Origin of the sequence: Okeania sp. KiyG1, from assembly GCF_014132355.1 — a bacterium.
Taxonomy (GTDB): Bacteria; Cyanobacteriota; Cyanobacteriia; order Cyanobacteriales; family Microcoleaceae; genus Okeania.
The window spans coordinates 1-90,401 of sequence record NZ_BLZO01000086.1 but is presented as its reverse complement, the minus strand read 5'-3'; the positions used below and the strand labels follow the sequence as shown (position 1 = coordinate 90,401).

Below are 90,401 nucleotides of genomic sequence, written 5' to 3'. Positions count from 1 at the left end.
CGCACTCCCATCAATGCAGGTTGCCAATTTGTAAAACCTTTAAAAATATCTAATCCCAAAGGAATCAGAATTTGTCCGACCAAGAAAAATCCAACTACAAATACTTGTAAAATTGTTTCACCATCCCAAGTTACTTCCCAAGGTAAATTGGCATTTTTTAATAATAAAGATTCTTGACCAGAGATTAACCATTGCACTCCTAAAAATATTAGTAACCCTATTCCGAATACTAATCCCATTCCCGGCAAACCAGCAACAATTGCTAACTTCAATACAGCCTGTTGAGCTATTTCTTGTTCCTGAGTTTCTAGTAGAACTAAAACCTCTTGTCTTTCCTGTAATTTATATAATTGTTTTAAGGCGCGATAACGAAACCATCCATCTAAATTTTTCTGAATTAAAGCTTCTGCATCAGGTAAAATTTTCGCTGGTTTATTCCAAATTTCACTTAAAACTTTTGCCGTTTCTCCTAAAGACAGATTTTCTATTTCTGACTCAGTTAAATTTTCCCAACTTTGCCTAGCATCATCTATTTGATTTTTTGTGCCTGTAAAATTCCGATATTAATATCAAATTCATTAATCAGACTTTTTAACTGACTTATATTCCTGTCTAACTGTTGTACCTCTCCTAAATTTTCCACCTCTAAAGTTTGTTTTTCCAGTTGCTGTTGAGCAGACTGACGAGCATTTTGTATTGTATTAATCCAGCTTCATAAGAATCATTACCAATCAAAACTTCACTAGCTACAGAAAAATTCTTACTATCCAAATCTTCAGGTTCCCATTCCGCAGCGTGCAACAATAAATTAGTCTGATATAACTCCAGACGACTTTGAATTTGTGGCTGAGTTACACTACTAAATAAAGAAAAACCAATAAAAGAAATGGCTACAATAGTCAGAATACTTAAAATTAATCTTTTAATCGTCATTAATATCTCCTATTTAAGAAGGAAGAAGGAAGAAGGAAGAAGGAAGAAGGGAAAATTGCTTATGGATAGTCTTTGACAAACCACTTCGTGTCTACAAACCCCAAACAATTTTAAGCATCCCTCTTGACAGTGGGGTATTAAATCCGTCATAGATAAAGATAATATCCCTCTAAAATTACCAATTTTTACGGCTGAAATAAGATTCCTATACAAAAAAATTGACTAATCAAATAGAATTCTAGACCAACTAGATATTTTCAACAGAAGTTAAGTAGCAAAAACAATGTAAAATCTCTCTGTTGCCAAGTTTCCAGCAAATCTATAATCTAAATTATCCATGAGTACCCGTGTTATCCTTGTGCGCCATGGCCAAAGCACCTACAATATTGAACGTCGAATTCAAGGCCGTCTTGATGTCTCAATTCTTACAGACATAGGCATAAATACTGCCCGTCAGGTAGGTGAAGCTCTCAAAGGTCTAAAATTTGATGCTATTTACACCAGTCCTCTCCAAAGGGCCAAACAAACAGCAGAAATTATCCACTCCTGTTTAAATTCTCCCCCCCCGTTACAAACTAAAGAAAAATTAAGGGAAGTAGATTTACCTTTATGGGAAGGAATGTTGCGCGAAGAAGTCAAGGATAAATTTGGAGAAGATTATCGTATCTGGAGTCAACTTCCCCATGAATTTTATATGGAAGTCTCAACACCGGAGGGGCAAATTAAGCATTTTCCTGTTCTATCTTTGTTTGACCAAGCTAAACAATTTTGGCAAGAAACTTTGAGTCAAAATATTGATAAAACTATTTTGGTTGTGGCTCACAATGGTATTAATCGCTCTCTTATCGCTACAGCTTTAGAAATACAACCATCTTTTTATCAATCTATCCAACAGTCTAATTGTGGTATTAGCATTCTCAACTTTACTCCTCCTTATCCTTCTTTTTCTGAGGAAAATAAATCCGGAGGTTCTGTTCAGTTAGAATCTATGAATCTTACTACTCATATTGGTGAGAAATTCCCTAAACCTAGAGAAAAACATCAAGGACCTCGGTTGTTATTGGTGCGCCACGGTGAGACAAACTGGAACCGAGATGGTAAATTTCAGGGACAAATTGATGTACCACTAAATGATAATGGTCGCCTTCAAGCTGGCCAAGCCGCCGAGTTTCTCAAAGATGTACATCTAGATTTTGCCGTGAGTAGTTCTATGTCACGTCCCAAGGAAACGGCAGAAATTATTTTGCAGCACCATCCAGATGTAGAGTTACAGTTAGATGATGGTTTATGGGAAATTAGTCACGGTCTCTGGGAGGGAAAATTTGAATCGGAAATTGAATCTGGTTTTCCTGGTTTATTGAAGCAGTGGAAAGAATTTCCAGAAACGGTACAAATGCCAGAAGGTGAAAATTTACAGCAGGTTTGGGAACGAGCAATGATTGCTTGGCAAAAAATTATTCGTTCAGTTTCTGGTGTTGGTATTGTTGTTGCCCATGATGCGATAAATAAGGCAATTCTTTGTCAATTATTTGGTCTGGAACCTAAACATTTCTGGAATTTTAAGCAGGGAAATGGGGCAGTTAGCGTAATTGATTATCCTAAAGGGCCAGAAGGAAAACCTGTTTTGGAGGCCATGAATATTACTTCTCATTTATCTGGCGGTATTTTGGACAAGACTGCGGCTGGGGCGTTGTAGTGGAGTAAGGGAGTGGGGGAGTGGGGGAGTGGGGGAGTGGGGTCAATTTATTGTCACCCTTAGAAAAATTGTATCCTTTAAAATTTCCTACATCTTGCTAGAATTAGTTAACCAAAAATATAAAGTTGTACATATTCTCTGATAACAAAGAACTAGCCGTGTGGCACTGGAGGGCGATCGCTTTTTTTGATTGGACTATATTTGTCAGATTTTGAACCAAAACTATAGCGCCATACTATTACTCTCTATCTGGAGAATATAAAACCAAGCTTTCTCCATTGGAAGGTAAATTTCCACGCTATGGAAGATTGATGGAAATAATTCAATATTTAACCTGGCACTGGAGGGCGATCGCCTTTTTTGATTGGACTTTCTCAAACTATATTTGTCAGATTTTGAACCAAAACTAGGTAGTCCTACTCGCGTAATGGTATACAGGAAAAAGTAATATCTGGCACGGGAGCAAGATGCTCCCACTGCTGTGCCTCGTAAAAAATAATGACAATCCACGACCAATGAAAATTCACCAACGCCAAAAACTATAGTGCTATAGTATTTTTCTCTATCTGGAGAAAGTAAAAAAGGAGAAGGCAGAAGGCAGAAGGTAATCATATTTTTTCATCGGACTTACCCTGAGACTGTATCTTTGAGATTTTGGGTAAAAACTATAGTGCTATATTATTTCTCTCTATCTGGAGAAGGCAAAAGAAAACTTTGTCTATCACAAGGCAAATTTCCACGAAGGAGGAGAATAGATGAAAATAATTCAATATTTACCTGGCACTGGAGGGCGATCGCCTTTTTTGATTGGACTTTCTCAAACTATATTTCTCAGACGTGGAACTAAAACTATAGCGCCATACTATTACTCTCTATCTGGAAAAGGTAAAAAAAAGCTTTGTCTATCACAAGGCAAATTTCCACGCTATGAAAGATTGATGGAAATAATTTAATATTTATCTGGCACTGGAGGGCGATCGCTTTTTTTCATCGGACTATATTTGTCAGATTTTGAGCCAAAACTATAGCGCTATAGTATTTTTCTCTATCTGGAGAAGGCAAAAGAAAACTTTGTCTATCACAAGGCAAATTTTCACGAAGGAGGAGGATGGATGAAAATAATTTAATATTTTTCCCGCACTGGAAGGCGATCGCCTTTTTTCATCGGACTATAGTCAGATGTGCAGCTAAAACTATAGCGCCATACTATTTCTCTCTATCTGGAGAAGGCAAAAGAAAACTTTGTCTATCACAAGGCAAATTTTCACGAAGGAGGAGGATGGATGGAAATAATTTAATATTTTTCCCGCACTGGAGGGTGATTAACTGTTGAATGAAAATTGTATAAAATAGTTGTAAAATTTACACTCATTGTTGTAATATTAAATAGCTAATAACTTAAGATGAAAAATAGCAGCTGAATGCGACTGGTTGACAGACATATTATTAACCTAACACATACCTATTGGCGGGTGTGTGATGAGTTAGCCTTTAAATCAAAAAACTTGTACAACCTGGCTAATTATTATTGTCGTCAGCATTTTTTCACTTTTCTCAAAAAGTCTGGATTTAACCAAGCTATATCACGCCACCAAAGATAGCGATGCCTATAGAGCATTACCAACTAAGGTATCAAAACAAATAATAAAATGCTTGGTTGCAACTTGGCGTGGTTATTTTCAGGCAATCAAAGAATGGTCGCGCACATCCACAAAAGTTTTTAGGTAAACCCAAAATACCAAAGTATAAGAATAAAACTCAAGGTAGAAATGTAGTTATATATTCAAAAGAATCAGTTTATAAAGCCCCTTTGAAAGATGGTATTTGTCACTTATCAATGAGTGATATCAAAATACCTGTAATTGTTGAAACTGTAGTTGAAGTCAGGATAGTACCTGGGACCGGCTGCTATGTAATTGAAGTTGTGTATGAAAAAACTGAACAACCACGGATACAGTCTACATATATAGCAGGAATAGACTTAGGGATTGACCGTATAGTCGCTCTATCTACAAAGCCAGCCTGGTGTCAAACCACTGCTGATTAATGGGAAGCCACTAAAAAGCGTCAATCAATTATATAACAAGCGTAAAGCTAAGTACCAAAGTCATCTCAAAGGCAACAGAAAAACTAGCCGTAAGATTGAGGCGTTAACCTGTCACCGAAATCGTTTTGTGGAGAATTATTTGCACGGGCACCAGTTTCTTAGTGGCCCTTGTATTTAACCACAAATAATATTGGTACTGTAGTCATTGGAAAAAATGATAATTGGAAACAAGGTGCAAATATCGGCAAAAAAAACAACCAAAATTTTACTCAAATACCTCACGCTAAGTTAATTCAACAGATAACTTATAAGTGTCAACTGGTTGGGGTAAAAGTCATTGAAACAGCAAGATTGTTACACCAGTAAAACATCTGCTATTGACCTAGAAGAACCAATATGCCATGAAAACTATGTAGGCAAGCGGGTCAAACGTGGTTTATTCAGAAGTGCAACTGGTAAGGTGATTAATGCCGATATCAATGGTAGTCTTCAAATATAAGATAAGAAATTCCCAGAGGCATTTACTGCCGAGGGAATAGTGAGCTGTGCCGAGAGCGCCAGTATTGGTTAATCCAATATCAAGATAAAAGCTGTTACGATTTTCTACAGTTTTTTTCGTACGGTAATAATTTTTTTTCATAGGACTATAGTTAGATGTGCAGCTAAAACTATAGTGCTATATTATTTCCCTCTATCTGGAGAAGGCAAAAGAAAACTTTGTCTATCACAAGGCAAATTTCCACGAAGGAGGAGGATGGATGGAAATAATTTAATATTTGCCCGACACTGAAAGGCGATCGTCTTTTTTCATCGGACTTTAAGAGAAATCATTATTCTCAAATCAGAGCAGTTCTACACCTACCACCTTCCTCAGATGAACAGCAAACTTTTCCAACAAATCCGAATATTAGACCCAGTTTCCAATACAGACAGAATTGCTGATGTATTAATCATCGATAGTAAAATCGCAGCAGTCGAGACACAAATTTCTGAATTCCCCACTAAAACAGAAATTCAAAATTCCCACGGACTAATTTTAGGCCCTGGTTTAGTAGACTTATATTCTCATAGTGGCGAACCAGGATTTGAGGAACGAGAAACTATTGAATCTTTAATTCAAGCAGCTACAGCAGGGGGTTTTACTAGATTAGCTATTTTGCCCGATACTTTTCCATCTGTAGATAATCCTGCTGGTTTGGCCAGGTTGCAAAATTTAGCCAAAAATTATGCTCCTACTCCCATCTTTTATTATTGGGGTGCTATTACCCAAGGTTTACAAGGGGAGCAAATGACCGAGTTGGGAGAATTAGCAGCAACAGGAGTTGTCGGATTTGCAGATGGTTTGCCTCTACAAAATCTTGGTTTGTTACGACGAATCTTGGAATATCTCAAACCTCTGAATAAACCTCTAGCTTTATGTTGCAATAATTCTAGGTTGGCAGGTAAAGGGGTGATGCGAGAGGGGTATGATTCTATTCGCTTGGGTTTGCCTGGAGTTCCGACTATGGCTGAAACTTCCGCTTTAGCTGCTGTGTTGGAATTGGTAGATGCTATTGGAACTCCTGTCCATATTATGCGGGTTTCCACTGCTCGGAGTGTCGAATTGATTAGAGTAGCTAAAAGTCGGGGTTTACCTATTACTGCTAGTACAACTTGGATGCACCTATTATTAGATACTCAAGCTATTGACGGAAAGTATACTTTAAATTCTCCCTTCCTTCCCTACGACCCAAATTTACGTTTAGACCCTCCTTTAGGAAATATTAGCGATCGCTTGGCTTTGATTGAGGGTATTAAGGATGGAGTTTTGGATGTTGTAGCTATTGACCATACTCCCTACTGTTATGAAGAAAAAACTGTAGCTTTTTATGAAGCACCCCCAGGAGCCATAGGACTAGAAATAGCATTACCTTTACTATGGCAAAATTTGGTAGAAACACAAGAATTATCAGCAATGGATTTATGGAGAGTTTTGAGTACCAACCCGGCAAAATGTTTAGGAGTAAATTTAGGAGCTATTGTTCCTAACAAAGCAGCAGATCTGACTCTATTTGCCCCTCAAAAAACTTGGCAAGTAGATAGACAAACCTTAAAATCTCGTTCCGCCAATACCCCCTGGTTAGAAAAACAAATTGTAGGCCGTGTCTTAAGTTTGACTTTTGCCAATTGAAAAGAAAAGGTAATTATTAATTATTAATTAGGGTTTGCTGAAAAAGTCTTATGGGTGAGGGCAGGAGACAGGAAACAGGAGACAGGAGAAATGGGAATAAGCGAGGAAGTAGGAGCTAAGTTTTGTCCCTTGATTTTTCTGCCCAACTATGCGCCTAAAATACTAACTTTTTGAGCGTGAAGAGCTGAAAACCAGATACTTTTTTCGACCCAAAAAAGGCTAAAACCTTTATCTGTAAATACTTTTATATTTAATCAGCAAGCCCTAATTATTAATTGTTCCCTACTCCTTGGTTAGATAAACAAATTGTAGGTCGTGTCTTAACTTTGACTTTTACCGAATAATTAAGATTTAAAGCCTTTCCTTTAAAAGATAAAAAATCCTTTTAGCCAATTCTCTTCTCCTTGAAAAGAAGAGGTAATTGTTAATTATTAATTATTCCCTACTCCCTGGTGAGGAAAACAAATTCAAGGTCGTGTCCTGGAGTCAAAATTTTAAAGGAGGCGTTGCTGAAATGTAATGGTAAGTAGCTGAAGGTAAAATTGAAAAACTTATGTTTTGCGTTGATAGTTAATCTAAAAATCATTACCATTCAGCAACACCTTTTTATATCATGTCCGGTAGCATCGGTCTTGTATAGCAAAGGTAAGGAAGAAGGAAGAAGGAAGAGGGAAGAAGGAAGAGGGAAGAAGGAAGAGGGAAGAGGTCCGAAGGCTACCCTCGCAAGAAAAAAACCATTATTTCCTGTAGATATTCACCCTTGGGTTTACACAAACGATATAAACGGACATTATATTATGAAGCTCTCCGAATTTAGTTGAGATTTTAGGTAATTGTAAAATCTCCTACTCAGATTACTATCATAAGTCAATACTGGAAAATCAAATATTGCCAAATTCAATCCTTTGTTGTTTGATGGTAAGTGCTTATCTCGCTTATACTCTATATGTTCCGAAACAGTTTATGAAAGATACAAATACTGAACCAGATAAAGTTGGTACAACAGAAGCAGCTTTTCTTTTAAATATTTCTACTGCTAGACTCAGGTTACTTCTTAGGCAAGGTCGTCTCAAAGGAGCCAAAAAAGTCAAACGGTTTTGGGTAATTCCTTTAAATCGTCGAGGAATGCCAGAAATTACCCCTGGTCGTCGAGGCCCTCAAGGAACTTGGAATAAAGGATTCCGTACAGGCAATACTTTTATCCATGTGCTACGAAGAGAAATTGACTATAACCGAGACCACGGCACCTCTCTTCCAGCAATTTCTGTCAAACAAGGAGGCAAAAACCATTACTGCCACGAAGTAGAAATTCTGGGAAATTGCAAAATCGTCTATCGACCTCATAAACCTAACAAGAGTCAAGCAGGTGGAGCTCGTCTGTGGATTGAGACAGAGCCTGAAGTTGAAATTATTCGTAAATATTTCCGAGATACAGAACTAGACGAAAATCAACCTCAAGGTTCTAGTTAAGTTAAAGTCTGATTTTTGCTAACTATATATATATATTAATCAACAGTGGTGTCGCCTTATTTAACTTTTAGGCTGGCATTATATCACTGTGGAAATAATTCTGAATATTTGTGGTAGTGCTAACCTTTAGCAATTTCATTTGTATAGTGGCAACTCATCTATATTACCAATGGTATCCAGTGGCCAAAAGCGAAATATAGCTCGACCAATAATATTTTCATAAGGTACAAAACCCCAACACCGACCATCATAACTATGATTACGATTATCTCCCATGACTAAATAAGAATCTGGAGGCACTGTCACAGGTTCAGAAAGAAATCTTTTATCAGGGGGACAAACATCTATTCTAGTTTGTTGATGATTTACTTTTCTTGCCTCAAGTTCGGCAGGATTCAAATCTGAAGCAACGTAAGTTTCTTCTACCACCTGGTTATTTACATATACTTTTCCATCCTTCAATTCTACTCGATCTCCAGGTAATCCAACTATTCGTTTAATAAAAGCATCTTTATACTGAGTTTTAAGTTCTTTTGTTGGGTTAAAAACTACAATATCTCCTCTCTGTGGGTCTTTAAATTGATAACCCAATTTATCTATAATCAAGCGATCGTTAATTTGTAATGTTGGTAGCATTGAACCAGAAGGAATATAACGTGCTTCAGCAACAAATTGACGAATTCCAATAGCCAAAATTACACTAAGTCCTATGGTTTTGATTGATTCAATCCATGGATTTTCTTCATTTTGCTCTTCTTTTTTTACTTTTTTTTCTTCTTTATTCATAGTCTATAAAATAATTAATCCAATAATTAATTGAAAAATACTTGATTTTGATTGTCGATTTAGAATTTGAGTTTCCCAGTTAATTTTTTGATTATCTAAAATATATAGCAATCCTATTTTCAGTTGTAATATTTTGCTGGTCGTTTAGAACTCATATAGGGGAGCCGTCGGATTAGCGACTTAAATAATTTTAAAGGTTTGCAGTTAAAATTAACTGTTATAAGAATTTTCACAACCAATACGCAGATTGTTATATAAAATTAGCAGGTGTCTCAACAGTCTAAATTAACAATTAATTAGTAAATGTCCTAGTTTTTAAATTGCTCATCATAATATTATATAACAATCTTATTAAAACTAATTTTTCATCATGTCCCCTACTTCTTCTTTAATAATCCGTCGTGCTCGTATTCTTCTACCTGATGGAGAATTTATCGTCGGTGATGTGCAAATTCAAGGTCAAGAAATTATTCAGGTTGCTCCAGAAATTTCATCTTCTGAAGCTCCAGAAAAAATCATAGATGCTGAAGGTTTAACCCTATTACCTGGAGTCATCGACCCCCAGGTACATTTTCGGGAACCTGGATTGGAACATAAGGAGGATTTATTTACTGCTAGTCGAGCTTGTGTGAAAGGTGGTGTTACTTCTTTTCTGGAAATGCCTAATACTAAACCTTTGACTACGACTCAAACCGCATTGGATGATAAGTTACAACGGGCAGCTCAAAAATGTTTGGTTAATTTCGGTTTTTTTATTGGAGCAACGGCAGAAAATTTACCCGATTTATTAACTGCTAATCCTACTCCTGGGATTAAAATTTTTATGGGTTCTATGCACGGACCTTTGTTAGTAGATACGGAGGAAAAGTTAGAGCCAATTTTTGCTAGGGGAAAAAGGTTAATAGCTGTTCATGCAGAAAATCAAGCTCGAATTGATGAAAGAAAAAAAGAATTTGCTGGAATTTCTGACCCTGCTATTCATTCACAAATTCAGGATAATGAGACTGCTTTATTGGCAGCTAAGATGGCTTTGAAGTTGTCGAAAAAGTATGAGCGGAGGTTACATATTTTGCATACTTCCACTGGAGATGAAGCTGAATTATTGCGTCAGGATAAACCTAGTTGGGTAACTGCTGAAGTTACGCCTCAACATTTATTATTAAATACAAGTGCTTATGAAAAAATTGGTACTTTAGCTCAGATGAATCCTCCTTTAAAATCTGCTTGGGATAATGAAGTTTTATGGCAAGCTTTGTTGGATGGAGTAATTGATTTTATTGCCACAGATCATGCACCTCATACTTTAGAAGAAAAAGCAAAAGGTTATCCGAATACTCCTTCGGGAATGCCTGGAGTAGAAACTTCTTTACCCTTAATGTTGACTCAAGCTATCCAGGGAAGATGTTCTGTTGCTCAAGTTTCTAATTGGATGTCTACTGCTGTGGCAAAAGGTTATGGTATTCCGAAAAAAGGAGCGATCGCTCCTGGTTTTGATGCGGATTTAGTATTAGTTGATTTGGATAATTATCGCCCTGTTTTAAGAGAGGAATTAATGACAAAATGTGGGTGGAGTCCATTTGAAGGATGGAGTTTAACTGGTTGGCCTGTTGTTACTATTGTTGGGGGAGAAGTTGTGTTTAATCGTGGTGAATTTAACTCTGATTTTCGGGGTAGAGCTTTAAGTTTTTCAGATGTTTCCTGAGCAATTATGGAAGAAGGAAGAATAAAGAAGGAAAATCTTACGTTATTGACATACTCCCGACGCTCCCCTACGGGAGAGCGTGGGATTCTTCAGTCAGGAAAGCCCTGACCGCAGTTTTAACAGAAGTGATGTCCTCCTCCTGTGTTGATAACAATCCAATTTTCTGTATGAGGAGTGCCGAGTTATAGTCCCTATCTAGTTCTTGTCCACAATTACTGCAAGAATGCCAGCGCTCTGATAAGCTTTTAGCAACTTTACTCAAACATTCCCAACAATGCTGAGATGTTCCTTTTGGGTCTACTTTGATAATTTTTTTGCCAAGTTTCCAGGCAACATATTCTAAGACTTGAACAAACTGGCCAAAGGCTGCATCTTGCAAAGACTTATTCAATCCTGATTTTGCTGATTGACCGTTAGGCAAGAACTGACCATTGCTTCCCAATTTAGCTTTGCAACGTCGGAGTAAGTTTGCTAGAAGTAGGTTTTCGAGGAATATTACCTGACAATCACTAAACAAATGATAAGCTAATTTGAATTGCCAGTCTAGTCGCTGTCTAGCTATTAGTTGATGGAGTTTTGCTATTTTACCTTTGAGAATTTTCCAAGGTTTTGAGTGCTTGGATTTTTTGGCCAATCTCACCTGAAGTTTAGATAATCTATGTTCCGAGAATCTGAAAAACTTAGGAACTTCTAGAAACTCCCCATCGGATGTAACAGCATAGTGCAACAATCCTAAATCTATACCCTTTGAGTTTTGTTCGGTGGGTTGAATTTCTACAACCTCATAAGGCACAGTCTTATCTTCTATCGTGAAACTGATATACCATCCATCAACTTCACGAATTACTGTACCTGTCTTAACCTTGAATCCTAGTGGTATTGGGCGATTGTAAACCAAAGGGACTAAACCAATTTTGGGTAGATTTATACAACAACGACCGTTAGCATTTTTGACAATATTGGTATTTGACAACTGAGGATAACTGAACGAGTTATAATAATGTTTTCCCTTGAATTTCGGTCTGCCACTGGTTTGGCCGTTTTTATCGGGTACGGTATAGTTATCCATTGTTGTTTGTACACGCTGAATAACATCTTGCAAAACTTGGGAGTGGATAGACTTATACTCAGGGAATAGTTTTTTAGTCTGTGCTAAATCTGCCAGTTGAACAGTTTCCCACAAAACATAACCATTGACTATGTTCGGATGTGTATCTCCTTTCTTGCTTATCGGATCACCATTACTGTCTTTTTTTCTACCATCTCGTGTTTGTACTCTAAACTCTGATATGTTTTGATAAATCCCTTCTACAGGCACTACTGAAACATTAAGTGGACAAGCGTTTACTGGTGTGCGCGTTGCTTCAAACCAATTCAATCTTTGAGCTAAACGGTAGTTATATTGCTTCCGGGCCATCTCTAACCAACTAGATATAATTACTGCTTGACTTTTACAAGGTTTGAGCTTGTACTTGTATTTCAATAGCATAGAGAATCGACCTTTATATCTACAATTAGATATTATATCAACAATATTTTTACCAGACAAGTTTTTCATTTAGCTTGAAATCATCAGGCAATACTTTGAGATTATTGCAAACTTTTAAAAGATAATCTATTCTAATTTTTTCTGCATCCTTTCTAATTTTGTGTGTTTCCGTATAAGCAGGTGGCAAGTCTAAATCCAATGATTCTATTAAAGTACGAATATTTGTCAATTTTTTGACGGTGACTCCAAAATTATTGGAGTTTGTCAGATAAGAATGTGTAGCTTTAAAAATATTCCTTGAAACTGTATGGCTAAATAATTCTACAAATACAAAAATTACCTGTCTTAAGTTAATCAAAAAACATCTTATTTCTGCATCATAAGTGCAAAAACGTTTTTTTGTTCTGTGATTAACTCGATTCCACAATAACTGACCCATATTTTGCTGACATATAACAAAAATTTGAGGTATATTTTCAGTATTATCAATTCCAGCAATAAACCCACGAATCATATCCCAATCTTCTATTGGAACTGTAATACCATTGACCGTTTTGAATTTAACCGATGGAAATAAAGGAGTATTAGCTAATTTTAATAGTCGTTGTAACTCAGAAAGTTTCGGGCTTTTTTTTGGCATATATTCTTTAACTTTAGTATCGTTTTGTAGTGGCTTAATTTCCTGAATATATTTTTTCTCTAAATCATCTAATTCTGATAAAGGTGCTTCAATATAATAGATATACACTTTATCCAATCCTTTTCTAGCAAACTGTTTGTAACGATGATGAGTTTTTCCTGCCCAACGTTTCTTCAAATTTTTAGCTTGACCTACATATAATATTTGATTTTGCTCATCTGCTATGAAATAAATTCCTGGTATATCAGGAAGAAGAGAACGACTTCTTAAAGAACATTTGCCAGAAAATTTTGGTAAGTTATCCATAATTTTATCTGCTCAATTTTTCGACGAAATTTTATCAGTTAAGCTTTCATATTTGGACATTTTACTACTAAAATTAATGTACCAGATTTACATGGAATAAGCTGTAATACAAAAGCAAAATGAAAAAAACAATTTATCTAGCTAATCCTTATGGTTTCTCAAAGCAACAAAAAAAACTGCTACTTCCTCCCATAACCGAAAAATTGAAATCTTTAGGAGCGGAAGTTTGGGAACCATTTGAACGAAACAACCAACAAGACTTCTCAAAGCCAGGATGGGCCTACATTATTGCTCAAGCAGATATGAATGATGTAAGAAACTGCGATGCTATATTTGCTATTGTCAATGGCACACCGCCTGATGAAGGTGTAATGGTTGAATTAGGTGTGGCGATCGCCCTCAATAAAGAAATTTTTCTGTTTCGAGATGATTTTCGTCGCTGCACGGATAGTGAAAATTATCCACTGAATCTTATGATATTTGCAGGTCTACCAGAAAAGGGTTGGGAAAATTATTATTATAAGTCTGTGGAAGAAATTGATTCAAAACACAAAGCTTTATATAAGTGGCTAATGGAAGATTCTTAAATTACTAATGGTAAGACCCGATCTGCAAAATTAAATAAAAGGTAAGCATTCCGTAGGAAATGCTTACAATAAAAGTACCTAAATTTTATCCAAATCCAAATCAAACTTACCAATAGAAATTAATTTAGCCTGCCGCCCGCAGAGAGTTTCGTCAACAGTATTTCCTACATTAGAAAAACTCAAACAAACCCGCAAAAAATTAGGAGGATAATAAACCAATTTTTCACCCCATTCAATGGCGACAATACCCAAAGGTACTTCCAAACCCTCCCAATAAATCTCCAAATTTAAAGCTTCAATCTCTGAATTTTCTAAGCGATATAAATCAAAATGATAAAGAGGTATTCTGCCAGAAAAATACTCATTAATTAAAGTAAAAGTAGGGCTATCAATTGTTTCCTTTACTCCCAAACCAGCACCAATACCTTGAACAAAAGTAGTTTTACCACTACCTAAATTTCCCTCCAAGAAAATTACACTACCAGCAGGCAAAATTCCCCCTAAATTTTTACCAAGATTGTGAGTTGCTACAGTATTTTTTAGTGGCAAAAAAACTTCTTGGTTCATAATAATTAGGGTTTGCTGAATCAGTCTTTTGGTAAGGGGAGGAGTCAGGAGTCAGGAGTCAGGATAAATGGGAATTATAGAGGAGACAGTAGGAATAATCGTTCCTTGATTTTTCTGCCAAACTCTTGACTAAAATCCTAAATTTTTGAACCATTACCACCTAAAACCTCGCACTTTTTGATACTTAAAAAGGCACTTACCTTTATCTATAAATACTTTTAGATTAGATCGGTCACGCCCTAATTATTTATCGCTATTGCTGATTTAAGGTATAATATTATATCCGGATAAGAGCGCGAGTATAAAACTTTCTCCTTCTAACTAAGTAGGCACAAATAAACCTCACTATGTAACAAAATTTAAACCAGTTAAAACCCTTGAGATTGCTTCCTTCCACGGAGTAACCTTCGCAATGACATAGTTATATTTAATTATGCTGGGGTACTTACCCAATAATTAATAATTAATAATTCAATAATTCTGGTTTAAAGCCTCCCCTTTTAAGGGGAAAAAGCGGTCGTTTTGCTGGCGCACAACTCCGTTAACGCGGAGCGACATGTTTGCGGAGCATTCGGTAGGAAAAAGCGTAGCTTCCCCAAGGGTGGGATGTCAAGGTCTTGGAGGCATATCCAATCGACCAAGAAAAGAAATAATATTTCCTTATATTCAATTCCGTAACGGTTAAAACCCGAGGTAATTATCAATTATCCACTATCAATTAATGAATCTTCTTTCTTCCCTCCTGACTCCTGACTCCTGAGTTCTGACTCCTAAGTAATTAAGATTAATATCATACACTAATTTAGCAAACCCTAACTATTTATCAAACTCAATCCGCTCATACCACTCTAATAATACCTGTGCTAACATCATCGAATCGTGACGAACAAAACCAGTTTCTTCATCTTCATACATCACATTAGTCAAAAGAATTTTTCTTCCTAAATTTCTAACAGCTTCACGGTCAAGAAAAACTGGATGAGAATCTTCTTGAGCATAACGAACTAATGCTTGTGCTGAAGGACTTTTTCCCTGAACTAAAACAGTATCAAATAATCGTTTACCAGCAGCAACATCAATAGCACGAATATGGTCAGCCACAGTATATCCAGTAGTTTCTCCAGGCTGAGTCATAATATTACAAACATAAATACTAGGAATATTTCTAGAAGCAATTGCCTCAGCAATTTCAGACACTAATAAATTAGGAATCACGCTAGTATATAAACTACCCGGGCCAATAATAATATAGTCAGCTTCTTCTATTGCCTGTAAAACTTTGGGCAAAGCAAGAGGATGTTCAGGAGTACAGCCAATTTTGACAATTTTTCCCCTGGCCTCAGTAATATTAGACTCCCCCTCAATACGTCGTCCATCAGCCAATTCTGCCCACAAATTAACATCAGTAAGAGTAGCAGGTAAAACCTGACCCCGTATAGCCAAAACTTGAGAGCTAGCAGCTACGGCCTGTTCCAAATCTCCAGTCACCTCACTCATCGCCGTAAGAAAAAGATTGCCAAAACTATGCCCCACCAAACCATCACCAGCACGAAACCGATACTGAAACAATTCAGTTAATAACTTTTCCTCATTCGCCAAAGCTGCTAAACAATTACGAATATCTCCTGGTGGTAGTACCCCTATCTCTCGGCGCAACCTACCAGAAGACCCACCATCATCTGCCACCGTCACAACAGCAGTAATATTAGCACTGTAATCTTTAAGACCTCTTAACAAAGTAGAAAGACCTGTACCCCCGCCAATAGCAACTATCTTTGGACCTCGATTTAACCGTCGATGGGCAAGTAACCGATCCACCAATTTTTCCTCTCCCTCTGGTATTAACACCTGAGTAATGGAATTAATACTACGATTTTGACCCCAGAAGATAAAAAGTAATCCAGCAAAGATAATTATTGGCCCGGAAATATAATTAGGAACTATAGTCGTCACCCACCCCAAAAATTGTTTAAGTAGTCTTAGGGTGTAAAAAATGGGAGTCATTCCCGTCCATATTGATAGACCTAAGCTAGTGAGTAGTACCCCAGCAGCACTCAGGAGTAACCACCGCTTGATAAATAATCCTGGAGCTAGCCACTTAAACCATTGACCAATTATCTGAGAGTTAGTCTGACGACGTTTTGCAACAAAAAAATTACTTTTGAGAAAGATACGCAGAGTTTTCTTTACTAAACCAGTTGACATAGCAATATTAGCCTTAGCTTGATTAAGGACAAATTTTACAAAAATAATATCTACAATAAAGAATATTCTGGCAGTATTATGGCGCTTCAGAAATGACATACTCCCACACTAAGTTGGCGCTATAGTGTCGGCTTCTCGCTTCGTAGCCCTGCCATTGCATCGGGCAAGCGCGTGCTTTAAAGACGTCTGGGCCCTACCGCCCCATTTTTGATATTTATCGCTGCATTTAAGTCGCGGTCTATTACTATGCCGCAGTGCGGACAAGAATGGGTTCTTTGAGATAATTCTTTATCGACTTTTTTTCCACAGTTTGAGCAATCTTGGCTGGTATTTCTGGGGTTCACTGCTATAGTTTTCACCTCCAGCATTTGCCTCCTGCGGAGGAGCTGCGCTAACGGCTTTGACAGTTAAAATAGACAAGAATTGGCCCCCAAATCGCATCATTAATTGATTTACTCAAATGAGTCTTTGCTAGCCCTTTTATGTTTAAGTTTGCCTCCGGCACGCCGCTCCGCGTCTACGTGGGCAATAACATCCGATGAGTGATAACAATTCATTGGCTGTTTTGAAATGAAAATCTTTACGTTTATCGGCAACCTTTTTATGTTGTTTCGCTACAGCTTTAACACCCTTTAGCCATCTTTTACTTCCTTTTTTCTTTCGAGATAAACGTTTTTGTAGAGTCTTTAATCGCTGCTGAGAAGAGCGATAGTATTGAGGTATGGGGACAGATTCTCCTTCACTTGTGACTAAAAATTCCTTCAGCCCCATATCGATTCCTAGAGTATTTTTTAATGTAGGTTTAACATTACAACTCAAAGCTGGAACTGATTTGTCTTCTATGGATAAAGTCACGTAATAACCATCTGCTTTACGACTAATCGTAACAGTTTTAATTATAAACCCTTCTGGTATTGGACGATGCTGAATTAACTTTACCTTGCCAATTTTGGGTAAATTAATTTTATTTCCTTCTATGCAATCAAACTTGATTTGAGGATAAGTAAAGCTACGATAACGGCTTGTTTTCTTAAACCTTGGTCTTCCTAATTTATATCCACTTTTATTTGCTTTAAACCATCTATCAAAGACAAGCTTTACCCGTTTTATGCAATCTTGTAACACCTGAGAATGAATCAGCTTGTACCCCCGAAACTTGTCTTTGGTATTGACCAAATCTTTTTTTTGAGAGTAATAATCTGGATTATCTCTTAGTTGAGGAATTGGCATGCACCTTGGGGCAAGAGTTAACTGAACAACGGTTTTCTTCCCACCATGAGAATCTTTCACTTAACCGATAATTGTACTGCCGACGCAACAGTTCCAACCACATTTCTATTGTGGCTAACTGTTCTTTATTAGGCCTTAATTTATATTGGTAGGCAGTGCCCATGGTGGAAAATTTCCTGGGTTATAGCAAGATAATAATACAAATTTTTTAACTAGGGCGGCTGACTAAATCTCAAAGTTTGAGACTCTTATGATGCCCCCTTGCTATACTGCCAACAAAATCTGTTATGGCGCTACGCATTAAGTTTAGGACATCAATAGAAGCTGTTTGCGCAGCATTCCGTAGGAAAACCCTTTTTTACTTAATCTGTTGCCTATTGCCTGTTGCCTGTTGCCTTGCGCGTAGCGCTATACTTACTGCCTGCTTTTTTAAGGCCAATAAATTATTGTTGACTGTTAAGTGTAAACGATGAATCACGAACCTATAATCGAACTGAAAGGAATTAGTAAATCATTCGGGTCTAATGTTGTTTTAGATGAAACAGACTTAACAATTTATCGTGGAGAAGCATTGGCAATTATTGGTCCATCTGGAACTGGTAAATCCACAGTTCTGAGAATTATTGCTGGTTTATTGACTCCTGATGCTGGAGAAGTTTATGTCGAGGGACAGCGACGAGTTAGATGGATGGATGATTTGAAAGATCCAATTACTATTGGTATGGTCTTTCAAAATGCTGCTCTGTTTGACTCGTTGACAGTAGAAGAAAATGTGGGTTTTCTTTTGTATCAACAGAGTAAGTTACCACATTCCCAGATTCAGGAGTTGGTGCAGCACAAATTGGAAATGGTGGGGTTGGGTAATATTGGCGATCGCTATCCGGCAGAGTTATCTGGTGGGATGCGTAAAAGAGTGAGTTTTGCAAGAGCAATTATGACTAATCCAGAAAATCCCCATGATGACCCAGAAATATTATTATATGATGAACCAACTGCGGGCCTAGACCCCATCGCTTCTACTGTAATTGAAGATTTGGTACGTCACTTACAATATGTAGATGGTGGTTGTAGCACTTATGTAATGATTACTCATCAACATAGTACCATTCGTCGCACAGCAGACAGAATTGTATTTCTTTATCAGGGTAAAGTGCAGTGGGTTGGTACTGTGGATGAAATTGATACAGTGGACAACCCTTTGGTACAACAATTTTTTACAGGTAGTGTCGATGGACCAATTCAGGTCTTGGATAGAGGTTTGACTGGAAGGCAAGGAACACAATTGCCAAATTAAACCTACATTCCGCAGGACAAAACAATGTAAGTCAAAAGTCAAAATTCAACAGTCAAAAGTAAGATAAGTCAAAAGTCAAAAGTATAGCGCTGTGCGCAGGCAACAGGCAACAGCTCCGGAAGGCAACAGGGAACCCACCCCTAACCCCTCCGGTGGAGGGGAATAAAAAACCGATAATATAAGATTTTTAGCTATTGGACAGTTCTTGTCATTTGTAAATATGCCAGCGCACATTGCTATAAGAATAAAATCATAGTGGCCAATAGGAGTCAATGATTCATTTATTAATTGATAATGGGTAATTACCTCTGGTTAAAACCGTTACAGAATTGAATATAAGGAAATCAGATTTCTTCTCTAACGACCGCTTTTTTCTCCTTAAAAGGAGAGGCTTTAAACTTCTGGTAATTAATTATCCATTATCCATTATCCATTGGTAAGTATTTATGCTTAATATTTAACTAAGAATTTGACTCCCGATCAAGGTAAATGAAGATAATTTATATAGTATAAATACTTAAGTAAGCTACGGATTTTATACTAATTTTTATGTTACAAATTGAAGTGCGGAATGTGGGATTAAAGGCCAGAAAAATTAATAGATTTAGAATACAACTATAGCTTATTGATAATTTTGGGGAAACTATGCGATCGCGAACAGCTAGAGAAGGTTCAGTTGGTTTATTAACTTTGTTAGGGTTAGGTTTATTTGGTGTATTGGTGCTTTGGTTGAGGGGAGTAAACTTAGGCCAACGTAGTTATAAGGTAATAGTGGAATTTGAAAGTGCATCTGGTCTGGAGTTAGGCACATCGGTTAGATATCGAGGTATTAATGTTGGACAGGTAGTAGGAATTAAACCAGGGCCAAATGGAGTAGATATTAGTTTAGAAATTAAACCTGAAGATTTAATTATTCCTCGTGATGTGTTTATTCAAGCAAATACATCTTCATTTATTGGTACTGCAGTGATAGATATTACTCCTAGAGGTGGAATACCAGAATCAGAAATTTCTGCTGGTCCTTTATCTTCTAATTGTCCGGAAATAATTATCTGTAATAATGACCGTTTACAAGGGCAAGCAGGAGTAGAAATACAGCAATTATTAAGAGCAGGAATTCGTTTAATCGATCTATATAGTGACCCAGAGTTATTTAGTAATATCAAAATAATTGCTGAAAATACAGCTAATGCTTCTGCAGAAGCTTCTAAGCTAACAAAAGAACTGGCTGATTTATCAGAAACTATTAGAGGAGAAGTGCAAGGTATAAGTCAATATTTAAGAGAAGATGTTGATGAAATAACAGGAATTCTTAGAGCAGAAGTGGGTGGTTTAACTCAAACTTTAGAGGGAGAAATAGGTGGTTTGACTAATACTTTGGAAGGGGAAATAGGTGGTTTGACTAATACTGTAGAGAGAGATTTGGATAGTCTGACGAAAACTGTAGAAAGAGAAGTAAATGATATTTCTAATGGCATAGCAAATGTGACTAAAGCTATGGAAGAATCTACAGCAAAAGTTTCTGAAGCAGCGATCGCTTCTGCAAATTCTGTGGAGGAAGTAGCGAATAAATTTAGTTTAACAGCAGAGCAGATTAATTCAATTGTTAATACAAATCGTTCTACTCTTATCGCAACTTTAGATAATATTGAGAAAACGACGGAAGAGTTAGCAGTTTTAATGGATAGTTTAAGTCCGATAGTTGACGATATAGAAAGAGGAGAATTGATTGGTAATTTAGAAATATTATCAGCAAATGCTGTAGAAACTTCTGCTAATCTACGAGATATTTCTAGTGATTTAAATAGTTCTACAAATATAATTATGTTGCAACAAACATTAGATTCAGCCAGAGCAACATTTCAGAATGTGCAGAAAATGACATCAGATTTAGATGATTTAACTGGGGATGATAGATTTAGGAGAAGTCTTAAACAAATTATTAATGGATTAGGTGATTTATTCTCTTCAACAAAGCAGTTAGAGCAGCAAACTCGGATGGCAAAAAATATTGAAACTTTGTTAAAAGATAGTGGCAGTTCAGAGGTTAGTAAATTAGACATTTCCGGAAAAGAGGGAGTAGGGAGTAGGGAGTAGGGTTCAAGAATTTAGAATTTAGAATGCGCGAATTTAGAATTACCTATCCTTTAAAAGAAGAGGATTGAGTCAAAGGAAAATTTTTCTTCATCTTGGTCGATGGTCGGACAGCTCCGAGACCCGTTCTTGCAGACCCGCTCCGAATGGCGCCATCCCTCGACTGCTTTTTATTCTCTTAAAAGAGGAGGCTTTCAACCACAATTTTTCGGTAAATAATTGATAATTTTTGTGCGATAATTGATTTAATTTTTTATGATTGGAGATGTCTATTATGTCTGTCTAAATACAGGGTAGGGAGTAGAGATAATAGAGATATTTTCCCTGTGTAAAAGGATAGGTTTTTTCATCAGTAATTATCCGGACTTGATATTATAGAAACCGCCTGGTTATTGTTTGATAAGAGGAGGCTTTCAACCACAATTTTTCGGTAAATAATTGATAATTTTTGTGCGATAATTGATTTAATTTTTTATGATTGGAGATGTCTATTATGTCCGCTTGAATACAGAGTAGGGAGTAGAGATAATAGAGATATTTTCCCTGTGTAAAAGGATAGGTTTTTTCATCAGTAATTATCCGGACTTGATATTATAGAAACCGCCTGGTTGGTGTTTGATAATTAGTGCGAGCATCTTGGGAGCGTAAGGAAAAGTAATTAATTACAGCGGTTCCCGTTGCCCGTGAGGTACACCAGTCGCGGGCTTTCCGGCCCGCATTAAAATATTTGCATTATTTACCCTGTACCTCATTTGCCAGAAATATGCTGTAATTATTAATTATTGAAGAAAACTATGAGCGATCGCTCTATAGAACCCCTAACCGGATCTTTTCTTGAAATACATTGGCTGACAGAAAGCCGTTTTCAGTAGCCTAACAACTATAAGGGTTGCTGGAAACCGAAAAATTATGAACTTAGGACTATAAAAGCCTGTCGCAACTTATTACTCTATTAAGTTGTTATCTGTCAATAGCCATAATTACTTAAGCATTTCTACTTGTCTAAAATTTCTCGTTTTGAGATTATTCACCTTTGCCAAAAATATAAATATTCTGGATGATATTAACGTAAATACTTGCTTGTAGCTTTATTCAAGACAGAATTTTTTACTTTTAAACACAACATTGGCACAATATCTTATGTACAGACTATGATACCAAATGCCTGAAATAACGCAAGTGCGTGAAATATTTTGTAATAATTTGGGGAAAATCGGAACTTGTTTGATTAAAATAAATAATTTTAATTACTGACGTGATAAGTTAAATCTATAGTTTTCCCTTCTTGTCTAATTTTGAGGCGTGAAACTACTTTTGGATGATTGGCGATCGCCTGACTGACAAAAAAGAGAAAATCAAAGATACACTTAGGGGTTCTATAACTCAAAATTTACAGCAGATTCCACTAGGCGTGAGATACACCCATAGCGGGCTTTCCGGCCCGCACTTGCATTCATTTAATTGTTAATATCTGTACTTCATGTACTTGGAATCTGCTGTAAGTAATATGAAAGGCGAACGGCCGAAAGCTTGCGCAGAACTATCGAATGGCGCCCCTACTGACTTTTGACTTCCGTGAAACGCTATATTTATTCCTGCAAAGCAGCTAAAACTTGGTCGTGAATTATCCCATTACTAACAACCACACCACGGTTATCAACCATCTTCGCTCCATCAGCAAAATTTAACGGTTTACCATGAAGATCGGAAACACGTCCTCCAGCTTCTTCCACAACGATCGCTCCAGCAGCATGATCCCAAATATTCTCTCGATAGTTAGGAGACTTCGGTGAAGGCAAACGCAAATATAAAGCAGCTTGCCCAGATGCCACAATACCATATTTTGCTTGAGAGTCTACCCGTACAGAAGGCGCAGTAATTCCCGCAGCTTTCGCTACTGCATTCTGACGGTCTTGGTCGCCGTGGGAACTTTCCACACTTTCCACAAACCGGAGATTAGTAGTATCACCCGCTTTCACCACATGAATAGGAGTCAATTCACCTCCTGCTATTGGCATCATTGCTGCTCCTTCACCCCGCACCGCTACATACAGCATTCCTGGTTGATTATTTTCTACTGGCATTGCTGGGCAAGCTAACACCCCTACTTTAACTTCTCCTGCTTCCACCAATGCCAACGCTACTGCATATTGGTCTTGACGTAAAAACCCTTTTGTGCCATCAATGGGGTCTAAAGTCCAATAACGAGGTCCGACTTTACCGTTACCTTGGTTAATCCACTGTACTATTTGTTCTGGAGTAGCATCTGCTATCTGTTCTTTTACATAATTTGTCACTTTTGTCAAATTTTCTGCCATCTCTGGAGTTTGTAATTCAGTGGCGTCTTCTTCTCCTACCACTGGGTCGTCTGGAAAGCTCTCACTCAAGGCTTTACAAATCAATGCTTGAGCGCCATAGTCAGCAACAGTCACCGGACTTTTATCACCTTTTTCCATTGCAGGGGGAATGTTTCCACGAACCTGTTCGCAGAGTTTTGCTGCTGCTAGAGCAGCTTCAATTGCTATTTGTTTTTCGCGTTCGTAAGCCATGAGTAGTTTTAAATTAAGTACTATTTATAGCATATTTATAACATATACCAGTGTTTGAATATTTAGAACTTGGTTTAGTCCCCAAAACTTTAGGAGTTAAGCATTAGACATCTTCTCCAAAAGAGGAAAAAGGGCACAGAGAACAGGGAAGAATAATTGATAATTTCTGGATAATAATTGATTTAATTTTTGATTTTTACCGAATAATTAGGGTAAAATACCTCTCCTTTCAAGGAGAAACAATGAATTAATTTTCCTTTGATTAAAGAACAGGAAAAAGGGCACAGAGAACAGGGAAGAATAATTGATAATTTCTGGATAATAATTGATTTAATTTTTGATTTTTACCGAATAATTAGGGTAAAATACCTCTCCTTTCAAGGAGAAACAATGAATTAATTTTCCTTTGATTAAAGAACAGGAAAAAGGGAACAGGGAACAGGGAAGAATAATTGATAATTTCTGGATAATAATTGATTTAATTTTTGATTTTTACCGAATAATTAGGGTAAAATACCTCTCCTTTCAAGGAGAAACAATGAATTAATTTTCCTTTGATTAAAGAACAGGAAAAAGGGCACAGAGAACAGGGAAGAATAATTGATAATTTCTGGATAATCATTGATTTAATTTTTGATTTTTACCGAATAATTAGGGTAAAATGCCTCTCCTTTCAAGGAGAAACAATGAATTAATTTTCCTTTGATTAAAGAACAGGAAAAAGGGCACAGAGAACAGGGAAGAATAATTGATAATTTCTGGATAATCATTGATTTAATTTTTGATTTTTACCGAATAATTAGGGTAAAATGCCTCTCCTTTCAAGGAGAAACAATGAATTAATTTTCCTTTGATTAAAGAACAGGAAAAAGGGCACAGAGAACAGGGAAGAATAATTGATAATTTCTGGATAATCATTGATTTAATTTTTGATTTTTACCGAATAATTAGGGTAAAATGCCTCTCCTTTCAAGGAGAAACAATGAATTAATTTTCCTTTGATTAAAGAACAGGAAAAAGGGCACAGAGAACAGGGAAGAATAATTGATAATTTCTGGATAATCATTGATTTAATTTTTGATTTTTACCGAATAATTAGGGTAAAATGCCTCTCCTTTCAAGGAGAAACAATGAATTAATTTTCCTTTGATTAAAGAACAGGAAAAAGGGCACAGAGAACAGGGAAGAATAATTGATAATTTCTGGATAATCATTGATTTAATTTTTGATTTTTACCGAATAATTAGGGTAAAATGCCTCTCCTTTCAAGGAGAAACAATGAATTAATTTTCCTTTGATTAAAGAACAGGAAAAAGGGCACAGAGAACAGGGAAGAATAATTGATAATTTCTGGATAATCATTGATTTAATTTTTGATTTTTACCGAATAATTAGGGTAAAATGCCTCTCCTTTCAAGGAGAAACAATGAATTAATTTTCCTTTGATTAAAGAACAGGAAAAAGGGCACAGAGAACAGGGAAGAATAATTGATAATTTCTGGATAATCATTGATTTAATTTTTGATTTTTACCGAATAATTAGGGTAAAATGCCTCTCCTTTCAAGGAGAAACAATGAATTAATTTTCCTTTGATTAAAGAACAGGAAAAAGGGCACAGAGAACAGGGAAGAATAATTGATAATTTCTGGATAATCATTGATTTAATTTTTGATTTTTACCGAATAATTAGGGTAAAATGCCTCTCCTTTCAAGGAGAAACAATGAATTAATTTTCCTTTGATTAAAGAACAGGAAAAAGGGCACAGAGAACAGGGAAGAATAATTGATAATTTCTGGATAATCATTGATTTAATTTTTGATTTTTACCGAATAATTAGGGTAAAATGCCTCTCCTTTCAAGGAGAAACAATGAATTAATTTTCCTTTGATTAAAGAACAGGAAAAAGGGCACAGAGAACAGGGAAGAATAATTGATAATTTCTGGATAATCATTGATTTAATTTTTGATTTTTACCGAATAATTAGGGTAAAATGCCTCTCCTTTCAAGGAGAAACAATGAATTAATTTTCCTTTGATTAAAGAACAGGAAAAAGGGCACAGAGAACAGGGAAGAATAATTGATAATTTCTGGATAATCATTGATTTAATTTTTGATTTTTACCGAATAATTAGGGTAAAATGCCTCTCCTTTCAAGGAGAAACAATGAATTAATTTTCCTTTGATTAAAGAACAGGAAAAAGGGAACAGGGAACAGGGAAGAATAATTGATAATTTCTGGATAATAATTGATTTAATTTTTGATTTTTACCGAATAATTAGGGTAAAATGCCTCTCCTTTCAAGGAGAAACAATGAATTAATTTTCCTTTGATTAAAGAACAGGAAAAAGGGAACAGGGAACAGGGAAGAATAATTGATAATTTCTGGATAATAATTGATTTAATTTTTGATTTTTACCGAATAATTAGGGTAAAATATCTCTCCTTTTAAGGAGAAACAATGAATTAATTTTCCTTTGATTCAATCCTCTTCCTTTTAGGGAGAGGTAATTATCAATTATCAATTATTCATGATCAATTATCAATTATTGAAAAGACGTATATTAGACATCTCCTATAATAAAAACAGGACTTACGCAAAAGACGAAAATATAGATAATTTGTAGAGGTTAACGGCCGTTAACCACTATATTTTGTGGTTATGCGTAATATCATGTTCCCCCGGAGGGGGAGCTGCGCTAACGGTTGAATACTTATAAATAACTGTTGTGAGGAGTCAGGAGGACCGAGTCAGGAGTCAGGAAGAAAGAAAGGATAAAAAGAGGAAATATTGGAGATGGGGTATTGATAATTTCAGTATTTCTTTAGTACTCTCGGTATTGTTAGTCCTTAAACTTGATTTATCACTAATTATCCGAATATGATATAAGTCCCGCAAAAATAAAGTCAATTATGCCACAGAAATTATCAATTATTTTCCCCTACTCTCTACTCCCTACTCCCTACTCCCTACTCCCTCTTTTCTAGGAGATGTCTATTATGATTATTAATGATATTTGACTTTATTAATAATGATGCACAATTTTATCCCACCAGAAAGATTTTTTCCCTATCTCACCTGGCAAGATATTGAAACAATGCCAAATAAGGAAAATGTAGTAATTATTCAACCAGTGGGTTCTATTGAACAACACGGTTTTCATTTACCTATAATTGTTGATTCGGCGATCGCTACTTTTATTACAGGTAAAGCACTAGCTAAACTCGACTCTAATATTCCTGCTTACGCCTTACCAACTCAATATTACGGTAAATCTAACGAACATTGGCATTTTCCGGGTACTATTACTCTCACCGCTCAGACTTTGATGGCAGTATTGACAGAAATGGCTGAAAGTATCTATCGTTCTGGGTTCCGCAAATTGGTATTTTTGAACGCTCATGGCGGACAACCACAAGTTATCGAAATTGTGGCGCGAGACTTGCACCAGAAATATGAGGATTTTTTGCTATTTCCGCTTTTTGCTTGGCGCGTACCCCTGCCTAACGAAGAGTTGTTTACGCCAAAGGAAATGGAATTGGGAATTCATGCAGGAGATGGGGAAACCAGTATGATGTTGTCAATATTGCCGGATACGGTAAAAATGGATAAGGCAGTAACGGAATATCCTCAAGATTTGCCTGAAGACAGTATGTTAAGTATGGAGGGAAAGTTGCCTTTCGCTTGGTTAACCCAGGAGTTAAGTTGTAGTGGGGTGTTGGGTGATGCAAAGGTAGCAACGAAAGAAAAAGGCGATCGCCTTATTGAAGCTTTGACTGATAGTTGGGTGCAGGTTATTCGGGATGTTTATAAATTTCGGCAGCCAAAACAAAAACCTAACTCTTGATTATTAAGTGGAGATAAGCAACACTGAGAACGGGAGCAAGATGCTCCCACTTTCTATACCACTACAATGCACTATTACCAAAAAACGATTATGTTAAAATTTTTTATAGCCAACTTAACTTGATTACGAAACAATCAAATTTCATAAGTTAATAAAAGTGAATCATGACTAATCAAACCTTTTCTAATGGCTACGCATTACTAATTGGCATCGGTGCTGATTTACCTGTTACTGTTCAAGATGCTACTGCTCTACATAATATATTGATTTATCCTGGTAAAGCAGCTTACTCAAAAGAACAAGTAGTATTACTCACAGAAACTTCAGCCACTCGTTTAAAGATTCTTGCTGCATTTGACTCATTAATTGAACAGGTGAGTCACAATCCTGAAGCTACGGTAATTGTCTATTATTCTGGTCATGGAGTAAAAATTAATAGTCCAGATGGGGAAAAGTATTTTTTAGTTCCTTATGGCTTTAAGATGAATAATCTTGAGGATACAGCAATTTCAGGCAAAGAGTTCACTGAAAAGATAGAAGCTATAAATGCTCGTAATATCATGTCCGGATAATTAGTGATAAAAAAACTTTCTCCTTCTCTTCTTCTTTATTTCCTCCTGACTCCTGACTTCCCCTCCTGGGAGGGTTAGGGGTGGGTTGACTCCTGAGGACTCCGTCATTTATTTATAACTGTTCAACCGGACATGATATAAGTTAGTGGTTTTCTTAGATTGCTGTCATGCTGGAGGTCTACCCCAACTGAAGGATATAGAGAAAAGTTTTGTTAAGTCACCTGTTCCACCTGACCTGATGAATATTTTGAAATCAGGTAGTGGTCGAGTAGTGGTTGCTTCTTCAAGGGAAGATGAATTATCGTATACTGGTAATCCTTACAGTATCTTTACTGCTTGTTTACTAGAGGGAATGCAAGGTAAAGCATCTGTTAATCAGGATGGTTATGCTCGTATCCTTGATACCTTGATTTACCTATTTGACCAAGTTCCTAAACGAACAAATAATTCTCAGCACCCCTTCGTAAATAAGGTTTTAGAACTAGGCGATAACTTTCCTATCTGTTACTATGCAGGCGGTAGTAAGTTTACAACAGGAGAGTTACCTTTTATTGAATCTATTGGTACAACAACTAATTTAACATCTGGAAAACGACGACGAATGGAGCAGAAACGAGATTCCCTAGAATCAGACTACAACTTACGCAGTGAAAAAGCAAAACGAATGCGAGCAGACCTAGCTATTGAAAGTGCAACAGCAGTTAAGTTTCAATTAGAAAAACAGCTTTTGGAAGAAGAGGCTAAAATTGCTGAATTGGAGGATGAAATTTCTGCTATTGAACAATTTATTCTTGAATAAAACTAATATTATGGTTCAACAATTAATAATGAATAATTACCTCTTCTTTTCAAGGAGAGGATTGACTAATAATGAAAATTTTTCTTCTCTTGGTCGATTGGATATGGCGAGGAGACCGCTCTTATCAGAGCCGCTCCGCTGTTAGCGCAGCTTTGCGATAGCAAACGCCATCCGGAGACCGCTTTTTATCCCCTTAAAAGGGGAGGCTTTAAACCACAATTTTTCGGTAAAAATAATTGACAAATCAACTAAAATCGCAAATAATTATATTGGTTGTACTGAAAGCTTAAAGTCAAACAATTTTATTTTTATTTCTTTTCTGAAACTAATGAATATTAACGATATCAAAATAGCTTTTATTTCTTGTTTTGATTTTGAAGACGGAAATGTGATTAGAGGTTCTATACTTGTTACAGATTACGAAACTAAGCCACTAGAATTTCGAGTCACTGAACCAATTCGTCCTACAAATTTTCAAGAAACTTTGTACGGTGAACTGCTGAAAGAGCATATTTTTGTAGAACTAATAGCAGCTCCTTTGTTAACTGCAACTGAGACAAAAAGCCAGCTCATCCTAGTACAAGAACCACTATTACTGGAAATTAATACTAGACAGGAGATACCTACTATTTTAGTTATTAGGGAAGACGAACCACAATATGGTCTCAAAACTTCCACGGTTCAATTAAATTCTATAAATTCAAATTATCCTCCTCTGATTTTAACGACTTCAGATAACTTTAGTACAGAACTAGAAAGTATAGCAAAGCAATTAGAATCAATATATTATCGAAGAAATATACTAGAACCATTTGATCGTAGTCAGTTAGCTTGTCAACAAGTGCATGAGCAGAACGATAAAGGAGTAGAATAATATCAATGGGGGTGATACGTTATTTTGCTAAACAGATAACCAGGCAAATTTCTGGAGTTAGAAAACCAGCTTGCTTTCGCATATATTTTGAGATACCTATTCCACTAATTTCAAATAATTTATGTTTCACTATTTCAAAAGTCCGAGTTTCTAATAACCTTTTGTTTGTTGTTCCAAATATACTAAAAATATATGAGCCAATTCCGAATCCTAAAAACTTTAAAATTTCTGAAATTCTGTTCCTTATTCCACAACCTACAAATTTTGATTACACCGATATTTTTCATACGAATAAAAACCTTAGCGGCAACCTAATAAAATTAATTGTTCAGCCTAAAGTCCTTAAATATAATTTTCAATTTCCGCAGACACATATTTCAGATAACCTACTTGAGCTGCTTAAAGTAAAAAAAGTTGATGGGAAAGTTTTTGAAGATGAAAATCAACAAATTAGAAAAAACTTATCTGGACTTGGAAATGAAGAAAAAAAACTTTTGATCGAGCAAGCTCAGAAAGCTAATTATTTAACTAACCAAGTAGATTACTGGGATTTATTAAAACCTTTATTACAACCACCTTTATCATTTGATTTTTCAGATGAGTTTGATTTATATCAACCTTTAAGAGGTTATCAGCAACAAGGAATATTGTGGTTAATCAAAAAAAATTCAGCTTTACTAGCAGACGAAATGGGTACAGGTAAAACTGTCCAAACAGTAAATGCAATACGTTTTCTTTTTAGACAAGGAAATATTAAATCTGCTTTGATAGTTTGTCCTCCAGCAGTAATTGGTAGTGTCGCACTAACTATTGAAACTGAAAAGCCAGAAGGATGGAGCGGTCATTGTTATCTTTGGACACCAGAACTTTATGTAATAATTGTTAGAGGAGGTAGTAGAAAGCGCCGTAAATTATGGGAAATACCAGCTCATATATATATTACAACCTATGATACTCTCCGTAATGATTTATCAGAAAATGTATTAGTTGATTTGAATAAATTTGATTGTATTATCTTAGATGAAGCTCAAAATATAAAAAATAGAAATATTGGTCGTTCTAAGGCAGTCCGCAAGTTAAATTCTAAATACAGATGGGCGTTAACTGGTACACCAATTGAAAATAGTATTGAGGATGTTAAAGCACTTTTTTCATTTATTAATCCCGATTTATTTAAGACAGAAAATAATTACTCAAATGAAGAAATTAGAAGTACGATAGAACCATATACACTGCGTAGATTAAAGCAAGATGTTTTAAAAGATTTGCCTGAAAAAATTTGCCAAGAAGATTGGTTAGAGTTAGATGAAAATCAACAAAAGGTTTATGATGAAACTCTAAATGCTGGCCGCCAAAAGATTCAAACTATTATTAGTAATCAAAGTGAAGTTAAAAAAACTCATATATTTGCCCTCCTCAACAAATTGAAGCAAATTTGTAACTTTGCCAAGGAAAAATACACCAGTCCGAAGACAGATAGATTGCTTGAATATCTCGGCATAATAGTAGCGAATAACCAGAAAGTTATCATATTTTCTCAGTATGTTCTCGAAGGAGTTGATAAACTTGCAAAATTGTTAACTGAGAAAAAAATTAGGTTTGTTTTGTACAAGGGTGGAATATCTGAGGAAAACCGAAATCAAATAATTAGTGATTTTCGCAGCAAGCCAGAAATAAATGTTTTTCTTGCCACTATTCAATCTGTAGGCTTTGGTTTAACTTTGACAGAAGCTTCTTATGTAATCCACTTCGATCATCTCTGGAATCCAGCAAAGATGCAAAATGCTGAAGATAGAGCTCATAGAATTGGACAAACAAAAAGCTTAACAGTTTATAGTTTTTGGATGAAGGATACCATCGAGGAAAGGATTAAGAAGAAATTGATTGAAAAACGTTTACTTGTTGAGAATATAATCGATCCTCTTGCTGTTGAAGCAATTGAAAATTCTGTAACTACAGAAGACTGGTTAGATATTTTCGACATCGAAACTCCTCAGAAAATAAAGGCTAAATTACCAAGTCAAGAGTCTATAAAAGCACAGAAAAATCAACGTCTACAAAAGGAACTAGATAGTCTTCAAAAGCAATATGACGTATATAGTGAAAAGATAGCTACTCTCCGAGAAGATTTAGTAATTACATCTCATACTGCTCAAAAATTTGAATTAGAAAAAACAATTGAAAAGCAAGAAAGAGAAAGAAAAAAAGTGGAGGATAAAATTGAAGAATTAGAGGATAAACTTGGATACTGAATTTCAGGTATTTTTCGACCATAAAATGTCTAACTACCACTAATAGACATCTCCAAAAATCAAAAATAAAATCAATTATTATCCATAAATTATCAATTAGATCAAATCTACTTAATTGGAATAAAAAAAATTCTCCAATTGCTATAACTACGCTCATCTTTCTAATTCTTTCTTATCCTGATATCATGTCCGTTGGTATCGTTTGTGTATAAAGTTGGGGAAATATCTAGCGCCATATAAGGTTTTTCCTTCTCTTAAAGCTTCTTCCTTCTTCCAACTTCGGTCTTCCTTACCTTCTCTATACAATACCGATGCTACCGGACATGATATGAATTGCAAAATTGCTGACTTCTAAAGACTTAACCATTCTATAACTGTTGAACCGGATTTGATATTATTCCCCTCCTGGGAGCAGGGCTAATTCATTGTCGTCAGAGAATATTTACAACCCTATATTTTTGGTTAACTAATTCTAGTTAAGATGTAGGAAATTTCAAAATTTCAAAGGATACAATTTTTCTAAGCGTGACGATGAATTGACTTTACTCCCCCACTCCCCACTCCCCTACTCCCCCACTCCCCCACTCCCCACTCCCCTACTTCTTTTTTCTCTCGTGACAATGAATTAGCCCTGTCTCCTCGGAGGGGTTGGGGGTGGGTTGCCTGTTGCCTGTTGCCTCTTTTCTGGAGATGTCTAATACTCAACACTTTCGGAGCATAACAACGATAAAACAATTTCAACTAACTTTTGTGCTGCTCCCGGTTGATCTCTGACGCTAACGATAAAACAATTTCAGCCAACTTTTGTGCCGCTCCCGATTGACCTCTGACACTTCTGAGACGATCGCGCATTTCTGCTAATTTTTCTGGATGGCTCAAAAAATCTAATACCAACTCTGCTACTGTTTCCGGTGTCAGTTTCCCTACCAACTCCGGCACAATTTCCTGTTTTGCCCAAATATTCGGCCAAGCAAACAGTTTTCCCTTACGCAACACTAACCAATTAATTCCGGCAGCAAAAGCAGCACCTACCCCTGGTAAATTTGCTAACAACCCAGGTAAACCATCCCAAGCTCTCATAATATCTAGTTGTTGTGTGGGTAATAATACAATCATTGGTATTGCCAACGAACCCAACTCAGCAGTATTAGCACCGACTGTGGTTAAGCAAAGACGACATTGGGAAAGTATATCGTAAGCAGGAGTGCGCGTTATTAATTCCACCTCTAAACCTGTTGGTGTGACCAATTTAGGATTTTCTGTCTCGGAGTCTGGAGGAATTAATAATTTCGCCTCAACACCACCCATTTTTTGAACTGCCGGATTTTTTCGAGAGTCGGCAAAACTAGCTAAAGTAGATAATTCCAGAGTAGGAGCAACTGGAATAATAAATCTTGTTTGCGGGCGTACTTTGTGGAGATGTTGAGCGATCGCTAAAGTTAAAGGTACACCTAAAGATAACTTGGTAGGTTTCGACCCAGGCAATAACCCAATTAACTCAACAATATTTTCCTCAGTTGTAGGTAAGTTTATATCACGACAGGACTTACGCATGGAAACTAAATCAAGTGAGGGCGAATGCCATTCGCCCCTACATATAGTGTTTTCAAGGTTAATTTGCGTAAGTCCTGTACTGGTTACTTCCGCCATCAAATCTCCCACTACTGTAAATTTTTCAGCATATTTTGATGGTACTTCAGCAGCAACTTCTGGTTTCATTACGCCAAATTTATCTATCCAGCGCCACCATCTAGCATCCCATTCAGCATAAATAACAGTACGATAACCAAGGCGTTTTCCCACCGCAACAGTAAAAAATTGGTCGCCTCCCAAAAATAAAACTATTCCCTGTGGATGCCAGTGCCAATTTTCCGCCGTTTTTCCCTGAAGCAAAAACCGCCAAAAATATTCTGCGGGTTGTACTCGGTCTATTTCTGGATAAGAAAGAGCGATCGCTGCTTCTTTTCCAGTAGCATGGGGACAAGGTGAGAGAATAACAGAAATTCTGATTTCCTTATTTGTCTGTTGTCGTAACTGTTGCACAACAGGTCGCGCCCAAGTAACTAATTCTCCGGGCCCATTTGAGAGGATGACAATATCAATTTTCATAGTAGGAAATAGGGAACAGGGAATAGGGAATAGGTAATAGGGAATAGATTTTCACGGCCAAAGACTATGAAAAATGATTTTGTAAATGACTGTTACAACTCTAGCTTATGTTAAATAAAGAGCAAGTTTATTTTCTGGAGATATCTAATATACTTAGAGGTTGTCTGAGAAGTCTCATTTGCTACATCACGCGCCCCCGCGCATCCCCCACGCATTGGGGGACTTTTACCAGCTAATGGATTCTTGTTCCCCCCAGAATTGGGGGGTTAGGGGGGCAAAATTCAGTATTAAACAACTTTTCTAGCTTATGTTAAATAAAGAGCAAGTTTATTTTCTGGAGATATCTAATATACTTAGAGGTTGTCTGAGAAGTCTCATTTGCTACATCACGCGCCCCCGCGCATCCCCCACGCATTGGGGGACTTTTACCAGCTAATGGATTCTTGTTCCCCCCAGAATTGGGGGGTTAGGGGGGCAAAATTCAGTATTAAACAACTTTTCAGATATCCTCTTAACTTTAGATAAAACCAAATTATAGGAGAAAATTAAGATGACAGAATTAATTGATGTGGTTAAAACTGGAGATATTTCTCAAGTCGAAACTTTGCTGAGTGAAGGTACAGAGATCGATGCTAAAGACTCGGAAGGTTCCACTTCTTTAATTGCTGCTGTGGAAGCTGGCCATATAGAGATAGTTAAAAAATTATTGGCTGCTGGCGCTGATGTCAATAACAATGATAATGATGGTTGGGTACCTTTGATGGGTGCTGCTGGTAGTGGCGATCGGGAAATTTTAGAACTATTGTTGGATGCTGGCGCTGATGTCAATGCTACTACTAATTTTGGCTTGACTGCGCTGATGACTGCTGCTGGTAGTGGTCATACTGATGTCGTGCAAATTTTGTTAGACCGGGGAGCAGATATCAAGGCTAAAGATAACAATAAATGGACGGCTTTGGTTTGGGCAAATTCGGAAGGTCATAAGGATGTGGTAGAGTTGCTAAAGCAGGTACGCGATCGCGATAATTAGTTATTTTAGGCAGCAGGGATGTTGCATACAATGTCTCTACAGGGTTATTATTTTTTGGAGTAAATAAAAAGCTGTCAACTTTTACAGCAAATTCCAAGTATATGAAGTACAGATATTAATAATTAAATCTTCCCAGTCCGAGCATCTTGCTCGCGAGGAAGCATCTTGCTCGCGTGATTGTACCTCACCAAAGTGGAATACGCTGTATCTTTTCCCTCCAATTTAAAATCCGCTTGATTGAATAATTTTTCAATAGAATTATGAGAATACACGGCAGTGGGAGCATCTTGCTCCCGTGCCAAATATTTCTTTAGATACTTGAAATCTGCTGTATAATTTATATTTCCAAATAATTAGGACTTACGCATGAGCGCTATTGGTAGGGTGTGTTAGCGCTAGCGTAACAGACCAATACCCCATATATAGTGCCTTTGCGTAAGTCCTGATAATATTATAAATCTCTGTTATAGCATTTCTCATAAAGATGAGGTACATTTACGATCCCCCGCGCATCCCCCTTAAAAAGCTATCCCTGATAAGGAACTCCTGAAACCCTTGTGGAAGGGTGGGGAGTGTGGGTAGGGTGGGGGGTGTGGGAAGTAAGAATTTTGTCTACAGTCCTCACTCATAGTGTATTTTTCAATACAATTTTCTCCAGAAAAAGCCGCTCCCAGACTTACACATAACTTGTCTTTTTTGTCAAGTTTTATGTTAAGAAAGATGTTTATAAAGCATAGCTTAAAAAGGGGGACTTTGAAACCTCCCCTCTTTTTAAGCAGTTCCCCCCTTACTCCCTTACTAAGGGGGGTTAGGGGGGATCTAAAACTGTATCTCACCAATTTGAGAAACGCTATATGCTTTCTTTCAATTAAAAAAAATATACTGCATGCAACAATTCAACCGCCAACAAATTCCTATTTTATGTCTGATTTTTTTGCCAGTTTTATTCATGGGAATTTGCATGATTAAATATAGCGTAAATTTTCCTTTTTCTGACCAATGGCCTCTGGCGGTAATGTTTGAGAAAATCTATGCTGGAAATTTATCTTTTAGCGATTTATTTGCTCAATTCCATGAAAGTAGAAAATTTTTTCCCAGGCTAATTTTTATTGGTTTAGCTTATTTGACTAATTGGGATGTCAGATATGAAATGTTGGTGATATTTCTGTTGACTTGTGTTGTTTCTTTCAATATTTATTGTTTAAATAGGTTGACTGTTAGGGCGAGTATTGTTACTCAATTTTTGCTCTTGGCAATTTCTAATTTAGTAATTTTTTCTCCTGCTCAATATGAAAATTGGCTTTGGGGAATTCAAATTGTGGTTTATATTCCTATTGCTTGTTTGACTGGTTGTTTGGTTATTTCCCAGAAAAAATTGAGTTTAAGAACTAAGTTTATTATTTGTTTTTGTCTCTGTACGGTTAGTACTTTTTCTTATGCTAATGGAATGTTGATTTGGGTATTAGTTTTTCCAGCATTGGCAATTTTAGCTTCTGGAAAATTTGAGGAAGTTTTTACTAAGAATATTTGGATAATTATCGGTGGGTTGTTGGGTTTAGTTGCCAATGTAATAGTGTATTTTTATGATTATCAAAAGCCTGATAAACATCCGAGTTTTTTATCTGCTATAGCTCATCCAGTTGAGACAATTCATTATTTTTTAGCTTTTTTAGGCGCTCCTTTAGGATTTGAAAATTTAACTGTGGCGACAATAGTTGGAGGTTTGGTATTTGGTTTTTGGCTATTTTTAGGTTGGAAGTTTTTTTGGTTAGTTAAAACAGATTTTTTATTGTTACATCGTTTAATTGGTTGGCTAATAATTGGGATTTATGGAATTATTAGTGGTGCTGTAACTGCTGTGGGTAGAGTTGGTTTTGGTGTCGGACAATCTTTGGCTCCAAGATATACGGCTTTTTCATTATATTTGATGGTTTCTTTGGTTTATCTTTTGGCTATTTTTTGGCAGTTAGCTAGTCAAAAAAATGTTCAGACAAAGTTGATTAAATATGCTTCCTATTTTTTAGTTAGTATTTTGATTATCTTACATCTTAAGACCACTATTAATGCTGTAGAGAGAATGAGCGATCGCCGAGCAATTTTATTACAAAGTAAGGCTTGTCTATTAATGATAAATGTTGTTCCTCAAGATGAATGTTTGGTGACTAAAAGAAGTCCTGAACCTCTGAGAAAGACAGCTAATATTTTAGATAAATTAGGTTTTTTACAACCTGGTTTAGTCAAGAGTAAGAATATTAAAGATATTGCTGGAGAGACACAAAAAGATTTAATTTATGGTTATTTTGATAGGGTCAATAAAATTGACGACCGGATTTATGTTGCTAATGGTTGGGCAATTTTACCCGAAAGAAATGAAGTTGCTGATGGTGTGATTTTAACTTACGAAAATGCGGAGGGAGAAGACATAATATTTAAGTTAATTAATCAGAGAATGCCGAGACCTAGTGTTAGGGAATATTTTGATAATTCAGCTTATTTAGATTCTGGTTGGCAAAAGTCTTTTACTATTGAAGAAATTCCTCAAGGAAAGGTTAAACTTAAAGCTTGGGCGTTTGATACTGAAACTGGTAAAGCTTTTTTGTTGAATCAAACTCAAATAGTTAACTAGCTATCAGCTTTTAGCATTTCTCTGTCAGAATGCTCCGCAAACAGCTAGTGCCGCTACGCGGAAGTCATATCAAATCCGGTTGAATACTTACTATATAGTTGAGAGTAGGGGACCCACCCCTAGCCCATAAGACTTTTTCAGCAAACCCTAGATAGACATCTCCAATAATAAAAAATCAATATCTACATCGTACAGAAATTATCAATTATTTCCCCCTCCATACCTACTCCCTATCCGTGGAAGAGATGTCTAATATTGGAGTAATTTAAGAAATTATAAACAGATATTATATAGTCAGATTCTATGTGCAACCCCACCGGATTTGATATCAAAAGTCAGCGTACGTCAAAAGTCAAAAGTCAAAAGTCAATCATTTTTGATTGGTAAGGCTTTTAGGATTTTTTAACTGGTTAGTTAGGGCTTGCTGATTAATTCTAAAAGTATTGACTGATATTGGTTTTAGCGTTTTAGAGTAGAAAAAAGTACCAGCTTTTCGGTGGCAAGAGCTGCATAAAGCTAGTATTTTGGGATGATTATGGCAGAAAAATTGAGAGACAAAACGCCCGCTCCTACCTCCTCTACATTCCCCGTTCTCCCCTCCTGGGAGGGGTTAGGGGTGGGTTGTCTCCTGTCTCCTGTCTCCTACAAAGAGCAAAAAGACTTTTTCAGCAAACCCTAGTTATTTCTGCCATCCTGCACTAGCTTTTCCTTATTTCTTCTTTTTTCTTTCCCCCTGACTCCTGACTCCTAGGTGAAAAGAGGTATGATATCATGTCCAGATAAGAGCGGGATAGAACTCAGTTCCGCACTCCGCGTTAAGGTGCGTTGTGCGCCAGCAAACAAAAAACTTTCTCCTTCTATTTCTTATTTCTTCTTCTTTCTTCCCTCCTGACTCCTGACTCCTGAGTTCCCCTCCCCTCCTGGGAGGGGAGGGGCGAGGGTGGGTTGACTCCTAAGAAATTAAGATTAATATCACACCCTAATTTACCAACGCCAGATTGCGATTAGTTACTGTAACCTTGGGGTTTTAATGCAGAAACATAGCCTGGATTTACTTCTGCTGAAAAGTAAGCAATTAACTCCGTACAAGTTGATGTACGTCGAAACCAATTCACTGCTAAACACTCAGAATCACTTGCACATAAGTCAGAACATTCTTCTGGGCCAAAAACATCGGTAACAGCAAGCACTCGCCCTCGGATAAATACATCAAACGACAAGGGTCCCATATCCTCTGCAAGAGCTGACGTTACATTTCCCAGCATAGTACCGAAAAAAACTGATGCTACCAGCATGATTCCTGGAATCATTTTCCACAATCTTTTCATTTGTCTCTTCTTTTCCTTGTATTGGGTGCTGTTCAAAAGGAACTTTCAGAATATTTTTACCTCTCCCTCAGATCAAGACCTTTTTCTCTAATATTTTCTTAATTTTTCCTTCTCTGTAGCAGATAGCTCCGCTTGACATCCTCCCGACGCTGCTCTACGAGACAGCGCGGGATTCCTAACCATCGCGCTCTTAGGTCTTTCTGCTGCCTCTTGCAGAGGAGCTGCGCTAACAATGCACCAGCCTCCAAGGTCGAGCCTCTTTTCGGTCTTACAGTCGCTCCACAGACTGACACTGCTAGCCCAGCAGCCATATTTTAAGTCTAACACACTATTGACATGCGCCCCAAAATTGATTGGTTTTCCCATACGACGCTCCCCTAATAGCTGCCGCTAGGCTCCGCCAACGGGAGAGCGCGGGTCTTCAACCAACGTTGAGATAAAGGCTACGGAGTGAGGACAACATGGCCAAGCCCCCGTATCTCTGCGGCTCTTTGCATTGCCTTGTTGACTTCTTCCAACGGGAACGTATGAACCTCCACGCAGTCCAGATCGAGGGCGCCAGATTCGACTAGCACGCCCAGTTTCCTAAACGTATCGCGTGGGTACATAAATGCTCCAATGATCGTGATATTACGAGCCATGATGCTGCCGTAGGGGAGTTCAAGGGGGACATCCATAGAGCCTTGAATCGCGACTCGCCCGCCGTTACGAAGGCCGCCAATCACAGCTTGAATTCCGCTCGAGTCCTTAGCTTGCCCAATTAGATCGATACCAAGGTCAATCCCCCCAGGAACAATTTTTCTTAGTTCGGCAGCATCAGCTTCCGGGTCACCCATGAGTTTCACTGGAAATACTCGTGGACTTAGCTTGCTCAGTTTGTCCAGGACAGACTCATTGCGTCCGAGAGCAATGACTTTTGAGGCTCCCATTGCGAGCGACAAGGGCACGGCCGGTGAGCCGAAATTACCAGTTGCGCCGAGTACAGCCACCGTATCACCGCCAGCTAGTTGCGCTCGCGAGAGTCCCCCGTAACACACTGCGAACTTGTGCAACCGGGACAACCCCACTCCGTCCATCCCGGCAATAGTGGGTAGTTTGGTTACGTTCTCGCTCGGAACCGCGACTTTTTCTGCCCAGGTACCGTCTGGCCATAGTTTCTGAACCTCGACAGCACCAACGGTTAAACCTGTGAGCGCCAATAGCATACCGTCCGGTTCTGAAACATTTTCGCGAGCAAAGATTCGCGGATCGATCGCGACTCTATCGCCGACAGAAACATGGACTACAGTTTTGCCAGTTGCTTCAACGATTCCGACTCCATCGTTACCAGGCGTAAACGGATTTTCTGGTAAAGCGTATCCGAGACGACCGGCCAAAACGTCTTCGTGATAACTCAGTACACCGGCTGCCTCAATTCGTACGAGGACATCTCCGTCTTTCAAGATAGGTTCTGACACTTCGTCTATAACGACAGGCGAATTCGTTTCTAGTTGGCGAATTGCTCGCATAGAGGCTCCGTATTAATTTTTAGGTGAGAAAAAATTGGGACTAGGCCAATTTTTGGGAGGCGTTTTTGTTACGCCTAACCTACAATTATATCGCAGTTGCGGCACAACATCCAGGGTGCGCTCAAAAACAGTTGGTAGTTGAAGTAGCACTCAGCACTCAGCATTCAGCAGTCAGCTTTTCAAGAGGAAAAGAGGCACTTGTGCGACGACAATATAGCGGTAATGAACATCAAGTAATTCGAGGAATAGGAGTAGTTAATTGTATCTATTTTAATCCCCAAACCGAGCAATGCGCGGATACTAGATTATCGTATTTATGATCCAGATAGTGACAAAAAAACTTGAGTTTGACTATGTTGAAGAAATGATATTGAATGTGGTAAATGAGAAGAAATTACCATTTCAAACTGTATTGATGGATAGTTGGTATGCAAGGCAAAGATTAATGGCTTTTATAGATAACTTAGGAAAAATTTATTATTGCCCCTTAAAAATAAATCGCGCCCGTGGATGACACTGGTGGTGTAGAAAAATATAAAAGTATTGCTAAATTAAGCTGGAATGAATCAGAAAGAATATCAGGTAAAATAATAAAAATTAGAGGTTTTCCAAGAGATAAAAAAATCAAGCTATTCTGGGCTACTATTTCTGCCAATAGAACGGAATATATTGTTACTAATGACTTAAGTAAATCTTCTACAGATGATGTAGAATTCGAGTCGCTTTCCTTGATGGAAAATCGAAGAGTTTCACGCCAGAATCAAGCAGTTAACAGGAATAGAATTGTGTCAATGTCGTCTGGCAAAAATTCAAAAAAACATAAAAGCTTGCTCTATGTTGGTCTGGAATCATTTGAAAAAAGTAGCTGAAATTTTGGGAAAAACTATTTATCAACTCATATCATGTCCGTTTATATCGTTAGTGTAAACCCAAGGGTGAATATCTACAGGAAATAATGGTTTTTTTCTTGCGAGGGTAGCCTTCGGACCTCTTCCCTCTTCCCTCTTCCTTCTTCCCTCTTCCTTCTTCCTTACCTTTGTTATACAAGACCGATGCTACCGGACATGATATCAAACATCAATTACTATCTAAATATCTAGTATCTGAACTGAAACATCCTACCATTAAAATGATAGCTATTTAAGTTTTTCTCAATAGAGAAAGGCTAAGAAATACTTGGCGATCGCTCTCTAAAAATTATAGCGATCGCTCTGTTGGTTATGCGCTATATATAGTGTCTTTGCGTAAGTCCTGTGATAGCTGATAGCTAATAACTGAGTGCTGTTTGCGCAGCATTCCGCAGGAAATGCTTACCTAAATTTCACAAACATATTCGCTCCGTTGCTGAATCAATTTTGCTACTAAACCAGTCCAACCAGTCTGATGACTCGCCCCTAAACCTGCACCATTATCGCCGTGAAAATATTCATAAAACAAAATTAAATCTTGCCAGTAGGGGTCATTTTGGAATATTTCTGTCTCACCATAAACCGGACGTTTTCCATCTTTATCTTTGAGGAAGATTTTAATTAGTCTCGCTTCAATTTCTAATGATACTTCCCATAAATTCATCATCCGACCTGAACCTGTCGGACATTCCACTCGAAAATCTTCACCTAAATAGTTATGAAATTTTTGTAGAGATTCTATCATTAAATGATTAATTGGAAACCAGATTGGACCCCGCCAATTAGAATTTCCTCCAAACATTTGACTGGTAGATTCGGCAGGTTCATAATCAACTCTATATTCTTCTCCATTAGCATTAAAAATATAGGGATTTTCGGTATGGAAATGAGATAAGGAACGAATACCATAATCGCTGAAAAATTCATTTTCATCTAACATTTTTTCGAGGATTATTCGCAGACGTTCGGGACTAACAATTGCTAGTAAACGTTCTGAGTCAATACCGCAAGCTTCCATACAAGCAATATTGGCACTAAGGTCAATCCTATTTGCCATAAACCATTTTACCCGTTTCTGGAATTTAGGTAATTTTTGCAAAGTTTCTGAGTCAATAATTGCCACAGCAAATAATGGAATTAATCCTACTATTGAACGGATTTTTATATGTATATCTTCTTTATCTGGTTGGTGGAGAACATCATAATAAAAATTATCCGTTTCATCCCAGAGCTGAGTCCCATCTGAACCTAAATGATTCATGGCATCAACTATGTAGAGAAAATGCTCGAAAAATTTACAGGCAATATCTTCATAAACATCATTTTCTTTAGCAAGTTCCAGAGCAATAGTTAACATATCTAGACAGTACATTGCCATCCAACTTGTACCATCTGATTGTTCAATATGACCCCCGGTTGGTAGTTCCGAACTCCGGTCAAATACCCCAATATTATCTAAACCTAAAAAGCCTCCTTCAAACACATTATTTCCCTCAACATCCTTCTGGTTTACCCACCAAGTAAAATTGAGTAAAAGTTTTTGAAATACTCTTTCGAGAAACTTGCGATCGCTACGACTATAAAGTTCTTTTTCAATTTGATAAACTCGCCAAGTTGCCCAAGCATGAACGGGAGGATTTACATCACTAAAATTCCATTCATAAGCTGGTAATTGACCGTTGGCGTGCATATACCATTCTCTGGTTATTAGGTCTAATTGATGTTTGGCAAAATTAGGGTCAACTATTGCTAAAGGTATGGCATGAAATGCTAAATCCCAAACAGCATACCAAGGATATTCCCACTTATCGGGCATGGAAATTATATCATCATTAAATAGATGAACCCACCCATAATTTCTGATATGTTTACGGTTTTCTGGTACTGGCGGTTGGTTAGGGTCGCCTTTGAGCCATTCTTCGACAATATAATGATAATATTGTTTTGTCCAGAGTAGTCCGGCAAAGGCTTGACGCTGAATATTACGCCATTCATCCTTCATTTTACAAGGGGAAAGACGCTGATAAAATTCATTTGCTTCTTGAATTCTGGTTTGAAAAGTTTCTTCAAATTCTGTGTCTAAAGGCTGTTTAATTTCTGGGGAGTTAGCAAGTCTTAATTTAACAATTTTAGTTTCACCTGGTTCTAGTTCTAGACGATAATGTGGTGAAAATTTAGTTCCATACATCTCTGGATTAATGGCATCTTTTTGACCGTTAATTAGATAGTTATTGATGCCATCTTTGGTATAAGGGGAATCATTTTTTTCTCCAAATAAGGTTTGTTTATTAGTTTCATTTTCTGTGAAAAATAGTTCCATTGTCTGAGGAAAATAAAACCACCTTTTACCTAAAGTTGGGTGGTCTGTTTCAATGAGACCAGGATTGATTTTTTTGAGGATAGGTTTTTTTGATTGATTATCCCAAGACCAAGTATTTCTAAACCAAAGAGTGGGTAATAAGTGTAACGTCTTAGTTTCTGAACCTCGATTATTTACTGTAATTTTAATTAAGATATCTTCTGTTGTTGCTTTAGCATATTCGACCAAAACATCAAAATAACGATTTTCTGCAAATATTCCTGTCTCCAGTAGTTCGTATTCTAAAGATTTGCGGTCGCGCTGTTGATTTTCTGCTACTAAGTCAGCATAAGGATAAGCACTTTGAGGATATTTATAAAGTGCCTTCATGTAACTATGACTGGGGGTATTATCTAAGTAAAAATAATATTCTTTAACATCTTCCCCATGATTTCCTTGACTTCCCGTTAAACCAAAAAGTCGTTCCTTGACAATAGGATCTTCGCTATTCCAGAGAGCGATCGCAAAGCACAGTCGTTGATGATTATCTGAAATACCACAAATACCGTCTTCTCCCCATCGATAAGCACGAGAAAGAGATTGTTCGTGGGAGAAATAATCCCAAGCAGAACCATCTTCGCTATAGTCTTCTCGTACTGTTCCCCACTGTCTTTCGCTTAGGTATGGCCCCCAACGTCTCCAGTATGCTTCATGGTTGAGGTCTGCTTCTAATCTTTGTTCTTCTTTGGTAAATAGGTTATTGTTTTGAGTATTCATCATAATTAATGTTTCGGAACAGTTTAAAATATAAATATCAATTTATTATAATTTTGCTCAACTATTCTGTAACACAATAACTATTTCTGGCGCTGGTAATTTGAGGTATGATGTCTTGCTCAGATAAGAGCGCAAACAAAAAACTTTCTCCTTCTATTCCTCTTTATTCTTCTTTCTTTCCTTCTGACTCCTAAATAATTAAGATTAATATCATACACTAATTTACCAACGCCCTCTTTCTATAGCAGGGAACAGTATTCAATAATTGATAATTGATAATTGATAATTAATAATGTCTTTGTTGCATGAAAGTAGGATTATTAACATCCATTCCGCAGCTATATCCCTATCTTTAGCGATGGCTTGATGTTCATTTATTTATTGTCCAATAGTTATTGCTCTACACTGCCAAGCGATCGCTATCTTTGACGATGGCTTGATGTTGATTTATCTATTGTCCAATAGTTATGACTCTACACTGCCAAGCGATCGCTATCTTTGACGATGGCTTGATGTTGATTTATCTATTGTCCAATAGTTATGACTCTACACTGCCAAGCGATCGCTATCTTTGACGATGGCTTGATGTTGATTTATCTATTGTCCAATAGTTATTGCTCTACACTGCCAAGCGATCGCTATCTTTGACGATGGCTTGATGTTGATTTATCTATTGTCCAATAGTTATGACTCTACACTGCCAAGCGATCGCTATCTTTGACGATGGCTTGATGTTGATTTATCTATTGTCCAATAGTTATTGCTCTACACTGCCAAGCGATCGCTATCTTTGACGATGGCTTGATGTTGATTTATCTATTGTCCAATAGTTATTGCTCTGCTGATTAAACCTCAAAGCTCTTACAGGTAAAAATTTCAGTCTTTTTCACCTCAAACATTGATGTTCTATTGATCTATTGCCCAATAGTTACAGTAGTTTCCCCGCGTTATGAAGTACATATGCGGATCAAGTGCGGCAGCTATATATTTTCATGCAACAAAGCCATTAATAATTAATAATTAATAATTAGGGCTTGCTGATTAAATATTGCGCGCATTGACTGATATTGGTTTCAGCCTTTTTTTGCCTTGAAAAAGTGCAAGTTTTTCGGTCTAAAAAGCTGCATAAAGCTAGTATTTTGGGATGATTATGGCAGAAAAATCACTCTTACAATTTTTACCGAATAATTAAGGTTTAAAGCCTCTCCTTTCAAGGAGAAAAAAGCGGTCGAGGGATGGCGAGGTCCCCTCGCCATATCCAATCAACCAAGAGAAGAAATAATGTTTCCTTATATTCAATTCCGTAACGGTTTTAACCAGAGGTAATTATCAATTATCCACGATCAATTATCAATTAATGACAGTACCGACAGTACCAAAGAAATACTGAAATTATCAATACTATTCTCCAATATTTCCTCTTTTCCTGCTTTCTTCCCTACTGACTCCTGACTCCTGACTCCTGACTCCTAAATAATAAAGATTAATATCATACACGCGCTTCAGCAACGCCTAAAACCCAATATCATCCAGAGCAACCTGAGCTGCTTCATATAATTCTTCATCAGACACATATCGCCAGTCTGTATCTCCAATTTCCTGATAAAAAGTCTGGTCATAAGCACGAGTTTGAATCACCACAGGCATCGGTACCGCATGACCTAATACCAAAGCTTGTTGTTTAGAATCCAACTTTGCCAATACAGACCGTAAACCATGACCCCCAGAAACTCCAGTAAAAATAGAATCTATATCCTTATCATCATTTAATAGAGCTGTAATTCTTGTACCAATTTGAGACATAACTTCCCCATCTATCCCGGAAGGTCGCTGATCTACTACCAATAAAGTCACAAAATATTTCCGCATTTCTCTAGCTATGGTTCCAAAAATAGTTGAACGTACTATCGCAGGGTCGAGAAAACGGTGAGCTTCCTCAATAGTTATAACTAATGGTTGAGGGCGATCGCTCGGATTTTTAGAACTCAAAAATTTATCAGCTTTCCGCACATAACTATTATGAATTCTGCGAGTAATCATATTAGCAGCTAACATATAAGAAAGCATATTCGACTGGGAACCAAATTCAATAATAACGTGTTTACCAGCATCCAAAGATTCTAAAATTTCCTCAATATAATTATTAGTATTTTTTTCTGCATATATTTCAGATTATCCAGTCGCAATAACTTTCTTTGTAAAGACATTATTGACCCTTTGTGACCCCTTTTTTCATCACAAAATGTTTGGATATCTTCATTAGTCATTTCCAGTAATTGAGCAATCCAAGACTTACCAAATTCACTTCTGAGAATATTTGCACTATCAATACTTGCCTCAGATAAATTTAATTCCCGTTGCACCAACCCAATATCTTCCACCTCAATTTGGTTATAACTTAAATACAATTCTCGTGCATCTCGCACCCCTCTACGTTTAGTCGCTTCTGGGTCGAGAGTCCAAAGTTCCACTCGTTCTGGAAACAATTGTTTTAAACCTTTTACCGTATTAACTTGTTTTCCTTCCGCCATTGCTTCCCAACCATATTCAGAGTGCATATCAAAAATTAAATTTACAGCAGCTCCTTTACGAATAATCCCAGATAAAAGTAAACGAGTCAGAAAAGACTTACCTGTTCCTGACTTGCCAAAAATGCCATTACTCCGTTCTACAAATCTATCTAAATCTAAACAAACAGGTACATCCATATCAATAGGTTTACCCACAGCAAAATTGCGCCGACTCTGGTCATCTTCCCTACCAAAAACCAGACTAAAATCTCTCTCACTTGCGTCAAATACTTGGGAAAAATGACTCGGAATAGTTTTCACTGGCATTAATTTTATTTCAGCACTGGTTTGAGCTTCAAAAGATGCTAAATTTTCTATAGATTTAGATTTTTCTTATTGCCATTATCGTTATTAGCATTGAAATATACTGGGGATTTTTCTGAAGAAATAACTAACATCAACATTGGTGCAAGTTCGATAGTTCCATAAGTACTACCTCCAGCTAAAACAGATTGTAAAAAATCATCTGTAGGTAAAGGAGGATTAATCATTATTCGTTCGCTGGATGTTCCTAATAAAACATCAGTTAGCATACAAAAAAAGTGGGTTTGTACTCCTTTTACTACCAAAAATTTACCTACCCGCATATCTTCTACTGATATGTCTGGATGCAGTCGTACTTCTAATCCTTGACTGAGAGAACCTTGAATTACTGAGCCTAATGGTTGTTCAAAATCCATATAAATTACTTGATTACTTTATAATGCTATAGCAGGGAACAGGGAACAGGGAACAGGGAACAGTAGGAAAAACATTTCCCTATCTCACTAATTTGAGAAACGCTATATATCAAGTTATACCATTTTTATTAACTAATGAAAGTAGCGAAAGGAAAAGTTCATTAATTGATAATTGATAATTACCTCTGGTTAAAACCGTTACGGAATTGAAAATAGGGAACAGGGAACAGGGAACAGTAGGAAAAACATTTCCCTATCTCACTAATTTGAGAAACGCTATATATCAAGTTATACCATTTTTATTAACTAATCAAAGTAGCGAAAGGAAAAGTTCATTAATTGATAATTGATAATTACCTCTGGTTAAAACCGTTACGGAATTGAAAATAGGGAACAGGGAACAGGGAACAGTAGGAAAAACATTTCCCTATCTCACTAATTTGAGAAACGCTATATATCAAGTTATACCATTTTTATTAACTAATCAAAGTAGCGAAAGGAAAAGTTCATTAATTGATAATTGATAATTACCTCTGGTTAAAACCGTTACGGAATTGAAAATAGGGAACAGGGAACAGGGAATAGTAGGAAAAACATTTCCCTATCTCACTAATTTGAGAAACGCTATATATCAAGTTATACCATCTTTATTAACTAATGAAAGTAGCGAAAGGAAAAGTTCATTAATTGATAATTGATAATTACCTCTGGTTAAAACCGTTACGGAATTGAAAATAGGGAACAGGGAACAGGGAATAGTAGGAAAAACATTTCCCTATCTCACTAATTTGAGAAACGCTATATATCAAGTTATACCATCTTTATTAACTAATGAAAGTAGCGAAAGGAAAAGTTCATTAATTGATAATTGATAATTACCTCTGGTTAAAACCGTTACGGAATTGAAAATAGGGAACAGGGAACAGGGAACAGTAGGAAAAACATTTCCCTATCTCACTAATTTGAGAAACGCTATATATCAAGTTATACCATTTTTATTAACTAATGAAAGTAGCGAAAGGAAAAGTTCATTAATTGATAATTGATAATTACCTCTGGTTAAAACCGTTACGGAATTGAACATAGGGAACAGGGAACAGGGAACAGTAGGAAAAACATTTCCCTATCTCACTAATTTGAGAAACGCTATATATCAAGTTATACCATTTTTATTAACTAATGAAAGTAGCGAAAGGAAAAGTTCATTAATTGATAATTGATAATTACCTCTGGTTAAAACCGTTACGGAATTGAAAATAGGGAACAGGGAACAGGGAATAGTAGGAAAAACATTTCCCTATCTCACTAATTTGAGAAACGCTATATATCAAGTTATACCATCTTTATTAACTAATGAAAGTAGCGAAAGGAAAAGTTCATTAATTGATAATTGATAATTACCTCTGGTTAAAACCGTTACGGAATTGAAAATAGGGAACAGGGAACAGGGAACAGTAGGAAAAACATTTCCCTATCTCACTAATTTGAGAAACGCTATATATCAAGTTATACCATTTTTATTAACTAATCAAAGTAGCGAAAGGAAAAGTTCATTAATTGATAATTGATAATTACCTCTGGTTAAAACCGTTACGGAATTGAACATAAGGAAATATTATTTCTTCTCTTGGTCGATTGGATATGGTTAGGAAAGCCATCCATCCCACCCTTGGGGAAGCTGCGAAGATCGACCGCTTTTTTTCCCTTTAAAAGGGGAGGCTTCAAGGCGCGAATTATTTAATTATTAAGTAAGCATTTCCTGCGGAATGCTGCGCAAACAGCTATTAGCTGTCAGCTATCAGCAACAATACTCTCTCCTTAAAGACAGTGCTTAAATTAATATAGACTTTGATAGCAAAGGAGCCAACTTTTGTAGTAAGAGAATTAATAAAGCTTTTATCTTAAACTAAAAGTAATAGCTGATAGCTGATAGCTGACGGCTGAATGCTTACATTATTAATTATTAATAATCCGGTAAGAGGGAAGGAGGAAGAAGGTTTAAAAGTATGAAAAAAAAAACTTAAGTTTTCTGTAGATATTCACGCTTAGGTTTACACAAAAGATATAGCGCGGATATGATATCAAATCTCTAAACAGTTAAGAACTTAACTTTTTGAAATAATTGAAAATTCCAAGTTAGCAGTGTAGCGAGTTTGTCTTTTTTCTTTGTATTTGCAGTGTCAAGACTATTACTAATCACCTTTTTATAGAACCCATTTGGTATCTTTAAGCATCTCCTCCACGCATAGGGAGTAGGTCGTAGGGACGTTGCATGCAACGTCCTTACAGAGTAGGAATAAATAATTGATGAATAAGAGTGCAATAATTGATTTGATTTTTGATTGTTGGAGATATCTATTTATGTAATTAAATATCAATATCCTAACTTCGTTGACAATTGATTGTGCTTTGAGTCCCATCCATTTTTTCTTTCTTCTTCCCTTCTTCCCTTCTTCCCTTCTTCCCTTCTTCCCTTCTTCCCTTCTTCCTTCTTCCTTCTTCCTTCCTCCTTCTTCAAGAAGGGGTTTGAGTCCCATCCATTTTTTCTTCCTTCTTCCCTTCTTCCCTTCTCCCCTTCTTCCTTCTTCCTTCTTCGCTTCTTCCTTCTTTCTTCAAGAAGTTAATAATACTAATTGGTCTAACTCTTGCTGCATTTCGCTCAGAACTCTCTCATAACAAGCATCAACATAATCGCGATCGCTAGCTGCTTCACGTCCATAACGTTCAAATACAATGGGAGGACAAACTCGGGTATGAATTTTTACTGGCAAAGGAAAATTAGGTAAAGGCCCAATAGCTAATCCCCAGGGTAATCCAATATAGATAGGAAACACTTCTGGGTCGATACCAAATAACCAAGGCAAACCCAATTCATGGAGCTGTTTCACTTGTTCATAAAAATCTGCCAGCACTATTAAAGTATCGTGAGCACCATTAGAAATCATTGGTACAATAGGCACCTCTTCACGCAAAGCCAACTTAATAAAGCCTTTACGTCCAGCAAAATAGATTTTATCTCGCATAGAATGAGGACGGAAGACATCCGGGGCACCACCAGGATAAACAGCTACAGAGGCATTTCTTTGGAAAGCAGCGATCGCCATTTTCGGATGCGCTCTAACTGCCCCACATTGTACTGCTAAGGGAGTGGTAGGAAAAACTGACCAGGCATTCTGGTGCATAAGTCCATAAACCAAACGCTCTGCACCAAATCTTTTAAACCAGTCATACATACACATATGCATATCTGGAGCGGCTAAACCACCATTATGAGAGCCAACTATCAGGATTTTTTCATCTCTAGGAATATGATGCCAACCGTCGGTTTGAACTTGAAAATAATAACGATAAAACCATTCCCATAATGGCATCAAAGATTCAATTACTTTTGGATCGCGGTCATCTAAAGACCAACCATCATAAGGTTGATGAGAGTTTTGTTTATTGACAGTAAACACTGGCATCTATAAATTTTTTATTTTGCTCGTAATTATAATAATTATATCTTAAGAATTAGAAAAGTGTAATAAAGTCGTACTATTTTTTCAAAATTCTACTAACATTTAAATCCTCAATTACTATGGTGCTGTGGCTTTTAGTTAACCATAATAGTCGAAGTTAATCAAAACATTTTTTGGAGGTATTGAATGAGTATTTCAACACTCCGAGTTGATGAGCGCATTAAAAATGTAGAAATATAAGAGAATACCTTGAGTTGTATTTTGATTTTTGTAATAATTTGTTAATTTATTGAAAATCATATTCAAGCAATAAAATCAATTATATCAAAAAATTTTTTTACCGAAAAGTTGTTGTTTAAAGCCTCCCCTTTTAAGGGGATAATAAAGAAAAATTTTCATAATTAGTCAATCCTCTCCTTGAAAAGAAGAGATAATTAGGGTTTGCGCTCAAAAGTCTTATGGGTGAGGGTAGGAGTCAGGAGACAACCCACCCCTAACCCCTCCTGGGAGGGGAAGACAGGAGACAGGATAAATGGGAATTATAGAGGAGGTAGGAGGAAGAATAATCCCTTGATTATTCTGCGCAACTCTCGCCTAAAATGCTAATTTTTTGAACCATTACGACCTAAAAGTTTGGACTTTTTTTAACTAAAAAATGCGCTCAACCTCTATATGTCAATACTTTTAGATTTAATCAGCAAACCCTAATTATTAATTATTCATTATTAATTATTAATTATTAATTATTTAATACCATCCATAAACTCGAATATTGTTGAAATTAACTGTATCAATTTCAATCTTATCTAGATAATTTACTAACTTTAAATCGTCAGTTAATACTAAATATTTTTCTTGTGCCAGACTAATAATTGCACTGTCAGTTCAACCAAATTTAGTAAATTTTTCTTCCTGAGTGACAATGCTACTTTCTACATAAAATTCATCCCATTCTGTAACCGCTTTTGCCAGAAATTCTAGAGATTTAGAACGCTCCGGTTCACTCAGTTGATTAATTAAACTATTAACTTCGGTGAGAATATTAGGAGTGACAACAATTTTTGAAAAAAATGATAAAATCTCGACCAATAAATCGTAGTCTTTTGGTAAAAACTGTTCGGTACGCTTAAATTTAGAAATGCGATCTTTATTAACTGAACCTACAAACAATAAAAGTAGAATATTCGTATCAACTATAACTCCTCTGTTTTTATATTTGCCAAGCAGTTTGCGAGTATAATCTCTCATAATTCACGAATTTTCATTGCTTCAACTTTACCTGTTTCAGCGTTAACTTTAAAGACTTTATAATCCCTCTCTTTTTTGGAGAAAAAACTTTCTTCTTCTCCTGTTGTATTAGCAATAAATCCCAGCGTAATTAACCAATACTTTCTGTCTTCTGAGAATTCTACTTCTTCTAGCCTTAAATCTTCAATTTTATATTCTAATATGCTTTGAAGAGATTGCAAATATTTATTTGCAGCAGAAACCGCAGCACGAACATCAATTTTATTGTTTTTAGCTCTATTGAACCTAGATTTTTCTACCATGATTATCACTCCTTGGTTTGATTTTTTTTGTTGGCAATATCTACTTTAGGACAGCACAAAAAATTGTAGTAAAAAATTTAGCGATCGCCTACTTTCTCTATGCCAATATTGACTGATTTTTTGATTGAGGAATTTTTCGTTCTAATTCTTGAGTAGTTTCTATCAATTCTTGCATTAAATTTCTATAGCCATGAACCAAGTAAACCACTACATATTTATATTAATAAAGATAATATTCCTAGCAAATTATGGTTGTCTTCTATATCTCTAGCTATAATATACTTCTTGAAAAAAAAAACTAAAAATTCCCCCTAAAAGGGGGAGGCTTTAAAACCAATTTTCTGGTAAAACGACATTGGCTGAAAAAGCGGTGGTCGAGTCACACCAAGACTATATCTTTACCCAAAAATTTAGTCGAGATGCCTACTATTGCTAACTAATTAAACCAAACTTTGAGCAGGTTTATAACTTTGAATGGCTTTCATATATTGCGCCCTTTCAAATTTACTCTCATCAGGACAATTAATTTGACTCATGCTACCACGCATCTGCGCTATTGATTCATATTCATGTTCTTCCATCCAATGAATCATCTCATTTTCGATAACTTGAATATGATTAATTCCATGACGTAATAAAGTACCCACTAGCTGAGTTACATTCGCACCTGCCATCATCATTTTAATAACATCTTGCCCTTTTTGAACGCCGCTTGTTGCTGCAAAATCAACTTCTAATCTACCGTACAAAATAGCTATCCAACGCATAGGTAAACGCATTGCTTGTGGGGTACTTAATAATACATTAGTTGTTACTTCTAGCTCTTCAATATTAATATCTGGCTGATAGAAACGGTTAAACAAAACTAATCCATTGACCCCTGCTTCTACCAATTTTTTAGACATATTTGCCATGTTACTAAAGAAGGGGCTAAGTTTAATTGCCACTGGAATATTTACCTCAGATTTAACAGCTTGCAGAATACTAATATAATTCTGTTCTACTTGTTCCCCGGTCATATCCATATTAGTAGGAATATTGTAGATATTTAACTCCAAAGCATCTGCACCAGCAGCCTCTAATTCTTTAGCATAATGAGTCCATCCGCCAATAGTTGAACCATTCAAACTGGCAATAATTGGCATATTTACCATTTTTTTTGCTTCACTAATATGCTTTAAATATTCCGCAGCACCAATATGAAATACTTCTGGTTCGGGAAAATAAGTTAGAGCTTCTGGAAAACTTTCTGTACCGTATTCTAAATGATGTTGTAATTCCAAACGTTCTTCACGAAGTTGTTCTTCAAATAAAGAATGTAAAACTACTGCAGCAGCACCAGCATCTTCCATCCGTTTGAGATTATCTAAGTCTTCGGTTAAAGGTGCAGCAGCTCCCACAACTAGAGGGGAACGTAATTGTAATCCTAAATAATTTGTCGTAATATCCATAATGTTTAAGTCAAAAGTTAAAATTCAAAAGTCAAATGTTTAAGTCAAAAGTCAAAAGTCAAAAGTAATATGAATTTTATTGAGATGTAGGTTGGAATGTTGTAAGTCAAAAGTAATATGTGCAAATGCGCAAATATGCAACAGTTGTTGTTGGGTTGCGCTTGCGTTTAACCCAACCTACACTACTTCCTGATAACTGATAATATCATGTCCGGTTGAATACTTATAGAACCCCTAACCGTATCTTCATAAATATTAAGTTTTTTTAGCTAGGAGTCAGGAGACAGGAGACAGGAGGTAAGAGGGAAGAAGGAAGATGCGGGGAGAAATAATACAAAAAATTCAACACTCCTTGCTGATGATTTTTCCTCACTCATTGATGTACGAAAAGACTTGAATACCATAATTATATAGTAATCAAATGGGTTCTATAAATAAACTACTCAGGAGTCATAATTCAGAATTTCCTACGGAATGCTCCGCAAACAGAATTCAGGAGGGAAGAAAGAACAAGACAAGGAGAAAGTTTTTTCATCACTAATTATCCGGACATGATATAACTGATAACTGTTAACTGTTACCGCAGTTGTTGTTGGGTTGCGTTTGCGCTTAACCCAACCTACACTACTTCCTGATAACTGATAACTGTTAACTGTTACCGCAGTTGTTGTTGAGTTGCGCTTAACCCAACCTACACTACTTCCTGATAACTGATAACTGATAACTGATAACTGTTAACTGTTACCGCTACCATTACCATTGGACATTTCTAATTTTCGAGCTGCCAAATATTCATACATCGCATAACGAGTATTAACATCTTCCTGCGCTTGTGCTAATAATTCTTTAGCATCAGCAGGTTTGCTCTTGGTTAGCATTTTGAATCTATTCTCCTGATACATCGACTCACCTACTGGTTTCTTAGGCGATCGCATATCCAACTGCAAAGGATTTTTTCCTTGTTGTACCAGGTCTGGGTTATACCGATACAACAACCACCGACCGCTCTCCACCAGAGCTTTCTGATGACTCATGGCAGTAGTCATATTAATTCCATGAGCAATACAATGACTGTAAGCAATAATTAAAGATGGTCCCTCATAAGCTTCTGCTTCTAAAAATGCTTTGAGAGTATGTTCGTCTCGCGCTCCCATTGCTACACTGGCAACATAAACATTGCCATAAGTCATTGCTATCAAACCTAAATCTTTCTTCGCCGCAGGTTTTCCTCCTGCTGCAAACTTGGCAACTGCCGCACGGGGTGTTGCTTTGGAAGACTGACCGCCAGTATTAGAATAAACCTCCGTATCCATGACCAAAATATTCACATTTCGACCGCTAGCAATAACGTGGTCTAAACCACCAAAACCTATATCATACGCCCAACCATCACCACCAACTATCCAAACTGATTTTTTCACCAGATAATCTGCTAAAGTCAGCAGTTGCTTTGCTTCTGGCGAATCTACCCCTTGCAATTTTTCCTTGACTTGGGCGACTCGCTCCCGTTGTTCCCAAATATCAGCTTCAGATTTTTGGGAGGCGTTCAGAATGGCATCAACTAAATTATCTCCCACACTTCCCGCTACTTTTTGTAAAAGCTCCGCAGCGAACTGAGTGTGTTTATCAATAGAAAGACGGAAACCTAAACCAAATTCGGCATTATCCTCAAACAAACTATTTGACCAAGCAGGTCCACGACCATCGGCATTTTTTGCCCAAGGAGTTGTAGGTAAGTTACCGCCGTAAATAGACGAACATCCCGTAGCATTCGCCACAACAGAGCGATCGCCAAATAACTGACTGACTAATTTAATATAGGGAGTTTCGCCACAACCTGCACAAGCACCGGAAAATTCAAATAAAGGTTCTTGCCATTGTTGTTGACGGATGCGGTCTAGATGGAGGGAGCGACGGTCGGGGTTAGGTAGACCCAAGAAGAAATCCCAATTTTCCCTTTCTTGTTCCCGCAATGGTAACTGCGCTTCCATATTTATTGCTTTGCGGGATGGCATAGATTTATTTTTCGCCGGGCAAATATCTACACACACACCACAACCAGTACAGTCTTCGGGCGCTACTTGGATAGTAAATTTCTGTCCGGCAAAATCTTTATCCTTGACATTTATAGATTTGAAAGTTGCCGGAGCATTATCTAACAAAGTCTCCTCATAAGCTTTACCACGGATGACCGAATGAGGGCAAACCATAATACACTTGCCACATTGCACGCAGACATTGGGGTCCCAAGCTGGAATTTCTTGAGTAACGTTACGTTTTTCCCATTGAGTTGTTCCGGTGGGGTAAGTTCCATCACATGGTAAAGCGCTGACTGGTAGTTGGTCGCCTTCCCTAGAAATCATTTTGCCCAAAACATCCCGGACAAATTCTGGCGCTGTATCGGAAACTGGTGGTAAACGGTGGAGAGTACTGCTAACTTCCGTGGGAATTTTCACTTCGTAGAGATTATCCAAAGTATTGTCAACAGCTTGTAAATTCATATTGACAATTTCCTGACCTTTTTTGCCATAGGTCTTTTGAATATATTTTTTAATTTGAGCGATCGCCTCTTCTCTGGGCAAAACATTAGCTAAGGCAAAGAAACAGGTTTGCATTACTGTATTAATGCGTCCCCTCATCCCACTGTCACTAGCAACTTTATTTGCATTGATGACGTAGACTTTTAAATTCTTGCGGATAATTTGTTCTTGAATTTCTACAGGCAACTGTTGCCAAACTTCATCAGCACTGTAGGGACTATTCATCAGAAAAATAGAACCATTAGCTGCGGAGGTCAGAACGTCTAATTTTTCTAGAAAACTCCATTGGTGACAACCAACAAAATTTGCTTGGTCGATCAGATAAGTCGAACGAATGGGGTTAGCACCGAAGCGTAAGTGGGAGACAGTAACAGCACCAGATTTTTTCGAGTCGTAGACAAAATAACCTTGAGCATAGTTGTCAGTTTCTCCCCCAATAATTTTAATCGAGTTTTTATTCGCACCAACCGTACCATCAGAACCCAAACCGTAAAACATTGCCCGCACAACATTATCTGGTTCGATAGAGAAACCTGCATCGAAAGGTAAGGATGTGTGAGAAAGGTCGTCATTGATACCGACAGTAAAATGATTTTTGGGTTTGTCAGCACTGAGGTTGTCAAAAACACTCTTCACCATTGCCGGGTTAAACTCTTTAGAAGATAAACCATAACGACCACCGACCACTTTTGGCATTACGTCTGACCACTCTTCATTCAGAGCAGTAACTATATCTTGGTAAAGAGGTTCGCCACTTGCACCGGGTTCTTTTGTCCGATCTAACACCGCAATTTTTTTCACTGTTTCAGGTAATGCTGCGACTAACCTTCTAGCATCGAATGGTCTATATAGTCTAACTTTCAATACTCCAACTTTTTCACCATTGGCAGTTAAGTAGTCTACAGTTTCGTGAACCGTTTCACAACCAGACCCCATCAGAATAATAACCCTATCTGCATCAGGTGCCCCGTGATATTCAAAACATTGATATTGTCGCCCAGTCAGTTCAGCAAATTTATCCATTGCTTTCTGCACAATATCCGGAGTTGCCGTGTAAAAAGGGTTGACACTTTCCCTAGCTTGAAAATAAACATCCGGGTTTTGAGCAGTACCCCGTAAAACTGGTCGGTCAGGAGTCAAACCACGAGCGCGGTGAGCAAAAACAAATTCATCATCGATCATTTCCCGCAAAACCGTTTCTGGCAGAAGTTCAATTTTCTGTACTTCATGGGAAGTGCGGAAACCATCAAAAAAATGAATAAATGGCAGTCTTGCTTCCAGAGTAGCAACTTGAGAAATAAGTGCCAAGTCGTGAGCTTCTTGTACCGAAGCAGAACACAACATCCCAAAACCAGTAGCACGAGCAGCCATCACATCACCGTGGTCGCCAAATATAGAAAGACCTTGAGCTGCCAGAGAACGAGCTGCAACATGAATAACACAACAAGTCAGTTCCCCAGCAATTTTATAAAGATTAGGAATCATTAATAATAATCCCTGAGATGCAGTAAATGTAGTAGTTAGAGAACCTGTTTGCAACGAACCATGTACTGCTCCGGCCGCCCCACCCTCACTCTGCATCTCAACCACACTGGGAACTGTACCCCAAATATTCGGCGTACCTTGAGATGACCAAGCATCCGCCCATTCACCCATTGGTGAGGAGGGAGTGATGGGATAGATGGCAATGACCTCATTGAGTTTGTGGGCAACACGGGCAACTGCTTCATTACCGTCCAGTGTTGCAAAAGTTTTGTCACTCATAAATATTCTCCTGTGGAAATTCTCTGAATTATTTACAAATATTGTGGATTTGTTTAGTTGTAAATTTAATGGCCAAATGCTAAAATTATACCTCTTTATTTACTTCTATAAATCTACATTTTTTTACCGAATAATTAAGGTTTAAAGCCTCTCCTTTAAAGGATAAACAAGAAAATATTTTCCTTTTATTCAATCCTATCCGTTTTAGGGATAGGTAATTATCAATTATCAATTATCAATTGTCCATTATTGAACAAGCCAAACCTTTGTGTTTTACATCACAACAATCCTTTTTTTAAGAGATTTTATCAAAAATTTCTGTATAGTTTTATCCCTTATTCCTTAATTAAGTTAATCCTCTCAGCTATTGGTAGGCTGTGTTAGTAGTAGCGTAACGCACCACAGTGGATAAGTCCTATTTATCAAAAATTTCTGTATTGTTTTATGCCTTATTCCTTGATTAAGTCAATCCTCTCAATTTATAAAATAGAGGCTTAAAAATCCTCATTCCCTTCTATGGAATAGATAAAGGAAGGTTAGATTTTTCAGGTCTATCAGTTTGATAGGATATTTCTCAAATAACCTCTTACTTTTATTATCCGATCTATTTCTTCCTAATCGGGCGATGACTTAAAGTTTTTTTACAAAACTTGACTTTTGCACATAACAAAAGGTTGAAAAAATAACTGCTAAATTAAAACTTTTTTCAATAAAACTTTTAAACTTTATTTAACAACAATTTGTTGAATTTGTGCTAAAGCATCTGTAATTCCTTGGGATGTTTGTGAAGAAAAATCTTCCCCAAATTCAAAATTAACTGCGGGTATTAATATCCACCAACTCGGAGGCACATTGTTATAGACAAATTGACTAAGAGCAAGTAGCGATCGCGGGTCTCCTGTATGTCCTATATTCAAACCCTGACTCTTCTCCACTTCCCTCCTGTTGAAGCTGTCAAGTTCCCCCCTTAGAAAGGGGGGGTAGGGGGGATAGTCGTAAAGTTGATGAACCTGTAAACCTTGTTCAGAAGTTGCCGGATAAGCATCCACAAAAATTACTAATTCTGCTTGAGATATAGGTTCTGCCAATTCTGGAGTAAGTTGATGCACCGGGAGCGATCGCACATTGGGTAACTTCCACTCAGCCACCAACTCTGCCACCCGTTGACCAGCACCATCATCACTGCGGAGGGTATTACCGTAACCTATGATTAATATTTTCGCCATTATTTATAAATAGACATCTCCAATAATAAATAGGACTTACACAGTAGAACGTATTTCCGTCCGAAGCGACCTACAGGAAAGCAATCTCAAATGCTACTTTTTCGTGCCTCGTGCGTAAGTCCTGATTTATAGAAACCATTTAGTATCTTTGCCTTGATTAAATTTTTGAGGAGCGGAGTCGTCTTTGGGATAAAGGCAATACGAGAAAAAGGTTAAAAAATACTCCAATACATCTCCCCATCTCCCCATCTCCCCATCTCCCCATCTCCCCCACTCCCCATCTCCCCATCTCCCCATCTCCCCTGCTCAACAATAGGGTGTGGAATATGCACCCAATTTTTGAACTATTCAGTATATAGTTTTCGTAATTCATCCATTGAGGAAATCTGGGGAATTTGAGAAACAATGGTCTCTAACAATTTCACATCATCTATTTTTGAAATATCTGATAAAATTCCCACATATTCATCACCAAACTTGAGTTTTAATCCCATTTCAATTGCCAATAATAACCCCTGTTTAATTTGAGCGTCTTTTTGGGATATCTCAGCGTCTTTTTGGGATATTTCTAGATTTTTTTCTGTTGCTATTTCATCTCCTGTTTTAATTACATTCCCATCAGCATCGCACCAACGTAACCAAGTACCATTAATATTTTCAAATACACCATTCCATAGAGTTAGTCCCAAATTAACATGGGCAAACCAAGTATCATTTTTAGGAACGTAAGAATTAATTTGTAGTTGAAATACTTGCAGTACATTTTCGCTGAGTTTTTGCAATGGATCGTAGACAACATAATAAGGAATTCTTAACTCTGCGTAGTCCGTTAATTTACTTCCTAATTCATTACCTGGAGTGGGAGAAACAATTTCAATTACTACATCTGGTGGCTTACCAAATTCCCAGAATAAATAAGAACGAACATTACGTTTCCACCATTCTTCCTCACCAATAATATTCAAACTTAAAAACACATCCGGCACAATTCCTGAATCTCGGAGATGAGAAAATAAACCTACATTGGCAGCAACAATAAAAGGAACATTTATTGGTATTTCCGCACCGCTATAAAATACAGTTGTGAGTAGACGTTGTTGTTTTTCATTAATAAAACTATCCAAGGGAGTGTCATCCTCTAGAATCATGTGACTGGTATCTGGTTCTCCATGGGGGAAGTGAGTATCATTCTCCAGAATCATATTATTGGTGTCTGGATATTCATGGGGCAGAATAGTCAATTTTTCTGACATAATTACCTCCAAATTAATTGGGATTTTTTTAATATATTATATATGAAGTTAAACCTAACAAAACCTTACTAATGTTGTAAGTATTTCCTACGGACTGCTGCGCAAACAGCCATCAACTATTGCTTTTAATTTAGGATAAATATGATTGATTAAAAAATTGGCGTTGCTGATTCTGGGTATGATTTTGCCCCCCTATCCCCCCAAAATTGGGGGGAATAAAATTCTAAAAGTCCCCCGTTTTATCCCCCTCCCGTCCCCCTTGGAAAGGGGGAAGCCAGAAGATGCTGCGCTTTTTGTTGAATGGGGGATTTAGGGGGCTTTACAAGAACCAAACAATCGCACATTCATACTTCAATTCAGCAACACCAAAAAATTTAACTGTTCAATTGTTTAATCGGTAAACTTAAAATTGCTAAAATCTTAGAAACATTTATATCTTCTGCATTTTCAATGACTAACTCTTCATTATTAATGGCAACATTTTGACCATAAAGTTTGAGAAAGCGCCAGATACGACCAGTTCTAACAGCACCATAAATACTTTCAGTTATTCTATTTATTGCTTGGTTAAACCTCTGTGCTGCCACCATTTCCGCAATACATTGACCTAAACCTACATTTGTACTTTCATTTTTAGCTTCAACAATAGTTATTACCGAAAAATTAAGGTATAAAGCCTCTCCATTCATGGATAAAAAAGAAAAAAATCATTTTATTCAATCCTCTTCTTTATAAGAATAAGTAATTATTAATTATTAATTATTAATTATTAATAATTAATTGTTGAAAGGAGCTTCTATTTCTAAAGTGAACTCTGAAGCACTCAAAATATAGTCACAAAATCCATTTAGTCCGCTGGTAATATCGACATTAAAATCTCTGCCAGAAAAGAAACTAATTTTACCATCAAATATTTCTCTTATTTCTATCAACAAGGGTGCAATAATTAACTCTGTTTGCGGAGCATTCCGTCAGGAAACGAGCTTTTTCAGTATTATTATCAAAAGCAACTTTGAGATTACGTTTGAGAGTTATTTTCAAATATTCACTGGGTTCAACTAACTCGATATTAGGAAATAGATTAACCATAGTAATACTAAGGTCAAAAGTAGCTTGAGCTTGATTAATAGTTTTAAAATCACTGTAAGCCATTTTTACATACTCCTTGAATCTTAAAATAATAATAACTAAATTATTAGTTGACCGGAATAAGGATGATATTTGACTATCAGGACTTACGCAGAACCAGCGTATATAGTAGGGGCAAACGGCCGTTCGCCCCTACAGATCGTGTATGAATTGATATTTTGTGTAAGTGCTGACTATTTTATTTTTCTGGTTATGGAGTTAAAAATTGCTACCTTTGTCAAAGGAAACTCTAAGAGGTTGAATAGAAAAGTAGAAGTACCTCAGAACAAGAGGTGGCAATGCAATTTTTTAATACTGATAACTGATGATGCTGCTAAAGCGCTTATATGTTAAAGTCTACAAGTCTTTGTGCGAGAGAAGAGCACCCCAGCGCCTACCTCCTAAGCCACTTCCCCACACAATAAACCTCCCCGCAGTCCTCTCACCCATCGGCCCACCCACAACCTCCCTTCCCGGGAAGTACCCCATATAATGCGTATCTAAGTTAGGTAGATAATCTCCATACAACCATTCTCCCCCTTGACACCATCCGACTTTGTTACCAAACGCTTCAAATACTTTCTTATCATACTTTCTCGTACCACCCAAACTCTGATAAATTTTCTTTTGCACAGAAAAGCCAAACTTACCATTACTGTATTTTACCCAAAGTTGGTCAATTGTGCGGAGGTCTGTACAAGGAAAGTTTTCTATATCTTCTTCATACAGAGCCTCCTCTCGCCCTGCAACTTGCAACATACAACGAGCAGTTTCCTCATCTGCTTCTTTCCACTTTCCTTCACTCAGCAATCTCTTTAACTTAGTATAATCACAACCAACATCAGACTTGAGTTCAACTTCAGGCAATGATTCTGGTTTAAGTTTAAGCTGTTGAGAAATAGCAACAGGCATTTGAGGCCAAATTTTATTTAAAGCTTCTACGGAGATAGCTAACCCCTCTGCTCCATCTTTCTCCATATTGGTTGCTATACCCAAAACACGATCGCTCAGGTCAACTACAGGTGCACCACTATAACCTTGACGAAGGCGTTGGCGGAGCCTAGCGGTAGCTACATCGCCTTCATTAATTAACAAATTCCAAGCTATCACCGTTTCATTATTTTGACGAGCAAAACGCTTTTTCCCTAAAGTTCCATCAACAGTTTCCAGCATAACGTTTTTATTTTCACCATAGAGATAATGACCTGCTATCCGAAACTTTTGATTTTCTGCTTCCGATAAACTTATTAGCTGGAAAAGTGGCACATTCAGCTTTTCAACTCCCAACACTGCTAAATCAAAACCCTTAATATCTCCTGTTGCAACAACTTCTGCCGGAATATTATTAACCAATACATTTTCTTCACTACCCACATCCTCAATAACATGGGCGCAGGTTAGCAAATAAGTATAATTATCTGCTCGATAAAAAGCAAATCCAGTTCCAATAACATTTGCTTTTTTCTCCAATTTACTACTAATTAAAACAATAGATTCTTCTAGGGGTAGACTCATTTAACTCTAATAGATATATTTAAGGAAATACTGAATATTATAAATTATTGATGTACAATAATAGAATTTCTACTCATTTCTACTAGCGAATTTCCCTCAAGTAGCTGGACTAACCGAGACTGGTTATTTATAAACAACTTCATCAGTTCTTTATTAGGGATATTACCAGTGGTAACTAACAACAGCTTATAAGGTTCTTGACGAATCAAAAAAGAATCAAAAAAATCGTGGTCTTTAGTAACAACAATTCGATTTTCTAGGACAGAAAGAGAATTAATTTCTGTATCTGGAGTGGCATTTTGAAGAGGTAAGTCTTTTGTGTGAATAGTATCGTAACCTGCAGATCGGAGAAAAACTGCAAGACGCACTGGCAGTTGTGCGTCAACTAAGAACTTCATGGCACTATGCTATAAATACTTTTTACTTGAGTTAAACGAGTAGCAAACTGTAAAGCAGCAAGAATATCGTCTCTTTCTAAATCATCATAGTCTTCAAGAATTTCCTCAATAGTCATGCCACTACTAAGCAATTCTAGTATAAATTCTACTGGATAACGCAATCCCCGGAGGCAGGGTTTACCGTGACAGATGTTTGGGTTGATAGTGATTCTTTCTAGGAGTTTTTTATTGCTCATTTCTTTTATTGTTAGTTAGTTGAAACTATAAACCAAAATCTCCTTTGTAGGAATGAGTATATTTGAGCATTACATGATAATATGATAGTTTAACATGAAAAGAAACTCTTAGACAAAGTTCAGGAAATTTAGCTTTGAGTAGTAAAATTCGTAGGCCGAATATTGAAAGAAGGGAGTTATAATCTAAAATGATAAATATTCCTTTATGTACAGTTGAAAATTTAGGACAACATCAAAAGTTAGCAGAAATTCTTACCATAGTTAAGCAGGAATTTCAACAATTTTATCAAGATAATTTAACTAATTTAGTTTTATTTGGTTCTCAAGCAAGGGGAGACGCAAAATCTGACTCATATATTGATGTTTTAGTAGTTTTAAAAGAAAAGACTACTCTGGATAATAGGCATCAAAAAATCATTGAATTTATTTCCAATATATGTATCGAATATGGGGTGTTAGTAAGTTGTGTTTATGTGAGTGAATATCAATTTCAAAAAGAAAAAAGTCCCTTATTATTGAATATTCATCAAGAAGGTATTTTTCTGTGAACATTGAACAACAATATTGATTGTATCTAAACTCAAGATAACTATTGGACAATAGATAAATCAAACATTAATCTCCCGAAAGTGAGCGATCGCTTGACTCTAACTATATCTAAACTCAAGATAACTATTGGACAATAGATAAATCAAACATCACAGGACTTACGCAAAATAGCAAATCATATACCAGGTGTAGGGGCGAACGGCCGTTTGCTTCGCATAACTATCGTTAACGCCCCTACTAGATATAGTGGTTATGCGTAAGTCCTGACATCAATATCCCTCAAAGCGATCGCTTCCTGTGACTATATATAAATAAAAATAACTATTGGACAATAGATAAATCAAACATTAATCTCCCTCAAATCAGCGATCGCTTGACTGTGAATGTATATAAATAAAAATAACTATTGGACAATAGATAAATCAAACATTAATCTCCCTCAAATCAGCGATCGCTTGACTGTGAATGTATATAAATAAAAATAACTATTGGACAATAGATAAATCAAACATTAATCTCCCTCAAATCAGCGATCGCTTCGTGTGACTGTATATAAATAAAAATAACTATTGGACAATAGATAAATCAAACATCTATCTCCCTCAAATCAGCGATCGCTTGAGTGTGACTATATCTAAACTCAAGATAACTATTGGACAATAGATAAATCAAACATTAATCTCCCTCAAATCAGCGATCGCTTCGTGTGACTGTATATAAATAAAAATAACTATTGGACAATAGATAAATCAAACATCTATCTCCCTCAAATCAGCGATCGCTTGAGTGTGACTATATCTAAACTCAAGATAACTATTGGACAATAGATAAATCAAACATCTATCTCCCTCAAATCAGCGATCGCTTGAGTGTGACTATATCTAAACTCAAGATAACTATTGGACAATAGATAAATTAAACATCCATCTCCTGAAAGTGAGCGATCGCTTGACTCTAACTATATCTAAACTCAAGATAACTATTGGACAATAGATAAATCAAACATCTATCTCCCTCAAATCAGCGATCGCTTGAGTGTGACTATATCTAAACTCAAGATAACTATTGGACAATAGATAAATTAAACATCCATCTCCTGAAAGTGAGCGATCGCTTGACTCTAACTATATCTAAACTCAAGATAACTATTGGACAATAGATAAATTAAACATCCATCTCCTGAAAGTGAGCGATCGCTTGACTCTAACTATATCTAAATTCAAGATAACTATTGGACAATAGATAAATCAAACATCCATCTCTCTCAACTGAGCGATCGCTTGACTCTAACTATATCTAAACTCAAGATAACTATTGGGCAATAGATAAATCAAATATCTATCTCCTGAAACTGAGCGATCGCTTGACTCTAACTATATCTAAACTCAACATAACTATTGGACAATAGTTAAATCAAACATCTATCTCCTGAAACTGAGCGATCGCTTGACTCTAACTATATCTAAACTCAAACAGGACTATTGGACAATAGTCTTATACTATTCCAACGGAGATGCTGCGCAAACGGTTTTTTATTCCTCCTGTTGCCTGTTGCCTGCGCACAGCGCTATAAGTGTAGAAATTTAATTAAGTTTTAGTTTTTTTATATTTTCTTACCAATAAAATCTTGAAAATAAAGTATCAAAAACAACAAAAAATCTCAAAAAACCAACAATTAATCAATAATTAAAAATTTCATAAAATATACAAAATCATCATTATCTATCCTTTATAATTTCATAAAGGTTGAATTAGGGTGCGACAAATTCTATCGTGAATTCCATCTCAACCTCACATAACAGAGAGGAGAATCAGGACAGAATGATAAATCTACTGTGGCTTCAAGGCGGAGCTTGTTCTGGCAATACCATATCATTTCTCAATGCTGAAGAACCAAATATTTGTGACTTAATTACAGACTTTGGCATTAATGTACTTTGGCATCCTTCTTTAGGATTTGAACTTGGTACAGACGTTCAACAATTATTAAAAGATTGTATTTCGGGAACAATACATTTAGATATATTAGTATACGAAGGAACAATAATTAACGCTCCCAATGGGACGGGAGAATGGAACCGTTTTGCTGATCGCCCGATGAAAGATTGGGTAAAAGAATTATCGGAAGTTGCAGGTTTCGTTGTCGCGGTGGGAGACTGCGCTACTTATGGCGGTATTCCCGCAGTGGCACCAAACCCCAGTGAATCTGAAGGTTTGCAATTTCTCAAACGGAAAAAAGGCGGATTTTTAGGAGAAGACTTCAAGAGTAAAGCTGGATATCCTGTTATCAATATTCCCGGTTGCCCCGCGCACCCAGATTGGATTTCCCAAATATTAGTAGCGGTTGCCACTGGCAGACTTGATGACATTACCTTAGACGAATTTCACCGCCCCGAAACATTTTTCAAAAGCTTCACTCAAACAGGTTGTACTCGCAACGTTCACTTTGCTTACAAAGCTTCAACCTCAGATTTTGGGCAGCGTCAAGGATGTCTATTCTATGACTTGGGTTGTCGCGGACCGATGACTCATTCTCCTTGTAACCGCATTTTATGGAACCGAGTTTCGTCTAAGACTCGCGCGGGAATGCCATGTTTAGGTTGTACGGAACCAGAATTTCCATTCCACGACCTCGCACCGGGAACAGTATTTAAGACGCAAACAGTAATGGGTGTTCCCAAAGAATTACCAACGGGAGTTAACCGTAAAGATTATGCTTTGCTGACTATGGTTGCGAAAGATTCAATTCCAAAATGGGCAGAGGAAGATTTCTTTACTGTTTAAAAGTAGGTTGGGTTGAGGGCAGCTCACACGGATTATGGCACGGATGTACGGATTAAGAGTAGTAGGTCCAGTAGTGGCGTGACACGCCTAAAATAGTGCAATAGTAGGGGCGGGTTCCGCGTTAAGTTAATGGTGTCACCCACGACTGAGTAAACCCGCCCCCGCCCCAATAATCAATGCACGACTGGACTGGATGATGGTGCGTTACGCTGGCGCTAACACACCCTACTGGACTGTTTCATCTTAAATGTTGCATTAGATGGGGGATGGGGAGATGGGGGGATGGGGAGATGGGGGGATGGGGAGATAAAGACACCCAGAAACAAAAATCTATTGCACAGTTTTAGCTGTGTCAGTCTACTACTGGACTGTTTCATCTTAAATGTTGCATTAGAAAATGGAGTGATGGGAACCCACCCTCGCCCCTCCCCTCCGGTGGAGGGGAATTTGGGGGTGATGGGGGGATGGGGTGACGAAAAAAGCTAATGCACTATTTTAGGTGAAACAGTCCACTACTAGACCGACACAACCTACACTAGATATTGTTGTTGGGTTACATTGAATAACTAATAGCTGATAACTGATAACTAATAATCTGATAACTGAAAAAATGGTTCAAACTAAAGTACAAACATTAGATATTTCTCCCGTGGGTCGTGTTGAAGGCGACCTAGATGTAAGAGTTGATATTCAAGACGGATATGTAACTAACGCTTGGACTCAAGCACAAATGTTCCGAGGTTTTGAGGTCATTCTCAAAGGTAAAGACCCTAAAGCTGGTCTCATTGTCACCCCCAGAATATGTGGAATTTGCGGTGCTTCTCACCTCACCTGTGCTTCCTGGGCGTTAGATACAGCTTGGCAAACAGAAGTACCCCGGAACGCTATCCTTGCTCGTAACCTCGGTCAACTGGTAGAAACACTCCAAAGTCATCCGCGCTTCTTCTACGGTTTATACGCGATCGACTTAACTAACAAAAAATACCACAATAGTCCTTTCTACGAAGAAGCTTGTAAGCGTTTCGCAGCATTCACAGGTACATCCTACGAACCAGGTATTACTGTTGCATCCAAACCCGTAGAAATATACGCTCTATTTGGCGGTCAATGGCCTCACTCTAGTTTCATGGTTCCCGGTGGTGTTATGTGCGCTCCCACTCTCACCGATGTTACCCGCGCCTGGGCAATGTTGGAATATTACCGCACTAACTGGTTAGAACCAATATGGTTGGGTTGTTCCATTGACAGGTTTGAACAGATTCAAACTTATGAAGATTTCATGGAATGGTTGGATGAAAATCCTAATCATGCTAGTTCAGACCTCGGTTTCTATTGGCGCATGGGTCTGAATATTGGTTTGGATAAAATTGGTGCGGGTGTTGGTAAATATATGAGTTGGGGATATTTGCCTCACGAAGATAAGTATCAACGCCCTACTATTGAAGGTCGCAATGCTGCGATGATTATGAAAAGTGGTGTCTACGATAGCAGTACAGATATTCATCAATTGATGGAGCATACTTTTACGCGGGAGAATACTGCTCACGCTTGGTATAACGAGGGTGATGGGGATGTACATCCTTTTGACCGCACTACTGTACCAGTTCCTAATAATGATATTGACTTTGATGGTGCTTATTCTTGGTCAACTGCTGTATCTCACCAAGATTTAGGTCGGATGGAAGTTGGTGCTTTGGCGCGGGAGTTGATATCGGGTGGCGACCATGGGGAAAGTTGGCAGCAGAAAGACGGTTTAATTTTAGATATGTTCAAGAAAATGGGGGGACCGAACGTACATTTGCGCGTGTTTGCCAGAATGCACGAATTAACTAAGTTGTACCGTGAAACAGAACGTTGTTTGCGGGAGTTTAAGTTGCGCGATCCTTGGTATATTAAGCCTGAAGAAAAAGACGGTCGTGGTTGGGGTGCTACTAATGCTAGTCGTGGTTCCCTCTGTCATTGGGTGGAAATAGAAGGGGGTAAGATTAAGAATTATCAGGTTATTGCGCCGACTACTTGGAATGTGGGACCCCGTGATGGTGAAGGTGTGCGGGGACCTATTGAGGAGGCGTTGGTTGGTATTCCTATTGCTGATGTGAATGACCCCGTGGAAGTAGGTCATGTTGCTCGGTCTTTTGATTCTTGTTTGGTGTGTACTGTTCATGCTCATGATGCGAAGACTGGGGAAGAGTTGGCTAGGTTTAGGACATCATAATTAGCAGTTAGTTTCCAGCTAGTAGGGTGGGTTAGCGTCAGCGTAACCCACCGAAGCATTGTAAATTTGCGGTGCGTTACACTTCGTTAACACACCCTACTGGACTAAAATAACTTGTTCTTGTTCATTTACAGAAGCATTAAATTGGTGGTGGTCTCATTGTTTCAATCCCTAATAGGGATTTTGTAATGTTTAAACTGTAAAATTTTTGATCTTCTAGAAGTACACAAAGGTTTCAATCCCTAATAGGGATTTTGTAATGTTTAAACGATATACATGAATATATATTGAGCTTCTCTCTTACTGTTTCAATCCCTAATAGGGATTTTGTAATGTTTAAACAGAACTTGAAATTATTACAAATTTTCGTCAATTTGTGCTGTTAATGTTTCAATCCCTAATAGGGATTTTGTAATGTTTAAACTCTGTACTTTACTATGTTTAAAAATTCAGGCTTATCTGGTTTCAATCCCTAATAGGGATTTTGTAATGTTTAAACAAGGCTACACAAGCACACTATTCTTTATTCTTGAAGTTTCAATCCCTAATAGGGATTTTGTAATGTTTAAACATATATCAGAAAAAGAATCTTTGAAATGGCTAATGTTTCAATCCCTAATAGGGATTTTGTAATGTTTAAACTATAGGCTATTGTCTTTGCATGAAAAGCCTCCAAGGTTTCAATCCCTAATAGGGATTTTGTAATGTTTAAACAGGAAAAACCGAGGTCTTAAAATCAGTGATATCAGGTTTCAATCCCTAATAGGGATTTTGTAATGTTTAAACAATGCCAGCCTGGAAAGTGCTGACAATTCAGCAAGTTTCAATCCCTAATAGGGATTTTGTAATGTTTAAACAGCAACTTCAGCAAGCTGCTGAGAATAGTTGGTTCTTAGTTTCAATCCCTAATAGGGATTTTGTAATGTTTAAACTTCTTGGCAGATTCTTTCACCATCACACCACCCGCAGTTTCAATCCCTAATAGGGATTTTGTAATGTTTAAACAGTATCAAATAGTTTTAATTGAGTCGCCCCTTTTGTTTCAATCCCTAATAGGGATTTTGTAATGTTTAAACTAGCCTGTCAAACAGACTACTATTTAGTTAATTGGGTTTCAATCCCTAATAGGGATTTTGTAATGTTTAAACATATTGTGAGGAAAGGAGTTGCAGTCAAGACCTATTGGTTTCAATCCCTAATAGGGATTTTGTAATGTTTAAACCTGGAAAAATGGCTATCAGTTCCAAGTTCTATCAGTTTCAATCCCTAATAGGGATTTTGTAATGTTTAAACCCATAATAATTTCACTCCTAATAATAACTACTTCAATATGTTTCAATCCCTAATAGGGATTTTGTAATGTTTAAACTTTTCTTTTTCTTGTCATTGTCAGAAAAGAAGCAAGTTTCAATCCCTAATAGGGATTTTGTAATGTTTAAACTATTCTCACTGTCTAGTGAACTGTCTAGTCGTCACACGTTTCAATCCCTAATAGGGATTTTGTAATGTTTAAACTGATTTGATACTTCACTTTTCAAGACAACAGCATCGTTTCAATCCCTAATAGGGATTTTGTAATGTTTAAACGCTCTAAGTACTTCTGTAAATCTGTTCTGCCAGTGTTTCAATCCCTAATAGGGATTTTGTAATGTTTAAACGCCCCTAGACTACCCAAAGCAGTCCCTACAGCTCCGTTTCAATCCCTAATAGGGATTTTGTAATGTTTAAACAGCGGTTGCTTTGGTAGGGCCAGAGAACATACACTCGTTTCAATCCCTAATAGGGATTTTGTAATGTTTAAACTGATTTAAATCCGCAGAAGCAGGGGAGAGAAAGTTATTATTCTGTTTCAATCCCTAATAGGGATTTTGTAATGTTTAAACAGGATCATCTTCACTAAAAGCAGGTCCAGTGTTTGTTTCAATCCCTAATAGGGATTTTGTAATGTTTAAACTGTTTGAGCATGCTGGTTCTTCTATAATTGTGCATGTTTCAATCCCTAATAGGGATTTTGTAATGTTTAAACTTTCACGACGGACTAAAACACAATCAGGAACTATGTTTCAATCCCTAATAGGGATTTTGTAATGTTTAAACAGGTGATATCAAAAATACTGGATATAGTGGGAGTGTTTCAATCCCTAATAGGGATTTTGTAATGTTTAAACTGGGCACATTTGAGCCTTAAAAGGAATCCTCAGCCAGTTTCAATCCCTAATAGGGATTTTGTAATGTTTAAACAAGGAGATTGAAAATACTATTAATGCTCTCTATGGTTTCAATCCCTAATAGGGATTTTGTAATGTTTAAACAATGAGGGACTATGCCTCGGGATGTTTGAAGGTAGTTTCAATCCCTAATAGGGATTTTGTAATGTTTAAACTGATTCCATGCATGAAAACAGTTCAGTAAAATTCGTTTCAATCCCTAATAGGGATTTTGTAATGTTTAAACAGGGATGATTTGGGGCACGTCAATGGAGCAACAATGTTTCAATCCCTAATAGGGATTTTGTAATGTTTAAACGAGAGGCTATTGCATTGATATTTTCAATCAATTTGTTTCAATCCCTAATAGGGATTTTGTAATGTTTAAACCCAGTAAAGAACACCTCTCCGTTTGATATACCTTTGTTTCAATCCCTAATAGGGATTTTGTAATGTTTAAACTAGATATACCAAATTATGGGGGGGAGGAATTGCTGTTTCAATCCCTAATAGGGATTTTGTAATGTTTAAACTTGAGCAAGAATTTACTAATTTACCCCCTATCTGTTTCAATCCCTAATAGGGATTTTGTAATGTTTAAACTCAGGTAGGTCTTTCAAAGATGATGAGATAGGAGATGTTTCAATCCCTAATAGGGATTTTGTAATGTTTAAACGAAAATATCAGAAGGGTAAGCAAAAATAACAAGTTTCAATCCCTAATAGGGATTTTGTAATGTTTAAACATGGAAGATTTGATCCTCTATCAACTTCGAGATAGTTTCAATCCCTAATAGGGATTTTGTAATGTTTAAACTGGGCAAAGAATTAGGCGATCGCTTAAATTACTAGTTTCAATCCCTAATAGGGATTTTGTAATGTTTAAACAGGGAATTAGTAATGCCATTAAAAGAGTGATGTTTCAATCCCTAATAGGGATTTTGTAATGTTTAAACAATTACACTACGAATATTACTCCTCAGAAGGCAGAGCTTGTTTCAATCCCTAATAGGGATTTTGTAATGTTTAAACTTGAGTACAATTGTTAAGATTGCAAACTCAAATCATTGTAGGTTTCAATCCCTAATAGGGATTTTGTAATGTTTAAACTTGATTACAAATTCAATAGCTTTTTTCTTGCACTCAACTTGTTTCAATCCCTAATAGGGATTTTGTAATGTTTAAACTTACTGTAGCGCGTGTTTGTAGATGAAGATTCAGATCGTTTCAATCCCTAATAGGGATTTTGTAATGTTTAAACCAATCAGTGATTTCATTCCTGAGTTATTAGGGTTTCAATCCCTAATAGGGATTTTGTAATGTTTAAACCAGAAGAAAAATTCATAACTAACTACATTGAAGAAGTTTCAATCCCTAATAGGGATTTTGTAATGTTTAAACTCAATGCTGCATCTTTTTTAGGACAAATCGTCGAAGTTTCAATCCCTAATAGGGATTTTGTAATGTTTAAACATTTGTTCGGTGATTGGGTTCCTTCTGATTGGATTCGTTTCAATCCCTAATAGGGATTTTGTAATGTTTAAACTAAAAGATGACGATAAATTGAATAGTTACAAATTAGTTTCAATCCCTAATAGGGATTTTGTAATGTTTAAACGCTGTTAGCGATGGGCAGGTTCGCCTAATCCTAGTTTCAATCCCTAATAGGGATTTTGTAATGTTTAAACATTAATCACCACAAAGATGCACTCATCGGGGTCTGTTTCAATCCCTAATAGGGATTTTGTAATGTTTAAACCGCAGGATTTTAGAACCCTTACCATATTTAGTTTTCAAGGTTCGATTGCGACCATCTACTAAAGAATAACATAATCCATCAAAAATTTGCAATATCCAAACAAAGGTATTTTGCCAAAACCCCCGCCAGACAGGCAATAGAGAATTTGCGACGATCGCCTCTAACCCTCCACACAAATCAAACCCTTTTCCAGACTTAATTTCAGCCATTATTTTCTCCCTCTCAATTTCTACAGCTACCGATCGTCGCATTTATATCTAATTTCTAAACAAAAAATATAGTATCGTCCCTCACCTCTGGCCCACCAATCCGTTCTACTTTTCCCTGACAACATTGGCATAGAAAATAAAAACGAATATTATCTTCCTGGGCCTTCAGCAATTTAGACAAACGACCCCGCAATTTAGCATATTGAGTCTGAGTTAAATCACACTCAAAAATACTATACTGCATCCACTGACCATAAGACTTTAAAATATTATGAATTTTTGTCCGACGTTTATCATCAGAAACATCATAACAAACAACCACATACATAAAAATTATCTCCTCAAAATCAACAATCAAACCCCAGTTTTAGCGAAAAAAACTGAGGTAGAAAACCAGGAAAAATCTAACGCATAATTAAAGGTGGATATTGGTCAGTTTCTCCCATCAAATATTTAGCCAACAACCGTGCCTGAACTTCAAAAGCTTCTCGGTAAGTATATTGACGTTGCATTACTGGGTGTTTAAACTTAAACTGCTTCCTTTTTTCATATAAAGTCAGGAATTTTTTCAACCCATCTTTGGTCAAAGAAACTGCTCCACTTATAGGTTCAGTTGTAAAATCTTCGGCAGTTAAAGTCCGTTTATTTACAGCAGAAAAAACTACCATATCTACTACCAACGGACGAAACTCTTCCATCAAATCTAAAGCTAAGGAAGGACGACCATAACGTTCATAATGTAAATACCCCAAATAAGGATCGAAACCAACAATATTTACGGCACTTTGTACGTCATGGCGCAACAAAGCATAACCCAAACTTAATAGGGAATTAACTGGGTCTGTAGGGGGGCGACGTCTCCGAGCTTCAAAGGTAAAATCTGACCCTTTAATTAATTGATTAAAACAGCCAAAATAAGTGGCACTACCAGCACCTTCTAATCCCCGTAAAGAATCTATATTGTTAGTAGAATTAATTGGGGCGATCGCTCCATCTATTTTTTTCAAAGGTAGCTGGAAATCTAATTCGGAAGATTCTCTTTGCCGACGCAATAAAATATTCCGATAATTCTTCAATTTTCCCCTAACAAAACCTTTAACAGCATGAACAGCTTGTTCAGATTTTCCAGCAGCTTTCCATTGAGCGGAACGAACGAAAATATTTTTAGTCATTTCCGGTTCTAGTCTGCCTAAATATTTGCCATTAGCTGTTAGAAAAGATAAAGGAAGTTGTCGCGATAATAATTCCATTACTACTGCTGGAGAAACAGTAGCTCGACCTAAAACGACAACACCATCTACTTTAATTAATGGTATATCTAAAAGTTTTTGTTTATCGGCTTTGACGATTAAACGTTCATCATTTTTGCCGATAAAAGCATCTTCATTAGTGATGTAAGTAGTTCCCATTTTTTTTCAGTTATTAGTTGTTAGTTATCAGTTATTAGTTATTAGTTATCATTCATCAGGTATTCAGAGGATATCTGAAAAGTTTTTTGATACTTAATTTTGCCCCCCTAGCCCCCCAATTTTGGGGGGAACAAGAATCTATTTGCTTCTAAAAGTCCCCCAAGATTGGGGGATTTAGGGGGCTTGAATGTTGGGTTTATCCTAAGGATAAGCTTGGCTAACGTCCCTCTACCCAACCTACATTTAAACTTTGGGGAATTTTGCCCCCCTAGCCCCCCAACTTTGGGGGGAACAAGAGTCTATCTATTGCTTCTAAAAGTCCCCCAAGATTGGGGGATTTAGGGGGCTTGAATGTTGGGTTTTGTCCCTCAAATCAACCTACATTTAAGCTTCTTCTAGATATTTATTTACCCGCTCATTTGCCAGAGGTAAACATTGAGAAAAAAGACTACAACCACGACAACGAGTACTATAAATTGCCAGAGGTATAATTCCCGACTCCCATAACTTCAACACATCAGAAATAGTAGCGATCGCCTGGTTTCTTAATTCTGTGGAAATTTCTACAAGTTGCCGACGATGAGATTCAGCATAATAGATATAACCAGTATTAATATTTTTCCCGGTCATCTCTTCTAAACACAAAGCTTGAGCGCAAACTTGTAATTCATCATTATCCCATTTTCCTTTTTTTCCCCGTTTATATTCCACTGGAAAAAACTCTCCATTTTCAGCTTCGATTAAATCTGATTTGCCGATTAATTTATATTTTTCTGACTTTAACCAAACAGCACGAACTTGCCAAACATCTTCCCGGTTTTCTTCACCTAAAGTATGAACCCGGTCATGTAAAGTTGTACCTTCAATTGTGTATTGATTATCCACAAATTCTCCAGCACAAAACATCCGCCAAAAACGATGTGGGCAATAACTATATTGATTCAAAGCAGCAATTGGAACATAATCAGTATTTTGCATAAAAAAACCTCAAATTTTAATAAGTAGTCGTACTTTTAGTAATTTTCTGGTTGAGAAAGGAAACAGGGATTAGGGAACAGGAAGTAAATAAGATGTTTCATTAATGGATAATGGATAATTGATAATGGATAATTGATAATTACCTCTGGTTAAAACCGAGAGGATTGAATATAAGGAAATATTATTTATTTATTTATTTCCCCTTAAAAGGGGAGGCTTCAAGGCGCGAATTATTTAATTATTAATTATTAATTATTCGGGAATTAATTATTCGGGAATTAATTTTGCATGGGAACTTAGTAGATATTCAGACTTAATTTATCGAGAATTTTTCTGTCATTGCGAGTCTAAATAGAGAAAATAACAAACTATTTCTTGCTGAATAACCTTTTTAAGAATTATTAGTTCGTAGCATATTAATTATTCATATTTTTACTTCTCCCCTACTCCCCACACTTCCTACACTCCCTCTCTCCCCTACTCCCCTACTCCCCTACTCCCCTACTCCCCTACTCCCCTACTTCCCTACTTCCCTACTCCCCCACTTCCCTACTCCTCCTCCTCGTCATTCCCATACCCATAGGGGTTTTTCTTCCTAAACCACAATAAATAGCAAAGTCAGCTAAAGCATTTATTTGTTTAATTTTCTCTGGTTCAATATCCCCAAAAATTCGATAACTAACCTCACCGATAACGCCAATAAATTTACTTCTAGAATCAGTAACAATTTCTGTATTAATATCCAGATAACTTGGATAAATAGATTCAAGTGGAATTTCAAAAAATTCCATCCCACTATATTTATCCCAACGATTTAACAGAGAATTAAAGACACAATCTTTAGTTGGCATCGGCGTATCATAACTGCCTTGTCGAAAACAAGTAGGAGTAGCAAAATTTAAAGTAATAATTCTCTGAGAATCAGAAGCATTTTCATAGATTTCTTGATAAGAAAAAGAAGTTACCCAAGGTCGATTGGATTTAGGCGTACTAAGAATACTAATAATGTTTAAATTTGCCGGACCTAAATGCCAAGGTTGGTCGGGATTAATATTCAGCCAAAGTTGAGTTAATTCGCCGAATAAATTATCGTCTAAAAGGGATATGCGCCACCAACAATTAGTATTTGCTGGAATAAATTTTTTATGTTGCCATTGGAGGGTATGCTTGCGACTTTTTGAGGAGGGTTTTTTAGTTTGTAAAGGACTAACAGTAAAAGGTTTATTACCAGTAGCTTCATGGAGGCGATCGCCTAAATTTCTATCGACTGAACTAACTAAAGTTAAGAACAAAGCATGGAGATGTCTACCTGTTAGGTATCCGGTAGGAATAGGAGATTTTGGTATTAGATTTAGGACAAGACTATAGGGCATTGGAAGTTAAAAGTTAAAAGTTAAAAGTCAAAAGTCAAAAGTAAGATTAGACGGAAGTTAAAAGTCAAAATTAAAAGTTAAATTTCTGTAGAGTGGGTTAGGCGGAGATAATTTAGGTTGTTGAAAATTAATTGATCTATCTGCCGTAACCCACCAATAAAAAGTATGAAATTTCAGACAAGAATAAAGAACATTTTATCAGAATTAAATTAGATGTTGGGTTTATCCTTCGGATAAGCTGCGCTAACGTTCCTCAACCCAACCTACATTTTTAACCAGCAATATAAAAATCTTCTCCATCTTCAAGTTTAATTACATGACCATACATGGCAATGCTAAGAATACCTGTTAAACCGGGGAAGAAAGTATATTCTTTTTCAAAGTCATCGCAGGAGACAAAAATGGGATATGAGGAAACTCCTTTTCTTTGGAGTTGAATGATTATCCACATATTAGCTGTCTTATTAATTATTACTCCAGGTAACAATTTTGTTTCTAGTTGTTTGAGCAAGGGAGTGGGAGAAATTGCTTCATTTATTCGACGTTCTATTCGACAGTTTTCCCAAGCGGTTAATTTGTTCAGTTCGTGATTTTTGAATTCTTCAGCAGTACCATTATATCGCAGATAAAAATTTAATTGATAGATATTTTTAGCACGACTAATAAGTTGGACAAATTCTCCATCTTCAACAAATTCATAAAATCGTAAAAGATGAAAAGGTTCTAAAACTGTTTCGTCTGATTCGTCTAATAAAAAACCTTTGGGGTCGCGAATATTTAAACTCTCAAACAAACTATCTCGAAATTGAAAAATTGGAGCATAACTAGCTTGCCAAATTTCAGCAAATTGTTTTAATTCTTTGGCAGCTTCTATATTTTCTTGAAAATAGTTTTCGTAGTCTTCTATTTTTGTATAACCTGCCTGAAAATTTTCCCATTCATCAGGATAATTAGCTTTGATGAAAGTTCTGACGAAGGCTTGACCACCCTTGATATATTTCCATCCTTTTTGAATTTCTTTGAGAGACTTTTCAGCAATATCTTCTGCACCTTTTAAAGCTTTCATCCGACCACGATAATAATTCCAATCTCGCTTACCTCTGAAAAGAGATTGCATGGTTCTATAAAGTCGAGCAATAACTTTAATCTGTGGCAAATTTTGTAAACTTTCCTCTAACTCTAGGAGAGGTCGAGCTATTTCTAAAAAGGCTTCCGAACGCCAATAAATTTCTAAAAAAGGTCGGTCAAGACAACTCAAATTTTCTAACATTTCAGTCAGAGCTTTTCTCCCTCCAGAAAAATCTAAAGAAGTAATATCTTGTTCCCAAGCTTGAGCAGGTAAGTAAGCGATCGCTTCTGAAGAAATATCTGTTTCGGACTTGCCTAAAATTCTGCCGACTCTACCTATTCTTTGCCAAAAAGAAAAGCGGTCTCTTGCGGAAAAATTAACCAATCTAAATTTTGCCTAGTGGGTGAAGGGTTTTTTTCAAAGTTAAAGCCGACATCTACTGTATTAGTTGCCAAAATTATTTGACGGTTAGCAGATTTTAACCTTTCTGAAAATGGAGTCGAACCTGTAATTCTGCCAAATTTTTCTTCTAAACCTTGGGCAATTAATAAATCTCTCAAACGATTAATTGTATCTTTTGAGTCTAAGACTACTGCCCCATTTTCTTCTGGCTTTTCTCGATAACGTTTGACAACTTCTTTGGCTAATTCTGTTAACCATTCATCTTTTTCCAATTGGGGTCGAATTTCCAAATTTACAGAAGTTTGAGAAGGCAATAAATTAGCTTGACTTTCCTCTCCATTTATTCTGATAATTCTAACTCCCGATTTTTCCAAAGTTTCTAATGCCTTTTCACAAGCAGGTTCGGGAGTGGCAGTTAATAAAACGATTTTTCGTCCGTGTTTAAAAAAACCAAAAATGTGAGAAAGAGCCAGATAAAAAAGTAAACTTACTAACTGCTTGGCATTATATAAATGAAACTCATCAAAAATTACTGTGGCAAACTTACTATAAAATTGACTGGCAATATTTCCCCTATCTAGCTGATTATATGCAAAAAAAGTTGCGTAGTAGAAAATATCAGGATTCGTCACCAATAAAATCGGTCTATTTCCTCCCACTTCCGGAAAAATAGTTGTTGGTTCTCGGAGCAAGTTATAAAGTTTTTCTCCCCTACGTTTGCCGACCTTATTATCGGGCCAAGACCTAACTTCTCTAGCAGAAGCTGATATAACTAAATGAGGTAAACCAGATTCTCGGACAAATTTTTTTGCTGCTTCAGCTTGCTGAGTTATTAATGCATTGGTCGGAGCAATATAAACGGCAGTTTTCTGAGGTTGATGCAAAAGAACTGACAAACCAGCATTAGTTTTACCAGTGCCAGTAGGAGCTAAGTCAAGAATAATGTCATGGTTACGAGATTCTTCAAAAACATCTACTTGATGCTGTAAAGCTTTTTCCATAAATTGCAATTCTGGCGGTAAAGAATTACAAGCAGAAATACTTCTCGCTTCGAGCAATATTTGTAAATTTTGATGATCCATTGTTTCTACCAAAAAATGAGTTCCCAAGCCTCCCCTTTTAAAGGGATGAAAAAAATATTCAATTCAATATTTTCAGCCTCCGACTAAAACCGAAGTTACTGATAACTGATAACTGATAACTGATAACTGTACAGCTTTCCCCATAAATTTCAATTCTGGCGGTAAAGAATTACAAGCAGAAATACTTCTCGGTTCGAGGCATATTTGTAAATTTTGATTATCCATTGTTTCTACCAAAAAATGATATCCCAAGCCTCCTCTTTTAAGGGGATGAAAAAAATATTCAATTCAGTATTAGCCTCCAACTTTAGTCGGAGGTACTGATAACTGATAACTGCTCACTGATAACTGAAATGACCTCCACAAAATTTCAAATGAGCGGGAATAATATATTCTCCTACTTGTCATGCTGACCCTAGAAAACTCAGATTTTTTATCAAAGCTTTTGCCATAAATTCTAATTCCGGCAGCGATGAATTACATATATAAAGACTTCTCGGTTCGAGGCACATTTGTAAATTTTGACTATCCATTAGTTTTCACCTCCAGAAAATTTTAAAATTTCTCAGTTCGAGGCATATTTGTAATTTTTGACTATCCATTATTTCCACCAGCAAAAAATTTCAAATGAGCGGGAATAATATATTTTCCTACTTGTCATGCTGACCCTCGAAAACTCAGATTTTTTATCAAAGCTTTTGTCATAAATTCTAATTCTGGCAGGGACGAGTTACAGATATAAAGACTTCTCGGTTCGAGGCACATTTGTAAATTTTGATTATCCATTAGTTTCGCCTGCGCCAAATTTTAAGACTTCTCGGTTCGAGGCATATTTGTAATTTTTAACTATCCATTATTTCCACCTCCACAAAATTTCAAATGAGCGGGAATAATATATTTTCCTACTTGTCATGCTGACCCTCGAAAACTCAGATTTTTATCAAAGCTTTTGCCATAAATTCTAATTCTGGCAGGGACGAGTTACAGATATAAAGACTTCTCGGTTCGAGGCATATTTGTAATTTTTGACTATCCATTATTTCCACCTCCAGAAAATTTCAAATGAGCGGGAATAATATATTCTCCTACTTGTCATGCTGACCCTCGAAAACTCAGATTTTTTATCAAAGCTTTTGCCATAAATTCTAATTCTGGCAGGGACGAGTTACAGATATAAAGACTTCTCGGTTCAAGACATATTTGTAATTTTTGACTATCCATGATTTCCACCTCCAGAAAATTTCAAATGAGCGGGAATAATATATTCTCCTACTTGTCATGCTGACCCTCGAAAACTCAGATTTTTTATCAAAGCTTTTGCCATAAATTCTAATTCCGGCAGCGATGAATTACATATATAAAGACTTCTCGGTTCGAGGCACATTTGTAAATTTTGATTATCCATTAGTTTCGCCTGCGCCAAATTTTAAGACTTCTCGGTTCGAGGCATATTTGTAATTTTTAACTATCCATGATTTCCACCTCCAGAAAATTTCAAATGAGCGGGAATAATATATTCTCCTACTTGTCATGCTGACCCTAGAAAACTCAGATTTTTATCAAAGCTTTTGCCATAAATTCTAATTCTGGCAGGGACGAGTTACAGATATAAAGACTTCTCGGTTCGAGGCACATTTGTAAATTTTGATTATCCATTAGTTTCACCTGCGCCAAATTTTAAGACTTCTCGGTTCGAGGCATATTTGTAATTTTTGACTATCCATGATTTCCACCTCCACAAAATTTCAAATGAGCGGGAATAATATATTCTCCTACTTGTCATGCTGACCCTCGAAAACTCAGATTTTTTCTCAAAGCTTTTGCCATAAATTCTAATTCTGGCAGGGACGAGTTACAGATATAAAGACTTCTCGGTTCAAGACATATTTGTAATTTTTGACTATCCATGATTTCCACCTCCAGAAAATTTCAAATGAGCGGGAATAATATATTCTCCTACTTGTCATGCTGACCCTAGAAAACTCAGATTTTTTCTCAAAGCTTTTGCCATAAATTCTAATTCTGGCAGGGACGAGTTACAGATATAAAGACTTCTCGGTTCAAGACATATTTGTAAATTTTGATTATCCATTAGTTTCACCTGCGCCAAATTTTAAGACTTCTCGGTTCGAGGCATATTTGTAATTTTTGACTATCCATGATTTCCACCTCCAGAAAATTTCAAATGAGCGGGAATAATATATTCTCCTACTTGTCATGCTGACCCTCGAAAACTCAGATTTTTCTCAAAGCTTTTGCCATAAATTCTAATTCTGGCAGGGACGAGTTACAGATATAAAGACTTCTCGGTTCAAGACATATTTGTAATTTTTGACTATCCATGATTTCCACCTCCAGAAAATTTCAAATGAGCGGGAATAATATATTCTCCTACTTGTCATGCTGACCCTAGAAAACTCAGATTTTTTCTCAAAGCTTTTGCCATAAATTCTAATTCTGGCAGGGACGAGTTACAGATATAAAGACTTCTCGGTTCAAGACATATTTGTAAATTTTGATTATCCATTAGTTTCACCTGCGCCAAATTTTAAGACTTCTCGGTTCGAGGCATATTTGTAATTTTTGACTATCCATGATTTCCACCTCCAGAAAATTTCAAATGAGCGGGAATAATATATTCTCCTACTTGTCATGCTGACCCTCGAAAACTCAGATTTTTCTCAAAGCTTTTGCCATAAATTCTAATTCTGGCAGGGACGAGTTACAGATATAAAGACTTCTCGGTTCAAGACATATTTGTAATTTTTGACTATCCATGATTTCCACCTCCAGAAAATTTCAAATGAGCGGGAATAATATATTCTCCTACTTGTCATGCTGACCCTAGAAAACTCAGATTTTTTCTCAAAGCTTTTGCCATAAATTCTAATTCTGGCAGGGACGAGTTACAGATATAAAGACTTCTCGGTTCAAGACATATTTGTAAATTTTGATTATCCATTAGTTTCACCTGCGCCAAATTTTAAGACTTCTCGGTTCGAGGCATATTTGTAATTTTTGACTATCCATGATTTCCACCTCCAGAAAATTTCAAATGAGCGGGAATAATATATTCTCCTACTTGTCATGCTGACCCTCGAAAACTCAGATTTTTCTCAAAGCTTTTGCCATAAATTCTAATTCTGGCAGGGACGAGTTACAGATATAAAGACTTCTCGGTTCAAGACATATTTGTAATTTTTGACTATCCATGATTTCCACCTCCAGAAAATTTCAAATGAGCGGGAATAATATATTCTCCTACTTGTCATGCTGACCCTAGAAAACTCAGATTTTTCATCAAAGCTTTTGCCATAAATTCTAATTCTGGCAGGGACGAGTTACAGATATAAAGACTTCTCGGTTCGAGGCATATTTGTAAATTTTGATTATCCATTAGTTTCACCTGCGCCAAATTTTAAGACTTCTCGGTTCGAGGCATATTTGTAATTTTTGACTATCCATGATTTCCACCTCCAGAAAATTTCAAATGAGCGGGAATAATATATTTTCCTACTTGTCATGCTGACCCTCGAAAACTCAGATTTTTTCTCAAAGCTTTTGCCATAAATTCTAATTCTGGCAGGGACGAGTTACAGATATAAAGACTTCTCGGTTCAAGACATATTTGCAATTTTTGATGATCCATGATTTCCACCTGCGCCAAATTTTAAGACTTCTCGGTTCGAGGCACATTTGTAAATTTTGATTATCCATTAGTTTCACCTGCGCCAAATTTTAAGACTTCTCGGTTCGAGGCATATTTGTAATTTTTGACTATCCATGATTTCCACCAGCAAAAAATTTCAAATGAGCGGGAATAATATATTTTCCTACTTGTCATGCTGACCCTCGAAAACTCAGATTTTTTCTCAAAGCTTTTGCCATAAATTCTAATTCTGGCAGGGACGAGTTACAGATATAAAGACTTCTCGGTTCAAGACATATTTGTAATTTTTGACTATCCATGATTTCCACCAGCAAAAAATTTCAAATTAGCCGGAATAATATATTCTCCTACTTGCCATGCTGCTCCTCGAAAACTGAGATTTTTGACTAAAGAAGCAGGAGGCATTGCTATTAAGTCGAATGAAATTAAATCAATATCCGTCGGTAAGTCAGCAGCATTAAAATAAGCGCTCGTTTCATACTTGTCCACTGGCAAAGCAACTAACTTCAGCTCATCTAAAATAGTCACCCGCACCTTACTCATAAATTTACCCACACGAATATATTCAGGAATTTGACATTCTCCAAACACCAACGTCCGAAAACAATTTCCCCTTTCTATCATCCGCAACCGTCCAGTCTGGGGAAAATTACTCGGTCTGTAGGTATTAGGTTTTTTGCCAGTGCGCTTCAAAGGTAAATCTTCACGAGCAGTTGCCACTCGGTTATTCGTCATGGCAAACCAGTAGGAGTCAGACAGAGCATTAAACCTTTCAAACCGAAATGACACCTTACCATCCGTCGGCCAAGCAGGTAATATATATAGTTGTTGTGCTAGTGGTGCTAAGTCTTCTAAATAAGTAGGTCGTCCCGTTGCTTTGCCTATGAGACGATAATTAGAATGTGCCCAACCCATAGCATAAGCAAGGGCGTAATTTCCGATCGCCCCCTCTGTATAATAGGTATCGGAAAGTTCCCTGGAGGCAAAAAATATAGGTTCGGCACACCATAACTCTATTAGTTGAGCTTTAGTAAAATTTGTTGCGGAACGGTTTAGATGTTCTAAAGATAATTCTAGTTGTTTCATAATTTTTAAGGTGTAGGTTGGGTTGAAGAATGAAACCCAACATCAGTTTATTAGTAGTTATAGGTTTACTTGAAGAACTTTCACTCAAATAAGAAACAACAAGAAAACTGGTTTATTTCCCTATTATTCAAATCACAAAATTTCCCTGGATAAACTCGGTTTCTGCCTAACTCCATGTTATTGTTGGGTTTATCCTCCGCATAAGCTCCGAATGGCGCAAATTTAACCCAACCTACTTTTTTCTGCCTCTAGTTTTTTTCGCTTCCGTTTCTGTCGGTACTGACGGAAAGTTTCGTAAGACTTATCCAAACGTTGGAGAAAAGTTTCTTGCTCTTCCATACTCCAATGGCGATCGCTATCTGCAATTAAATTTTCTAACTCATCCTCGGAAAGTTGCATGGAGATACCTCGTTTATTTTTCCAAGTAGAAACTATTTCTTTTGTTGCGGTGAGCAAAGGGTCAACAGGTAGAGGATGTTCGATGGGTTCCCCTATTTTTTGCAAAGCATCATAAACTGCTTGTACTAACTCCAGGGAACTGGGAAGTTCGGCAATACCGCCAAAAACTGCCAAAATTTCATTTTCCATTCGACCGACTCGACTGGAAACTGCTCCGTATCGGGAAGTTAGCAAAATATTTCCGATAACATAACGCAGCTCATCAGCAGTGACATCTTTGAGAGTAACCACATCTAGAAAATGAACCCCTGGTTTAATATATTCGCTGGTGTTTAGTGCAGTTGAAGCTTTACCATTCACATCTCGCATTGTGCCATTTTCAAATAAAGCATTAATGGTGCGGTCTGCTATTAATTCTGTTGCGGGTATGACACTAAAAGCATCTTCTGTCCAAACTCGACTTTTTTGAGCACCTTCTCCCCCCGCAGCAAAACCATAAAGGAAACAGTCAATGCACTTTTCACAGGGAGCATTTGTATTTAAGGAACAAATAGAGTTGTTTTTGTCATTAGTATGAAGTAAATTTTGCGCTCTTAAAAATTCTCTTCCCCGTCGTCTTTCTGGTGCGACTTGTTTTCTTTTTGTCATTACTAAACGGGGGATAATATTTGTATCTTTAATACCTGCTTGAACAAATTCGCTAGACATTGGTTCGCCGGAACCTTCAGTCCTAAAAATAGTTTCAGATTTAGTAGTTCTTAAAATTACTAACTCTATCATTCGACCTTTGGGAAAATTTTCATAAGTAGGGGCAAGAAATGGTTGTAATTTTTCAATAGACATAATTAATTATTCTCCTAATTTGTAATTTGTAATAATTTGTAGGTTGGCTAAAGCGAGAGTGAAACCCAACAAAACGAGGGGTAAAGATTTGAGTGAGTAGGTTGGGTAGAGCGGCAGCGTTAGCGGAGCTTATCCGCAGGATAAACCCAACAATTGAATTGTATTTGTTAATTGGAATTATCATCGAAAATATTTTGATTGAGTTGGGTTTCATTTCGTTCCGTTCCTTAACTCAACCTATAGCAATATGACTTGAGTTGTGAGATATTGCAAACTTTTAGGGAACAGAGAACACCGGATCTGGGATCTGGGATCTGGGAAGAAGAAAAAAACAGATTATATAAATATCAGCACTTACGCAAAGGCACTATTTATAGAGTTCAAAGACGATTGGACAATAGTTTTGAGCGCTATATATAGCGTATCTGCGTAAGTCCTAAGTATAATAATTGCTATATTCTATACTTTTAAGGAACATCTCAATTCTCACAACTGATTCCTGATTGCTATATATTTAAAAGTGTGAAATTTATCTGTGGTTGGTTTTGCCAGTGCAACATGAAAAGGCAGAAATAAATTAGAGGATTTAAAATTAATTTATCTATCTACCGTAACCCACCAATAAAAGCTATCAATTTTTAGAGAATAATCAAAAATCATTCGAGCTATCAGAGTTAAATTAGATGTAGATGTAGATGTAGATGTTGGGTTTCGTTCCTCAACCCAACCTACAATTTTGTTTCTTCAGTATTGGTTTCTGAATCTTGTTTCAGTTCTTGACGTGCTTCTTGCAAAAAAAATAAATAAGCTGCTTCTAGAGTTTTTTTGTCAGCTAAAATTCGTTCGGCACGAGAGTTATAAACCTCCTCAAAAATTTTCTGCAAAACATCATAATATTCTTTGACTTTTTCATACTTAGTTGCACCAACTCCATACTCCCGAATTCGGTCTAAACGATTATGATATTGCTGAACTAAAGAGGCAAAAATTACATCCCAAGGTAAATGAGATTTCCGACTACGAATTGCTGCCATAAAATCAGTAAAAGGTTCTGCTTGAGCAGTGCGCTTAAAAGAACTACCTCGTAGTTTGGCCGACTCAGCAATTTGAGCAGCTTCTCTCAAATATTCTGTTAGTTTAGTTTTTTCATTCATTAACTTCTCCAAAGTTTTTAATGGTTCACAAATTCGATTCCAAATTGATTCAAAATTAGGGTCTTCCTGCTCCCGCAAAACCCAACGCAGTAATACATAATAAAGGTCAATAGGTCGTCGAGCAGCACGAGCTAAATCATAGAGACAATCATCTCTTTTTTGCGGACTAGAAACACAAAAAGCCAAATTCCCTATACATCGCAATTTCTCCCTAACTTCTATTGCTTTTCCTCGGTCATATTGTCCGCCTCCTAATAATGGTTGAAGTGCAGAAGTAATTCCTTGGACTCTTCCATAAATTTCACTGCTAGATTCTACTTCTAAATTACCGCTCAGAACAAAAGGAAAACCAAACTCAGCAGCAAGAGAAAGTTCTAAACTTAAACGCAAAGATTTTAATAAAGCCACCGAATTATTAGCATCTCCCCAGACTAAAGGAATTACTACAGTTGAGTGAATAAAATCAGGGCGTTTCGGTAAAGCCATACCGAAAACTTTATTAGATTTAAACTCCATAATATTGTCTCGATAAAGTTGTTGTTCATCAACTATTACCGTTCCTTCTTCTGCATTTGTGGCTGCCGTTTGTTTCAAAAATTCTCGCCAAATTCTCAAAAGTTCCGGACTACTTCCTGATGGTAAAGCCAAATGTAAATAGAGGGGTTCTTGTTTATTTACAGAAGGAAAATTTGCTCCTATTGCCATTAATTGATAGGCAAGAGATGTCATAGAATCTGCTTGTCTTTTCGGTTCAGAACTCATTCCTCCAGGTAAACGATTTGAAAAAGATTGAACTTTTGTTCCCGGAGGCATATTACTAGAAATTAAGTCCTCCCCCGCAGTTAAACTTGTGCCTAAAGAACTACGCTTTCGTGGATTAGTATTAATATAAACATCCAAATCATTAATAACTTTTCCAGATGCAGAATTAGGTAAATTTAAAATTCTTGAAACAGTAGCGATCGCCTCTTGGGAAATGTCTATTTCTGAGTCTTGAGAATCTCCTCTTCGCATTTGAAATGAGTCGCGAATAGCATTAATTACAACCTTAATTCCTCCAGAAATTGCCTTAGCTGCAAAAAGCGATCGTCCGTACTGAGAATTAAAAGGTTCTAAAGCTAATCTTTGTTCTGGAGATAGACCAACTCGATCGGCAATTTTATCCCAAACTTCGCCAGGACTAATTCCCGTTTCTCGATAACTTAAATAAGTAGCTTTTAATCCTTCAGAAATTGCAAATTCTTCAGAATTACCAACCGGAGTTAATCCTAACTTTGCAGCTTTTTCCACTGCATCATCTCCAGCATTATCCCCCCATTTTTTAATATCTTGCTCAACCTTTTGAATTTTAAAACCAGCTTTTTTCTTCGCCAATAATGCCTCAACACAACTCAAAGCCTCTTCTAAATTTAACTGAATTGCTTGAGCATCAATCTTAATACCATCCTTCGTCGCCTTTACCAGTTTTTCAACATTACCTCCAAACACCAAATCAATCTTTTTTTGCCATCGAGAAGCAATTTTGTAAACAACATCTTTCTCCGGCCAAGATGCACCTATAAAAGTCGCACCATCAGGAAAAATAGCCAAAACATTCAATCCCAAATCTTGTAAAACTTCCTCACAAGCACTCAGCAAAAGAGCAGTAATATAACCTTGGTCTTGAGCAACTTTAACTCGAAAAAAATGACAGGAATATCCCAGAGCAACAGTCAATTCATTTTCAACTTTCCGAATTCGGATTTTCTCAGGAATTCCTAAGTCAAATAAATCTGCTCCTACCAACATAGCAGCCCATTTTTCTATAGCTTCATCTTCAGGAAAAAACCTCATAGAGTCACTAACATTATGACCGGAATGTCGTTCAATTAAACGCCGAACTAACTCTAAATCTTCCGCCGTAGAAACTAAACTTTTGACACCAGCTAATTCAAGTTGCTTTTGTAAAAATTCCTTATCTCTAGCCAAAGTTTTAACATTACGCCCCGATGAATCTAATTTATTCAAATCGTGAACAGCAGTTGCAGCTAAAATTAATTTTCTTTTATCCTCTGGAACTTTCGCGATTTTACTGACAGTTAAAACAAATTGACAAGCCGAATCAAGATGTTCTGCCAAAGTTTTATCTTTTCTCGAACCATACTGATAATGAGTAGCGTGTAACTCATATAAAATAGGTCGAATATCCTTAAAATATTGCTCGTCTAATGTTTTTTTGGCGGACTGTTTATCAGCAGACCTTTTTTGGTCTCATTTGATTTATTTCCTATTATTAAACTGGATATTTTTTCATGCAAAATTTATCGCAGATATCTCAGACTATTGGCTGTAAAATCTTTCTCTTCTAATTAATTGATATTTCTATTATAAGGCTAGTAATAAGTACATTTTTATACTCCTTAAAAAGACTTTTTCAGCAAACCCTAATTAATATTTTCCCAGTCTTCAATGCGTAATCCTTCAACACGAGAAAATTCTCGAATATTGTGGGTAACTAAGATTAAATTGTGTGTCAAAGCTATAGCTGCAATTTGTAAATCATAAGGCCCAATTGGTGTTCCTAAAGCTGCTAATTTAGCGCGTACTCTTCCAAAGTAAGAGTTGCAGAATCGTCAAAAGATAGAGAAGTAAAATTATTTAAAAATTCCTCTTGTAATGCCAAAGTACGAGTAGGATTATTACTTCATCGCACCATAAAACAATTCTGCTTTTGACTATTGAGCAAACTGCAACATCATTAGGCGAT

The 90,401-nt window shown here is 36.8% G+C and carries 78 protein-coding genes, 3 pseudogenes and 1 CRISPR repeat array; of the genes and pseudogenes, 26 read left to right on the top strand and 55 right to left on the bottom strand.

What is annotated here, in order from left to right:
* A pseudogene (locus SAGCYANO_RS19405) lies at positions 1 to 272 on the bottom strand (CPBP family intramembrane glutamate endopeptidase); the annotation flags it as partial.
* 373 nt (positions 273 to 645) lie between these two features.
* Complete coding sequence (locus SAGCYANO_RS19400; protein ID WP_202221565.1) at positions 646 to 933, bottom strand: hypothetical protein; 288 nt, start codon at positions 931 to 933, stop codon at positions 646 to 648.
* A 337-nt stretch (positions 934 to 1,270) separates the two neighbouring features.
* Here SAGCYANO_RS19400 and SAGCYANO_RS19395 point away from each other — a divergent pair, with 337 nt between their 5' ends.
* Positions 1,271 to 2,629, top strand: a complete 1,359-nt coding sequence (locus SAGCYANO_RS19395) for a histidine phosphatase family protein (RefSeq protein ID WP_202221564.1) — start codon at positions 1,271 to 1,273, stop codon at positions 2,627 to 2,629.
* Positions 2,630 to 2,851: 222 nt separating this feature from the next.
* On the opposite strand, the gene SAGCYANO_RS19390 is transcribed toward SAGCYANO_RS19395, so the two are convergent.
* Positions 2,852 to 3,241, bottom strand: coding sequence for a hypothetical protein (locus tag SAGCYANO_RS19390; RefSeq protein WP_202221563.1), 390 nt, complete (start codon positions 3,239 to 3,241; stop codon positions 2,852 to 2,854).
* Between the two features lie 143 nt (positions 3,242 to 3,384).
* Here SAGCYANO_RS19390 and SAGCYANO_RS19385 point away from each other — a divergent pair, with 143 nt between their 5' ends.
* The 9 genes from SAGCYANO_RS19385 (at position 3,385) to SAGCYANO_RS19340 (ending at position 8,316) form a co-directional block, all read left to right on the top strand.
* Positions 3,385 to 3,582 carry a hypothetical protein gene (locus SAGCYANO_RS19385; RefSeq protein WP_202221562.1) on the top strand — a complete coding sequence of 66 codons (198 nt, stop codon included), beginning with the start codon at positions 3,385 to 3,387 and terminating at the stop codon, positions 3,580 to 3,582.
* 155 nt (positions 3,583 to 3,737) lie between these two features.
* On the top strand, positions 3,738 to 3,962 hold the full coding sequence (locus tag SAGCYANO_RS19380; protein ID WP_202221561.1) for a hypothetical protein: 225 nt from the start codon (positions 3,738 to 3,740) through the stop codon (positions 3,960 to 3,962).
* A gap of 88 nt (positions 3,963 to 4,050) precedes the next feature.
* Positions 4,051 to 4,230 (top strand): hypothetical protein, encoded by a 180-nt coding sequence (locus SAGCYANO_RS19375; protein ID WP_202221560.1) that lies wholly within the window; start codon positions 4,051 to 4,053, stop codon positions 4,228 to 4,230.
* Between the two features lie 68 nt (positions 4,231 to 4,298).
* Positions 4,299 to 4,676 carry a hypothetical protein gene (locus tag SAGCYANO_RS19370; protein ID WP_237396364.1) on the top strand — a complete coding sequence of 126 codons (378 nt, stop codon included), beginning with the start codon at positions 4,299 to 4,301 and terminating at the stop codon, positions 4,674 to 4,676.
* A 168-nt stretch (positions 4,677 to 4,844) separates the two neighbouring features.
* The gene (locus SAGCYANO_RS50490) at positions 4,845 to 5,042 is read left to right on the top strand and encodes an IS200/IS605 family accessory protein TnpB-related protein (RefSeq protein ID WP_202221558.1); all 198 of its coding nucleotides are present in this window, start codon (positions 4,845 to 4,847) and stop codon (positions 5,040 to 5,042) included.
* Positions 5,014 to 5,175: a hypothetical protein gene (locus tag SAGCYANO_RS19355; protein WP_202221557.1), complete on the top strand. Its 162-nt coding sequence runs from the start codon at positions 5,014 to 5,016 to the stop codon at positions 5,173 to 5,175. The genes SAGCYANO_RS50490 and SAGCYANO_RS19355 overlap by 29 nt, the downstream gene beginning before the upstream one ends.
* Positions 5,176 to 5,550: 375 nt before the next feature.
* Positions 5,551 to 6,846 (top strand): dihydroorotase, encoded by a 1,296-nt coding sequence (locus SAGCYANO_RS19350; protein ID WP_202221556.1) that lies wholly within the window; start codon positions 5,551 to 5,553, stop codon positions 6,844 to 6,846.
* A 542-nt stretch (positions 6,847 to 7,388) separates the two neighbouring features.
* Positions 7,389 to 7,667 carry a hypothetical protein gene (locus SAGCYANO_RS19345; RefSeq protein ID WP_237396363.1) on the top strand — a complete coding sequence of 93 codons (279 nt, stop codon included), beginning with the start codon at positions 7,389 to 7,391 and terminating at the stop codon, positions 7,665 to 7,667.
* 67 nt (positions 7,668 to 7,734) lie between these two features.
* Positions 7,735 to 8,316, top strand: a complete 582-nt coding sequence (locus SAGCYANO_RS19340; RefSeq protein ID WP_237396361.1) for a DNA-binding protein — start codon at positions 7,735 to 7,737, stop codon at positions 8,314 to 8,316.
* A 135-nt stretch (positions 8,317 to 8,451) separates the two neighbouring features.
* Here SAGCYANO_RS19340 and lepB read toward each other — a convergent pair whose 3' ends face one another.
* A complete protein-coding gene (lepB, locus tag SAGCYANO_RS19335) occupies positions 8,452 to 9,102 on the bottom strand; it encodes a signal peptidase I (protein ID WP_202221554.1) in 651 nt (216 codons plus the stop codon).
* Positions 9,103 to 9,472: 370 nt separating this feature from the next.
* Here lepB and SAGCYANO_RS19330 point away from each other — a divergent pair, with 370 nt between their 5' ends.
* Entirely contained in the window at positions 9,473 to 10,804 is a 1,332-nt protein-coding gene (locus SAGCYANO_RS19330; protein ID WP_202221553.1) for a dihydroorotase, read from the top strand.
* Positions 10,805 to 10,871: 67 nt separating this feature from the next.
* On the opposite strand, the gene SAGCYANO_RS19325 is transcribed toward SAGCYANO_RS19330, so the two are convergent.
* On the bottom strand, positions 10,872 to 12,293 hold the full coding sequence (locus SAGCYANO_RS19325; protein WP_202221552.1) for an RNA-guided endonuclease TnpB family protein: 1,422 nt from the start codon (positions 12,291 to 12,293) through the stop codon (positions 10,872 to 10,874).
* A 49-nt stretch (positions 12,294 to 12,342) separates the two neighbouring features.
* Complete coding sequence (locus SAGCYANO_RS19320) at positions 12,343 to 13,239, bottom strand: GIY-YIG nuclease family protein (RefSeq protein WP_202221551.1); 897 nt, start codon at positions 13,237 to 13,239, stop codon at positions 12,343 to 12,345.
* Between the two features lie 119 nt (positions 13,240 to 13,358).
* Between SAGCYANO_RS19320 and SAGCYANO_RS19315 the strand changes: the two genes are divergently transcribed.
* The gene (locus tag SAGCYANO_RS19315) at positions 13,359 to 13,826 is read left to right on the top strand and encodes a nucleoside 2-deoxyribosyltransferase (protein ID WP_202221550.1); all 468 of its coding nucleotides are present in this window, start codon (positions 13,359 to 13,361) and stop codon (positions 13,824 to 13,826) included.
* Between the two features lie 78 nt (positions 13,827 to 13,904).
* On the opposite strand, the gene tsaE is transcribed toward SAGCYANO_RS19315, so the two are convergent.
* The 5 genes from tsaE to SAGCYANO_RS50475 form a co-directional block, all read right to left on the bottom strand.
* Positions 13,905 to 14,393: a tRNA (adenosine(37)-N6)-threonylcarbamoyltransferase complex ATPase subunit type 1 TsaE gene (tsaE, locus tag SAGCYANO_RS19310; RefSeq protein WP_202221549.1), complete on the bottom strand. Its 489-nt coding sequence runs from the start codon at positions 14,391 to 14,393 to the stop codon at positions 13,905 to 13,907.
* Positions 14,394 to 15,209: 816 nt separating this feature from the next.
* Positions 15,210 to 16,598 carry a gluconeogenesis factor YvcK family protein gene (yvcK, locus tag SAGCYANO_RS19305; protein ID WP_202221568.1) on the bottom strand — a complete coding sequence of 463 codons (1,389 nt, stop codon included), beginning with the start codon at positions 16,596 to 16,598 and terminating at the stop codon, positions 15,210 to 15,212.
* A gap of 176 nt (positions 16,599 to 16,774) precedes the next feature.
* Complete coding sequence (locus SAGCYANO_RS50485; RefSeq protein ID WP_375339960.1) at positions 16,775 to 16,966, bottom strand: zinc ribbon domain-containing protein; 192 nt, start codon at positions 16,964 to 16,966, stop codon at positions 16,775 to 16,777.
* Between the two features lie 118 nt (positions 16,967 to 17,084).
* Positions 17,085 to 17,828: an RNA-guided endonuclease TnpB family protein gene (locus tag SAGCYANO_RS50480; protein ID WP_202221548.1), complete on the bottom strand. Its 744-nt coding sequence runs from the start codon at positions 17,826 to 17,828 to the stop codon at positions 17,085 to 17,087.
* Positions 17,803 to 17,991, bottom strand: a complete 189-nt coding sequence (locus tag SAGCYANO_RS50475) for a helix-turn-helix domain-containing protein (RefSeq protein WP_202221547.1) — start codon at positions 17,989 to 17,991, stop codon at positions 17,803 to 17,805. The genes SAGCYANO_RS50480 and SAGCYANO_RS50475 overlap by 26 nt, the downstream gene beginning before the upstream one ends.
* A gap of 306 nt (positions 17,992 to 18,297) precedes the next feature.
* Between SAGCYANO_RS50475 and SAGCYANO_RS19285 the strand changes: the two genes are divergently transcribed.
* Positions 18,298 to 19,122, top strand: coding sequence for an ABC transporter ATP-binding protein (locus SAGCYANO_RS19285; RefSeq protein WP_202221546.1), 825 nt, complete (start codon positions 18,298 to 18,300; stop codon positions 19,120 to 19,122).
* A gap of 645 nt (positions 19,123 to 19,767) precedes the next feature.
* On the top strand, positions 19,768 to 21,219 hold the full coding sequence (locus tag SAGCYANO_RS19280; protein WP_202221545.1) for an MlaD family protein: 1,452 nt from the start codon (positions 19,768 to 19,770) through the stop codon (positions 21,217 to 21,219).
* Between the two features lie 1,240 nt (positions 21,220 to 22,459).
* Here the strand turns inward: SAGCYANO_RS19280 and SAGCYANO_RS19275 are convergent.
* Together SAGCYANO_RS19275 and SAGCYANO_RS19270 are read right to left on the bottom strand one after the other, a co-directional pair.
* Positions 22,460 to 22,603: a hypothetical protein gene (locus SAGCYANO_RS19275; protein ID WP_202221544.1), complete on the bottom strand. Its 144-nt coding sequence runs from the start codon at positions 22,601 to 22,603 to the stop codon at positions 22,460 to 22,462.
* 202 nt (positions 22,604 to 22,805) lie between these two features.
* Positions 22,806 to 23,765, bottom strand: coding sequence for a 3'(2'),5'-bisphosphate nucleotidase (locus SAGCYANO_RS19270; protein ID WP_202221543.1), 960 nt, complete (start codon positions 23,763 to 23,765; stop codon positions 22,806 to 22,808).
* Positions 23,766 to 26,801: 3,036 nt separating this feature from the next.
* Between SAGCYANO_RS19270 and SAGCYANO_RS19265 the strand changes: the two genes are divergently transcribed.
* The 5 genes from SAGCYANO_RS19265 to SAGCYANO_RS19245 all read left to right on the top strand — a co-directional run bounded on the left by SAGCYANO_RS19265 (position 26,802) and on the right by SAGCYANO_RS19245 (position 32,111).
* The gene (locus SAGCYANO_RS19265; RefSeq protein ID WP_202221567.1) at positions 26,802 to 27,614 is read left to right on the top strand and encodes a creatininase family protein; all 813 of its coding nucleotides are present in this window, start codon (positions 26,802 to 26,804) and stop codon (positions 27,612 to 27,614) included.
* 164 nt (positions 27,615 to 27,778) lie between these two features.
* Positions 27,779 to 28,186 (top strand): caspase family protein, encoded by a 408-nt coding sequence (locus SAGCYANO_RS19260; RefSeq protein ID WP_202221542.1) that lies wholly within the window; start codon positions 27,779 to 27,781, stop codon positions 28,184 to 28,186.
* A gap of 145 nt (positions 28,187 to 28,331) precedes the next feature.
* The gene (locus SAGCYANO_RS19255) at positions 28,332 to 28,985 is read left to right on the top strand and encodes a DUF4200 domain-containing protein (RefSeq protein WP_202221541.1); all 654 of its coding nucleotides are present in this window, start codon (positions 28,332 to 28,334) and stop codon (positions 28,983 to 28,985) included.
* 328 nt (positions 28,986 to 29,313) lie between these two features.
* Positions 29,314 to 29,859: a hypothetical protein gene (locus tag SAGCYANO_RS19250; protein WP_202221540.1), complete on the top strand. Its 546-nt coding sequence runs from the start codon at positions 29,314 to 29,316 to the stop codon at positions 29,857 to 29,859.
* A gap of 494 nt (positions 29,860 to 30,353) precedes the next feature.
* On the top strand, positions 30,354 to 32,111 hold the full coding sequence (locus SAGCYANO_RS19245; protein ID WP_202221539.1) for an SNF2-related protein: 1,758 nt from the start codon (positions 30,354 to 30,356) through the stop codon (positions 32,109 to 32,111).
* A 183-nt stretch (positions 32,112 to 32,294) separates the two neighbouring features.
* Here the strand turns inward: SAGCYANO_RS19245 and SAGCYANO_RS44970 are convergent, their stop codons facing one another.
* From SAGCYANO_RS44970 to SAGCYANO_RS19235, 3 genes are all read right to left on the bottom strand, one after another.
* On the bottom strand, positions 32,295 to 32,450 hold the full coding sequence (locus tag SAGCYANO_RS44970; RefSeq protein WP_237396359.1) for a hypothetical protein: 156 nt from the start codon (positions 32,448 to 32,450) through the stop codon (positions 32,295 to 32,297).
* A gap of 180 nt (positions 32,451 to 32,630) precedes the next feature.
* Positions 32,631 to 32,852, bottom strand: coding sequence for a hypothetical protein (locus SAGCYANO_RS19240; RefSeq protein WP_202221538.1), 222 nt, complete (start codon positions 32,850 to 32,852; stop codon positions 32,631 to 32,633).
* The gene (locus SAGCYANO_RS19235) at positions 32,853 to 34,220 is read right to left on the bottom strand and encodes a lipid-A-disaccharide synthase (protein ID WP_202221537.1); all 1,368 of its coding nucleotides are present in this window, start codon (positions 34,218 to 34,220) and stop codon (positions 32,853 to 32,855) included. It lies immediately after the preceding gene.
* 550 nt (positions 34,221 to 34,770) lie between these two features.
* Here SAGCYANO_RS19235 and SAGCYANO_RS19230 point away from each other — a divergent pair.
* Together SAGCYANO_RS19230 and SAGCYANO_RS19225 are read left to right on the top strand one after the other, a co-directional pair.
* Entirely contained in the window at positions 34,771 to 35,250 is a 480-nt protein-coding gene (locus SAGCYANO_RS19230) for an ankyrin repeat domain-containing protein (protein WP_202221536.1), read from the top strand.
* 886 nt (positions 35,251 to 36,136) lie between these two features.
* Positions 36,137 to 37,876 (top strand): hypothetical protein, encoded by a 1,740-nt coding sequence (locus SAGCYANO_RS19225; protein WP_202221535.1) that lies wholly within the window; start codon positions 36,137 to 36,139, stop codon positions 37,874 to 37,876.
* Between the two features lie 1,004 nt (positions 37,877 to 38,880).
* On the opposite strand, the gene SAGCYANO_RS19220 is transcribed toward SAGCYANO_RS19225, so the two are convergent.
* Both SAGCYANO_RS19220 and SAGCYANO_RS19215 read right to left on the bottom strand, forming a co-directional pair.
* Positions 38,881 to 39,204 (bottom strand): PAN domain-containing protein, encoded by a 324-nt coding sequence (locus SAGCYANO_RS19220; protein WP_202221534.1) that lies wholly within the window; start codon positions 39,202 to 39,204, stop codon positions 38,881 to 38,883.
* Positions 39,205 to 39,647: 443 nt separating this feature from the next.
* On the bottom strand, positions 39,648 to 40,646 hold the full coding sequence (locus SAGCYANO_RS19215) for an alcohol dehydrogenase catalytic domain-containing protein (RefSeq protein ID WP_202221533.1): 999 nt from the start codon (positions 40,644 to 40,646) through the stop codon (positions 39,648 to 39,650).
* 254 nt (positions 40,647 to 40,900) lie between these two features.
* Between SAGCYANO_RS19215 and SAGCYANO_RS44965 the strand changes: the two are divergent.
* Positions 40,901 to 41,609, top strand: a pseudogene (locus tag SAGCYANO_RS44965) (transposase); the annotation flags it as partial.
* Positions 41,610 to 42,026: 417 nt separating this feature from the next.
* On the opposite strand, the gene SAGCYANO_RS19195 reads toward SAGCYANO_RS44965, so the two are convergent.
* From SAGCYANO_RS19195 to SAGCYANO_RS19115, 16 genes and pseudogenes are all read right to left on the bottom strand, one after another.
* The gene (locus tag SAGCYANO_RS19195; protein ID WP_237396353.1) at positions 42,027 to 44,699 is read right to left on the bottom strand and encodes a glucosidase; all 2,673 of its coding nucleotides are present in this window, start codon (positions 44,697 to 44,699) and stop codon (positions 42,027 to 42,029) included.
* 1,509 nt (positions 44,700 to 46,208) lie between these two features.
* A pseudogene (locus tag SAGCYANO_RS19190) lies at positions 46,209 to 47,946 on the bottom strand (helicase HerA domain-containing protein).
* Positions 47,947 to 50,150: 2,204 nt separating this feature from the next.
* A complete protein-coding gene (locus tag SAGCYANO_RS19185) occupies positions 50,151 to 50,483 on the bottom strand; it encodes a hypothetical protein (protein ID WP_202221529.1) in 333 nt (110 codons plus the stop codon).
* 75 nt (positions 50,484 to 50,558) lie between these two features.
* Positions 50,559 to 51,410 carry a lysophospholipid acyltransferase family protein gene (locus SAGCYANO_RS19180; RefSeq protein ID WP_202221528.1) on the bottom strand — a complete coding sequence of 284 codons (852 nt, stop codon included), beginning with the start codon at positions 51,408 to 51,410 and terminating at the stop codon, positions 50,559 to 50,561.
* An 882-nt stretch (positions 51,411 to 52,292) separates the two neighbouring features.
* The gene (locus SAGCYANO_RS19175) at positions 52,293 to 52,655 is read right to left on the bottom strand and encodes a hypothetical protein (RefSeq protein WP_237396352.1); all 363 of its coding nucleotides are present in this window, start codon (positions 52,653 to 52,655) and stop codon (positions 52,293 to 52,295) included.
* On the bottom strand, positions 52,652 to 52,957 hold the full coding sequence (locus SAGCYANO_RS19170) for a hypothetical protein (protein WP_202221527.1): 306 nt from the start codon (positions 52,955 to 52,957) through the stop codon (positions 52,652 to 52,654). The genes SAGCYANO_RS19175 and SAGCYANO_RS19170 overlap by 4 nt, the downstream gene beginning before the upstream one ends.
* Positions 52,958 to 53,397: 440 nt before the next feature.
* The gene (locus SAGCYANO_RS19165; RefSeq protein WP_202221526.1) at positions 53,398 to 54,408 is read right to left on the bottom strand and encodes a dihydroorotate dehydrogenase-like protein; all 1,011 of its coding nucleotides are present in this window, start codon (positions 54,406 to 54,408) and stop codon (positions 53,398 to 53,400) included.
* Between the two features lie 734 nt (positions 54,409 to 55,142).
* Complete coding sequence (gene nifJ, locus SAGCYANO_RS19160; RefSeq protein ID WP_202221525.1) at positions 55,143 to 58,712, bottom strand: pyruvate:ferredoxin (flavodoxin) oxidoreductase; 3,570 nt, start codon at positions 58,710 to 58,712, stop codon at positions 55,143 to 55,145.
* Positions 58,713 to 59,437: 725 nt separating this feature from the next.
* Entirely contained in the window at positions 59,438 to 59,938 is a 501-nt protein-coding gene (locus SAGCYANO_RS19155) for a hydrogenase maturation protease (RefSeq protein WP_202221524.1), read from the bottom strand.
* 126 nt (positions 59,939 to 60,064) lie between these two features.
* Positions 60,065 to 60,235, bottom strand: coding sequence for a hypothetical protein (locus tag SAGCYANO_RS19150; protein WP_202221571.1), 171 nt, complete (start codon positions 60,233 to 60,235; stop codon positions 60,065 to 60,067).
* Between the two features lie 47 nt (positions 60,236 to 60,282).
* Positions 60,283 to 61,191: a Uma2 family endonuclease gene (locus SAGCYANO_RS19145; protein WP_202221523.1), complete on the bottom strand. Its 909-nt coding sequence runs from the start codon at positions 61,189 to 61,191 to the stop codon at positions 60,283 to 60,285.
* 374 nt (positions 61,192 to 61,565) lie between these two features.
* The gene (locus SAGCYANO_RS19140; protein WP_202221522.1) at positions 61,566 to 61,880 is read right to left on the bottom strand and encodes a hypothetical protein; all 315 of its coding nucleotides are present in this window, start codon (positions 61,878 to 61,880) and stop codon (positions 61,566 to 61,568) included.
* A gap of 217 nt (positions 61,881 to 62,097) precedes the next feature.
* Positions 62,098 to 62,343 carry a hypothetical protein gene (locus SAGCYANO_RS19130; protein ID WP_202221520.1) on the bottom strand — a complete coding sequence of 82 codons (246 nt, stop codon included), beginning with the start codon at positions 62,341 to 62,343 and terminating at the stop codon, positions 62,098 to 62,100.
* A gap of 333 nt (positions 62,344 to 62,676) precedes the next feature.
* On the bottom strand, positions 62,677 to 63,834 hold the full coding sequence (locus tag SAGCYANO_RS19125; RefSeq protein WP_202221519.1) for a GUN4 domain-containing protein: 1,158 nt from the start codon (positions 63,832 to 63,834) through the stop codon (positions 62,677 to 62,679).
* A 44-nt stretch (positions 63,835 to 63,878) separates the two neighbouring features.
* Positions 63,879 to 64,232: a DUF5615 family PIN-like protein gene (locus SAGCYANO_RS19120; protein WP_202221518.1), complete on the bottom strand. Its 354-nt coding sequence runs from the start codon at positions 64,230 to 64,232 to the stop codon at positions 63,879 to 63,881.
* Positions 64,229 to 64,468: a DUF433 domain-containing protein gene (locus SAGCYANO_RS19115; protein WP_202221517.1), complete on the bottom strand. Its 240-nt coding sequence runs from the start codon at positions 64,466 to 64,468 to the stop codon at positions 64,229 to 64,231. Before SAGCYANO_RS19115 ends, SAGCYANO_RS19120 begins: the two co-directional genes overlap by 4 nt.
* A gap of 188 nt (positions 64,469 to 64,656) precedes the next feature.
* Between SAGCYANO_RS19115 and SAGCYANO_RS19110 the strand changes: the two genes are divergently transcribed.
* From SAGCYANO_RS19110 to SAGCYANO_RS19095, 4 genes are all read left to right on the top strand, one after another.
* Complete coding sequence (locus tag SAGCYANO_RS19110) at positions 64,657 to 65,016, top strand: nucleotidyltransferase family protein (protein WP_202221516.1); 360 nt, start codon at positions 64,657 to 64,659, stop codon at positions 65,014 to 65,016.
* 1,822 nt (positions 65,017 to 66,838) lie between these two features.
* Complete coding sequence (locus SAGCYANO_RS19105) at positions 66,839 to 67,801, top strand: hydrogenase small subunit (protein ID WP_202221515.1); 963 nt, start codon at positions 66,839 to 66,841, stop codon at positions 67,799 to 67,801.
* Positions 67,802 to 68,083: 282 nt separating this feature from the next.
* Positions 68,084 to 68,287, top strand: a complete 204-nt coding sequence (locus tag SAGCYANO_RS19100; protein WP_202221514.1) for a hypothetical protein — start codon at positions 68,084 to 68,086, stop codon at positions 68,285 to 68,287.
* 124 nt (positions 68,288 to 68,411) lie between these two features.
* Positions 68,412 to 70,016 (top strand): nickel-dependent hydrogenase large subunit, encoded by a 1,605-nt coding sequence (locus SAGCYANO_RS19095; protein ID WP_202221513.1) that lies wholly within the window; start codon positions 68,412 to 68,414, stop codon positions 70,014 to 70,016.
* A 160-nt stretch (positions 70,017 to 70,176) separates the two neighbouring features.
* Positions 70,177 to 73,981: a CRISPR direct-repeat array (repeat unit 37 nt; unit sequence GTTTCAATCCCTAATAGGGATTTTGTAATGTTTAAAC).
* Positions 73,982 to 74,245: 264 nt separating this feature from the next.
* On the opposite strand, the gene cas2 is transcribed toward SAGCYANO_RS19095, so the two are convergent.
* From cas2 to SAGCYANO_RS19050, 21 genes are all read right to left on the bottom strand, one after another.
* Positions 74,246 to 74,518: a CRISPR-associated endonuclease Cas2 gene (gene cas2, locus SAGCYANO_RS19090; protein WP_202221512.1), complete on the bottom strand. Its 273-nt coding sequence runs from the start codon at positions 74,516 to 74,518 to the stop codon at positions 74,246 to 74,248.
* A gap of 76 nt (positions 74,519 to 74,594) precedes the next feature.
* Positions 74,595 to 75,599 carry a type I-D CRISPR-associated endonuclease Cas1d gene (gene cas1d, locus SAGCYANO_RS19085; protein ID WP_202221511.1) on the bottom strand — a complete coding sequence of 335 codons (1,005 nt, stop codon included), beginning with the start codon at positions 75,597 to 75,599 and terminating at the stop codon, positions 74,595 to 74,597.
* A gap of 384 nt (positions 75,600 to 75,983) precedes the next feature.
* Positions 75,984 to 76,577, bottom strand: coding sequence for a CRISPR-associated protein Cas4 (gene cas4 / locus SAGCYANO_RS19080; protein ID WP_202221510.1), 594 nt, complete (start codon positions 76,575 to 76,577; stop codon positions 75,984 to 75,986).
* Between the two features lie 533 nt (positions 76,578 to 77,110).
* Positions 77,111 to 77,950 (bottom strand): CRISPR-associated endoribonuclease Cas6, encoded by an 840-nt coding sequence (gene cas6 / locus SAGCYANO_RS19075; protein ID WP_202221509.1) that lies wholly within the window; start codon positions 77,948 to 77,950, stop codon positions 77,111 to 77,113.
* A 271-nt stretch (positions 77,951 to 78,221) separates the two neighbouring features.
* Positions 78,222 to 79,403 carry a hypothetical protein gene (locus tag SAGCYANO_RS44960; RefSeq protein ID WP_237396350.1) on the bottom strand — a complete coding sequence of 394 codons (1,182 nt, stop codon included), beginning with the start codon at positions 79,401 to 79,403 and terminating at the stop codon, positions 78,222 to 78,224.
* Complete coding sequence (gene cas3 / locus SAGCYANO_RS44955; RefSeq protein WP_237396348.1) at positions 79,355 to 80,503, bottom strand: type I-D CRISPR-associated helicase Cas3'; 1,149 nt, start codon at positions 80,501 to 80,503, stop codon at positions 79,355 to 79,357. The genes SAGCYANO_RS44960 and cas3 overlap by 49 nt, the downstream gene beginning before the upstream one ends.
* Positions 80,504 to 80,575: 72 nt before the next feature.
* Positions 80,576 to 80,728 carry a hypothetical protein gene (locus tag SAGCYANO_RS19065; protein WP_202221508.1) on the bottom strand — a complete coding sequence of 51 codons (153 nt, stop codon included), beginning with the start codon at positions 80,726 to 80,728 and terminating at the stop codon, positions 80,576 to 80,578.
* A 179-nt stretch (positions 80,729 to 80,907) separates the two neighbouring features.
* A complete protein-coding gene (locus SAGCYANO_RS47790; RefSeq protein ID WP_255502610.1) occupies positions 80,908 to 81,036 on the bottom strand; it encodes a hypothetical protein in 129 nt (42 codons plus the stop codon).
* Positions 81,037 to 81,160: 124 nt separating this feature from the next.
* Positions 81,161 to 81,289 carry a hypothetical protein gene (locus SAGCYANO_RS47785; protein WP_255502609.1) on the bottom strand — a complete coding sequence of 43 codons (129 nt, stop codon included), beginning with the start codon at positions 81,287 to 81,289 and terminating at the stop codon, positions 81,161 to 81,163.
* A gap of 306 nt (positions 81,290 to 81,595) precedes the next feature.
* Complete coding sequence (locus SAGCYANO_RS47780; RefSeq protein WP_255502608.1) at positions 81,596 to 81,724, bottom strand: hypothetical protein; 129 nt, start codon at positions 81,722 to 81,724, stop codon at positions 81,596 to 81,598.
* 55 nt (positions 81,725 to 81,779) lie between these two features.
* Positions 81,780 to 81,908 carry a hypothetical protein gene (locus tag SAGCYANO_RS47775; protein WP_255502607.1) on the bottom strand — a complete coding sequence of 43 codons (129 nt, stop codon included), beginning with the start codon at positions 81,906 to 81,908 and terminating at the stop codon, positions 81,780 to 81,782.
* A 374-nt stretch (positions 81,909 to 82,282) separates the two neighbouring features.
* Positions 82,283 to 82,411, bottom strand: a complete 129-nt coding sequence (locus tag SAGCYANO_RS47770; protein WP_255502603.1) for a hypothetical protein — start codon at positions 82,409 to 82,411, stop codon at positions 82,283 to 82,285.
* Between the two features lie 55 nt (positions 82,412 to 82,466).
* Positions 82,467 to 82,595, bottom strand: a complete 129-nt coding sequence (locus SAGCYANO_RS47765) for a hypothetical protein (protein WP_255502606.1) — start codon at positions 82,593 to 82,595, stop codon at positions 82,467 to 82,469.
* A 306-nt stretch (positions 82,596 to 82,901) separates the two neighbouring features.
* Positions 82,902 to 83,030: a hypothetical protein gene (locus SAGCYANO_RS47760; protein ID WP_255502606.1), complete on the bottom strand. Its 129-nt coding sequence runs from the start codon at positions 83,028 to 83,030 to the stop codon at positions 82,902 to 82,904.
* A 306-nt stretch (positions 83,031 to 83,336) separates the two neighbouring features.
* Positions 83,337 to 83,465: a hypothetical protein gene (locus SAGCYANO_RS47755; RefSeq protein WP_255502606.1), complete on the bottom strand. Its 129-nt coding sequence runs from the start codon at positions 83,463 to 83,465 to the stop codon at positions 83,337 to 83,339.
* A 306-nt stretch (positions 83,466 to 83,771) separates the two neighbouring features.
* Positions 83,772 to 83,900, bottom strand: coding sequence for a hypothetical protein (locus SAGCYANO_RS47750; RefSeq protein ID WP_255502605.1), 129 nt, complete (start codon positions 83,898 to 83,900; stop codon positions 83,772 to 83,774).
* Between the two features lie 123 nt (positions 83,901 to 84,023).
* Positions 84,024 to 84,152, bottom strand: a complete 129-nt coding sequence (locus SAGCYANO_RS47745) for a hypothetical protein (protein WP_255502604.1) — start codon at positions 84,150 to 84,152, stop codon at positions 84,024 to 84,026.
* Positions 84,153 to 84,343: 191 nt separating this feature from the next.
* On the bottom strand, positions 84,344 to 84,472 hold the full coding sequence (locus tag SAGCYANO_RS47740; protein ID WP_255502603.1) for a hypothetical protein: 129 nt from the start codon (positions 84,470 to 84,472) through the stop codon (positions 84,344 to 84,346).
* On the bottom strand, positions 84,465 to 85,259 hold the full coding sequence (gene cas5d, locus SAGCYANO_RS19060; RefSeq protein ID WP_202221507.1) for a type I-D CRISPR-associated protein Cas5/Csc1: 795 nt from the start codon (positions 85,257 to 85,259) through the stop codon (positions 84,465 to 84,467). Before cas5d ends, SAGCYANO_RS47740 begins: the two co-directional genes overlap by 8 nt.
* A 222-nt stretch (positions 85,260 to 85,481) precedes the next feature.
* Positions 85,482 to 86,501, bottom strand: coding sequence for a type I-D CRISPR-associated protein Cas7/Csc2 (gene cas7d / locus SAGCYANO_RS19055; protein WP_202221506.1), 1,020 nt, complete (start codon positions 86,499 to 86,501; stop codon positions 85,482 to 85,484).
* A 728-nt stretch (positions 86,502 to 87,229) separates the two neighbouring features.
* On the bottom strand, positions 87,230 to 89,773 hold the full coding sequence (locus SAGCYANO_RS19050) for a CRISPR-associated protein Csc3 (protein WP_237396346.1): 2,544 nt from the start codon (positions 89,771 to 89,773) through the stop codon (positions 87,230 to 87,232).
* Between the last annotated feature and the right edge of the window lie 628 nt (positions 89,774 to 90,401).

What these genes read in the sequence shown, in the direction of transcription:
- SAGCYANO_RS19400 (WP_202221565.1), bottom strand. Translation starts at nt 933, where the DNA reads ATGACGATTAAAAGATTAATTTTAAGTATTCTGACTATTGTAGCCATT.
- SAGCYANO_RS19395 (WP_202221564.1), top strand. Translation starts at nt 1,271, where the DNA reads ATGAGTACCCGTGTTATCCTTGTGCGCCATGGCCAAAGCACCTACAAT.
- SAGCYANO_RS19390 (WP_202221563.1), bottom strand. Translation starts at nt 3,241, where the DNA reads ATGATTACCTTCTGCCTTCTGCCTTCTCCTTTTTTACTTTCTCCAGAT.
- SAGCYANO_RS19385 (WP_202221562.1), top strand. Translation starts at nt 3,385, where the DNA reads ATGAAAATAATTCAATATTTACCTGGCACTGGAGGGCGATCGCCTTTT.
- SAGCYANO_RS19380 (WP_202221561.1), top strand. Translation starts at nt 3,738, where the DNA reads ATGGATGAAAATAATTTAATATTTTTCCCGCACTGGAAGGCGATCGCC.
- SAGCYANO_RS19375 (WP_202221560.1), top strand. Translation starts at nt 4,051, where the DNA reads ATGCGACTGGTTGACAGACATATTATTAACCTAACACATACCTATTGG.
- SAGCYANO_RS19350 (WP_202221556.1), top strand. Translation starts at nt 5,551, where the DNA reads ATGAACAGCAAACTTTTCCAACAAATCCGAATATTAGACCCAGTTTCC.
- lepB (WP_202221554.1), bottom strand. Translation starts at nt 9,102, where the DNA reads ATGAATAAAGAAGAAAAAAAAGTAAAAAAAGAAGAGCAAAATGAAGAA.
- SAGCYANO_RS19330 (WP_202221553.1), top strand. Translation starts at nt 9,473, where the DNA reads ATGTCCCCTACTTCTTCTTTAATAATCCGTCGTGCTCGTATTCTTCTA.
- SAGCYANO_RS19325 (WP_202221552.1), bottom strand. Translation starts at nt 12,293, where the DNA reads ATGCTATTGAAATACAAGTACAAGCTCAAACCTTGTAAAAGTCAAGCA.
- SAGCYANO_RS19320 (WP_202221551.1), bottom strand. Translation starts at nt 13,239, where the DNA reads ATGGATAACTTACCAAAATTTTCTGGCAAATGTTCTTTAAGAAGTCGT.
- SAGCYANO_RS19315 (WP_202221550.1), top strand. Translation starts at nt 13,359, where the DNA reads ATGAAAAAAACAATTTATCTAGCTAATCCTTATGGTTTCTCAAAGCAA.
- tsaE (WP_202221549.1), bottom strand. Translation starts at nt 14,393, where the DNA reads ATGAACCAAGAAGTTTTTTTGCCACTAAAAAATACTGTAGCAACTCAC.
- yvcK (WP_202221568.1), bottom strand. Translation starts at nt 16,598, where the DNA reads ATGTCAACTGGTTTAGTAAAGAAAACTCTGCGTATCTTTCTCAAAAGT.
- SAGCYANO_RS50485 (WP_375339960.1), bottom strand. Translation starts at nt 16,966, where the DNA reads ATGCTGGAGGTGAAAACTATAGCAGTGAACCCCAGAAATACCAGCCAA.
- SAGCYANO_RS50480 (WP_202221548.1), bottom strand. Translation starts at nt 17,828, where the DNA reads ATGCCAATTCCTCAACTAAGAGATAATCCAGATTATTACTCTCAAAAA.
- SAGCYANO_RS50475 (WP_202221547.1), bottom strand. Translation starts at nt 17,991, where the DNA reads ATGGGCACTGCCTACCAATATAAATTAAGGCCTAATAAAGAACAGTTA.
- SAGCYANO_RS19285 (WP_202221546.1), top strand. Translation starts at nt 18,298, where the DNA reads ATGAATCACGAACCTATAATCGAACTGAAAGGAATTAGTAAATCATTC.
- SAGCYANO_RS19280 (WP_202221545.1), top strand. Translation starts at nt 19,768, where the DNA reads ATGCGATCGCGAACAGCTAGAGAAGGTTCAGTTGGTTTATTAACTTTG.
- SAGCYANO_RS19270 (WP_202221543.1), bottom strand. Translation starts at nt 23,765, where the DNA reads ATGGCTTACGAACGCGAAAAACAAATAGCAATTGAAGCTGCTCTAGCA.
- SAGCYANO_RS19265 (WP_202221567.1), top strand. Translation starts at nt 26,802, where the DNA reads ATGCACAATTTTATCCCACCAGAAAGATTTTTTCCCTATCTCACCTGG.
- SAGCYANO_RS19260 (WP_202221542.1), top strand. Translation starts at nt 27,779, where the DNA reads ATGACTAATCAAACCTTTTCTAATGGCTACGCATTACTAATTGGCATC.
- SAGCYANO_RS19250 (WP_202221540.1), top strand. Translation starts at nt 29,314, where the DNA reads ATGAATATTAACGATATCAAAATAGCTTTTATTTCTTGTTTTGATTTT.
- SAGCYANO_RS19235 (WP_202221537.1), bottom strand. Translation starts at nt 34,220, where the DNA reads ATGAAAATTGATATTGTCATCCTCTCAAATGGGCCCGGAGAATTAGTT.
- SAGCYANO_RS19230 (WP_202221536.1), top strand. Translation starts at nt 34,771, where the DNA reads ATGACAGAATTAATTGATGTGGTTAAAACTGGAGATATTTCTCAAGTC.
- SAGCYANO_RS19225 (WP_202221535.1), top strand. Translation starts at nt 36,137, where the DNA reads ATGCAACAATTCAACCGCCAACAAATTCCTATTTTATGTCTGATTTTT.
- SAGCYANO_RS19220 (WP_202221534.1), bottom strand. Translation starts at nt 39,204, where the DNA reads ATGAAAAGATTGTGGAAAATGATTCCAGGAATCATGCTGGTAGCATCA.
- SAGCYANO_RS19195 (WP_237396353.1), bottom strand. Translation starts at nt 44,699, where the DNA reads ATGATGAATACTCAAAACAATAACCTATTTACCAAAGAAGAACAAAGA.
- SAGCYANO_RS19185 (WP_202221529.1), bottom strand. Translation starts at nt 50,483, where the DNA reads ATGGGACTCAAACCCCTTCTTGAAGAAGGAGGAAGGAAGAAGGAAGAA.
- SAGCYANO_RS19180 (WP_202221528.1), bottom strand. Translation starts at nt 51,410, where the DNA reads ATGCCAGTGTTTACTGTCAATAAACAAAACTCTCATCAACCTTATGAT.
- SAGCYANO_RS19175 (WP_237396352.1), bottom strand. Translation starts at nt 52,655, where the DNA reads ATGAGAGATTATACTCGCAAACTGCTTGGCAAATATAAAAACAGAGGA.
- SAGCYANO_RS19170 (WP_202221527.1), bottom strand. Translation starts at nt 52,957, where the DNA reads ATGGTAGAAAAATCTAGGTTCAATAGAGCTAAAAACAATAAAATTGAT.
- SAGCYANO_RS19165 (WP_202221526.1), bottom strand. Translation starts at nt 54,408, where the DNA reads ATGGATATTACGACAAATTATTTAGGATTACAATTACGTTCCCCTCTA.
- nifJ (WP_202221525.1), bottom strand. Translation starts at nt 58,712, where the DNA reads ATGAGTGACAAAACTTTTGCAACACTGGACGGTAATGAAGCAGTTGCC.
- SAGCYANO_RS19155 (WP_202221524.1), bottom strand. Translation starts at nt 59,938, where the DNA reads ATGGCGAAAATATTAATCATAGGTTACGGTAATACCCTCCGCAGTGAT.
- SAGCYANO_RS19150 (WP_202221571.1), bottom strand. Translation starts at nt 60,235, where the DNA reads ATGGGGAGATGGGGAGATGGGGAGTGGGGGAGATGGGGAGATGGGGAG.
- SAGCYANO_RS19145 (WP_202221523.1), bottom strand. Translation starts at nt 61,191, where the DNA reads ATGTCAGAAAAATTGACTATTCTGCCCCATGAATATCCAGACACCAAT.
- SAGCYANO_RS19140 (WP_202221522.1), bottom strand. Translation starts at nt 61,880, where the DNA reads ATGAATGGAGAGGCTTTATACCTTAATTTTTCGGTAATAACTATTGTT.
- SAGCYANO_RS19130 (WP_202221520.1), bottom strand. Translation starts at nt 62,343, where the DNA reads ATGGCTTACAGTGATTTTAAAACTATTAATCAAGCTCAAGCTACTTTT.
- SAGCYANO_RS19125 (WP_202221519.1), bottom strand. Translation starts at nt 63,834, where the DNA reads ATGAGTCTACCCCTAGAAGAATCTATTGTTTTAATTAGTAGTAAATTG.
- SAGCYANO_RS19120 (WP_202221518.1), bottom strand. Translation starts at nt 64,232, where the DNA reads ATGAAGTTCTTAGTTGACGCACAACTGCCAGTGCGTCTTGCAGTTTTT.
- SAGCYANO_RS19115 (WP_202221517.1), bottom strand. Translation starts at nt 64,468, where the DNA reads ATGAGCAATAAAAAACTCCTAGAAAGAATCACTATCAACCCAAACATC.
- SAGCYANO_RS19110 (WP_202221516.1), top strand. Translation starts at nt 64,657, where the DNA reads ATGATAAATATTCCTTTATGTACAGTTGAAAATTTAGGACAACATCAA.
- SAGCYANO_RS19105 (WP_202221515.1), top strand. Translation starts at nt 66,839, where the DNA reads ATGATAAATCTACTGTGGCTTCAAGGCGGAGCTTGTTCTGGCAATACC.
- SAGCYANO_RS19100 (WP_202221514.1), top strand. Translation starts at nt 68,084, where the DNA reads ATGGGGAGATGGGGGGATGGGGAGATAAAGACACCCAGAAACAAAAAT.
- SAGCYANO_RS19095 (WP_202221513.1), top strand. Translation starts at nt 68,412, where the DNA reads ATGGTTCAAACTAAAGTACAAACATTAGATATTTCTCCCGTGGGTCGT.
- cas2 (WP_202221512.1), bottom strand. Translation starts at nt 74,518, where the DNA reads ATGTATGTGGTTGTTTGTTATGATGTTTCTGATGATAAACGTCGGACA.
- cas1d (WP_202221511.1), bottom strand. Translation starts at nt 75,599, where the DNA reads ATGGGAACTACTTACATCACTAATGAAGATGCTTTTATCGGCAAAAAT.
- cas4 (WP_202221510.1), bottom strand. Translation starts at nt 76,577, where the DNA reads ATGCAAAATACTGATTATGTTCCAATTGCTGCTTTGAATCAATATAGT.
- cas6 (WP_202221509.1), bottom strand. Translation starts at nt 77,950, where the DNA reads ATGCCCTATAGTCTTGTCCTAAATCTAATACCAAAATCTCCTATTCCT.
- cas3 (WP_237396348.1), bottom strand. Translation starts at nt 80,503, where the DNA reads ATGGATCATCAAAATTTACAAATATTGCTCGAAGCGAGAAGTATTTCT.
- SAGCYANO_RS19065 (WP_202221508.1), bottom strand. Translation starts at nt 80,728, where the DNA reads ATGGATAATCAAAATTTACAAATATGCCTCGAACCGAGAAGTATTTCT.
- SAGCYANO_RS47790 (WP_255502610.1), bottom strand. Translation starts at nt 81,036, where the DNA reads ATGGATAGTCAAAATTTACAAATGTGCCTCGAACCGAGAAGTCTTTAT.
- SAGCYANO_RS47785 (WP_255502609.1), bottom strand. Translation starts at nt 81,289, where the DNA reads ATGGATAATCAAAATTTACAAATGTGCCTCGAACCGAGAAGTCTTTAT.
- SAGCYANO_RS47780 (WP_255502608.1), bottom strand. Translation starts at nt 81,724, where the DNA reads ATGGATAGTCAAAAATTACAAATATGTCTTGAACCGAGAAGTCTTTAT.
- SAGCYANO_RS47775 (WP_255502607.1), bottom strand. Translation starts at nt 81,908, where the DNA reads ATGGATAATCAAAATTTACAAATGTGCCTCGAACCGAGAAGTCTTTAT.
- SAGCYANO_RS47770 (WP_255502603.1), bottom strand. Translation starts at nt 82,411, where the DNA reads ATGGATAGTCAAAAATTACAAATATGTCTTGAACCGAGAAGTCTTTAT.
- SAGCYANO_RS47765 (WP_255502606.1), bottom strand. Translation starts at nt 82,595, where the DNA reads ATGGATAATCAAAATTTACAAATATGTCTTGAACCGAGAAGTCTTTAT.
- SAGCYANO_RS47760 (WP_255502606.1), bottom strand. Translation starts at nt 83,030, where the DNA reads ATGGATAATCAAAATTTACAAATATGTCTTGAACCGAGAAGTCTTTAT.
- SAGCYANO_RS47755 (WP_255502606.1), bottom strand. Translation starts at nt 83,465, where the DNA reads ATGGATAATCAAAATTTACAAATATGTCTTGAACCGAGAAGTCTTTAT.
- SAGCYANO_RS47750 (WP_255502605.1), bottom strand. Translation starts at nt 83,900, where the DNA reads ATGGATAATCAAAATTTACAAATATGCCTCGAACCGAGAAGTCTTTAT.
- SAGCYANO_RS47745 (WP_255502604.1), bottom strand. Translation starts at nt 84,152, where the DNA reads ATGGATCATCAAAAATTGCAAATATGTCTTGAACCGAGAAGTCTTTAT.
- SAGCYANO_RS47740 (WP_255502603.1), bottom strand. Translation starts at nt 84,472, where the DNA reads ATGGATAGTCAAAAATTACAAATATGTCTTGAACCGAGAAGTCTTTAT.
- cas5d (WP_202221507.1), bottom strand. Translation starts at nt 85,259, where the DNA reads ATGAAACAACTAGAATTATCTTTAGAACATCTAAACCGTTCCGCAACA.
- cas7d (WP_202221506.1), bottom strand. Translation starts at nt 86,501, where the DNA reads ATGTCTATTGAAAAATTACAACCATTTCTTGCCCCTACTTATGAAAAT.